94 protein-coding genes and 2 pseudogenes are annotated in these 96,938 nt (G+C 65.3%); 44 read left to right on the top strand and 52 right to left on the bottom strand.

All coding sequences use genetic code 11. The annotated features are described in order from the left end of the window. Both VNC39_RS08570 and VNC39_RS08565 read left to right on the top strand, forming a co-directional pair. Positions 1–198 (top strand): hypothetical protein (locus VNC39_RS08570; protein ID WP_325398164.1); only part of this gene is annotated, 198 nt, incomplete at its 5' end. An 18-nt stretch (positions 199–216) separates the two neighbouring features. Next, positions 217–1,002 (top strand): hypothetical protein, encoded by a 786-nt coding sequence (locus VNC39_RS08565; protein ID WP_325398162.1) that lies wholly within the window; start codon positions 217–219, stop codon positions 1,000–1,002. A gap of 13 nt (positions 1,003–1,015) precedes the next feature. Here the strand turns inward: VNC39_RS08565 and VNC39_RS08560 are convergent, their stop codons facing one another. After that, a complete protein-coding gene (locus VNC39_RS08560) occupies positions 1,016–2,272 on the bottom strand; it encodes a Glu/Leu/Phe/Val family dehydrogenase (RefSeq protein WP_325398160.1) in 1,257 nt (418 codons plus the stop codon). 224 nt (positions 2,273–2,496) lie between these two features. Here VNC39_RS08560 and VNC39_RS08555 point away from each other — a divergent pair, with 224 nt between their 5' ends. Beyond that, positions 2,497–4,728: a tetratricopeptide repeat protein gene (locus VNC39_RS08555; protein WP_325398159.1), complete on the top strand. Its 2,232-nt coding sequence runs from the start codon at positions 2,497–2,499 to the stop codon at positions 4,726–4,728. A 326-nt stretch (positions 4,729–5,054) separates the two neighbouring features. On the opposite strand, the gene VNC39_RS08550 is transcribed toward VNC39_RS08555, so the two are convergent. The 22 genes from VNC39_RS08550 to fliE all read right to left on the bottom strand — a co-directional run bounded on the left by VNC39_RS08550 (position 5,055) and on the right by fliE (position 26,927). After that, positions 5,055–5,504 carry a hypothetical protein gene (locus tag VNC39_RS08550; protein WP_325398157.1) on the bottom strand — a complete coding sequence of 150 codons (450 nt, stop codon included), beginning with the start codon at positions 5,502–5,504 and terminating at the stop codon, positions 5,055–5,057. Continuing rightward, positions 5,501–5,815, bottom strand: a complete 315-nt coding sequence (gene flgM / locus VNC39_RS08545) for a flagellar biosynthesis anti-sigma factor FlgM (protein WP_325398155.1) — start codon at positions 5,813–5,815, stop codon at positions 5,501–5,503. The genes VNC39_RS08550 and flgM overlap by 4 nt, the downstream gene beginning before the upstream one ends. Then, positions 5,812–6,192, bottom strand: coding sequence for a flagellar protein FliS (locus tag VNC39_RS08540; RefSeq protein WP_325398172.1), 381 nt, complete (start codon positions 6,190–6,192; stop codon positions 5,812–5,814). The genes flgM and VNC39_RS08540 overlap by 4 nt, the downstream gene beginning before the upstream one ends. 6 nt (positions 6,193–6,198) lie before the next feature. Beyond that, entirely contained in the window at positions 6,199–7,632 is a 1,434-nt protein-coding gene (gene fliD / locus VNC39_RS08535) for a flagellar filament capping protein FliD (protein ID WP_325398153.1), read from the bottom strand. 77 nt (positions 7,633–7,709) lie between these two features. Beyond that, positions 7,710–9,221, bottom strand: coding sequence for a flagellin (locus VNC39_RS08530; RefSeq protein WP_325398151.1), 1,512 nt, complete (start codon positions 9,219–9,221; stop codon positions 7,710–7,712). Between the two features lie 107 nt (positions 9,222–9,328). Then, positions 9,329–10,006: a flagellar basal body P-ring formation chaperone FlgA gene (flgA, locus tag VNC39_RS08525; protein ID WP_325398149.1), complete on the bottom strand. Its 678-nt coding sequence runs from the start codon at positions 10,004–10,006 to the stop codon at positions 9,329–9,331. Next, positions 10,003–13,437: a hypothetical protein gene (locus VNC39_RS08520; RefSeq protein WP_325398147.1), complete on the bottom strand. Its 3,435-nt coding sequence runs from the start codon at positions 13,435–13,437 to the stop codon at positions 10,003–10,005. The genes flgA and VNC39_RS08520 overlap by 4 nt, the downstream gene beginning before the upstream one ends. Before the next feature lie 16 nt (positions 13,438–13,453). Continuing rightward, complete coding sequence (gene flgL / locus VNC39_RS08515) at positions 13,454–14,677, bottom strand: flagellar hook-associated protein FlgL (RefSeq protein ID WP_325398145.1); 1,224 nt, start codon at positions 14,675–14,677, stop codon at positions 13,454–13,456. Positions 14,678–14,752: 75 nt separating this feature from the next. Next, positions 14,753–15,184 (bottom strand): hypothetical protein, encoded by a 432-nt coding sequence (locus VNC39_RS08510; protein WP_325398143.1) that lies wholly within the window; start codon positions 15,182–15,184, stop codon positions 14,753–14,755. After that, positions 15,181–16,521 (bottom strand): FliI/YscN family ATPase, encoded by a 1,341-nt coding sequence (locus tag VNC39_RS08505; RefSeq protein WP_325398141.1) that lies wholly within the window; start codon positions 16,519–16,521, stop codon positions 15,181–15,183. Before VNC39_RS08505 ends, VNC39_RS08510 begins: the two co-directional genes overlap by 4 nt. Then, positions 16,518–17,159, bottom strand: a complete 642-nt coding sequence (locus VNC39_RS08500) for a FliH/SctL family protein (RefSeq protein ID WP_325398139.1) — start codon at positions 17,157–17,159, stop codon at positions 16,518–16,520. The genes VNC39_RS08505 and VNC39_RS08500 overlap by 4 nt, the downstream gene beginning before the upstream one ends. Beyond that, on the bottom strand, positions 17,156–17,422 hold the full coding sequence (locus VNC39_RS08495; RefSeq protein ID WP_325398137.1) for a hypothetical protein: 267 nt from the start codon (positions 17,420–17,422) through the stop codon (positions 17,156–17,158). Before VNC39_RS08495 ends, VNC39_RS08500 begins: the two co-directional genes overlap by 4 nt. 120 nt (positions 17,423–17,542) lie before the next feature. Beyond that, a complete protein-coding gene (locus VNC39_RS08490) occupies positions 17,543–18,358 on the bottom strand; it encodes a flagellar motor protein MotB (RefSeq protein WP_325398135.1) in 816 nt (271 codons plus the stop codon). 3 nt (positions 18,359–18,361) lie between these two features. Beyond that, a complete protein-coding gene (locus VNC39_RS08485; protein WP_325398133.1) occupies positions 18,362–19,168 on the bottom strand; it encodes a motility protein A in 807 nt (268 codons plus the stop codon). Then, on the bottom strand, positions 19,168–19,743 hold the full coding sequence (locus VNC39_RS08480; protein WP_325398131.1) for a sigma-70 family RNA polymerase sigma factor: 576 nt from the start codon (positions 19,741–19,743) through the stop codon (positions 19,168–19,170). The genes VNC39_RS08485 and VNC39_RS08480 overlap by 1 nt, the downstream gene beginning before the upstream one ends. A gap of 3 nt (positions 19,744–19,746) precedes the next feature. Further along, positions 19,747–21,840 (bottom strand): flagellar biosynthesis protein FlhA, encoded by a 2,094-nt coding sequence (locus VNC39_RS08475; RefSeq protein WP_325398129.1) that lies wholly within the window; start codon positions 21,838–21,840, stop codon positions 19,747–19,749. Continuing rightward, positions 21,833–22,096 (bottom strand): flagellar biosynthetic protein FliQ, encoded by a 264-nt coding sequence (locus VNC39_RS08470; protein WP_325398127.1) that lies wholly within the window; start codon positions 22,094–22,096, stop codon positions 21,833–21,835. Before VNC39_RS08470 ends, VNC39_RS08475 begins: the two co-directional genes overlap by 8 nt. Further along, positions 22,093–22,461, bottom strand: a complete 369-nt coding sequence (locus VNC39_RS08465) for a FliM/FliN family flagellar motor switch protein (protein ID WP_325398125.1) — start codon at positions 22,459–22,461, stop codon at positions 22,093–22,095. Before VNC39_RS08465 ends, VNC39_RS08470 begins: the two co-directional genes overlap by 4 nt. Positions 22,462–22,494: 33 nt before the next feature. Continuing rightward, positions 22,495–24,048, bottom strand: coding sequence for a flagellar hook-length control protein FliK (locus VNC39_RS08460; protein ID WP_325398123.1), 1,554 nt, complete (start codon positions 24,046–24,048; stop codon positions 22,495–22,497). Beyond that, on the bottom strand, positions 24,045–25,073 hold the full coding sequence (locus VNC39_RS08455) for a flagellar motor switch protein FliG (RefSeq protein WP_325398121.1): 1,029 nt from the start codon (positions 25,071–25,073) through the stop codon (positions 24,045–24,047). The genes VNC39_RS08460 and VNC39_RS08455 overlap by 4 nt, the downstream gene beginning before the upstream one ends. After that, the gene (locus tag VNC39_RS08450; protein WP_325398119.1) at positions 25,066–26,625 is read right to left on the bottom strand and encodes a flagellar M-ring protein FliF C-terminal domain-containing protein; all 1,560 of its coding nucleotides are present in this window, start codon (positions 26,623–26,625) and stop codon (positions 25,066–25,068) included. Before VNC39_RS08450 ends, VNC39_RS08455 begins: the two co-directional genes overlap by 8 nt. Next, a complete protein-coding gene (fliE, locus tag VNC39_RS08445; RefSeq protein WP_325398117.1) occupies positions 26,625–26,927 on the bottom strand; it encodes a flagellar hook-basal body complex protein FliE in 303 nt (100 codons plus the stop codon). The genes VNC39_RS08450 and fliE overlap by 1 nt, the downstream gene beginning before the upstream one ends. A 301-nt stretch (positions 26,928–27,228) precedes the next feature. On the opposite strand from fliE, the gene VNC39_RS08440 reads away from it, so the two are divergent. The 16 genes from VNC39_RS08440 to VNC39_RS08365 all read left to right on the top strand — a co-directional run bounded on the left by VNC39_RS08440 (position 27,229) and on the right by VNC39_RS08365 (position 40,416). After that, entirely contained in the window at positions 27,229–27,579 is a 351-nt protein-coding gene (locus VNC39_RS08440; RefSeq protein ID WP_325398115.1) for a flagellar basal body rod protein FlgB, read from the top strand. A 3-nt stretch (positions 27,580–27,582) separates the two neighbouring features. After that, positions 27,583–28,023: a flagellar basal body rod protein FlgC gene (flgC, locus tag VNC39_RS08435; RefSeq protein WP_325398113.1), complete on the top strand. Its 441-nt coding sequence runs from the start codon at positions 27,583–27,585 to the stop codon at positions 28,021–28,023. Beyond that, positions 28,023–28,724 (top strand): flagellar hook assembly protein FlgD, encoded by a 702-nt coding sequence (locus tag VNC39_RS08430; protein ID WP_325398111.1) that lies wholly within the window; start codon positions 28,023–28,025, stop codon positions 28,722–28,724. Before flgC ends, VNC39_RS08430 begins: the two co-directional genes overlap by 1 nt. Further along, positions 28,721–29,959 carry a flagellar hook protein FlgE gene (locus VNC39_RS08425; RefSeq protein ID WP_325398109.1) on the top strand — a complete coding sequence of 413 codons (1,239 nt, stop codon included), beginning with the start codon at positions 28,721–28,723 and terminating at the stop codon, positions 29,957–29,959. The genes VNC39_RS08430 and VNC39_RS08425 overlap by 4 nt, the downstream gene beginning before the upstream one ends. A 3-nt stretch (positions 29,960–29,962) precedes the next feature. Next, complete coding sequence (locus tag VNC39_RS08420; protein ID WP_325398107.1) at positions 29,963–30,703, top strand: flagellar hook-basal body complex protein; 741 nt, start codon at positions 29,963–29,965, stop codon at positions 30,701–30,703. A gap of 6 nt (positions 30,704–30,709) precedes the next feature. Next, positions 30,710–31,504, top strand: a complete 795-nt coding sequence (flgG, locus tag VNC39_RS08415; protein WP_325398105.1) for a flagellar basal-body rod protein FlgG — start codon at positions 30,710–30,712, stop codon at positions 31,502–31,504. Then, the gene (locus tag VNC39_RS08410; RefSeq protein ID WP_325398103.1) at positions 31,501–32,202 is read left to right on the top strand and encodes a flagellar basal body L-ring protein FlgH; all 702 of its coding nucleotides are present in this window, start codon (positions 31,501–31,503) and stop codon (positions 32,200–32,202) included. The genes flgG and VNC39_RS08410 overlap by 4 nt, the downstream gene beginning before the upstream one ends. Then, a complete protein-coding gene (locus VNC39_RS08405; protein WP_325398101.1) occupies positions 32,163–33,287 on the top strand; it encodes a flagellar basal body P-ring protein FlgI in 1,125 nt (374 codons plus the stop codon). Before VNC39_RS08410 ends, VNC39_RS08405 begins: the two co-directional genes overlap by 40 nt. Beyond that, positions 33,287–34,180, top strand: a complete 894-nt coding sequence (locus VNC39_RS08400) for a glycoside hydrolase family 73 protein (protein ID WP_325398099.1) — start codon at positions 33,287–33,289, stop codon at positions 34,178–34,180. Before VNC39_RS08405 ends, VNC39_RS08400 begins: the two co-directional genes overlap by 1 nt. Positions 34,181–34,204: 24 nt before the next feature. Next, entirely contained in the window at positions 34,205–36,202 is a 1,998-nt protein-coding gene (locus VNC39_RS08395) for a FlgK family flagellar hook-associated protein (protein WP_325398097.1), read from the top strand. Between the two features lie 130 nt (positions 36,203–36,332). Further along, a complete protein-coding gene (locus VNC39_RS08390; RefSeq protein ID WP_325398095.1) occupies positions 36,333–36,818 on the top strand; it encodes a flagellar basal body-associated FliL family protein in 486 nt (161 codons plus the stop codon). 168 nt (positions 36,819–36,986) lie between these two features. Then, positions 36,987–37,316, top strand: a complete 330-nt coding sequence (locus tag VNC39_RS08385) for a FliO/MopB family protein (RefSeq protein WP_325398093.1) — start codon at positions 36,987–36,989, stop codon at positions 37,314–37,316. Then, positions 37,313–38,071, top strand: coding sequence for a flagellar type III secretion system pore protein FliP (gene fliP, locus VNC39_RS08380; RefSeq protein ID WP_325398091.1), 759 nt, complete (start codon positions 37,313–37,315; stop codon positions 38,069–38,071). The genes VNC39_RS08385 and fliP overlap by 4 nt, the downstream gene beginning before the upstream one ends. 185 nt (positions 38,072–38,256) lie before the next feature. After that, positions 38,257–38,532, top strand: a complete 276-nt coding sequence (locus VNC39_RS08375) for a flagellar biosynthetic protein FliQ (protein WP_325398089.1) — start codon at positions 38,257–38,259, stop codon at positions 38,530–38,532. After that, complete coding sequence (locus tag VNC39_RS08370) at positions 38,523–39,290, top strand: flagellar biosynthetic protein FliR (protein ID WP_325398087.1); 768 nt, start codon at positions 38,523–38,525, stop codon at positions 39,288–39,290. Before VNC39_RS08375 ends, VNC39_RS08370 begins: the two co-directional genes overlap by 10 nt. Further along, complete coding sequence (locus VNC39_RS08365) at positions 39,283–40,416, top strand: EscU/YscU/HrcU family type III secretion system export apparatus switch protein (RefSeq protein WP_325398085.1); 1,134 nt, start codon at positions 39,283–39,285, stop codon at positions 40,414–40,416. Before VNC39_RS08370 ends, VNC39_RS08365 begins: the two co-directional genes overlap by 8 nt. 143 nt (positions 40,417–40,559) lie before the next feature. Here the strand turns inward: VNC39_RS08365 and VNC39_RS17445 are convergent. Next, a pseudogene (locus VNC39_RS17445) lies at positions 40,560–41,315 on the bottom strand (putative bifunctional diguanylate cyclase/phosphodiesterase); the annotation flags it as partial. An 81-nt stretch (positions 41,316–41,396) separates the two neighbouring features. Beyond that, positions 41,397–42,068 (bottom strand): annotated as a pseudogene (locus VNC39_RS17440) (diguanylate cyclase domain-containing protein); the annotation flags it as partial. An 809-nt stretch (positions 42,069–42,877) separates the two neighbouring features. Between VNC39_RS17440 and ltnD the strand changes: the two are divergent. From ltnD to VNC39_RS08345, 3 genes are all read left to right on the top strand, one after another. Continuing rightward, a complete protein-coding gene (gene ltnD, locus VNC39_RS08355; protein ID WP_325398081.1) occupies positions 42,878–43,789 on the top strand; it encodes an L-threonate dehydrogenase in 912 nt (303 codons plus the stop codon). Between the two features lie 34 nt (positions 43,790–43,823). Beyond that, complete coding sequence (locus VNC39_RS08350; RefSeq protein WP_325398079.1) at positions 43,824–44,567, top strand: SDR family oxidoreductase; 744 nt, start codon at positions 43,824–43,826, stop codon at positions 44,565–44,567. Between the two features lie 328 nt (positions 44,568–44,895). Further along, positions 44,896–45,399 carry an Hsp20/alpha crystallin family protein gene (locus tag VNC39_RS08345; RefSeq protein ID WP_325398077.1) on the top strand — a complete coding sequence of 168 codons (504 nt, stop codon included), beginning with the start codon at positions 44,896–44,898 and terminating at the stop codon, positions 45,397–45,399. Between the two features lie 86 nt (positions 45,400–45,485). Here VNC39_RS08345 and VNC39_RS08340 read toward each other — a convergent pair whose 3' ends face one another. Beyond that, a complete protein-coding gene (locus VNC39_RS08340; RefSeq protein ID WP_325398075.1) occupies positions 45,486–45,986 on the bottom strand; it encodes a DUF4142 domain-containing protein in 501 nt (166 codons plus the stop codon). 264 nt (positions 45,987–46,250) lie between these two features. On the opposite strand from VNC39_RS08340, the gene VNC39_RS08335 reads away from it, so the two are divergent. The 4 genes from VNC39_RS08335 to VNC39_RS08320 all read left to right on the top strand — a co-directional run bounded on the left by VNC39_RS08335 (position 46,251) and on the right by VNC39_RS08320 (position 49,813). Then, positions 46,251–47,786, top strand: coding sequence for a PAS domain-containing sensor histidine kinase (locus tag VNC39_RS08335; protein WP_325398073.1), 1,536 nt, complete (start codon positions 46,251–46,253; stop codon positions 47,784–47,786). After that, positions 47,779–48,396 (top strand): response regulator FixJ, encoded by a 618-nt coding sequence (gene fixJ, locus VNC39_RS08330; RefSeq protein WP_325398071.1) that lies wholly within the window; start codon positions 47,779–47,781, stop codon positions 48,394–48,396. The genes VNC39_RS08335 and fixJ overlap by 8 nt, the downstream gene beginning before the upstream one ends. A 209-nt stretch (positions 48,397–48,605) precedes the next feature. Next, entirely contained in the window at positions 48,606–49,031 is a 426-nt protein-coding gene (locus tag VNC39_RS08325) for a response regulator (protein ID WP_325398069.1), read from the top strand. Positions 49,032–49,123: 92 nt separating this feature from the next. Continuing rightward, entirely contained in the window at positions 49,124–49,813 is a 690-nt protein-coding gene (locus VNC39_RS08320; RefSeq protein ID WP_325398067.1) for a helix-turn-helix domain-containing protein, read from the top strand. Positions 49,814–50,100: 287 nt separating this feature from the next. Here VNC39_RS08320 and VNC39_RS08315 read toward each other — a convergent pair whose 3' ends face one another. After that, positions 50,101–50,289 carry a hypothetical protein gene (locus tag VNC39_RS08315; RefSeq protein WP_325398065.1) on the bottom strand — a complete coding sequence of 63 codons (189 nt, stop codon included), beginning with the start codon at positions 50,287–50,289 and terminating at the stop codon, positions 50,101–50,103. Between VNC39_RS08315 and VNC39_RS08310 the strand changes: the two genes are divergently transcribed. The 3 genes from VNC39_RS08310 (at position 50,276) to VNC39_RS08300 (ending at position 53,238) form a co-directional block, all read left to right on the top strand. Continuing rightward, positions 50,276–50,713 (top strand): hypothetical protein, encoded by a 438-nt coding sequence (locus VNC39_RS08310; RefSeq protein WP_325398063.1) that lies wholly within the window; start codon positions 50,276–50,278, stop codon positions 50,711–50,713. The two genes, VNC39_RS08315 and VNC39_RS08310, sit on opposite strands and share 14 nt — an antisense overlap. 143 nt (positions 50,714–50,856) lie before the next feature. Next, entirely contained in the window at positions 50,857–51,702 is an 846-nt protein-coding gene (locus tag VNC39_RS08305) for an oxidoreductase (protein ID WP_325398061.1), read from the top strand. 225 nt (positions 51,703–51,927) lie between these two features. Further along, the gene (locus VNC39_RS08300; RefSeq protein ID WP_325398059.1) at positions 51,928–53,238 is read left to right on the top strand and encodes an Hsp70 family protein; all 1,311 of its coding nucleotides are present in this window, start codon (positions 51,928–51,930) and stop codon (positions 53,236–53,238) included. A 102-nt stretch (positions 53,239–53,340) separates the two neighbouring features. Here VNC39_RS08300 and VNC39_RS08295 read toward each other — a convergent pair whose 3' ends face one another. The 7 genes from VNC39_RS08295 to VNC39_RS08265 all read right to left on the bottom strand — a co-directional run bounded on the left by VNC39_RS08295 (position 53,341) and on the right by VNC39_RS08265 (position 61,414). Continuing rightward, positions 53,341–54,411: an AbrB family transcriptional regulator gene (locus tag VNC39_RS08295; RefSeq protein WP_325398057.1), complete on the bottom strand. Its 1,071-nt coding sequence runs from the start codon at positions 54,409–54,411 to the stop codon at positions 53,341–53,343. A gap of 113 nt (positions 54,412–54,524) precedes the next feature. Beyond that, a complete protein-coding gene (gene panE, locus VNC39_RS08290) occupies positions 54,525–55,445 on the bottom strand; it encodes a 2-dehydropantoate 2-reductase (protein ID WP_325398055.1) in 921 nt (306 codons plus the stop codon). Positions 55,446–55,642: 197 nt separating this feature from the next. Then, positions 55,643–56,992 carry an EAL domain-containing protein gene (locus VNC39_RS08285; RefSeq protein WP_325398053.1) on the bottom strand — a complete coding sequence of 450 codons (1,350 nt, stop codon included), beginning with the start codon at positions 56,990–56,992 and terminating at the stop codon, positions 55,643–55,645. Positions 56,993–57,233: 241 nt separating this feature from the next. Beyond that, complete coding sequence (locus VNC39_RS08280) at positions 57,234–58,022, bottom strand: hypothetical protein (RefSeq protein ID WP_325398051.1); 789 nt, start codon at positions 58,020–58,022, stop codon at positions 57,234–57,236. A 313-nt stretch (positions 58,023–58,335) separates the two neighbouring features. Further along, positions 58,336–58,845, bottom strand: a complete 510-nt coding sequence (locus VNC39_RS08275; protein ID WP_325398049.1) for a flavin reductase — start codon at positions 58,843–58,845, stop codon at positions 58,336–58,338. A 195-nt stretch (positions 58,846–59,040) separates the two neighbouring features. Then, positions 59,041–60,297, bottom strand: coding sequence for a DNA polymerase IV (locus VNC39_RS08270; protein ID WP_325398047.1), 1,257 nt, complete (start codon positions 60,295–60,297; stop codon positions 59,041–59,043). A gap of 202 nt (positions 60,298–60,499) precedes the next feature. Further along, positions 60,500–61,414: an ROK family protein gene (locus VNC39_RS08265; protein WP_325398045.1), complete on the bottom strand. Its 915-nt coding sequence runs from the start codon at positions 61,412–61,414 to the stop codon at positions 60,500–60,502. Positions 61,415–61,478: 64 nt separating this feature from the next. On the opposite strand from VNC39_RS08265, the gene VNC39_RS08260 reads away from it, so the two are divergent. The 5 genes from VNC39_RS08260 to VNC39_RS08240 all read left to right on the top strand — a co-directional run bounded on the left by VNC39_RS08260 (position 61,479) and on the right by VNC39_RS08240 (position 64,716). Further along, positions 61,479–61,715 (top strand): sulfurtransferase TusA family protein, encoded by a 237-nt coding sequence (locus VNC39_RS08260; protein WP_325398043.1) that lies wholly within the window; start codon positions 61,479–61,481, stop codon positions 61,713–61,715. Beyond that, positions 61,712–62,638, top strand: a complete 927-nt coding sequence (locus tag VNC39_RS08255) for a histone deacetylase family protein (RefSeq protein WP_325398041.1) — start codon at positions 61,712–61,714, stop codon at positions 62,636–62,638. The genes VNC39_RS08260 and VNC39_RS08255 overlap by 4 nt, the downstream gene beginning before the upstream one ends. A 29-nt stretch (positions 62,639–62,667) precedes the next feature. Beyond that, positions 62,668–62,904 carry an exodeoxyribonuclease VII small subunit gene (locus VNC39_RS08250; RefSeq protein WP_325398039.1) on the top strand — a complete coding sequence of 79 codons (237 nt, stop codon included), beginning with the start codon at positions 62,668–62,670 and terminating at the stop codon, positions 62,902–62,904. 4 nt (positions 62,905–62,908) lie between these two features. Continuing rightward, positions 62,909–63,820 carry a polyprenyl synthetase family protein gene (locus tag VNC39_RS08245; protein WP_325398037.1) on the top strand — a complete coding sequence of 304 codons (912 nt, stop codon included), beginning with the start codon at positions 62,909–62,911 and terminating at the stop codon, positions 63,818–63,820. 158 nt (positions 63,821–63,978) lie between these two features. Further along, a complete protein-coding gene (locus VNC39_RS08240) occupies positions 63,979–64,716 on the top strand; it encodes a TlyA family RNA methyltransferase (RefSeq protein WP_325398035.1) in 738 nt (245 codons plus the stop codon). A gap of 196 nt (positions 64,717–64,912) precedes the next feature. Here the strand turns inward: VNC39_RS08240 and rpsU are convergent, their stop codons facing one another. Beyond that, a complete protein-coding gene (rpsU, locus tag VNC39_RS08235; protein WP_007421557.1) occupies positions 64,913–65,116 on the bottom strand; it encodes a 30S ribosomal protein S21 in 204 nt (67 codons plus the stop codon). Positions 65,117–65,254: 138 nt separating this feature from the next. On the opposite strand from rpsU, the gene def reads away from it, so the two are divergent. Beyond that, a complete protein-coding gene (def, locus tag VNC39_RS08230) occupies positions 65,255–65,791 on the top strand; it encodes a peptide deformylase (RefSeq protein WP_325398024.1) in 537 nt (178 codons plus the stop codon). After that, entirely contained in the window at positions 65,791–66,426 is a 636-nt protein-coding gene (locus VNC39_RS08225; RefSeq protein ID WP_325398022.1) for a COQ9 family protein, read from the top strand. Before def ends, VNC39_RS08225 begins: the two co-directional genes overlap by 1 nt. Positions 66,427–66,588: 162 nt before the next feature. Here VNC39_RS08225 and VNC39_RS08220 read toward each other — a convergent pair whose 3' ends face one another. From VNC39_RS08220 to hrpB, 13 genes are all read right to left on the bottom strand, one after another. Further along, positions 66,589–67,983 (bottom strand): methyl-accepting chemotaxis protein, encoded by a 1,395-nt coding sequence (locus VNC39_RS08220; RefSeq protein WP_325398020.1) that lies wholly within the window; start codon positions 67,981–67,983, stop codon positions 66,589–66,591. Between the two features lie 344 nt (positions 67,984–68,327). Further along, a complete protein-coding gene (gene tldD / locus VNC39_RS08215; RefSeq protein WP_325398018.1) occupies positions 68,328–69,764 on the bottom strand; it encodes a metalloprotease TldD in 1,437 nt (478 codons plus the stop codon). Next, complete coding sequence (locus tag VNC39_RS08210) at positions 69,721–70,830, bottom strand: COX15/CtaA family protein (RefSeq protein ID WP_325398017.1); 1,110 nt, start codon at positions 70,828–70,830, stop codon at positions 69,721–69,723. Before VNC39_RS08210 ends, tldD begins: the two co-directional genes overlap by 44 nt. After that, a complete protein-coding gene (locus VNC39_RS08205) occupies positions 70,827–71,882 on the bottom strand; it encodes a COX15/CtaA family protein (protein WP_408840403.1) in 1,056 nt (351 codons plus the stop codon). The genes VNC39_RS08210 and VNC39_RS08205 overlap by 4 nt, the downstream gene beginning before the upstream one ends. 167 nt (positions 71,883–72,049) lie before the next feature. Beyond that, positions 72,050–72,970 carry a signal recognition particle-docking protein FtsY gene (ftsY, locus tag VNC39_RS08200; RefSeq protein WP_325398015.1) on the bottom strand — a complete coding sequence of 307 codons (921 nt, stop codon included), beginning with the start codon at positions 72,968–72,970 and terminating at the stop codon, positions 72,050–72,052. After that, the gene (gene dapF, locus VNC39_RS08195; RefSeq protein WP_325398013.1) at positions 72,970–73,794 is read right to left on the bottom strand and encodes a diaminopimelate epimerase; all 825 of its coding nucleotides are present in this window, start codon (positions 73,792–73,794) and stop codon (positions 72,970–72,972) included. Before dapF ends, ftsY begins: the two co-directional genes overlap by 1 nt. A 166-nt stretch (positions 73,795–73,960) precedes the next feature. Further along, a complete protein-coding gene (gene pgmG / locus VNC39_RS08190) occupies positions 73,961–75,364 on the bottom strand; it encodes a phosphoglucomutase/phosphomannomutase PgmG (RefSeq protein ID WP_325398011.1) in 1,404 nt (467 codons plus the stop codon). Positions 75,365–75,439: 75 nt separating this feature from the next. Next, positions 75,440–76,315: a UTP--glucose-1-phosphate uridylyltransferase GalU gene (galU, locus tag VNC39_RS08185; RefSeq protein WP_325398009.1), complete on the bottom strand. Its 876-nt coding sequence runs from the start codon at positions 76,313–76,315 to the stop codon at positions 75,440–75,442. Positions 76,316–76,592: 277 nt separating this feature from the next. Continuing rightward, positions 76,593–77,903 (bottom strand): MFS transporter, encoded by a 1,311-nt coding sequence (locus VNC39_RS08180; protein ID WP_325398007.1) that lies wholly within the window; start codon positions 77,901–77,903, stop codon positions 76,593–76,595. A gap of 148 nt (positions 77,904–78,051) precedes the next feature. Then, positions 78,052–78,609 (bottom strand): phosphatase PAP2 family protein, encoded by a 558-nt coding sequence (locus tag VNC39_RS08175; RefSeq protein ID WP_325398005.1) that lies wholly within the window; start codon positions 78,607–78,609, stop codon positions 78,052–78,054. Positions 78,610–78,674: 65 nt separating this feature from the next. Then, entirely contained in the window at positions 78,675–79,646 is a 972-nt protein-coding gene (locus VNC39_RS08170; protein WP_325398003.1) for a quinone oxidoreductase family protein, read from the bottom strand. Between the two features lie 5 nt (positions 79,647–79,651). Next, positions 79,652–80,101: a methylated-DNA--[protein]-cysteine S-methyltransferase gene (locus VNC39_RS08165; RefSeq protein WP_325398001.1), complete on the bottom strand. Its 450-nt coding sequence runs from the start codon at positions 80,099–80,101 to the stop codon at positions 79,652–79,654. Positions 80,102–80,281: 180 nt separating this feature from the next. After that, positions 80,282–82,690 (bottom strand): ATP-dependent helicase HrpB, encoded by a 2,409-nt coding sequence (hrpB, locus tag VNC39_RS08160; protein WP_325397999.1) that lies wholly within the window; start codon positions 82,688–82,690, stop codon positions 80,282–80,284. Between the two features lie 45 nt (positions 82,691–82,735). On the opposite strand from hrpB, the gene VNC39_RS08155 reads away from it, so the two are divergent. Next, positions 82,736–84,628 (top strand): protein-disulfide reductase DsbD family protein, encoded by a 1,893-nt coding sequence (locus tag VNC39_RS08155; protein WP_325397997.1) that lies wholly within the window; start codon positions 82,736–82,738, stop codon positions 84,626–84,628. 142 nt (positions 84,629–84,770) lie between these two features. Here the strand turns inward: VNC39_RS08155 and rdgB are convergent, their stop codons facing one another. Both rdgB and VNC39_RS08145 read right to left on the bottom strand, forming a co-directional pair. Continuing rightward, the gene (rdgB, locus tag VNC39_RS08150) at positions 84,771–85,346 is read right to left on the bottom strand and encodes an RdgB/HAM1 family non-canonical purine NTP pyrophosphatase (RefSeq protein WP_325397995.1); all 576 of its coding nucleotides are present in this window, start codon (positions 85,344–85,346) and stop codon (positions 84,771–84,773) included. Next, the gene (locus VNC39_RS08145) at positions 85,343–85,930 is read right to left on the bottom strand and encodes a YqgE/AlgH family protein (protein ID WP_325397993.1); all 588 of its coding nucleotides are present in this window, start codon (positions 85,928–85,930) and stop codon (positions 85,343–85,345) included. The genes rdgB and VNC39_RS08145 overlap by 4 nt, the downstream gene beginning before the upstream one ends. Before the next feature lie 122 nt (positions 85,931–86,052). On the opposite strand from VNC39_RS08145, the gene VNC39_RS08140 reads away from it, so the two are divergent. The 4 genes from VNC39_RS08140 to VNC39_RS08125 all read left to right on the top strand — a co-directional run bounded on the left by VNC39_RS08140 (position 86,053) and on the right by VNC39_RS08125 (position 90,197). Further along, positions 86,053–86,532: a peroxiredoxin gene (locus VNC39_RS08140; RefSeq protein ID WP_325397991.1), complete on the top strand. Its 480-nt coding sequence runs from the start codon at positions 86,053–86,055 to the stop codon at positions 86,530–86,532. 33 nt (positions 86,533–86,565) lie between these two features. Continuing rightward, positions 86,566–87,642 (top strand): glycosyltransferase family 2 protein, encoded by a 1,077-nt coding sequence (locus tag VNC39_RS08135; RefSeq protein WP_325397989.1) that lies wholly within the window; start codon positions 86,566–86,568, stop codon positions 87,640–87,642. A gap of 23 nt (positions 87,643–87,665) precedes the next feature. After that, positions 87,666–89,054, top strand: a complete 1,389-nt coding sequence (locus tag VNC39_RS08130) for a glycosyltransferase family 39 protein (protein ID WP_325397987.1) — start codon at positions 87,666–87,668, stop codon at positions 89,052–89,054. A 183-nt stretch (positions 89,055–89,237) separates the two neighbouring features. Next, on the top strand, positions 89,238–90,197 hold the full coding sequence (locus tag VNC39_RS08125; RefSeq protein WP_408840396.1) for a threonine ammonia-lyase: 960 nt from the start codon (positions 89,238–89,240) through the stop codon (positions 90,195–90,197). A gap of 148 nt (positions 90,198–90,345) precedes the next feature. On the opposite strand, the gene VNC39_RS08120 is transcribed toward VNC39_RS08125, so the two are convergent. Both VNC39_RS08120 and VNC39_RS08115 read right to left on the bottom strand, forming a co-directional pair. Then, positions 90,346–91,737 carry a DUF2142 domain-containing protein gene (locus tag VNC39_RS08120; protein ID WP_325398166.1) on the bottom strand — a complete coding sequence of 464 codons (1,392 nt, stop codon included), beginning with the start codon at positions 91,735–91,737 and terminating at the stop codon, positions 90,346–90,348. Between the two features lie 156 nt (positions 91,738–91,893). After that, positions 91,894–92,871, bottom strand: coding sequence for a glycosyltransferase family 2 protein (locus VNC39_RS08115; RefSeq protein WP_408840394.1), 978 nt, complete (start codon positions 92,869–92,871; stop codon positions 91,894–91,896). A 182-nt stretch (positions 92,872–93,053) separates the two neighbouring features. On the opposite strand from VNC39_RS08115, the gene leuS reads away from it, so the two are divergent. The 3 genes from leuS to holA all read left to right on the top strand — a co-directional run. After that, on the top strand, positions 93,054–95,639 hold the full coding sequence (leuS, locus tag VNC39_RS08110; RefSeq protein WP_325397983.1) for a leucine--tRNA ligase: 2,586 nt from the start codon (positions 93,054–93,056) through the stop codon (positions 95,637–95,639). Further along, positions 95,623–96,129, top strand: a complete 507-nt coding sequence (locus VNC39_RS08105) for a hypothetical protein (RefSeq protein WP_325397981.1) — start codon at positions 95,623–95,625, stop codon at positions 96,127–96,129. The genes leuS and VNC39_RS08105 overlap by 17 nt, the downstream gene beginning before the upstream one ends. Positions 96,130–96,282: 153 nt before the next feature. Further along, on the top strand, positions 96,283–96,938 hold a 656-nt coding region (holA, locus tag VNC39_RS08100), incomplete at its 3' end, for a DNA polymerase III subunit delta (RefSeq protein WP_325397979.1).

The raw sequence follows: 96,938 nt of genomic DNA, 5'->3' as shown, positions 1-96,938 counted from the left end.
AAGTGGCCGCTTTTTGAAAAAAGCGGCGCAAAAACTTTTATTTATGCTGGGCCATGGGCTGTGTCAGCGACAACGCCCATAGCCCAGAGTAAACAAAGTTTTTTTGCTACTTTTTGTTCACAAAAAGTAGCCTTCCTTACTTACGTCTTTGCCGCTTTGCCCCGCCGCCGAAATATGGGAGTCTACGCCCAAGAATAATATCGCAAGGAGACTGCCGTGACACGGTTTCCAGGATTCACTTTCGCCGCCCCGTGCCTTGTGGCTGCCGCCTTTTGCGGCGCGGCACACGCCCAAACTGCCGCCGATCAGCGCTTTCAGGCCTCCCAGTTCGTCGCACCCGGCCAGCTCGGCCAGATCGACCCGCACCGGCCGGGCGGCGCCCTGGCGTGCCCTAGCATCGGCGTGCTGAGCGCCCTGTACAATCAAGCAGGCCTGGCCACCGGGGCCAATGCCAATGCAACCGTCGCCGGCACGCAGATCGCCGCGGTCCAGGCCGGCTGCGTCACGCTGCCGCCTGGAACGGTCATGCAGGTTCTCTCGTTCTACCCGCTGGGCGCGACAACGCAGACCCATGGCGCAGGCTATCTGCAGGTCCAGAGTTCTACGACCCATGGCGCGCAATGGGTCGGCGCCGGGGTGGTATTGCCGCTCCCTGCCACCCAATCCGGCCCGGCGCCCAGCGCTTTCGGCATCGCCCCATCGGCCAAGCCGCCTCCGGCGCCGGCGCCGGCCGCTCAATCCCTGCCGCAGCCCAATCAGCCCGCGGGCAACCCACCGGCGGCCGCAAAGCCGCAAAGCGGCGCGCCGACCATGGCCTTGCCGCCGGCACCACCCGCGAGCCCCCCGGTGGCGCCGGCGCAAAGCCAGCCCGACGGTTACGTGCCGCTGCCGGTCCTGCCCCCGGCTTCGGCCCCCAAGCCGAAAGATTCCAATGGCGCGTGCAGCGACCTCGACAGCCTGCTCAACGCGACAAAAAACGGGCATGGCTGCACACAGCCCTGACCGGGACGAGCGCTCAGGGAAACAGTCCGCGCAATTGCTTCGCGGCGAACACTTTCTCCACGCCGATCGCCATCGCCGCGATGCGGTTGCCCACCCGCTCCCGCGCGGCCCGCGCGCTCACCTGCTGGAAGGCGCGGTCGAGCAGCTGCGTGAGGCGCTGGTTCACTTCGTTTTCTTCCCAGAACAGCTGTTGCAGGTCCTGCACCCATTCGAAATAGCTGACGATCACGCCCCCGGAATTGCATAGCAGGTCGGGCAGCACGTAAATGTCGCCGCGCTCGCGCAGCACCGCGTCGGCCTCGGGTGTGGTTGGGCCATTCGCCCCTTCGGCCAGGATCCGGCAGCGCAGATTGCGCGCCACGCTGTCATCGATCACCCGCTCCAGCGCCGCCGGCACCAGAATGTCGCAGGGCTGGGTCAGCAGGGTCGCGGGATCGGCCGCCGCCTCGTTGGAGAACCCCGCGAGGCCGCGATGCGCGGCGGCATGGCGCTCCATCTCCGCTACCGGCAAACCGCGCCGGTCGAACAGGCAGCCGGTATGGTCGCTCACCCCGATGATTTTGACGCCGCGCCGCGTCAATTCCTGTGCAGTGACGGCGCCGACATTGCCGAACCCCTGCACGATGGCCGTGGCCCCGGACAGGTTGAGATGAATCGCCTCGGCGGCGCGCGATATCAGGTGCACCACGCCGCGCCCGGTCGCCTCCCGCCGCCCCACCGTGCCGCCCGAAGCGACCGGCTTGCCGGTGACGATCTCGGTCACGGTCTTGCCCTGATAGGCGGAATAGGTGTCCATGAACCATGCCATCACCTGCTCGTTGGTGCCCATATCGGGCGCCATCACGTCGGTATGCGGGCCGACAAAGGGGATCATTTCCTGCATGTAGCGGCGCGACAGCGCCTCGAGTTCGCGCGGCGACAGGGCCAAGGGGTCGACCGTCACGCCGCCTTTGGCGCCGCCATAAGGCAGGCCGACCAGGGCGCATTTCCAGCTCATCCAGATCGCCAATGCGGCAACCTCGCCGAGATCGACCGCGCGGGAGAAGCGCGTTCCCCCTTTGGTGGGGCCGAGCGTGAGATGATGTTGCACGCGGTAGCCCTGGAACACCGCCGTGCTGCCGTCATCGCGATGGATCGGCACCGAGACCGTGACCGCCCGCTTCGGGTAGAGCATGCGGTCACGCTCATCTTCGCGCATACCGATATGGTCGGCGATGATGTTGAATTGCCGCCGGGCCATGTCGAAGACGTCGCCGCCATAGACGTTCATTTTCACTCCCCTGGATCATCCAGCTGCCGGCGTTGCGCTCCGGAACGGGCGGGAAATCCCATCTTATCGTGGGAATGAGCGGCACCGGGCAGTTTGTTTTCTACCGTCCAGGTCAAGACTTGGCTTGGCCAAAGTTCTTGTCAACCTCCCGCGCGCCAGATGACTTGCAACGCACGCTCCGGTAGCATTCCGTTATCTTTGACTCGGACTGAAGGCGTAAGAGATTGAATCGCAAAGACCGTCGGACGGAAGCGAAGCTGAAACGCTCGGGAACCACCCCGGCGCATGCCGCAAAGGATACAGACCTCTTTGCCGCCGCCTTCCAGGCGCATCAGGCGGGGCAGTTGGATGAGGCGGCACGGCTCTATGGCCAGGTTCTGGCGACCAATCCCCGCCACGTCGACAGCCTGAATCTGCTGGGCGCGGTCACGTTGAAGCAAGGCAACGCCGAAACGGCGATCGGCCTGATCGGCCAGGCGATCGCCCTCGACGCGGCGAGCCCGACCTATCGCTACAATCTGGGCGTAAGCCTCGGAGCGGCCGGGCGGCACGAAGATGCGGCCGAAGCCTTTCGCCAGGCGATCGCGCGCCAGCCCGATTATCTGGATGCCCTGTATAATCTGGCCATCACCCTCGGCACGTTGGAGCGGCACGAAGAAGCCGTCACCGCCTACCGCCGGGTTCTGGACATCGCCCCCACGCATGTGAACGCGCTCAATAATCTCGGCGCGACCCTCACCAAGCTCGAGCGGATGGATGAGGCCGCCTCGTGCTACCGCGCGGCGATTGCGCTGAATTCTGACAGCGCCGAGCCGCATTTCAATCTCGCCAAGCTGCTCCAGGAGCAAGGCAATCCCGAGAAGGCGATCAGCCATTACGAGGCCGCGCTGAAACTCCAGCCGGATTTCCTCAATGCGCTGTCCAATCTCGGCAATACGCTGCTCACGCTCAACCGGCCCGACGAGGCGGTGGCGCTCTTCAACCGGGCGCTCGCCATCAAGCCGGATTTCATCGCGGCCTATGTCAATCTGGCCGCGGCGCTGCGCGCGATGCAGCGCCTCCAGGAATCCGTGGCGACATGCGAGGCGGCGCTGCGCCTGCAACCGGACATGCCGGAGGCCCATGTCAATCTCGGGATGGCGCTGCAGGCGCTGGGCCGGCTGGACGAAGCCGCAGTGGCCCTGGAGCACGGAATCCGCCTCGCACCCGGAGCGCAGCCCGTGCACACCGGGCTGATCCTGAACATGCATTATCAAGCGACGGTGAGCGAAGCGGAAATTTTCGCAGCGGCCCAGCGCTTCGCGACGCAGCTCGCCGTGACGGCGAACACGCGTTTCACGAATCTGCCCGACCCCGCCCGCCGCTTGCGCGTCGGTTATGTCTCAGGTGATTTCAAGCAGCATCCGGTGGGGTTTTTTCTGGCCCCGGTCCTGGCCAATCATGACCCTGCTGCGATCGAAATCTACGCCTACAACAACCACACGCAGAATGATTGGGTGACGCAGCAATTGCGGGCGCTCTGCGCGCAATGGCGAAGCGTGGTGGGAATGTCCGACCAGGCGTTCGCATCCCTGGTGGCGGCGGATGGCATCGACATATTGGTCGACCTCTCCGGCCACACCTCCGACAGCCGGCTGGGCGTGTTCGCGCTGAAACCGGCGCCGGTGCAGCTAAGCTGGCTGGGCTTCTGGGGCACCACCGGATTGCCCACGATCGACTATATTCTGTCCGACGTGACGACCATCCCCGAAGGGGATGAGAGCCATTACAGCGAAACCGTGTTTCGCCTGCCGGACAGCCGGTTCTGCTATGCCCCGCCTTATTACACGCCGACACCGGCAACCACACCTGCATACCTTAAAAACGGGTATGTAACCTTCGGCAGCTTCAATAACCTCTCGAAGATCGGTCCGGACGTCATCCAGCTCTGGGCACGCGTGCTCCAGCAAGCGCCAACCGCGCGGCTCTTGCTCAAATGGGCGTCTCTGGCCGATGGCGCGGTGCGCCAGAGCCTGTTCGACAGTTTCGCTTCGCACGGCATCGGCCCGGAACGGCTGACAATGCGCCCGGCCTCCCCACACCACGAAATGCTGTCCGAATATGGCGATATGGACATCGCGCTCGATCCGTTTCCGTTCTCGGGCGGCCTGACAAGCTGCGAGGCGCTCTGGATGAACGTGCCGGTGGTGACGTTGCCGGGCAGCCGGGCGGTGTCACGCCAAACTCAGGGCTTCCTGCGCGCCATCGGCCTGCCCGAACTGGTGGCGTCCTCGGCGGATGACTATGTGCGGATCGCCACCGATCTCGCCACGGACCGCCCCCGCCTCGCCGAACTGCAGCGTACGCTGCGCCGGCGGATGGCGGCTTCGCCGTTATGCGACGGTTATGTTTTCACCCGGAACCTTGAGGCGGCCTATCGCACGATGTGGCAAAGCTGGTGCGAGAAGGCCGCGTGACGGGAACTTTGTTTAACCCGTCCCGTTGCGGCGCCTCAGGCCCAGAATAACAAAAGTTTTGGGGCCGGCATAGATAACGCCAGTGCCGTTTAGGTATGGCATTGAGAGATCGGCATTTTTCCGATCATTGCATTTTCGGCGTATTTTTCCTGTTCCGTCAAGGGCGCGAAGCGCCGGCGAAGCCGGGTAAACCCCTTGACGGAACAGGGAAAATACGCAGACGCTCGGGATCGGAACAATGGCAAAAAGTATGCTTATCTATGCCAGTCTATGCCAGCCCCAAAGTTTTTGCGCCGCTTTTTTCAAAAAGCGGCCACTTCCTATGCTCAGGCTTCGGCGATCAGTCGTCCGCTTTCTTCGACGCCGAGCGCCTTCATGCTGCGCAATGCGGAGCTCAGCCCACTATGCAAAGAGGCGGCTCGCCGGCCGGCTTTCACCGAGCGGATTGCGGACCGCTTGAGTGCCTGGCGCAGCGACTCGGCCAGGTCAGCGGCGGCGTCCTGTTCGGCATCGCGCAGGTAATCCGCGGCACTGCGCAGATCGGCGGTGCCAAGCCGCTTCATGGTCTCGAGAATCTCGGAAAAGGTGGGCGCCGAAGCCGCGAGTGCGGCCTCCACCTCGTTCGCCGCCGCAGCGATCTCTCGCGGGCGGCCTGACAGCATCAGATCGTCCAGCCCCTGCAGCTTAGCGTTCAGATCCGCAACCCGCTCCAGCCCCTGATGGAGCACGGCGGCAACGGCGTCACAGTCGGCCGAGGGAGCGGAGTCTTCATTCATGGGGCGGATTCCTTCATAGCGCTGCGGATCGAACGGGCCAGCGTGTCTGGCGGCACGCTGTAAGTACCGTTCTGGACCGCGGCCCGCAACTGCGCCACGGCCTGTTCGTTCACGCCACTGGAATTCCGCGCCGCGTCGAGCAGCTGGGTCGTGGTCTGAGCATCGGCGCTCAAGGTCACGGCCTCTCCGGAACTTTCGCTCGCCGCGGTCTCGGCGGCCGCACCGGTGCGCGCAACGGCGACAGCGTCGTCCTGTCCGGCAATTTCCGGCGCGACCTGGCTTTGGCCAAGGGCATTGATGCTGCTAGTCATGAAGCGCTCCTGGGTTCAGGTATTTCAAGCATATCCCGAACCAAATTTTCAATGGCCTGGTCGAATTCGTCCAAAGCCGCCGTGTCGTTCTGCAGATTGGCACGCAGCAAAGTGGTTTGCAGCACGCCGTAGATCGTCATCAGCCTGGGACCAAGCGTGGTGCCGGGGGCGGTATCGAGGATCCCGGTCATCAGCACCAGCAGTTGGTCGGCGCGGGTTACCATCTGCCCCTTCAGCGCCATGTCGCCTGCGAGCATAGCCGACTTGGCCTTGCGGCCGTAAAGCCGCAGGGCGCGCCAGCCCTGGCGCAGCCAGGCCAGTTCGGCTTCGCCGTCGAACAACGTTGCGCGGTAGCCCGCGACCGTATCGATCATCATCACGGATTAGCCGCCTGAGGTGCTCGAGGTCGAACTGGTGCCGAGGAAGCTGTCGAGGAACAGTGACGTGATCGAAGCATTGGTCGCGGCCGATTCCGCGGCGGTAAAGGCCGCAGCAATGGTGTCCAGCTGCGTGGTGTCGGTCTTCTCCATCTGCGAAATTTCGCTGTTGACGGACGTGACCGTGTTCTGCAACGCGTTGGTTTGCGCCGTGATAATGCCTTCGCCCGCCGAAACGCTGGTGCCGGCGCTGGTGCTGGTTGAGCTGCCGAGCGCCTGCTTCGTCACCGTGCTCAAGGAGGTCTCGATCTGGCCGAGCAGTTTCGTCACCGCCGTCGGATTCTTCGCGAAGGCCGACGCGAAGGTGGTGGCGTTCAGCGCCACGGCGCCCTTGCTGCTCACGGTCAGCCCGATCAAATTCGACGTCATGCCGCTGGCCGCGGCGCCGGAAACGGCGGAGAGCAACTGATTGGAGATGTTTTCAGCGTTGATATTGCCCGCCAGCGCGCCGGATTTTTTCCCGGAGCTGGCCGAGGCGGACGCCGATGCCGACGACGCGCTCACAAACAGGGTCTGTTTGGCAATGGTGGAAATCGCCGCGTTCAGATCGGTCGCGACCTTATTGACCGCGCTCGAAACGCTGTTGGTCGAGGAGCCGATGGTCAGCGTGCTGGTGCCTGTGGCGGTCAGGTTCAAAGACACGCCGGTCAACGCGCTGCTGATATCGTTGCTGGTACTGGTGATCGGCACGCCGTTGATCGTGAGGGCGGCATTGCCGGCCTTCTGCGCGAGCTGCATCGGCGCGTTCGCGCTCGGGCTGCTGCCGCTGGAAAAATCGAACTTCGCGAGCGTGCCGGTGCCGTTGACGCTGAACGCCTGGGACGAGCCGGTGGCGCTGCTCTGCAGCGTCAGCTCCGCACCATTCGCGGTGCTCACCACGCCGGCCTTCACGCCGCCGGCCACTTTATTGATGGCCGCGGCGATGCCGTTCAGGGTCATGCTGCCGGAACCGACCTGCACGGTCTCGGTCTTGCCGCCTTTCAAGGTGAAAGTGAGCGAGCCGCTGCCTGCACCGATTGTCGCGGCGGCAGAGGCGGAGCTTGTCGCCGCCGTGCTGGAAAAGATTTCCTGCACCGAGGCCAGGGATTTGACGTTTACATTAAAGGTGCCGGTCTGCGCGGCGCTGCCAGCCGTGGCGGTAAAAAAGCCGCCGCCGCCCGTGGCTGTGCGGGTGTTGATGGTCGAGACATCTTCGATGCCCGACAGCGAGGAAGAAAGCGTCGAGATCGCGCCTTGGATCGTGCCCCAGGAGGAGATCTCCGCCTTATCGGTCGCGGCCTGATCCTGAAGCTCTGTGATCGGCGCCTGAAGCCGCTGCTCGATCGTGTTGAGTTCACTGGTGATCTGACTGGAACCAAGACCCGAAATTGAGCCGCTCATCTTCTCAACCCTCTATCATCTGTTCAAAGCAAGGTAAGTCCGGCCGGAGCTTTCGCTCCGGCCGGGGTCGCAAGAGATTACGGCAGCAGCGAGAGGAAGGACTGCTGCAGCGTGGTGGAGCTCTTCAGCGCCGCCACACCGGCCTGCGCCTGGATCTGCGCCTGGGTCAGCTGGTTGGCGACCTGCGGCAGGTTGGCGTCCTGCACCACGCCCAGCGCGGTGGTCACGTTCTCGCTGGTGGTGTCGAGGTTGTTGATGTTCGCCGCGAGGCCCTGCTGCACCGCACCGAGCTGGCCGCCGGTGTTGTTCAGCGACTGCAGCGCGAAGTTGACGACGGAGATCGCCTGGTTCGCACCGCCCTGGGTGTTGAGGTCGACACCGGTGGTGCCAGACGGCGTGCCGTTGACGGTGGAAACGTTGACGTCAGCCAGCGAGAAGAACGTGCTGGTCGCGCCGACCAGCGCGGCCGGAGCGGCCGTGCCGGTGCTGTTGGTAACGGAGATCTGGCTGCCGCCAGCCAGCTGCACGCTGCCCTGAACGGTGATCACCTGGCCGGTGGAGCCGGTGCCCGTGGCGCCCGCAACGGAGGCCACCGTCGCGGTACCCGACGTCGAGAAGCCGCTCACCTGAATGTTGTTGGCGTTGCCCTGCGTCAGGATCAGCGAGCCCGAGCTGTTCTGCGCGGCCGAAATGCCGGTCTCGGACGTGCCCTTGTTGATGTTGGCGATCAGCGAGGTCAGGCTGGAGCCGGTCGCCTGGACGCCGGTGCCGATGGTCTTGCCGCTGCCGCTGGCGGCGAGCGTCAGGGTCACCTGGCCGGTGCCGGCGGTGAACTTGCCGAGGTTGACGACGTTGCTGGCCGAAGCCGTCACGCCCTTGGCGCCATCCAGCGAATTCACCTGCGCGGCCAGGCCGGCAGCGCTTTCCAGCGTGCTGGTCGGCGTCACGGAACCGAGGGAGTTGCCGCCAACGGTGATGCGGAAGGCCGAGGCAGCGCCGCCCGAACCCTTGGCAGCCGCGGAGGCAGTTTCAGCGGCGTTCTGTTTCGACGCCACGGCGGCGGTCTGGAACGCGCCCAGAGACGAAGCAGAGGTGTTGCCGATGCTCAGGCTCACGGTCTGGCCTTCATTGGCGCCGACCTGGAACTGCACATTGTTGAAGGTGCCGTTGAGCAGGCTGACGTTGTTGAACTGGGTCTGCGACGAGATCGCATTGACCTGGCCGGTGAGCTGGGACACGACGTTCTGCAGCGAGGTCGCTTCCTGCGAGGTCTCGGTGCCGTTGGCAGCCTGCACGGAGATCGAGTTCAGCTGCTGCACGATGCCGATCTGCTGCTGCAACGCGCCCTGCGCGGTCTGCAGCAGGGAGACGCCCTGGTTGGCGTTGGAAACCGCCTGGGTCAGGCCGTTCAGCTGGGAGGTAAAGCCCTGCGCGGTGATGAAGCCCGCCGGATTGCTGGCGGGGGAGGTGATCGCAAGACCCGTCGACAGCTCGTTTTCGAGCGTGTTGTTCAGGCTCGAGGTGGTGTTGATCGACTGCAGAGCGTCGAGAGCGCCCTGGTTGGTGAGGATTGAACCGACGGCCGACATGGAAAAACTCCTGGTTTGTGGTTGCCGTTACTCCCTATATTCATTCGTGCAACCAGAAGTTTTCCTGCTTTACACAAGTTTTCTTAAAAAAATTCGCGTCGAAGTTGTTAGTTCAGATTCACAACCGGCCCGGCCGCCGTGACAAGAGCGGAAAAATGCTGTCCGCTGGCGGGGTTAATCATGAGAATCGTCTGGCCGATCCGCCCGGTCTGCTGCGCGACCGCGTTCAATGTGATCACCAAGCCGCCGTTTCGCACGTGAACCGTGACGGTCTGCCCCGCCTGCACCACCACCGGCTCCTCGATGCTGCCATTGGTCAGAATCGCCCCTGGATTCAAGCTCATCAGCGCCGTGGTGCCGAGCAGCGAGGCGGCGTCATGATAGACTTCGCGGCCGGCAAACAACGCCACCGGCTCGCGACGCAGCGTCACATCGCCTGGGCTCAGCGCCTGCCCGGCGGCGATCGGCCGGGCCGCCACCTCGACCTCCTCCGTCGCCACGACGGTGACGCTGACATACAACGTCCAATTCGGCGCCGGACAGCGTACCTCTGCCTGCTCGTAAGGCTCGGTTCCGGTGATGGACACGCTGAGATTGCCGGTGCAAGCCTGCATATATTGCGCGCCGGTCACCGGCCCGAGGGTGACCGAGGAACCGCTGGACAAAGCCGGCGCAATCGCCTGGCGGATCGCCGCGGCAACCGTTTGCGGGTTTTCGGGTGCCGCCCAGGCGACGACCGGCAGGACGGCGAGGCCCGTCGCCACAAGCGCGCCCAAGCGCCTCATTCCGCGGCTTGCTCCACCCGGGTTTCAGACGACGCATCCAGCCAGGGTGGCGGAAGCTCCTCAATGGACGGCAACGCAAGGGCCGCCGTCCGGCTCGCCTTACCGCGCTCCAGCGTGATGGCCAGCCCATCGGTTGCCGCATGCAGCAAGGCCTGGCGCCAGGCGGCGAAGGAGTTGGGTATCCGGGCCGCGTCCAGACTCTCCGGTACGTCCAGCCTCTGGTCCACCATCAGATGGCAGCCGGCGGCGGCAGCCAGGAGCGTCGTATAACAATCGGCCTCCACCCTGGCCTCGACCGGGCGGAACAGCACATGCGGAGCCAGCCCGCAGAGTTCCCGCGCCCAGCTCGTTTCATCCCCCGGCGGGCGCAGCCTGGTGATGGCGCCTCCATATTGTTTCTCCGCCCGCTCCACCACGATCCAGGTGACTTTCGCCGCCGTCTCGTTCATCAGCTCCGACACCCAGGCCGGCGCAATGCCCTCGTCGATCCACAGGACGCGCGGCATGGTGTTGAGTCCGGCCCCCCTTTGCATGTCCTGCCAAATGGGCCGTGACAGGGCCGGGCGCCACAGCTTCACGTCCCGGTCCGGCGGCAGCAATGCCCTTATTTTCTGCACGAGCGCCGGCGAGGTGGCGATGAGATGTTGCGCCGCCGCAAGCACGGCGCTCTGCTCCGGCTTCGGCGCCACGGTGAACAAGGCGGTGTAATTCATACCCTCCGGGGCCGCATCTTCCGGGTTCAACCGCACCCAGGCCGTCGGCGCGCGCCGGCCGATCTCGGCTGCGAGCGACACTTCCGGCACCCAGCTCGCCTCCATAACCCCTTCCGTGCGCAGGGCGCGGGCGGCGTTCAGCAAGGCCATACCGGTATCGACCGGACCGCTGAGCAGCAGGCTCTGCGGATCGACCGGCGCGCCGCGCTGCAGGCCGAGCCGAACCTCCGGCCGCAACAGATCCTCGCGCAGCGACAAAGCCGGGTGGTGGTAGAAATCGCTCCACGGCAAAGCCGCCGCCGCCGGGCTGCCCTGGCGGTACGCGCAGGCCGGGTCGGGGTTGATGCTCTCCGGCGGAACGACGAATGAAACATCCGGCGTCCAGACGATTTTGTGCGCCGCCTGGCGCAATTGGGCGCATAAATCGATCCACAGCGCGTCACCGCCGAGAGCCGGCATCGACCAGCCGGCTAGCGCCGAACGCCGGGCCAGCACGATGCCAGGCGCCACGGCGCTCGCCTCCTGATCCACGGCCAGCCAACCGCCCGGACCCGGATCGTCGGAATCATGCCCCGCGCCGAGACGCACCTCCGCGCCGGTGATGATCGGCCCCTGCTGGATGAAATGCTTCTTGTCCGCCGCCAGCACCAGGGAGCGGGCGCCAACCAGCGCCACCGACGGGTCCGCCAAACGGATGCGCAGCGGCGCCAGCCAATGCGGGGCCATCGCCTGGGCCCGCGCATCGACGATCGCGACATGTTCGCTCGCCACCAGCGCCAGGGCCGCTTGCAAAGCCAGCGAGGTGGTGAAACCGGGCTGCGGCGGCACCGCCCGCACCTGGGCGCCGAGTGTCGCCTCCTGCTCGTGCACGGCGGCGATGTAACGCGCCGTCGCGGCCGGCAGCGCCGCGCCCGCCAGCACGATCGGCCCGGTCAGCGCGCCGCCGCTCAGCAATTCATTCATCCAGCGGTCGACAGCGGTGATCTCCGCACCATCGCAGAGCAGCACCACGGCGGTGCCCGGGTCGGCCATCACGCGCTGATGACGGAACAGGCCGAGATGTTGGCGCGGCTCGACCGCGGCTGGAACGCCGCTGCGCTCCAGATGCCGGCGCACCATCTCGACGGCGCGCGGGCCAAATTCGGTGGAAGGAATATTGTCGCGGCGGCTGAGCGGGGCCCGGCTGAACAAGGTTTCCGGCAGGCGCACCACCCGCCCGTTCGCCTCAGCCAGGCGCAGCTGATAATCATATTCCTCGGCGCCGGCCTGGGCGGCGTCGAAACCGCCAAGACGGCTCAGCGTGTCGGCGCGGTACCAGACCCAGTCGCCCACATAGGCGGCCTGCCGCAGCCGGGTGACATCCCAATTCGGCTTGAAGCGGACCCAGGGGCCCTTATCGGCCTGCACCGTCTCGTCGCAATAGATCATGTCCGCCTGGACGTGCGCGGCTTCCAGCGCGAAGCGTAGCACCGCATCCACGGCCAGCGTATCGCCCGCGCTCAGGATGGCCACATAATCCGCCTGTCCGACCGCCGCATTGGCCTCCTCGCACAAGATCCGAGTCAGCTCACCGGGAGCGGCAGGGACGACGACGGTGGCATAACCGGGAATGTCCAAGGACTCGGCGGAGATGATCTTCACCTGCGCCGGCGCCTGCCATTGGGCGCGCACGGATTCGAGCGTGTCGTTGACCGCATGGGCCCGGGCGGGCGGCACAGCCACCAGCACCTTGACGGTCGGCAACGCCGGCGCTGCATCGCGCAACCGCAGCAGGCGCGTCTTCGCGGCATCGTCCGTGCGCTCGGCCGGCCGCAGCCCGGCCTCGATCGCCGCCGCCGCCTCGCTCGCCTTCTGTGCGCCATTGTTGCCGAGCCCGGGCACAATCACGCCGCGGCTGGTGCCGAGCTCCCCGAGAAACCCGACCAGATCGGCGCAATCGGCGGCAAAAGCCTCCCAGGTGGCGGGCGCGAAATCCCGCGCCTGCACCGCGTCCCAGACGCGAACGGTAAGGTCCTGCAACGGCTTGAACAACGTTTCCTGCGACGTCGGTTCGCTGCGGTTGAGCTGATCGGAAAGAAAGGCCTGCGCCTCGCTCAGCCCGTTTGGCACGCGATTGCAGAGTTCAAGCCCGAGATCCTGCTCGATGCGGCGAAGCTGCCCGACCGGATCGGCCATCAGATCCTGGTAAGTGAGCCAGCTGCGCGGCAAATGCCGGGCATGGCGCTCGACGCTGATCAGATAATCCACCCAGAGCAGCAACGCATGGGCACGCGCCAACCCGTTCTTGCGGTGCTGGCTGGAAGCGACAACCCAGGGCGCGCGGCAGATATGGATCACATGCGGCTTGTGCCCGGCCTGGGTGACGGCGCGCTCATACATCGGAAACAGCCGGCACAGATGCGGATGCTTGACCGCCCACAGCGATTCGGCACCGAAACGGCGGCGCAGAATTTCGTCCAATTTGGTGAAATGACGCCCCAGATCGGCGCGTTCCCACCAGCCGTCCGGCAATCCGCGAACGTCTGTCCAATCGACGCCGAGGTGTGAGAACACCCCGACATCCCATTCGATCAGTTCCGGAATTTCGTAGAACCCGAGGGGATTGTGCTCGTTCACCTCGGCGTCGTTATGGAGCGTTACGCCCAGACGCTGCAACATGCCGGAGAGCGCAGATGTGCCGCTACGATAATAGCCGGCGATCAGAATAGCGTCGGACACACGGTACTCCTGACGTTTAGATAACGCTGAACAGGCTGAGATTCTGCACCGTGCTGAACGCCTTCATGGCTGCCTCCACGGCAGTCGTGTTCTGGTCCAGAGCGGTGAGCGCCGCCGGAAAATTGGTGCCGATCGTAGTGTCTACGTTGTTCTGCACCTCGGTTTCCTGCGTGGCATTGCTCGCGCTCGTTTTGGAGAGCGATTGCAGGGTCACACCGGTCTGCGCCTGCGCCGTGGTCACCGTCTGCTGATACTGATCAAGAGCGGAGAGATCCTGGTTGAGATTCTGCCGGGTAATCGCCGCCGCCGCCGGCGTGCTGCCGGCCGTTTGCAGCGTGGTCGTGATATTGCTCAGCAAGGTGAACACCGATTGCGGTCGGCTCGGCGAAATCGTGAAACTGTCGCCGGCGGCCGGGGTGCCTGTGAGCTGAAAATCCACGCCACCGAGCGTGAGCGACGTGCCCGATGTCGCCGGACCGGTCGCCAGCGTCGTCGTCACCCCGGCCGATGAGGTCTGTGTCGCGGTGTAAATCACCCCGCCGGTCCCGCTGGTGGTGAAGCTCACGGTAATCGGCTCGTTGCCTTGCTGGAAAGCCGTCGCCGCCGTGGGATTGCCCACCCCATCAGAGAGCAGGACGCCGGTGCCGGTATTGGTGGAGGCGGCCGTCACGCTGGCGGTGCCATCGCCCTGCAGCCCGCTGATGAACGCCTCACCCGTGGCAATGGTCGAGGCCGAGAGATCGGAGGAGATCTCCGCCTGGCTCTGCCCGCCATCGCCCATGTAAACGACGCTGCCGTCCGGCTGTTCCTGGAACGGCTGCACAGTGCCGCGCGTGCCCCCGAACAGGAACGTCCCGTTGGAACCGGTGGTGTTGGCGATCCCGAGCATCTGCTGCTCCGCCGCGCTCACCTGGGTCGCCAACGACTGCATGTTCTGGTTGCTCGTCGTGCCGTTCAGGGCGCCTAAGACCAGCTGCTGCACGTCGCTGATTTCGGACAAGACCGATGTGTACCCGTTGCTCACATCGCCAAGCTGACCCTGAATATCCCCGAGCGACGTGGTGTCGCCGTTCAGCGCGCTGAGCTGGTCATTGCCGATCAGCGCCGTTTCGAAGGCGGAGGGGTTCTGCTCCGGCGTCTGCACCGCGACGCCGGAGGAAATTTCCTCCTGCAGCGTGTTAAGCTCCGCCTCCTGCGCCGTCAGCGAGGCCGAGAAATTGGTAAAGAACGCTAGATCCATCTGCAGTCTCCTTCAGCACGTTAGTGGCGTCGGATACGCCGGAAAAACCGAAATCATGCACATCTTCTGGCGCGCTCATGAGCCGCCGGCCTTGTTCGCGGGCCCGCGCGCGGGCAGCGCCAGTTCGGCGCGCTGCGCCGCCAGGCGATCCTCTACCAGCGTCGCCTTGCGCGCGGCCTCGTCGAGCCCGTTACGATAAGCCTGGCTGTCGGCCAGTTTCTGCAACGCCGCCTCGAGCATGCGGCGCGCGTTCTGCTCGGTGCGTAGAATTTGCGCCTCCGCATTGTCGGACGCGCGGACAAAATGCGAGGCGCGCTGCGCCTCGGAAGCGATAACGGTCTGGCCGTTCTGCCAGCCCTCGCGCAGCCGGGTGCGGTAACTGTCGAGCACCTGGCGCTGCTGTTCCGCGGATACCAACATGGCGTTATGCCGTTCGATCTCGTCCAGCACCTTTTGGTGCCGGGTCGCAGCGATCAGGTCAAGCCGTGCAATGGTGCGCAACTTCATGAAGCGGCCTCCGGCAGGGCCGCCTGCAAGGCGGCGATCGCCTTGGGCAGCGGCACCGCCTCGGTGCCCTGACGCAGCACCACCTCCATCGCCGGGCCGCGGCGCAGCGCCTCGTCCAGCAGCGGGTCGCGGCCGGCCACATAGGCGCCGAGATCGACGATGTCCTGTTTCTCCTGCCGCCGCGCCCAGAGCGCGCGGAAGCGCGCGGCGAGCTTGTAATGCGCCGGCCCGACCAAGCCCGGCATCGGCCGCGAGAGCGAGGCGACGATGTCGATCGGCGGGTAGAACGCGGCCTCGGCCAGCGCGCGCGACAGCACGATGTGCCCATCCAGCACCGAGCGCGCGGTGTCGCCCACCGGGTCGCCGACATGATCGTCGCCTTCGACCAGCACCGTATAGATCGCCGTGATCGAGCCTTGCGTCTTGGTGCCGTTGCCGGCCCGCTCGACATAGGCCGCCAGCGCCCCGAACACCGACGGCGGATAGCCCTTGGTCGCGGGCGGCTCGCCCACCGCGAGGCCGATCTCGCGCAACGCCATCGCCAGGCGCGTGAGCGAGTCCACCACCAGCAGCACATGCTTGCCCTGGTCGCGCCAATATTCCGCGATCGCAGCGGCGAGATAGGCGCCATGGACGCGGCCTAACGCCGTGTCATCGGCCGGCGAGGCGACGATGACGCTGCGGTCCTTGGCACTGCCGACATGATCCTCGACGAATTCGCGGATCTCGCGGCCGCGCTCGCCGATCATGCCGACCACCACGACATCCGCCTCGGCATAACGCGCCATCATGCCGAGCAGCGTGGTCTTGCCCACGCCGGACCCCGCGAACAGGCCGATGCGCATGCCGCGCCCCATGGTCGCCAGCGCGTTGATGGCGCTGACACCGACATCGAACGGTTTTTCGATGCGCTCGCGTTCCATCGGGTTCACCGACACGCCCATCAGCGGCCAGGGGTCGGTCACCTCCGGCGGCTTCTTTCCATCCAGCGCCGCGCCGCGCCCGTCGATCACGCGCCCCAGATGCCCCGGCCCCATCAGCGGCGTCGGCGCCCGGCTCTCGACATGCACGCGCGCGCCGCGCACCACGCCGCGCTTGCCCTGCTCGGGCATGATCAGCAGCGTGCCCGCATCGAAGCCGACCACTTCGGCCGGGAGCGGCATGCCATCCTCGGTATCGATCAGGCAGCGCGAGCCGATCGGCGCGCGGATGCCGCTGGCATGCAGCACATCGCCCTGGGAACGCACCACCCGTCCGTAGCGCAGGATGGTGTCCCCCGCCATCGCCAACCGCGCCCGCTCGGCGGCGAGCGCGCGGATCGCCTCGAGCGCGATCATGCCGCCGCCTCGTCGCGCAGCCCCAGAGCGGCGCGCACGGAGGCGATGCGTGCCTCAATGCGGGCATCCCATTCGATGCGGTTGAGCGGGTCGCCTTCGGGCGCGCTCAGCTCCACCATCGCGCCGCCGCGGCTGACCGCGGCGTCGGAAATCAGTTTGCCATCCTCGAGCACCAAAAGCGGCGCCAGCACCGCGTGGTCGGCGGGGTGGAGGCGCACGACGATGCGCTGGTGCGCCGTGCGTTCCGAAGCGGCTTCTTGCAGCAGCTGCGTCACCAGCGCGCGCAAGCCTTCGACATTCGTCGTCACCTCGACGCCGACAATGTGCCGCGCCAGCTGGAAGGCCAGATCCGTCACCAGCGCCGCCAGATCATGCTCGCGCTGGCGCAGCGGCGCGCTGAGCTGACTCCAGGCCGTTTCCAGCGCCTTGATCGCAGGCGCGGCCTGGGACGCGGTCTGCGCCTGCGCCGCCGCATGGCCCGCCTGCTCGCCGGCCGCCTGCCCCTCGGCTTCCGCCGCCACGCGCAACCGCGCGATCTCCTCGCTCACCCGGCGTTCGACCGTCTCCGCGAACACGTCGACGGCCGACTCGGCCGGGACCGCGTTCTGGGCCTGACGGCGGGTGATCACGTAGCTCATGGCTCTTCCGCGGTGCCTTCGCCGGGCCGCTGCATCACCATGGCGAAAGCGAGCTTGACCAGCGGTTCGCCCACGGCGAGCGCCGCGCGCATCAGCACGCCGACCGTCACCGCACTCAACGCCCACAACAGCAACGTCACTGGCGTCAACGACCCCGGCTGATTCAGCCCCGCCCAGAACAGCGCAGCAGCAACGACCAAAAGCCTGGGCTTATATAGGCCGCTGCCTTGGTTGGCCTTGCGAGGGGGTTTGCGTTTTGCCACGGGTTCGGTTCCGTCAGGTTAAAGCGATAATGCTGGCAAGCGAAGCACGCGACGCCGCGACCGCAGGCCGGCGGCACGTGAAACGAGGGGAGAGGATGAGTGATCCATGATCGTCATTCTCTATTTTCCACCCGATGCGTCATTCGCTGTATCACTCGGCGCGGGGGCGCGGATCACCACGACCACGCGGCGGTTCTGCGCGCGGCCGTCCGCTGTGGCGTTGCTGACGGACGGGGCGAACTCGCCAAAGCCCTGCGCCGAGAGGCGCGTGCCGTCGATCCCCTGCGCCACGAACAACGTGACCACGCTGACCGCGCGCTCGACCGAAAGCGACCAGTTCGAAGGAAATTGCGGCGTGGCGATCGGCTGGTTGTCGGTGTAGCCCTGGATGACCATGCTGAACTGGTCCGGCAGGTCTTTCAGCTTGCCCGCGATGTTGGTGAGCAGAATCTTCGCCGGCGGAGACAATGTGGCCTGGCCGCTGTCATACAATGTCGACGCGCTGAAGCTGATGGTCAGTGTCAGAGGCTGCGCCGACATCGTCACCTGCTTCTGCCCGATCAGCGGCTGCAGCACGCTTTGCAGACGCAGCTGCATCGCCTGCAGCTGCGCCATTTCCTGCTGCAGCTGACGCGAGATTTCCTGCGGCACATGCGGCGGCCGCGGCGCGGGATGTTCGACCGGCTTGGGGATCGGCGATGGCTGGTGCTGCAATACGCCGCTGTTGCCCGAATGCGACTGGATCGAGATCGGCGTGCCATGGAAGGCATGGATGATGCTTTGCTCTTCCTCCTGGATCTTCACCTTGTTCTGGGTCGAGGACGCATACAGCACGACGAACAGCGCCAAAAGCAGCGTCATCAGGTCAGCGTAGCTAACCAGCCAGCGTTCGTGGCCTGCCTTCTTTTTTACTTTCGGGTTGTGCTGCGCGGCCATGGATCAGACCGCCTCCGCCAGCGCGTCGCCTTCCGCCGCGCCGGTTTCGACCTCCTCGGGTTTCTTCTTATTCTCCTGCGCGAGCACGTTCTGCATGGTCTGGCGGATGAGAATGCCCGACTTGCCCTGCTTCAGCAGCATCAGCCCCTGGATGATCAGGTGCCGTTCGCGCTCGCGCGCCTCGGCGAGGATGCCGAGCCGCGCGCCGAGCGGCAAGGCGATGAGATTGGCGCTGCCCACGCCGTAGATCGTCGCCACGAACGCAGTGGCGATGCCTACGCCGAGCGAGGCCGGATGGTCGAGTTCCATCATCACGTGAATCAGGCCGAGCACCGCGCCCATCACGCCGATGGTCGGCAGATAGCCGCCCGCGGCTTCCCAGACCTCGGAAGCCACGATGTCTTCACGCGCGGCATTCGCGGCCATGGCCTCGAGCGTCGGCAACATGTCCTCCTCGGCGGTGTTGTCGATGATCATCTGCAGCCCCTGTTTCTGGAACGGGTCCTCGACCGCCTCCAGTTCGCTCTCCAGCGCCAGCGCGCCCTGCGAGCGGGCGAGGTTCGACCAGGCCGCCACCTGCTCGATGAAGGCGAGCATATCCACGGCCGGCGGCTTGACCAGCCACTTGAACCGGGCGCCGGCGGTCAGCACCGCTTTGAAGCCGAATTGCGTCGTCACCGCCGCGCCGGTGCCGCCAAACACGATCAGCACCGCCGTGACGCTGAACAGCGACGAGATCGGATCACCGTCGGATACAGCCGCCAGAATGACCATCGCCAACGCGGCGACGATGCCTAGGATCGCTGACATTATAAAGGTTCTCCGTTCAATTGGCCCGCCATGTACGCGGCCAGAATCTGCAGTGCACGCTTGCGGATTCGCGAAGCGTAGCCTTCACTGATATCGAGGATGGCGGCGACCTCGCGATTGTTCATCTCGTTGTAGTAATGCAGGGCAAGCACCCGGTATTCGAGCTGCGAGAGCTGGTGCAACGCTGCGGCCAGGCAGGCATGGTCGTCCGAGCGCAGCAATTGCGCCAGGGGGTCCTCGGGCGAAGAGCCGTCACTTACTGCCGCACTGTCCACGGCTTCCACATCCAACACCGCCTCGCCGCGCCGCCGCATGCCTTCACGGCGCAGCCCGTTGAGCATGGTGCCGCGCACACGGCGGATCGCGAACGCCTCGAACTCGACGCCGAGGCTGGGGTCGAAGCGCTGCAACGCCTCCAGCATGCCGAGCGCGCCCCATTGCAGCAGCTCATCGAGGTCCGCCCACGGCATCCGCGCCTTCAGCAGCAGCGCGATACGCTTGATCCATCCCGCATAGAGCTCATTCAGGTCGTGCGGCGCGGGGGCGGACAGGGGCTGGGCTAAGGACTGCATCATGGCTCAGCCCGGCTCCGCCGTCTGCACGACCTGCAACGGCATGGTCTCGGGAATTTCCTCGAGGCCCAGCACCGGGAGCACGCCCGTGACGGCGCGGGCAACGGCGCGGCGCAGGCCGCTTTGCACCACCAGCACCGGCTTCTGGCCGCGCGCGCGCATCGCGCCGGCGGCATTCTGCGCCGCCTGGCGCACATGCGCCGCGGTCTCCGCCTCGATCTCCTGGCCAATGCCGGCATCGCGGCTGGCGCGCACGGATTTGCCGACCAGCTCTTCCAGCTTCTGTTGCAGGACCGCGACCCTCAAGGTCGGTTCGACGCCCGCCAGCTGCGTGACGATAAAACGGCCGAGGCGCTGGCGCACCACGGCGATCAGCCGCTCCACATCCTTGGTGCCCTCGGAGGCGTCGACCAGCGCCTCGGCGATGCGCTCGAAATCGCGGATCGGCACTTCCTCGGCGAGCAAGGCCTGCAGCACCTGGCGCACCAGCCCCATCGACAGATTGGTGCGCAATTCCTCGGCCAGGCGCGGGGCAGTGTCGTTAAGCCGCGCCATCAGCCCCTCGACCTGCGGCCGGCCGAGCAGCTCGGCGCCGTTGCGCTTGAGAATTTCCGCGAAATGCGTGGCGATGGCGCTCGCCGCGTCGACCACGGTGTAACCGAGCTCCTCGGCCTGCGGGATGGCGTTTTGCGGGATCCACACCGCCGGCTGGCCGAAGGCCGGGTCTTTCACGGCACGGCCGACTTTCAGCTTGTCCACCACCATCGATCCCTCGATGGCGAGCCACTGGCCCGGCCAGGCTTCGCCGCCGCCGATCGCCGCCCCGCGCAGGGTGAAGCGGTACCCATGCGCCGGCAGGTCGCTCGAATCGCGAATATGCACGGGGGGCACGAGAAACCCCATGGTGCGGCCATAACGCTGCCGCACGGCGGTGACGCGGTTGAGCAGCCGCCCCTCGCCCTGCCCGACCAGCGGCGTCAGCGCAAAGCCGATGCTCATGCCGAGCGGATCGACACCGCTGACATCGGCCAGCGTGTCGATTTTCGGCTCCGCCGACGCCCCGGCCTGGGCACCAGCCGCCCCCGGCTTGGGCGCGCCCTCGGCGCCCGCCGCTTCCGGCTCCGGCCGCGACATCCGCCGCGCCATGATGCCCAGGAAACCGGCGAGGAGCAGGAACGGAATATGCGCCATCTGCGGGATCAGGCCGATGGCCCCGGTGATGGCGGCGGCGATGCCGAGCGCTTGCGGGAAGCGGCGGATCTGCTGCTTCACCTGCTCGCCGATATCCTCGCCGGTCGAAACACGGGTGACGACCAGGCCGGCGGCGATGGAGATGGCGAGCGAGGGGATCTGCGCGGCGAGACCGTCGCCCACGGTGAGCAAAGTGTAGGTACGCAGTGCGTCGGCGAAGGGCAGCCCGTCCTGCAGCATGCCCACCAGCAGGCCGCCGATCATGTTCACGACGAGAATGATCATGGCCGCGATCACGTCGCCGCGAACGAATTTCGACGCGCCATCCATGGCGCCGAAAAAATCGGCCTCACGGCGCAACATCTCTCGGCGCTTCTCTGCCGCCGCCGGTGTCAGCGCGCCGGCATTGATTTCAGCGTCGATCGCCATCTGCCGGCCGGGCAATGAATCCAGCATGAAGCGCGCCGACACTTCCGCGACGCGGCCGGCACCCTTGGTCACCACCATGAAATTGATGACGATCAGGATGACGAAGATGATGCCGCCGACCACGTAATTGCCGCCCACCGCGAACTGGCCGAAGGATTCGATCACCTGCCCGGCGGCGCCGGGACCGGTGAAGCCGTTCAGCAAAATGGCGCGCGCGGTCGCGACGTTGAGCGCGAGACGCATCAGCGTCGTCGCCAGCAGCACCGACGGGAAGGAGGAAAATTCGGCGGGCGAATGGATGTACAGGCTGGCGGCGAGAATCACGAGGCCGGCCGCGATGTTCAAGGCAAACAGAAAGGAAATGGCGATCGGCGGCAGCGGCACGACGAGCATGATCAGCACCAGCAGGACCACGATCGGCCCGGAAAGCTGGGTTGCGCTGAACATGCCCGGACGCGGCAGGGCGGTGTCGCTAGCCATGGATCAACGACGGAATCGCGGTGATCAGCCGCGTCGCGTAATGCTCAAGGCCGCTCATCATCAGCGGGCCTGAAACCGTGACAATCAATGCCACGCAGGACAGTTTGAGAATGAACGCGATCGAGGCCTCGCGAATCTGCGTCATGGTCTGCAGCACGCCGGCCACGAGGCCGACGATCAGCATGGCCAGCAATACCGGAGCGGCCAGCTCGGCAAAGGCGACCCAGGCGCCGACGCTGACCTCGGACGACGTCACGCCGGCACGTCCTTCTGCTCGGTCTCCACGGCGGTGAGCGCGGTGACGCGGATGCCGTACTGGTCCTTGGCCACCGAGACGACTTCGCCGACCGCCACACGATGCCCGTTGGCGAAAATCGACAGCGGTTCGCCGACGATCTGGTCGAGCACAACGATCTGCCCCTGGCGCAGCTGGCGCAAATCCTTCACGGAAATTTTCGAGCGGCCCAGTTCAACGGTGAGCTGCACCTGGACGCGCTCGACCAAGGCCCGGTTCGGCACCGCCGGACCCGCCAAAACCGTTTGCGTGAGCGTTTCGAGCTCGATGCGCGCGGGCTCGGCCGCCATCATCCCGGGAAATTGCTCGTCCTGTTCCTCGACCATCAAGTACCTTGCTCCTGGATTGCGCGAATGGGGTTACGCATAGGCCCGCACCCCGGACGACGCCATGGTCTCGCTCACGCTGCCGGCGGCGGTCGCGTCGATGCGGCCGGAGAGATTGCCGCTCGGTCCCGAACCTTGCCGAGGCTCTTGGCCTTGCGCCCCGTTGCCGCCGGCGCCGTGGTCGCCGACCTGGGTCTGCCCCAGCGTCAAGCCGGCGCTGGTCATCGCGTGGCGCAGATCCATCAGATTCGCATTCAGCAACTGTGCGGTCTGCGGCACCGAGGGAATGAGCTGCACGTTCACCTGAGCGCTCTGGCTTAAGGAAATATGCACCGCGAGCTCGCCGAGATCGGGCGGGTCGAGCCGCAGCGTGGCCGTGCTCGTGCCGCTGCGCTGCATCGCCACGATCGCGGCGGCCAGCGCGGAAGATGACGCCGCAACGCCGGCGGCATCGGCGGTGGCGCTCGCCGGCACCGGGACCGGCGCGACAACGGCCGTGGCATTCGCCGCCGGCGCCGCCGCTTGCGTCGGCGCCGGTGCCTGCAGGCCGCCCGCAGCGGCGAGGCCGGCCGGCGTGTTCGCCGCCGGCATCATCGTGCCGGCGGTGGCCGTTGCCGCCACCTGCACCGGCGCGGCTTGGGTCACGTTTTGGGCCGGCTTCGTCGAGAGGCCGGCGTTCAGCACCTGCATCCGGGCAGCGATGGCTGCATGCGTGCTGATCGGCGCGCTCGGCGCATCGGGGCCGCCCGCTCCCACTGCCCCGCCCGCTTGGATCGCGGCGCCGGTCGCATCAGGCGCACTCGGCGCGGCAAGGCTGGCGGCGTTTACCTCTGCCGGCGTCACCGCAGCGGCCTGCTGGATCTGCGGGATGGCACCGTCTTTCGGGGCTTTGGCCGGCGCTTGCGCGGCATTGGCGCCGGCAACCGCCTGGCTGCTGTCACCGGGCGCCGCATCTGCCGCTTGGGCGGCCGGGGCGGCAACGGGTTGTGCCGCGCCCGTCGCCGACACCGCGACCGAAGCCTCCGGCGTGGTGTCGGCGGGCGCCGCGCGCCCGGCGACGGGCGACACGTCATGATGCTGTTCCGTCGTCCGCCCCTGACCGGCCGGCACCGTGGCCGGACTGTGCGCCGCCGAATCAGCCGCCGGCGTCACAAGGGTCTGCGCATGGTCGTGCGCATGCCCATGCCGGCGCTTCGGCGCGTCCGCGGTCCGCTCATGCTCCGCATCCGATTTCCGTTGCGGCTTCGGCGCGAGGAGAGACGCCTTGCCCTGCGAGGAACTGGCCTCGGCATCGGCATGTTTCTCGCCGTGCCGCACTGACGCCGGGATGGACGCGGCCGGCGTGGCCGCCTGGGTGGCCTGCGGCTGGGACTGCGCAGCCTGAGCGGGTTGCGCTGGTTGCGCGGGCTGTGACGATTGCGCGAGCTGCGCTGATTGTGCCGGCTGCGGCGCCTGATTGGTCTGGGTCGCCTGGTCCATGGCGGCATTCCACAGCCCGTCATCCGGCGACGCATTGGCCGGGCTGGTCTCGGATGCCACCGGCACAACGCCGCTCGTGACGCCCGTCGCGACAAGGGCTCCGCTCATATCAGTTCCTCCGATGCGCCAATGGCGATGCGCCCTTCGCCGGCAAGCCGCAGCGCGATTTCCACGACCTCGCTTTGCGCGGCGAGCGCGTCGCTCTTGCGCATCGGCGGCCCGCTGCGCAATTCTTCGCGCAGGACTTCGACGCTGCGCGACGACATGTTTTTGTAGAAACGGTTGCGCGTGTCCTCGTCCTCGAGGCGCAGGGACGGCGCCAGCCGCTCGGTCGGCACCTCGCGCAGCAGGATCTGCAGCGCGCGGTCGGACAGCCGGACCAGATCGCTGAAGGTGAACAGGTTTTCGCGGATCGTCTCGGCCGTGCCCGGATCGCGCACTTCGATCAGCTCCATGACACGCTCGGACATGCCGGCCTGCAAATGATTGAGAATGTCCGCGGTGCGCTTGGCACCGCCGAGATTCGACAGGCGGCGGCTGCCGACATCGTCACTGGCCAATAGCTCCCCCATCATCAGGCGCAGCTCGTTGACCGCGGTCGCGGACACGGTGTCGAGCGTGGTGAAGCGAAACAACGTGTCGGCGACCAGAGCTTCCGGCAAAAACGACAACATCGACGCCCCGGTATCGTGCGGCAGCTGCGCCAGCAGCAGCGCCAGGGTCTGCGGCCGCTCAGTGGCCACCACATGCGCGAGCAGGCGTGGATCGGCGTTCGCGGCGAACTGCGCGGCGGCGCGGCCGCGCTTGCCGCCGAGCCGCTGGATGATCTCCTTGGCGCGCGTCTCGCCCAGCGCGGCGGACAGCACGCGGTGCAGATAACCGAGGCCGGAATTGACATTGGCGCCGATTTCTTCAGCAAAATCGCGCATCACGTCATTGCGCAATTCGACCGTGACCTTGGCCGACGGCAGCACGGACGCGGTGATCGTGCCGATCACCGACTCATCCATATGGCGCATCACGGCGGCGGCGGTGTCCTCACCGAGCTCGCGCAGCACGATGGCGGCGCGCTGCGCCCCGTCCAGCGTCATCTTTCCCGCGGCCTTGCCCCCTGCTCCGAAAGCCTCACTCATATTCTTCCACCCAACTTTGCAGAAGTTTCGCGATTTCCGCGGGATTTTCCGCCGCTTTCTCGAGCAGATTGATATATTCGACCGGCAATGGCTGCATCGGCTCGATGACCATCGTGGCGGCGGACGTCACAATCGGCGCCGGCGGCGCGAGCGCCGGACGGACCGGCCGCGTGCCGATTGTCGCCAGCCACCTTCCGCCCGGCAACGCCACGCCGAACAGCAACGCCAGGGCCGCAATGACCTCGAGCAGCGCACTCGAAATCGGCGCCGCATCCTGCAGCAGGGCCCCGGCACCGGGCAGTGCCGCGCCGGCCTTGAACGGCGCCACCAGCACATTCACCTTCACCGGATACGCGAACGCGCCGGCGATGGCGGCCTGCACCTGCGCCGCGGTGACCGTGCCGAGTGTGGCTTTGTTCAACACCACCGACACGGCGATGGACTTCACCGTCCAGTTCGGCTTGACGATGTCGCTGTCGCTCTGCCCGACCGCATAAGTCTGGTCGAGATCTTTATGCGAGCTCTGCGGCTGCGGCGGCGCCGCCGGCGCCGCAGCCGGCGCCGCGGCGTTCGGTGGATTGGTGCCGTTGGGCGCCGGCGGCGCGTTGGCGGTGGTCGGCGAAGGCGGCTCGTTGGAAAGGGCGCCGGGAATTCCCAGCGCCGCTGCGCCGGTCGCGCCGATCTGATTGGACTGCGTGCTGCTCTGATGCGTGACGATCTGCGTCGGGCCGTAGGCGATCTGGTGGATCCGCATCTGCGTGAAATCCACATCCGCCGATACGTTGGTGCGGAAGTTCCCCTCGCCGACCAGCGGCGCCAGCAGCGTCGCGATGCGCGCCGCGGCGGCGTTCTGCACATCGGCGATGGTCTGGAACTGCGTGCCGGTGTTCATCGTGCCGTTCACGGGATAGAGGACGACGCCGCCGGTGGTCTCCACCGTCACCTGCCCCGGCGCCAGCCCCGGCACCGCGCCGGCGACCAGATTGGCGATCGCCGCCCCCTGCACCTGCGCGCCGCCATCTGCGGCGGCGATCACCACCGAGGCGGTCGGCTTGGGCTGGTCGGCGAGAAACGCCGTGTTCGGCGGCACCGCAAGATAGACCTGAGCGGACTGAATGCCCGACATCGATTCGATCGACTGCTCCAGCGACGCTTCCAGCGCCCGCGTGGCCAGCGCGGTCTCCGCAACGTCCGACGTCGTCATCGGCGCGTTTTCCAGCTTATCCCAGCCGCCGGAACTGTCGCTTTGCGGCACCTGCGCCTGGCCGAGCTGCAGCCGCGCCTGGGCAAGCTGCGGCGCCGGCACAAGGATGATATTGCCCGCCGCCTGCAGCTGGTACGGAATCCCCAATTTCTGCAGCTGCGCGACCACCGTGCCGCCTTGCGCAGGCGTCAGGCCTTCATACAGCGCCACATAAGGCGGCCCGCTGAGCGAGAGCGCCAGCACCACCGCAAAAGCGGCGGCCACCACGCCCGCGATCATCCAGGCCAGCATCGGAACGCGCGCCGCCTGCTCCCGACCGAGCTGCAGATACCGCCGCAACTCCGACATTAGAACTGCATATTCATAATGGACGAGTAGGCGGAGACGACCTCATTGCGGACCGCGACGGTGGCGTTCCACGCCACTTCGGCGCGATCGCTGGCCACCACCGCCTTACCGAGCGTCGCCCCCGGCGCGCCCACCGCGAAGGCCGCCTCAGCCGAGGCCGCCTGACCCTGCGCGTCGCTAACGCCGTGCAAAGCAGAATTCACCATGTCCAGAAAGCTGCTCGCCGAACCGCCGCCCTGGGCCGGCTGCGTGCCGCCCGTCGCGATGGTCCCCAAGACCGGAGTAATCGGTGCGATCGTCACAAACTTAACTCCAAAATCGCCATTCACATCCCCTACTCAAAGTTGTAGGAAGAGGCTCGAAAATTACTTATAAATTAACCGAATCACGCGCAAGCACGTTTTTAGCATGGATGAAATTTAATCTGATGTCATAGGAAAACCGTTGCTTTTCAGTATGTTTTTTTGTAGTCGACCCGTTAGAGTGGTAAATGTTCTGTTATGAAAGCCGCCGCTTCGCGCGCCAGGCTCGGCCGGTTCGGCGTTTATGTAAAATTTTTGTTACACACCCATAGGTAGTGTGTAGGGTAGTGTCGGAGGTGAGATGCAGATCGGGTTTCTAAATCTCTACGGCGGCGTTCTGAATGTGCGGCAGGAGCGCGCCTCGCTGATCGCCGACAACATCGCCAATGCCGATACGCCCGGCTACAAAGCCCAGGACGTGCAGTTCCAGCAGGCGCTCGCCGCCCAGCTCGGCGACGGTCCGGCAAGCGGCAGCGCGCCGCTCTTCCGCGCGAGCGACACGGTCAGCCTCGACGGCAATGATGTGAGTATGGATAGCGAGCGCGTGGAAGCCGCGCAGAACGCCGATCAGACAGAGGCGGCGGCAACCTTCCTTCATCAGTCAACGGCGGATCTGATCACCGCCTTGCATCCCAATCCGGCCGGGAACTAACAAATGGCAGATATTTTCTCCATTGTCGGCAGCTCGCTCGATGCGCAGGGCTCGCGCATGGACGCGATCGCCTCGAATCTCGCCAACGCCGATTCGATTGCCGCGCCCGGCACCGCGCCCTATCGCGCGCATGAAGTCGTGTTCGAAGCCGCGCCGGTCGGCCCCACAAGCGATGACGGCACGGGTTCCAGCGATCCGGCCGCGAACGATCCCGGCGTGCAGGTGCTCGGCACCGTGCTCAGCAACGCGCCGCCGAACATGACCTACGACCCCAACAGCCCGTACGCCAACGCCCAGGGCTATGTCACCGGATCCAACGTCTCGTCAGTCAGTCAGATGGTTGACCTGATCGATTCCTCTAACAGCTACAGCGCCTCGGTCGCGGTGCTGCAACAGGCCGATCGCGTCGATCAGCAGATCCTCTCCAGCTTCCAGGTGTCCTGATGACCAATCTCGCAATTCCCAGCGCCAACAATTTCTCAGCAGCGGCCGCCACCACCGGCACGAACGGGACCAACCAGTCCTCGTCCAACGGCAGCGGCTCCGCGGCCAACCTGACGCAGTCCGATTTCCTGCAATTGCTGACCGCGCAGCTGAAATTCCAGACCCCGACCTCGCCGGCCGACCCGACCCAGCTGGCAGGTGAATTCGCGGAAATCTCGACGGTTAACGGCATCGACAGTCTCAATACCAAGGTCGCCGCGCTCGGCGCCGCCACCACCACCTCGCAGATCGGCCTGGCCTCCTCGCTGGTCGGCAAGCAGGTCGCGGTCTCCGGCGACAATCTCATCACCAACGGCAATGGCTCGGCCGAAGGCGCGTTCGACCTCGCCGGCGCGGCCAACAATGTCACGATCACCGTATCCAATGCCGCCGGCACGCAAGTGGGCACGGTGAAGCTGGGCCCGCTGTCCGCCGGACAGCAAACCTTCAATTTCACCGGCGGCTCCGCCAACCAGCAACTCACTTATTCGATCAGCGCGACCAACGGCTCCGGCAACGCCGTCAATAGCATTCCCTTCTCCGTCTTCACTGTCGAAGGCGTCAATGTTTCCGGCTCCGCTCCTTCCCTGAATGTCCAGGGTTTTGAACAGCCACTCCCGATGTCAGATGTCCAAACCGTTCTCGGAGGAACTTCTTCATGAGCCTGCAAACCGCACTCACCGGCCTTAACGGGGCGCAAGACGGCCTGAACACGGTCTCCAACGATTTGGCCAATGCCAGCACCACGGCGTTCAAGAGCCAGACCGCCGAATTCTCCGACATCTTCCCCTTGGGCCTGAACAACGTGCCCGGCCTCGGCGTCACCACCTCGGCGATCGACACCGATTTCTCCCAGGGCGCCCCGGTGAGCACCGGCAACCCGCTCGACGCGCTGATCCAGGGCAACGGGTTTTTCGTCGTCAGCCAGAACGGCACGCAGGATTTCACGCGTGACGGCCAATTCCAGCTCAGCCCCTCGGGGCAGTTGATCTCCGCCGCCAACGGCGCGAGCGTGATGGGAATCCAAGCCAACGGCGCGCTCGGCCCGATTACCGTCAACACCGGCGCCATCCCGGCACAGGCCACCACCACCTCGGACGTGGCGTTCAACCTCGATTCCAATGCCCCGACGACGGCGCCGACCACCGACATTCCCGGCTTTACGCCCGCCACGGTCTTCACCAACACCTTTCCCGTCACGGTGACTGATTCGCTCGGCAACTCCGACACTGTGAATTTGTATTTCGTGCAGAGCGCCGCCCCAGCAACAAGCTATACCGTGTTTGCGCAGCCGGTGACCACGACAGGCGCGGCCGCCACCACCCCCACCACGGAGCTCGGCACGCTGAACTTCAGCACCAACGGCACGCTCACCTCCTTCGCCCCCGCTGGCGCGCTCACGGCGAGCGGCACCGATGGGGTCACGCTGCCCATTACCTGGGGTAATGGCGCCGGGCCTTCGAACATCAACTTCAACTTCGCCGGCACGACCTTGGGGGCGCAGAGCTTCGCCAATGCCTCCAATAACACCAACGGCTTTCCCCCCGGCAGCTTCAGCGGCACCACGATCAGCTCCACCGGCCAGATTGTCGCGTCCTACAGCAACGGCCAGACCATCGATGCCGGGACGCTGGCGATCGCCAATTTCATCAACCAGGAAGGGTTGGAGCCGCTCTCCGGCAACCTCTTTGCCTCGACCCAGACATCGGGTCAGCCGGTGATCAGCGCCCCCGGCACCGGACAGGCGGGCTCGATCTCGGGCGGCGAGCTGGAACAGTCCAACGCTTCCACCTCCTCATTGCTGGTGTCTTTGATCGAATACCAGCAGGCCTTCCAGGCCAATGCCTCGGTGATCCAGACCGAGCAGACCGACAGCACCCGCCTGACGCAGATCTAACCTATGTCCTCCGCTTCCCTCTACACCTCGATGGCCGGCCTGCAGGCGATCACCGCCGACATGCAGGCCACCTCCGCGAACCTCGCCAACGTGCAGACGACCGGCTACAGCGCGGTGCAGGCGGCGGTGGAAGCCGCCCCTTACACCGGCAGCAACGCCCCGGGCGGCGCCGACGCGGTGGCGTTGACGCCGAACCCGGATCTCTCCGCCGGCCCGCTGCAGCACACCGGCTCGCCGCTCGACGTCGCGGTGAGCGGCGATGCCTGGTTGGAAGTGCAAACGCCGGCCGGCAATGCGATCAGCCGCAACGGCAGCCTGCAGATCACCAATGCCGGGATTTTGGCCGACAACGCCGGCAACCCGGTGCTGAGCACCACCGGCCAGCCGATCAGCCTGCCGCGCCTGGCCAAGCTGGAGATCGGCGCCGACGGCACCGTCTCCGGCGTGCCGGCCAACTCGACCAGCGGCCAGAGCCAAGTTTACGGGCAGATCAACATCGTCGCCACCCCGCCCGGCACGCTGACGCCGCTCAGCGGGGCGATGTTCGCCGCCCCCGCCGGCGCCTTGCAGCCCGCCGCCACCGGCACGCTGGAACAGGGCTATCTCAACGGCAGCAACGTGGACCCGACCAAGACGATGATCAACATGATCGCCGATAGTCGCTCCTACCAGGTGCAATCCAATCTCATGAAAACTCAAGCAGGCGGCGGCCAGGCACTGAACTCGCTGGTCGCGCAGGGATAAGCCAAGATGAACACCTCGCTCGACGTGATCGCCAGCGGCCTCGACGCCAGCCAGACCATGATGAACACGATCGCCGACAATCTGGCGAACGTGAACACCACGGGCTTCAAGCAGGAAGTGCCGGAATTCCAGACCCTGCTCTACCAGAACGGCATCCAGCCGGGCGGGCAGTCCACCGGCCAGACCGTCTATCCCAGCGGGCTCGAGCTCGGTACCGGCGTGCAGGTCGCCGGCATCAAGGACGTCGAGACCCAGGGCACCCTGACCACCACCAACAACCCCACCGACCTCGCCATCAACGGCGCCGGCTATTTCCAGGTGCTGCAGCCGAACGGCCAGATCGCCTACACGCGCGACGGCTCGTTCCAGCCCAACCAGAACGGCCAGCTGGTCAATGCCGACGGCTTCCAGGTGATCCCCAACATCACCGTCCCGGTGAATGCCGGGACCGTCACCATCGGCCTGGACGGCACCGTGTCGATCACCACGCCGGGGTCGAACGTCGCCACGCAGGTCGGCCAGCTGCAGCTCGCCAATTTCATCAACCCGCAGGGTCTGCAGCCGCTCGGCAACAACCTGCTGGCCCAGACCACGGCGAGCGGCAACCCGATCGTCGGCGCGCCGCAGACCAACGGCCTCGGCTCGATCAACCAGAACATGCTGGAATCCTCCAACGTCGATGTCGTCGACTCGATGGTCAACATGATCTCCGCCGAGCGCGCCTACCAGCTCGGCACGCAGGCCGCCGCGGCGGTCGACAACCAGCTCAGCGAACTCGCCCAGGCGGCCTCTGGTTCATGAGGGTACGGCGTTCCGACGCAGCGAAATTCCTCAGCCTGGCCGCGAGTGGCGCGCTGGTGGCGTGCACGCACGCGCCAGGGCCGATCTCCATGGTCAAGCCAGCGGAATTTCCCGTCGCCGTGGCGCCGCAAACCGCCTCCTCCAATGGCTCGGTGTTTCCCGACGCCACCTCCGGCTCGCTCTACGAACCGCGGCGCGACTGGCGCATCGGCGACCTGGTGACGATCAACATCGTCACCTCGGCCACCGCCAACGATACCGATAACGCGTCGCTGAGCCGCAAAGGCACGATCACCAACACGCTCACCAGCTTCATGGGCGTGCCGCTGAATTTCGGCAGCCTCAACGGCACGCCGTTCTCGCCGTCGATCAACGCCGCCAGCAACCAGACCTATGCCGGCGCCGGCTCCGCCGCCGCCGCCAGCAACGTCACCGGCCAGATCGAGGCCGTGATCACGCATATCGACCCGAACGGCACGCTCGCTTTGGCCGGGCGCACCAACGTCAACATCAACGGCAACGTCACCAGCATCGTCGTCACCGGCTATGCCAGCCCGGACGATATCGCCGCAAACACCACCATCAGTTCCAATAACGTCGCCGACATGAACGTCCAGTATGTCGGCAACGGCCCCATCAACGACGCGCATCAGGTCCCATGGCTGCAGCAAATCCTTTCCAAGCTCTGGCCGTATTAGGCCTGGCGGCGCTGCTGTTCGCGCCGGCCCGGCCGGCGGCAGCGGACCCGACGACGATCGGCACGCTGGTTTCGGTGGCGGGCGCGCCGTCGAACCAGCTTTACGGCTATGGGCTCGTGGTCGGCCTGCCGGGAACCGGCGACCAGACCACCGAGGTGCCCTATACGCAGCAGGCGATCCTCAACATGCTGCGCAACATGGGTGTCGCGCTGCCGACCGTGACCTTCATGCAGCCCAACGACGTCGCCTCGGTGATGGTGACGGCGGAAGTGCCACCCTTCTCCCATGCCGGCCAGCACGTGAACGTCACCGTCTCGGCCCTGGGCAACGCCACCTCGCTGAATGGCGGCGTGCTGCTGCCCACGCCGATGCGCGGCGGCAACGGCGTGATCTACGCCCAGGCGCAGGGGCCATTGCTGGTCAGCGGCTTCACCGCCGGCGCCAATGGCAGCACCACCAGCGTCAACGTGCCGACGGTCGGGTCGCTGCCCGGCGGCGCGATCATGTCCACGACCATCCCCGCCAGCTCTTCGGAAAACGGCGTGACCCAGCTGCTGCTCAACACGCCGAGCTACCAGACCGCGCAGCAGGTCGCCGACCTGGTCAACGCCGCCTACGGGCCGGACACGGCCAACGCGATCTCCCCGGGCGAAGTGGATTTGCAGGATAACACCGCCGATCCGGTGCGCTTCATCGCCGGCGTGCTGTCGCTGCCGATCAGCCCCGCGGCGCAGGAGCCGACCATCGTGGTCGACGCGCAGAGCGGCACCATCGTCATGAACGCCGGTGTGTCGCTTGGGCCGGCCGTGGTCTCGCATGGCGACCTCACGGTGAACATTCAGACCACCAACAGCGTCTCCCAGCCCAACCCCTTCACCCGGGGCGGACAGACCGTCGGCGTGCAGAACAGCGTGGTCAATGCCAGCCAGGGCAAGGCCAGCGTCGTCGCCCTGCCGAAAACCACCACCCTGGCCGACGTGGCGCGCGCGCTCAACGCCGTCGGTGCCACGCCCTCCGACCTTGTCGCGATCATCGAGGCGCTGGAACAGGCCGGCGCCATCAACGGCAAGCTCAAGGTCATCTGATGACCCCCGCCGCACCAACCACGCCCGTGGGATCGACCGCCGCCGGCGGCGAGGCGCGCACCGTGGCGACGGTCAAGCATCTCGCCGGCGTGCTCTGGGACGAAATGCTCACGGCGATGAACCAGAACGGCATGTCCTCCGACACGCTCGGCGTCGGCGGCGACAGCTACCAGAGCATGTTCATGTGGAACATCGCGCAGAACGACATGGGCAAATACGACAGCTCCCTGGTAGCCGCGGCGATGCGTCAGTTCGGCGCGCAGACCGATGCCAGTGCTGAGGCCGCCGGCGGCGCGGCGGCCGCGGCCACGGCGGCGCCGCCCACCACCCTCGCCACCATCGCCGCGTCGGGCGGCATGATCATCGCCACGCCGCTCGCCGCGCCCGATGCCAGCGTCGCCGGCACGCAGAACGGCTCGCTGCTCACGCAGGCCAAGGATTTCGCGCGCAATGTCTGGCCGATGATCATCTCGGCCGCGCAAAAGCTCAATGTGCCGCCGGTCGCGCTGCTCGCGCAAAGCGCCTTGGAAACCGGCTGGGGCACCGCCGCCCCCGGCAACAATCTGTTCGGCGTCAAGGCCGCCGACGGCCAGGCCGGCACCGCGCGATCGACGCATGAAATGGTGGATGGAATGCTGACACCGCAAACCGCCACATTCCGCGATTATCCCTCGGCCGCCGCCAGCGTCACCGATTACGTGCAGCAGATCATGGCCGGGTTCCAGAACGCGGCCGGGCAAGGCACGGTGAGCGGCTTCGCGCAGGCGCTGCAGGCCGGTGGCTACGCCACCGACACCAATTACGCGTCAAAAATCATCAGCATTTCCCAATCGCCCATGATGGCGCATGTGCTGCAGGCACTGGCCGGACCCGATGGCGCGACGGCCCCCTAACTTCTTTCTGCGAAAGGCTGCCTCATGAGTGGTATCATTGGTGCGATCAACACGGCGCTGTCCGGCATCGAGGCTTTCGAGTCCGGCATCAACACGGTTTCGAACAATCTCGCGAATGAGACGGTGTCCGGTTTTGCCGCCGAATCCGTCAACCTGTCCACCCAGGTCGACCTCACCAACGGCTCCGGCTTTGGCGTGCAGGCGCCGGTGGTGACACGCGCCGCGGACGGCTTCGCCGCCGGCGTGCTGCGCACGGCCAACGCCGCCAACCAGGCGGCCACCACGCTGGCGACGAATCTCGGCAATATTTCCAGCGCGCTGCTCAACAATGGCGATGTCCACACCTCCATGAACCAGTTCTTCCAGGATCTGGGCACGTTGGCCGCGAATCCGAGCAGCGCCGGCGCGCGCCAAACCGTGTTGTCCGACGCGGAGACGGTCTCCGGCACGTTCCAAACCGCGGCGAACAGCCTTGGCACGACGATGAGCAATGCGGTCACCGCGCTGCAGGGGAATGTGAGCACCGCAAACAACCTGTTGGGCCAGCTCGCCACCATCAACCAGGGGCTGGCAAACTCGCCGAACAACCCGTCACTGCTCGATCAGCAGGAAGCGGCACTAAGCAGCCTGTCGAATCTGCTGCCGGTGACCGTGCTGACGCAGCCCAACGGAGCGGTCCAGCTTTCGGTAGGCAACAATCTGCTGCTCAACCAGACCGGCAGCGCGCAGACGCTCAGCCTGACCGGCGGCACCGCCACCCAGGCCCCGCAGATCAAAGTGGGCAATCAGCCGCTGCCGCTCGACCTCACCGACACGGAAGGCCAGATGGGCGCCAACATGGCCACCTGGCAGGCGGGAGCGCAGGCCTTGCAGGGGCTGAACTCGATTGCCGCGGTGTTCGCCGACGAGGTCAACACCGCCCAGGCGGAAGGGCTGACCAAGAACGGCACGCAGGGCACCGCCCTGTTTGCCCCTCCGCCGGCGCCGACCGTGGCCGCTGCCACCGCCAACACCGGCAGTGCCAGCCTCACCGCGACAATCGCCAACCCGGCCCAGCTACCGACCGATGGCGGGCCGTTCACGCTGACATTCAGCAGCGCCACGAACAGCTTTACCGCCGTGGACCAGGCAACCAACACGGCCGTCCCGGTCACCACGCAGGCCGGCCCCCCGACCGTGCTGGCCTTCGCCGGCATGAACGTGACGGTGGCCGGCGCGGCCGCCAATGGCGACAGCTTCACCGTGAATCCGGTCCCCGGCGCCGCCTCCGGCATGAGCGTGGTCGCCACCAGCCCGGATGACATCGCCGCCGCCGACCCCTATGTCAGCACCCCGGGCATAACGTCGGCCACAACCGGTGCCGTCACGAACAATAATGCCGGGACCATCAATGCCGGCACCGACAGCGTCACCACCACCACGCCCTCCTCTTTCGTTCCGGCGACCGATTTCGGCCAGACTTTGACGGTGCAGTTCACGAGCACCACCGGCTCCTCGACGCCGGACGGCTTCACGGTCTCGATCGGCGCGACTTCGACCTCGCCCGGCACGGTGGTCGCCAGCGGCACGCTCACCAGCAGCAATGGGACCCTCAACGGCACCATCTCCGTGCAGTATCCCAACATTACCCCGCCCACCTATTGGCAGCTGCCGATCTCCGGCACGCCGGCCACTGGCGATGCGCTGACGCTCAACCCCGGCGGCTCCACCAGCGGCAGCAACGCCACACGCATGGCGGCCATCTTTACGAACCCCAACACCGCAAACAACGGCAGTTCGCTCCAGAGCACGGTCATCGGCTTCACCACAGGGCTTGGCTCCAATGCCAACGAGGCCCAGACCCTCTCCACCGGCACCGCCGCCCAGGTCACCTCCGCCACCACCAACCTGCAGAACGTGGCCGGCGTGAACTCCGACCAACAGGCGGTGTTGCTGGTCAATTACCAACAGGCCTTCCAAGCAGCGTCCCAAGTGATCTCCACCGCGCATTCGATGTTCGAATCGCTGGTCCAGGCGGTCTAGCCCGCCTGAGCGCCTGATCGCGCACCGGCACTCATGCTCCAAACCCTGTTGGGGATTTCACGGCCCAATCGAACCGCGGCGCGATTCGATTGGGCCTATCGCTCTTGCCTCCCGATGAAGGACACGCCTGATGAATAAGTTAGTGACGGCCGGCATCATCGTCGTCGCCCTCGCCGCCGGCGCCGGCGCCATGTTCGGGGTGATGCATTTCATGCAGATGAACAGCGCCGCCCATGCACACGACGTTGCCATGAAACCCAAGGACGGTGCGCATCCCAAGCCGATCCTTTTTGCCGACCTTTCGGATATCGTGGTCAGCATTCCGGCGCAGGCCGGCGCGCCGGCCACCTCCTACGTCCAGATCGGCCTGCAATTCTCGACCCATGACGAACAGGCCGTGACGAACTTCACCACGTTGCAGCCGATCATCAAAGCGCAGGTCATCAATCTGCTGATGAGCGAGACCAGCGCATCGCTGCAGAATCCGGTCACCCGCACCGCGCTGATCCAGAACTGCCTGATCGTCGCCAACAGCGTCCTGGCCCAGAATGGGGGCAATAGCGGTGCCAAGCCGTTCGACGCGGCTTACATTACCAACCTCGTCGTGCAGGACTGAGCAGATGAGGCTCGTCTTATCGACACGCATTGCGAGGCGGCGCCTGGAGCATTCACCCATGGCGATGAATGCCCGGGCTCCATTGGCAAGCGCGCCATTTTACGCATTCAGCTGGAACCTGCCGCTTCCATTTGAATGCGTATTGCTCTAGCCCGTTCGCTCTGAATCATGTCCAGTACGTTCGGCGCCTCGGCGATCCTTTCCACCCTCGCGCCGTTGGCCATCATTCTCGGCGCGCTGGTGGTCGTGGCCTATGTGGCCCGGCGTTTCCGCAATGGCAGCTGGGGCCCGCGCGCCGGAGCAGGCGCCATCACCATTGTGGCGACCCGGCCGGTCGGCCCGGGCGCGGCGCTGATGATCGTCGAAGCCGACGGCCAGCGCTTCCTGGTCAGCTCCGGCCGCCAGGGCATCACCCCGATCGGCGCGCTGCATGGCGCCCCGGCGCCGGCCTTCGCCGACGCGCTTGAAACCGCCAAACTCCCAGCCCCCGACGCATGAAAATCCTGCTCGCCGCGGTTCTGGCCCTGGCGGCCGTTTTGTTCACCGCCGGCCTCGCCCAGGCGGCGCCGGTCGACGGGCTGACGCTGCTCAGCGCCACCCCGGCGCAAGGCGGTTCGGCCTACTCCCTGAACCTGCAAACACTGCTGATCATCACCGGCCTCGCCTTCCTTCCGGGGATCGTGCTGCTGATGACCGCGTTCACCCGCATCATCATCGTGCTCTCGGTGCTGCGCCAGGCGCTCGGCCTCACCACCACGCCGCCGAACATGATTCTCGCGGCGCTGGCGTTGGCGCTGACCGTGTTCGTGATGCGCGGCGTGCTGCAGCAGGAGCAGGATAACGCCCTGCAGCCTTATCTTAACGGCCAGATCACCTTTGAAACCGCGGTGCAGCGCGCCGAACCGCCGATCCAGAACTTCATGCTGTCGCAGACGCGCAAGGACGCGCTGCATCTGTTCGTCGATCTCAGCGGCGGCCATTACGCCACGGCGCAGGATGTTCCCCTCACCGTGCTGGTGCCGGCCTTCGCCACTTCGGAGCTGGAAACCGCCTTCCAGATCAGCTTCCTGATCTACGTGCCCTTCGTGCTCGTCGATCTCGCGGTCGCCTCCGTGCTGATGTCGCTCGGCATGATCATGGTATCGCCGACGCTGATCTCGCTGCCGATCAAGCTGCTGCTGTTCGTCTCCATCCATGGCTGGTCGCTGGTGCTCGGCTCGCTCGCGAACAGTTTCCTCGCGCCCGGCTCGTGATGCGAGCCAAGCCAAAGCGGCCGCTTTTGGAAAAAAGCGGCGCAAAAACTTCTGGTATGCCGGGCCCTGGGCGTTGTCCCCGTCACAGCCCATGGCCCAGCATGACAAAGTTTTTTTGCTACTTTTTGTTCACAAAAAGTAGCCTTTACCTTAACTTTCCCGCGCAGCTCTAGGTCGCGCGCGCCATGCCGTTTTACATCCAGCTCCTGCATCAGGCCCTCACGGAAGAACTCATCGCCGTCGTGCCGATTATCGCGCTGCTGCTGGCTGTGGGCCTGCTGACGGCAATCGTGCAGGCCGCTTTGCAAATCGAAGAGCCCGGGTTCAGCCTGCTGCCGAAAATCCTCATCATGACCTTCCTGCCGCTGCTTGGCGGCATCAGCGCCTTGCATCTCATCGAAATGCTGGCGACGTCATGGATCAGCCATGCCGGCGAATTCGTGCATCGCTCATGGTCCTGACCGAAGCGCAAATCCTGGCCTGGTTGGGGCATTTTCTCTGGCCGTTCCTGCGGATCACCGGCCTGTTTCTCACCGAGCCGCTCTACGGGTCGAGCTCGATCCCGGCCCCCGTCAAGGCGGTGATCGCCGCCGCCTATGCCGCCGCCCTGGCGGCGTGGCTGCCCGATCTGCCGCCTTTCCCCAGCGATCCCATCAGCGCGGTCTTCGCTGGGTTGATCCAGATCGCCTACGGCTCGGCGATCGGTCTCGTCATGCAGATCATCGTCAGCATTGTCGCCAGCGCCGGCGAACTGACGAGCCTGTCGATCGGGCTCGGCTTCGCCGACCTCGCATTCCCCGGTTCCAACGAGTCCACGCCGGTTGTCTATAATCTGATGTTCTGGGCCGGGCTGATGGCCTATATCGCCGCGGGCGGCCCGATTTTCGTGTTCGCCGCGATCGCCCATTCTTTCCAGGCCGGCATTGGCACCGGCGGGCTGACCGCCTGGACCCAGCTCACCCTGCTCGGCGAAACGGCGATCACGTCCGCCGTATGGCTGGCCATGCCAGTGCTGGCGGTTACGTTCACCATCAATCTCACCGTCGGCCTCACCACGGTTTTCGCGCCGCAGATGAACCTGCTCACCATCGGGTTTCCGCTGCTGATCATTGTCGGGCTGTGGATGTTCACCGGCTCCATCGTCTTCCTCGACCAGGATTTCCACCATCTCATGGACCGCGCCATGCAGAGCGTGGCGGCGATGATGCCCCATGGCTGAGGGCGACGGCCAGGATAAACGCCACGCGCCAACCGAACGGCGGCTGCGCCAGGCCGCCGAAAAGGGCCAGGTGCAGCGCTCCGCGGACCTGCCAAAAGCGGCGGCGATCGTGATGTTCACCACGCTGGTCATCGGCGCCGCCGCCGGCCTGGGCTCGCGTTTCGAAGACATTATCGCCGAGAGCCTGTCCTTGGCGGCCAGCAGCAGCCTCGGCCCCGCCATGCAATGGGCCCGCGACGCCATCGCCTTGCTCGCCCCGCTGCTGTTGCTGGTCGGCGCGCTGAGCCTCGGCGCCAGCATGTTCTCAGGCGGCTGGATTTTCAGCATCGAGCCCTTGATGCCGAACCTGTCGAAACTGAATCCGGCGTCCGGCCTCGGCCAGATCTTTTCGCTCAGCCATTTCACGGAAACACTGAAGGCGATCGTCAAATTCCTCGTCATCGGTGGCGTCGGCGCCTCGATGATCTATCTGCGCGCGCCGGATTTCATGGCGCTGAGCGCCATGCACGGACCGAGCGGCGGCCTGCTGTTCGGGCTCTGCCTGCAGGTTCTGGGCGGCATCTGCGTCGCCATCACCGTCCTGGCCGCCGCGGATGTCGGGCTGCAATATTGGCTGCACCGCAACAAATTGCGCATGAGCGACGACGAAATCCGCAATGAGATGAAGGATACAGTCGGCAACCCGCACGTGAAGCGGCGCCAGCGCCAACTCGCGCGGCGCATGGCGCGCTCGCGGCAAATGAAGCGGGTGCCGGAAGCCTCCGTGGTGATCACCAACCCGACCCATTTCGCGGTGGCGATCCGCTACCGCCGCGGCTCGGACCGCTCGCCGCTGCTGCTGGCCAAAGGCATGGGGTTGATGGCGGAGGACATTATCCGCGTGGCGCGCGAGCATGGCGTGCCGATCGTCGAGGCGCCGCCTCTGGCCCGCGCCGTGTACCGCCATGTCGAACCCGACGAGCATGTGCCGGTGGCGCTGTACCGCGCCTGCGCCGAGGTGCTGGCCTATATCTGGCGGATGCAGCAATGGCGCCGCACCGGCGGCGCGCGGCCAAAGCCGCCCGATCCGCGCAACATGGTCATCGACCCGGAACATTATGTGCCGGAGCCGTTGGAGCTTGGGTGAAGAAAGCAGCCGCTTTTTGAAAAAAGCGGCGCAAAAACTTTTGCTATGCTGGGCTATGGGCGTTGTCGCCGACATCGCCCATGGCCCAGCATAACAAAGTTTTTTTGCTACTTTTTGTTCACAAAAAGTAGCGCTTCCTATTCCTAGATCAGCGCCTCGACCGGACGCTCCATGAACTGCCACATCGCGTCGAGAGGCAACGGCTTGGCAAAGAGATAGCCCTGCGCGTACTGGCAGCCGAGTTCGCGCAGATTGAGCGCCTGCGCTTCCGTCTCCACCCCCTCGGCGACGACCGTAATGTCCAGGCTGTCCGCCAGCGCGAGAATGGCGACGACGATTTTTTCGCCGCCGCCCGGGCCGCCGAGATTGGAAATGAACGAGCGGTCGATCTTCAGGATATCGATCGGGAAGCGGTGCAGATAGCTGAGCGAGGAATAGCCGGTGCCGAAATCATCGATCGCCAGGCGGAACCCCATGGCCTTCAGCTGCTTCAGCACGGCCAGCGCGCGGTCCGGATCGGCCATCGTCGAGCGTTCCGTGATCTCGATCGTGATGGCGCCGGCGTCAACGCCGGACAGCAGCACCAGCTCCTCGAGCGTCTCGGCGAGTTCGGGATGGCCGAACTGCACCGGCGAGAGATTGATGCTCATCGTTACCGCCGGCCGGTCGGGCGACGCCGCATGCCAGAGCTTGGCCGTCTCGCAGGCTTCCCGAAACACCCAGTTGCCGAGCGGGATGATCAGGCCGGTCTCTTCCGCGATCTCGATGAAGGCGCCCGGCGCCATGAGCCCTTCGGGCCGGCGCCAGCGCACCAGCGCCTCAGCGCCGCTGGCATTGCCGGTCCGCAGCGCCACGATCGGCTGATAATGCAGCTCGAATTCCTGCTTGCCGAGCGCCTCGCGCAAATGATTCTCGATGTGCAGCCGGGTCGCCACCTGGACCCGCATATCCGCCTCGAACGTCACCGCGCAGGCCTTGCCGTTGAACTTCGCGCGGTACATCGCAATGTCGGCGTCGCGCAGGATCGACTCGGTGTCGTCATAGCCGACCAGCGACGGCACGATGCCGATGCTGGCGCTGATGACCACCGATTCCGTGCCGAGCTGGAACGGCTTGGTCAGCGCCGTTTGCAGCCGCCCCGCAAAGGCCATGGCCGCGGCGCTGGAGATTTTCTCCGTCAGCAGCACGGTGAATTCGTCGCCCGACAAGCGGGCGATGGTGTCGGCGTGGCGCGACTCCTGGCCGGGCTGCAGCAACACGGCAGGGCGCTTGCGCACCATCTGATTCAGCCGCTTCGCCACCTCCTGCAGCAGCGCGTTGCCGGCCAGATGGCCGAGACTGTCATTGACGATCTTGAAACGGTCGAGATCGATGAACAGCACCGCGCAATCCTTGAGCGGATCCTGCTTGCTGAGGTCGAGCGCCACTTCCAGGCGCTCGAGAAACATTTTGCGGTTGGGCAGGCCGGTCAGGGAATCATGCGTCGCCTCGTGCTGGGCAATTTCCTTGGCCTGCGAGAGTTCCTTGGCCAGCCGCTCCTGTTCGGCCACCGTCTGGCGCAACGCGTTGGCGGACCGCTCCACCTCGTCCAGCAACTCATCCTTGGCATGCAACGCCTGCTCGAGCAGGTTGGCCTGTGCCGTGAGCAGCATGTTCACATCGATCAGCCCGCAGGAATCCGACCGCTGGACCAGCAAGGGCTCGAAACATTGCTCGCCCGAGCGCGCCATGGCCAGGCGCAGCGCGTGAGCGATGGTGGTGCTTTCATCCAGGATCAGCGGCTCGACATCGATGATTTTCATCAACTCGCCGACCGGCCGCTTCATGAACACTTCGCGACCGAACGGACGGCTGATCGCCGCGTTGAAATTCTTCCGCGACAGCACCCCGAACACGCGGTCCTGGGACAGGATGACGCAACCCGGCATCGCCGGATCGGCGAGAAAATATTGTTCGACATCGGAGGTGCGGGTCTGAATGTCGACCACCGCCTCCCACAGCTTCAGCGCGCCGATATGCGAGATGAGGTCTCCCGGCGCCGGATACGACACCGCGCCCTTGTGCGTCAGCGTCGCATCCGGCGTATCATTCATGGCTCGGCGCCTCTTCGGCGACGGTCCCCGTTATCCGGGCAGGCACCATCGTGCCGCGCAAGAAGGCGGCAGGCCCCAGCGGCGTTATCATCGTGTCTGTGGGCACGAAGGCGAAACAGCGAATGGCGAAGACTTTCACGGGTTCTGCGAAGGGGATGACAACGCCAAATTCATCTGCGGTTCATGATCCGTCAAGAGACATTTCGCGTATTTCGTATCGTCTCGTTCCGCTTCGTCCCGTACGTCGGCAATCGTGACACGTCGTTAGCCCGGCCGCGATCTGTGGCGTCATCCGGAAAAACCGGCTATCGCTGCGTTTGTCCGGATCAAACAAGGCGGCACAGATACGCCAATCAGGAGAGAAACGCATGCAAGCAGGCAATCCCGCATTGCCGGTCGCCCTCATCGGGCTGGGCTCCATGGGCTTCGGCATGGCATTGTCGTTACAAAAGGCCGGCCTCGCCGTCACCGGGTTCGACGTCGCCGCGGCCAGCCTGGCGCGCTTTGCGCAGGCGGGCGGCAAGGTCGCCGAGACCGCTTCCGAAGCGGCGCAAGGCGCTGAAATCGTCGTCTCCGTCGTCGTCAACGCCGCCCAGACGGAAGAGCTTCTGTTCGGCGCCGGCGGCGTGGCGCAGGCCATGTCGCCCACCGGCGTGTTCATCTCCGCCGCCACCATGTCGCCGGACCATGCCAGAAGCCTGGCGGCCCGGCTGCAGGCGACGGGGCGGCTCTATCTCGATGCGCCGATCAGCGGCGGCGCCGCGCGCGCGGCGGAGGGGCAGCTCACCATTCTCGCCGCCGGCGCGCCGGCGGCTTTCGCCAAGGCCCGCCCGGCGCTCACCGCGATGGCCGCGAAACTCTACGAGCTCGGCGACGAGCCCGGCACCGGCGCCGCCTTCAAAATGATCAACCAGCTGCTCGCCGGCGTGCACATCGCCGCCGCCAGCGAAGCGATGGCCTTCGCCGCGCGCCAGCAGCTCGATTTGCAAAAAGTCTACGAGGTCATCACCGCCTCGGCCGGCAATTCCTGGATGTTCGAGAACCGCATGCCGCATGTGCTGGCCGGCGATTACACCCCGCACAGCGCGGTGGAAATCTTCGTCAAGGATCTCGGCATCATCCAGGACATGGCGCGCAGCGCGCGTTTCCCCGTGCCGGTGGCGGCGAGCGCGCTGCAGATGTTCCTCGCCACCGCCGCCATCGGCCTGGGGCGGGACGACGATGCCTCGGTCGCCCGCCTCTACGCGCAGATCGGCGGCGCCACGCTGCCCCAGCCATAACGACGAAAAATAACGACGAAAAAAGGAAGAGAACATGTCCAACCGTCTCGTGGGTCGAAAGATTCTCATCACCGCCGCGGCCCAAGGCATCGGCCGCGCCTGCGCCGAAATGTTCGCGCGCGAGGGCGCGCAGGTGATCGCCACCGATATCGACGACGCCAAGCTCGCAGGCCTGGCCGGCTGCGAGGTTCGCCATCTCGACGTCACGAAACCGGCGGAAATCCAGGCCCTGGCGGCAAAACTCGGCACCATCGACGTGCTGCTCAACGCCGCCGGCTATGTGCATCACGGAACGGTTCTGGAATGCGAAGATTCCGCCTGGGATTTTTCCTTCAACCTCAATGTCACGGCGATGTTCCGCATGATCCGGACCTTTCTGCCCGGCATGCTGAGCCAGAAGCGCGGCTCGATTATCAACATCGCCTCCGTCGCCTCGAGCATCCGTGGCCTGCCCGCACGCTGCGCCTATGGCGCGAGCAAGGCGGCGGTGATCGGTCTCACCAAATCCGTGGCCGCCGATTACGTCGCCACCGGCATACGCTGTAACGCCATCTGCCCCGGCACGGTGGAAACCCCCTCATTGCAGCAGCGCATCGCGGCGCAGGTCACGGCCGGCCGCGATGAAACGGATGTGCGCGCCGCCTTCGTCGCCCGTCAGCCCTTGGGGCGGCTTGGCACCGCGGCCGAAATCGCCGCCCTCGCCACCTATCTGGCGAGCGACGAATCCACTTTCACAACCGGGGCGATTCACATCATCGATGGCGGCCTGACCAACTAGGCCTGTCTTGCGGCCACAAGGCCGCAAGATTCTTTTGACTTTGGGTCGTGCGGCTTTCGGCGCAGCCGACCCAAAGTAGCAAAGAGCCCGACGCAGCGATTTTAATTGGAAAAAAGCGGCCTATCCCCTATTTTTACGACGAAGGCCACGGAAAATAATATTCGTTGCCATCCGCGGCGTGATATGGGTTCGGAGCAAAACGCCCTGGCCCTGATGCCGCGCAACGCTCGCCGATATGATCGTCAAGCGCGCTCCGATACGCGCTTTCCCGAGTACCGCAACCTTCAGCTGCTCCCACGCCCTGGCGCCACCTGAAAGGAGTGAACCGATGGAACAACAAGATCCGCAACAGACCGCGTCGCCACCACCGGCCACACCCGATCTCTGGCGTTCATTTCGTGACGAATTCGACCGGTTGTTCGATCGCTTCACCATCGCGCCCTGGTCCTTTCCGATCTTGAGGCGCCATACCACCCCGCCCGGCAACTGGTCGGCCGCCGCGGCGCCTTTGGTGGATGTCGCGGAAGATGACCGCCAATATACGATCACCGCGGAACTGCCTGGCCTGACGGAAAAAGATGTCGGCGTCTCGATCGACGGCGCCAACCTGGTGATTCGCGGCGAAAAGCGGAGCGAAACCAAAACCGAAGGCAAGAACTACCATTTGGTCGAGCGCTCCTACGGCACGTTCGAACGCAGCTTCTTCCTCCCCGAAAATGTGGACCAGACGCAAATCAAGGCGGAGGTCGCCAAGGGTGTTCTCACGATTATTCTGCCCAAAACCGCGGCAGCAAAAGAGACGACCAAGAAGATCGAGGTCAAACCAGCCTGAAGCGAAACAAGGCGGCCATGGCACATATATTTTCCCGCGTGCGCGCTCGAGCCAGAACAACCAACCCGCGCAAATGCGGTGCCCCGTTACCCCGGGGTCACGGCAAGGGCTTGGCGCAGGCTGGCAAGGTTCTTCCGGACCACCGGAATTGCGTTCTGATAAAGCGCTCTGATGTCGGCGTCCGTACTCGTGCGGGCGGTATGACGAAATACCGCCAAAGCCCGTTCGTGGCTCGCGATCTGATCGTTCAAATAATTCACCGCGAAGTTGGGCATCGGGCGGTATGACAGAGCCACATACTGCGCCTCCAGAGCGGCATTCAGCGTGTTCGGCAAGGCAACATCATGCCGCGCCGCCAACCCTTCCAGAATCGGCCTATAATGTTGCGCATCCACGCAGATCTGCGCCGCGACGTTGCGCACCGCCGTCCCCGGATTTTGCCGCCGCACCAGCGTGCATTCGCGCAAGTCGAAAGCGATCAACTGATAAGACGCTGTCAGCGCCGCGAGATCTGTCGCGGAGAGCGATGAATCGTGCGGCGCCCGCGCCGTCGTCGAACACCCCGCCACAGCCAAAAACGCCAGCATTCGCCACATTTTCTTCATAAAGACATTACCATCTCGTTCTTGTCGCAAGCCCAACCATTACGGCACATGCCTGCAACCGGCGCCAGCCCGGCCAAACGCACACGCCTGGTTAGAACATCGTTGCGCTGAGCCGTCTCGACGGTAACATCGGGTCAGGCTCGGCGCAAAACCGGCATTCCGCCGGACGCTGAAAGCAGGTCGCCCCCGTTGCGGGACCGACCCGGCTTTGGCTATATTCCACCGGCACGCGGGGGGCAGGCCGCCATGACCAGCCAGGAGACCGAACCAATCTTTGACCCACACGATGAGGCGGTCAGCCGCCTGGCCGCGATCGTAACCGCCTCCGACGACGGCATCATTTCCAAATCGCTCGAAGGCATCATCATCGACTGGAACGCCGGGGCCGAACGCATTTTCGGCTACACGGCCGCCGAAGTGGCCGGCAGGCCGATCACCATCCTGCTGCCCTCCGACCGGCTCGATGAGGAGGACCTGCTTCTGGCGCGGCTGCAGCGCGGCGAGAAAATCGACCATTTCGAGACGCAGCGCCGCTGCAAGGACGGGCGGATCATCGACATCTCCGTCACCATTTCGCCGTTCAGGGATCGTTACGGCAAGCTCGCCGGCGCCACGAAAATCGTCCGCGACGTGACCGCGGCCAAGCGTGCCCAGCTCGAATTGCAAGAGCGCGAGGCGCATCTGCGCTCCGTGCTGGAGACCGTGCCCGACGCGATGATCATCATCGACCCCCAAGGCGTCATCCAGTCTTTCAGCCTCACCGCCGAACGGCTGTTCGGTTACGCGGCCGCCGAGGTGATCGGGCGGAATGTCAGCATGCTCATGCCGCCGCCCTATCGTGAGCAGCATGATTCCTATCTTTCTCGCTATCGCGCCACGGGCGAACGCCGGATCATCGGCATCGGCCGGGTGGTGGTAGGCCAGCGCCGCGATGGCACGACCTTTCCCATGGAATTGACGGTGGGCGAGGCCGGCAGCGCGCAACGGCAAATGTTCATCGGCTTCGTCCGCGACCTCACGGAGCGGCAGCAGACGCAGCAGCGCTTGCAGGAACTGCAAAGCGAGCTCATCCATATGTCCCGCTACACGGCGCTGGGGGAAATGGCCTCGACCCTGGCGCATGAGCTCAACCAGCCGCTTTCGGCGATCGCCAATTACCTCAATGGCGGGCGCCGGCTGCTGGAAACGACCCGCCCGGACATGCTGAAGCTGGCACGCGAAGCGATGGAGCGCGCCGGCGAACAGGCCTTGCGCGCCGGCCAGATCATCCGCCGCCTGCGCAATTTCGTCTCCCGCGGCGAGAGCGAGCAGGATTACCAGAACCTGCCGAAGCTCATCGAAGAGGCCAGCGCCCTGGCCTTGGTCGGCATCAAGGAGGCCGGCATGCGCGTGTCCTATGCGCTGGATCCGGCGGCCGTCACCGTGTACGTCGATAAGATCCAGGTGCAACAGGTGCTGCTCAACCTGATCCGCAACGCCGTAGAAGCGACCCAGGGGATGGAGCGCCGCGACCTGCTGATCCAAACGCGCGCCTGCGACGCCGGCATGGTCGAGGTCAGCGTGGCCGATACCGGCACCGGCATCAGCGAGAGCATCGCCGCGCAATTATTCCAGCCTTTCATCACCACCAAGACGCACGGCATGGGCTTGGGCCTGTCGATCTCGCGGACCATCATCGAGGCCCATGGCGGCCGGCTCTGGGCCGAGCCCAACCAAGGCGGCGGCACCGTGTTCAGCTTTACGCTGAATGCCGGTTCAGATGAGGACAATCCCCATGTCTGACGCCGTGATTCACCTGATCGATGACGATGACGGCGTGCGCCACTCGCTGATTTTCTCGCTCACCGCCGCCGGGCACGCGGTGCGCGCCTATGAATCCGCGCTGGTCTTTCTCGACTCCCTCGACAGCCTGCAGCCGGGCTGCATCGTCAGCGATATGCGCATGCCGGAAATGGACGGGCTGCAGCTGCGCCGCCGCCTGCGCGAATTGCGTGTTTCCTTGCCCATGATCATCATGACCGGCCACGCCGATATCCGCATGGCCGTGGAGGCGATGAAGGCCGGGGTTGCGGACTTCATCGAAAAGCCCTTCGACGACGAGGCCTTGCTGGCCGCGATCCGCGAGGCCCTCGCGGAATCCGAGGCGACCGCGCAGCGCGATCGCGGCACGCAAATGGCGCGCATCCGGCTGGAAACGCTCTCCCCCCGCGAGCGCGAGGTCTTGCAGGGCCTGGTCGCCGGCCTGCCGAACAAGAGCATTGCCAACGATCTGAAACTCAGCCCCCGGACCGTGGAAGTGCATCGCGCCAATGTCATGACGAAAATGGGCGCGAGCAGCCTCTCGGAGCTGGTCCGCATGGCGTTGGCCACGGGCATCCTTTCTGCAAGCTAGGCGAAGAAAGCTGCCGCTTTTTTTGAAAAAAACCGGCGCCATAAACTTTTGTTGGCGCTGGGCCGGGGGCGCTTAAGCCAGCACGGCCCAAGCCGACAAAAGGCGCCTTCCCGTCTCTCTCCGCCCTGGCGCCGCAGCTTGCGGCAAATCAAATCGACCATCCCGGAAACCACTTATAACAGTTCATCGTATCGCAAAATCACGGCGGCATGGTGGACCATAACAAAGTGGATGACGGGCAAAATCTCGTTCTGATCCTGGACCTTGACCTCGCCGTGCGCGAATCCCTGAAATTCGCGCTCGAACAGAGCGAGATCCGGGTGCGCACCTTCAGCACCGTCACCGGCCTGCTTCAGGATTCCAGCCTGACGGAAGCCGGCTGCCTGGTCCTGGGCCATCGCCCACCCGCGGTGAACTGCTTCCACGTCATGTCCGGCCTCAGGGCGCGCGGACATTCGCTGCCGGTTGTGGTCATGACCGACTATGCCAGCGAGACGTTCCGCCACCGCGCCGCCAAAGCGCACGTGCATCGCGTCATCGAGAATCCGGCGCTCGACGGGTCGCTGTTCGACAGCATCCGGGACGCACTCCGCCCGTCCGGCGACCGCGCCGCCGGCAGGCCCGCGCATTCATGACCGGGCTACGTAGAATCCCTTAGCAACGAACCGAATATCGCGCGCTCTCAACCCTTCGTAGGGTACGACATCGCATGAATCAGGAGTGCCCGATGTCGACATTGTCCGCCCCCTCCTTCAGCCCGTCATCCGCCCTTCTGGCCGCCCAGTTTCTGCAGGACGACCGGCAGAGTTTCTGGGACCAGCAGCCCGGTCTCGCCGGCACCTTGATCAGCGTCGCGCAGGATCAGGGGATTTATAGCGAGGGCGACCAGGCAACCCTGTTCTATAAAGTGGTCTCCGGTGTGGTGCGCACCTGCAAATTCCTCGGTGACGGCCGCCGGCAGGTCGATGCCTTCTATCTCGCCGGTGAGGTGTTCGGCATCGAACCCGGCGAGGCACATCGGCTCGCCGCCGAGGCTGCCGCCGACTGCACGCTGGTCGCCTATCGCCGCCGCTCCCTGGACAGCTTGAGCGACGGCAACGAAGCCGTGGCCCGGCATCTGTTCCAGTTCGCGCTGCAAAACGCGGCGCGCGCGCAGGACCATGCGCTGCTGCTCGGCCACCGCAGCGCCCTGGAAAAACTTGCCTGCTTCCTGCTGCACTGGGCCAGCCGCTCCACCCAGCAAGCCACCGTCACCTTGGCCGTGTCACGCCAGGACATCGCCGATTTTCTTGGCCTGACGATCGAAACCGTGTCGCGCACGCTCTCGAAACTTGAAAAAGACGGCGTCATAAAAATGCCCGCCGCGCGCCGCGTCGATTTGCGCAACCTCGGCGCATTGCGCGCCCTTACCATCTAATTTTGCATTGCCCCGGTGCGCCCGCGGGCGCACCGAATCGAAAATTTCCAGAAGCAGCAACCATTCTTGGAAAATCCAAGATAAAATCGGCAGATCGGCTTGTATGAAGCCGCGCGCGATCAACATTGATGAGGCCGGAAAATTTCTTTAGGTCCTCTTCTCATGCTGTTTGCTTGCCGGATCGCAGTCCAAACTTCCATGGAGCATGTCGCCGCCTCATCCGGCGGGCGGGGTGGCGCGCCGTGTCGCCCTGCAACTGCACCTGTCGCATTCGCGGCGCATTTCTGTTAACGATTTATTTGCAAATTGGAGATTTCCGCCATGGCGCGAGCAACAACACCAACCCGCAACAAGAAAGCCGCCACGAAGGCGCGTAGCACCGGCCGTTCAACCGCAACGCGCCGCGCGGCCCCGACCCGCACCGCCGCCGCGAAAAAAACCAAAGCTGTTACGAAGGCAACGGTGAAGAGCACCACCAAGACCCCGGCCAAGACCACCCGCGCCACCGCGCGCCGCGCCGCGCCGCCCAAGCCGAGCAAAGCGACCACCGCGCGCAAGGCGCCGGTGAAGGCCGCCGCTTCGTCCGCGAAGGGACTGCGCGCTGATCTCGAAAAGCTCGAGCTCACCAACAAGGGGCTGCGCGCGAAGCAGCGTGAGGCAACCAAGGCGCTGAAATTCGCCGAAGGCCGCATCGCGGAGCTGGAAACGCAGCTTGCCGATCTGGAGATGCAGCTGGCCAGCGCCGCCAAGCCGAAGCGCACCAGCGCACCGAAGCGCAAGAGCGCCGAGATCAAGCCCGCCACGCCGCCGGCACCCGAGGCGGCGAAAGACTCCGTTCGGTTCGATGACGAAACCGAACTGGCCGACCAGTCTCAGGACCTCGACCACGAGGAGTTCTGAGCTTCGCGTCCTGCCCCTGACATTCGCAGGCAGATGCCAGGGACACGGGACTTCCAGGTTTGCAACACCAGAAACGTTTCAGGCCGCTTCGTCCCGGCGCGGCCTGGCATACGATTTATGTGCGTGTCTTTCAGGAGGGATTCATGGCTGAACAACACAAACCGGTTTGGTTCATCACCGGTTGCTCGACCGGCTTCGGCCGCGAGCTCGCCCGGGAATTGCTGCGCCGCGGCAAACGCGTGGTCGTCACGGCCCGCGACAAATCCAAGGTCGAAGACCTCGCCACGGACAGCGCCAACAGCCTGGCGCTGGCGCTCGACGTCACCGATCCCGCGCAGGTGCGCGCGGCGGTGCAGGCGGCGGAGCGGAAATTCGGCGCCATCGACGTGCTGGTGAACAATGCCGGCTACGGCTACCTCGCCGCCATCGAGGAAGGCGAGGACGCGGAAATCCGCGCCATGTTCGAAGTGAATGTCTTCGGCCTGGCCGATACCATCCGCGCCGTGCTGCCCGGCATGCGCCGCGCCGGACGGGGCCACATCGTCAACATCACCTCGGTCGGCGGGCTCGTCGGCAATGCCGCCAGCGGCTATTACGCGGCGACCAAGTTTGCCGTGGAAGGGCTCTCCGAGGGCCTGGCCAAGGAAGTCGCCCCGCTCGGCATCAAGGTGCTGGCGGTGGAGCCCGGCCCGTTCCGCACCGACTGGGCCGGCCGGTCACTGAAACAGACGGCGAACATCATCGACGCCTACGACGCCACCGCCGGGGCCCGCCGCCGGCAGATCTCCGGCTATAGCGGCCAGCAGCCGGGCGACCCGGTCCGCGCCGCCCAGGCGATCATCGACGCCGTGGAAGCGCCGAACCCGCCCGGCCACCTGGTGCTGGGCAAGCCCGGCCTCGCCATGGTGCGGCAGAAGCTGGACACGCTGCAGGGGGAAATCGCGGCCTGGGAAAAGACCACGCTCGGCGCGGATTATCCGGAAGGTTGAGGCTGACGGAAGAAAGCGCTATTTTTGTGAACAAAAAGTAGCAAAAAAACTTTGTTATGCTGGGTCAGTGGCGTTGTCGGCGACACAACCTCAGGCCCAGCACAAACAAAAGTTTTTGCGCCGCTTTTTTCAAAAAGCGGCTTCTTTCTTTTGCTTGCCTGCCCTGACTTGCATCCCCGCCGGGACTGCGCTTGAAGCCTTTTCCGCTTTCGGGAAGGGGTTTTCATGACCAGCATCGTCGGCATCGATTTCGGCACGACCAACAGCGTCGTGAGCCGGCTGACCCCGGACGGCACCGTGCACAGCCAGCGTTTCCGCCTCGGCAGCGCGGATTTCGATGTCTTCCGCACGGTGCTCTGCTTCGCCACGGACACGCGGCAAGGCCGGTCCCTGCTGCACCACCAGGCCGGCCCGGTGGCGATCGAGGCCTATCTCGATGACCCGACCGACAGCCGCCTCATCATGTCGATGAAGACCTATCTGGCGCAGCGCAGCTTCGCCCAGACGCGCATTTTCGGCCGGATTTTTTCGCTCGAGGAGATGATCGCGGTGTTTCTCCGCACCCTGCTCGAAGCCGCCGGGCTGCGCGGCGCGGACCTCCATATCGTGGCCGGGCGGCCGGTGCGCTTTGCCGGGGATTTTGCCGACGATGAATTCGGCGAGGCCAGGCTGCGCGCCGCCTTCGCCGCCGCCGGCTGCCCTTCGGTCGATGTCGCCTTCGAGCCGCAAGCCGCCGGCTACCGCTTCATCCGCACCCTGGAACGCCCCGCCACCGTGCTGGTCGGCGATTTCGGCGGCGGCACCAGCGATTTTTCCATCATCCGCTTCATCCCCGGGGCGGCGCAGCCGCTTGCCTCGCTCGCCCATGGCGGCGTCGGCATCGCCGGCGACAGTTTCGACTACCGGATCATCGACAATGCCGTCTCGCCGCGCCTTGGCAAAGGCGGTGTCTACAAGATCATGGGCAAGGAACTGCCGGTGCCGGTGGACTATTTCAACAGTTTCGCGCGCTGGCACCGGCTCTCGCTGATGCGCACGCCGAAGATCCTCCGCGACATCGAAGAGGTGGCGCGCGCCAGCGACGACCCCTCGCCGCTGCTCAACCTGGTCAGCCTGATCCAGGACGAACTCGGCTACCAGCTCTACCAGACGGTCAGCGCGGTCAAAGCCGAATTGTCGCGCGTGCCGGAAGCCAGGTTGCGTTTCGTGCATGACGATTTCACCATCGACCGCACGATCGCGCGGGACGAATTCGAGGGCTGGGTCGCGCCGGAGCTCAGGCGCCTGGGCGAGAGCGTGGACACAACCCTGGCGCAGGCGGGCCTCACGGCGGCGCAGATCGACCGCGTGTTCCTCACCGGCGGCACCTCCTTCGTCCCCGCCGTCCGCGCTCTGTTCAGCCAGCGCTTCGGCGCGGAAAAACTCTCCGCCGGCGGGGAGTTCGTCTCGGTGGCCGAGGGGCTGGCTTTGATCGGAGGGGACAGACAGACAGAAAGCGCTTCTTTTTGTGAACAAAAAGAAGCAAAAAAACTTTGATTTATGCTGGGCCATGGGCGTTGGCGCTGACACAGCCTCGGGCCCAGCATAACAAAAGTTTTTTGCGCCGCTTTTTTTCAAAAAAGCGGCTTCTTTCTTCCTTTACGCCTGCGGCGCGTACCGGCGCAGGCTGTTGGAGACGAAGCGGGCGAGTGGCGGGCCGGCGAACACCACGATGAGGAAGCGCGCCGTCTGCATCGCCATCACGAACGGCACGTTCACCCCGGGCGACGACGCGGCGATGATCGCGACGGAATCCACGCCGCCCGGGCTCATCGCCAGGTAAGCGGTTACCGGATTCACATGCATGGTTTTCACCATCACCACGGCCAACCCGCCGCACAGCCCGATCAGGACCAGGATCGAGGCCGCGACGCGGGAGAAGGCTTTTGCCGCATGCATGAGGATCTGCCGGGTGAAGCGCAGCCCGATGCTCCAGCCGACCAGCGCGTAGCTGGCCGCGAGCAGCCAGGGCGGCAATTCGATCGTCATCGTCCCTGAACCGTTCAGCAGGGCGCCGAGAAACAGCGGCACCAGCAGCGCCCCCGCGGGAAGGCGCCATTTGCGGTAGACGAGCACGCCGAGCGCGGCGAGCGCCAAGGTCGCCGCAAACGGTCCGGGCAGAAGCTTCGGAAACCAGTCTTGCGCCGCCGCCGTGCCGATGTTGCCGGTATACAGGCGCGCGACAAGGGTGGCGACCACGGCCACGAACACCACGCGCAGATACTGCATGAAGGCGACCAACCTGATATCCGCGCCGAACGCCTCCGACATCAGCACCATCGCACTGGCGCCCCCCGGAGACGAACCCCAGATCGCGGTACTGGCGGGAAGCACGCGCAGCCGCGCCAGCAGCCAGCCGAGCGCATTGCTGACGATGATCACCGCCACCACCGCGCCGACAAAAACCGCCCAGTCGGCCATCATGTCCCGCACGATCGAAGCGGTGATGGTGCGCGCGATCATGCAGCCAACGATCGCCTGGCCGCAGGTGAAGAGCAGTTGGGGAATGCGCATACCGGTTTGCAGCACCGCGCAGACGATCGCGGCCACCATCGGCCCCAGCAGCAACGAGGCCGGCAAATGCAGCTGCGCTAACAGCAGCTCTACGGCCACGGAAAGGATCAGAAGTGCCGCGGCCTGAACGGCGATGGGAAATTGGGCAAGGGTCACGACCCTATCATGGAAGCCCCTTGCCGCGGCGGCAAGAGGTTCATGCGCCGGCCTTGCTGCTATCTTAGATAGAAAATACCTGCCATGCGGGCCATGGGCCCTTCCTGTGCCTGCTACGCCTTCAGCCGGTTCTGGTACACGCAAAGCTGTGCATAGGCGGCGGCGAGCAGCGGCGTGTCGATGCCGGCGCGCTCGCCGCGGGAGAGCAGATCGCCGAGGATCTGGTCGGCTTCCACCGCCGCCCCCTGGATCAGATCACGATACATCGAGGCGGTGGAAGCCGCGCCCTTCTGGGTCATCATCGCCCGCACAGTTTCCAGCAGGGCGGGGCGCGGCGGCTGCCCCACGGCCTGCACCACGCGGCTCACCTCGTCCACGAAACGCAGCGCGAAGGCAGACCCGCCATGCGCCGCTTCGATCTCGCCGATGGTCCCGCGCATCAGGCAGGTGATCCCGGCGAGGCTCGCCAGCATCGTCCATTTCTCCCACATATCGAGCTCGATATTCATGCTCAGCCGGGCATCGAACCCAGCGCCCTGCAGCACCGCGTCCAGCGCCCGGATCCGGGTGGTGGCCGCGCCGTCCAGCTCGCCATAGACAAGGTCCTGGATCTTGCCCATCTGCACGATCCGGCCCTGCGCATCGAGCGTGGCGTGCACCCGGCATAAACCGCCCAGCACCGCCGGCCGCCCGAACCGCTCGATCAGTTCATCGATATGGCGCATGCCGTTGAGCACCGGCAGGATCATCGTCTCGGGTCCCACCGCTTTGGTCATATCCTCCATCGCCGCCCCCAGCGTGTAGGCTTTGACCGACAGCAGCACGAGGTCATAGGCGCCATCCAGCGCGTCGGCGGTCACCAGCTGCGGCGTCACGGTGGCATCGCCTTGCGAGCTGACGATCTGGAGCCCCTCCGCGCGCAATCTCGCGGCCCGGGCGGGGCGCACCAGGAACGTGACGGCGCGCCCAGCCTGCGCCAGCCGCCCGCCGAAATAGCCGCCCGTCGATCCCGCACCGACCACCAGAATGCGCATTCACCCTCTCCTTGCCCGTTTGCGTCCGTATCTAACATACCGTTTGCCTGCGTGGCACCGGCCGGCCTGTTCGCCATGCCGGGTCCAGGCCCGCGAGCGGTTCGATGAGATTTTTAATTGGGTCGCGCGGGCGACAACGCCACAGCCCCCAACCGCGAAAAAATTTTCGCGCCGCCTTGTTCAAGCGGCCGCTCTTTTCAATTGACGAAGGCCTTGCTCAGCCAGGCCATAAAGGGCTCGGCCGGCATCGGACGGTTGATCAGGAACCCCTGCGCCGCGTCGCAGCCCCAGTCGAGCAGCATTTTCTGGGTTGCCGGCAGTTCCAGCCCCTCGGCCACCACCTGCATGCCCATCTCATGCGCCAGGCGGATCAGCGATTTCACCAGCGCCTGCTGCCGGGCGTTATTGGCAACCGAGTTGATCAGCCGCCGGTCGATCTTCACCACGTTCGCGGGGATGGTCTCGAGCGAGGTGAAGCCGTTCGGCCCGGTGCCGAAATCGTCCAGTGACAGCCCGACCCCCAGCTCACGCAAGGCCCACAAATGCTGTTCGGCGTCGTCCATGTTCTCGAACCGGTGCCGTTCGGAGAATTCCAGCTCCAGAAATGCCGGGGGCAGCCGGTATTGCTCCAGCAGCGCCGCCAGCCGGCGGACAAAATCCGGCTCCGCGAGGTTTTTTGCGGAAATGTTCACGCAGGTTTTCAGATTGAAGCCCGCGGTGTGCCATGAGGCTGTCTGCGACACGGCGCGCGTCAGCACCCAGGCGGTGAGCTCGCGCACCAGTCCGGTCATCTCGATCAGGGGAACGAATTCGTCCGGCATCACCAGCCCCAGGGTCGGATGATGCCAGCGCAGCAGCGCCTCGGCACCCACGCAACGCCAGCTTCGCAGATCTACCCGCGCCTGGTAGCTCAGCTCGAATTCGGAATTCGTCGCCAACGAGGCCTCGGCCTCGGCGATCAGCGCAAAGGCGCGGCGATGGTCGTCCGAGAGATCATAATTGCATTCCTGCCAGCCCGACGGCAGCTCCGCCCCGGCCTGCCCGGCCAGGAAGGTGGCCTGCAACAGATCCTCCGCCGAGCCCAGCCCGCGCGCCAGGTCGCACACCCCGACGCCGCCTTTGATGGCGACCGGAATGCCGCGGCAGATCAGCGGCTTGGCCAGCGTGCCGAGCAGCCGCGACAGCGCCGCCTCGTAATCGCGCTCGTCGTCGGCCTCGAACACCAGCCCCACGCTCCAGAACCCGACGTGGAAGGCCGGCTGCCGGCGGGTGATGAACTCCAGATCGGCGAGCCGGATGCCTAACAGGTCGTCAGCGAATTTGTAACCAAAGACGCGGATGATCTCATCGTATTTTTTGGTGTCGGCAATGTTGATCACGATCAGGAACAAGCGCCGTTCGACCAACCGCCCTTGCCGCACCAGATTGATCTCACGCAGCAAATCCGTCCGGTCCCGCAATGTCTCCGGGCCGAAGGTCATAACCGGCTTGTCGGAGCGTGGCTGCAACAAAGCGGCTTCGCCGCCGGAATGAGAAAAATCTGCCACAACGTTCCTTGCCGCCGGAGAAAGCACCTGACACTCCGCTAGCCACTAGAAAAACCCGGCCCGGAAGACAACCTTAAATTGGATGATCGGTTCCTGAACTGTCAAGGTCCCTCGCTGATCACTCTCCGATCCGCGGCGCGGCAGGCCGCGTATGATTTCACGACGCGGCGATCAGGTGCCGACTCGATTTTTCAACAAACCGATCCCGCAACGTGCAAAGCATCTGACTCGAAGTTTGCCGTCATTTCAGTGTGGGCAGAGTGAACCACATGATGACGCTCTCAGTATGCTCATCGGCATGCCGACACAGAAAAGCGGCTTCAATGCTGCCACCGAAACGGATCAGCCCCCGGTGCACGCTCTGATCCGCCGGTGCGCCGCGATAGGCGTGATCGGAAACGACGAGCGTCACTTCATTCCCGGCCTTGGTGACACTCACCCCGATCGGGCCCGCCGCCCGGACCTCATAGCGGCGGCGCAGAATGGCCAGGAACAGGCGCAGCGCCACCAGGCTGACCACGTGCGCATGCATAGGCGGCATGCGTATATGATCGATGCCGAACCGCATCGCGGTCTGTGTCTCCTCCGCGCCCAACAGATCTGCGAGCGCATAAAAAAGATCTTCCAAAGGCCAGCCGATCACCGGCGCGGTGCGCGAGGAATATTTCGCGATGTCATTCACCTGGCGGACCAACGCTGCGATCTTGTCAGCCATGAAATGCGGATCGTTGCAGCCCTCATGCGCCCCCAGCTCCCGCAGCCGGCACAATTCCAGCAGGTCGAGCGCCATGCCGAAACTCATGGTACGGCAGAGCAACGTCCAGGCCGGCGTTCCGGAAAACCGCACCTCCTGATCGATCCCGAGCGCGGCGACGAACAATTCGGCCATCATCTGATTGGCCCGGTGCAAGGCGGCGGCGTCTTGCGCCGGCGCCGGAACCTGGAACACCCCTGGCGCCATCGCGGCCGCCGAACCATCGCCGGCAGACAGGGCGGACATATCGGACAGTTCGGTGTTCATATAGTTCATGGCCAGGCGCCTTTCTGAAACACAAGCCTCATATTCCACGGCGTCACCACGACAATCGCGGACCCGTCTGCTGGTTTTGTGAGGATTATGCAGATCTCTCGCCGAGATCTTGTCGATTCGCGGCGGAATTTGCAGAAAAGCCCCGCGGTTTTTGCAATGGCGCTTTAAGAAAGCAGCTGCTTTTTGAAAAAAGCAGCACCAAAAACCTTTTATTATGCTGGGTTATGGGCCGTGTCAGCGACAACGCCCATAGCCCAGCATAATAAAGTTTTTTTGCTACTTTTTGTTCACAAAAAGTAGTCTTTCTTTTTGTTTAAGCCGCGTCGGCGCCGCTGATTTTGTGATAGGCCCGGCCATGATAAATCAGCCCGCTATTGGCGCTGCCGAGGCGGATCGCCGCCACCGCGCAGAACAGGACGCTATGCGTTCCCACTTCCGTGATCTGGTCGATTCTGCAGTCGAAACTCGCCACCGCCGCTTCCAGAACCGGCGCGCCGGTCGCCAGGCGGGTCCAGCTTGTCTGGGCGAAGCGCTCCGCCATGGGCATATCACCGCCCGCAAACAGGGCCGAAAGCGCCTCCTGCTCATGCGACAGCACGTTGACGCACAGCTTCCCCGCCGCCTTGAACGCGGCGTTGTACCTGTTGTTGCGGTTCATGCAGACCAGCAATGTCGGCGGATCGTCCGTGACGCTGCACACCGCCGACGCCGTGAAACCGATATCGCCCTCATCCGCCGCGGTGGTGATGATGTTCACCGCCGCGCCGAGGCGGGACATGGCCTCCCGAAAGCTCCGCCTGTCGATCATCAAATGCTCGCTCATGCCGGAATACTAGAACATGACCGGTCCAGATCAATGACGCGCCAAGCCTTTTTTAGGAAGCGGCCGCTTTTTGAAAAAAGCGGCGCAAAAACTTTTGCTTACGCCGGGCCCGAGGCGCCCGAGCGGCACGGGCCCAGTTTAAAAAAGTTTTTTTGCTTCTTTTTGTTCACAAAAAGAAGCGCTTTCTTTCTTGTCTCACGACGGCGTTTTCGGCAGGCCGCGGCCGCGCTGCACCGCGCTGGCGCCGAAGCGCGCCCGCAGCCGGTCGATCGCGTCCTGCCGCGCCTGCCGCCGGACCGCAACGGTATCGGCGAGATCGCCGCGATCGGCCTGCGTCGCCGGGACCAGCGGGGCGGCGCCGATGCCGATCAGCCGGAACGCGGTGCCGTCCGCCTCACGGCGCAGCATCTCCCGCGCCGCCTCGAACAAGGTCTCCGGCAGCTGGGTCGGGTTGGCCAGGCGCTGGTTGCGGGTGCGGCCGACAAATTTGGCGGTTTTCAGCTTCAGCACCACCCCGGCGGCGGCCAGGTTGGCTCCGCGCAGGCGCCGGCCGAGTTTCTCGCAGAGCAGCCAGAGCGGCGGCTCGAGATCGGCGAGACGGGCGAAATCAGCGGCAAAAGTCGTCTCGGCACTGATGGATTTGGACTCCCGCTCCGGCCGCACGGGTCTCGTATCCTCGCCGCGTGCCAGCGCCGCCCAGCCCGGCCCTTCCTCGCCCAAAAGCCGACTGGCGTCACGATCGCCCAACGAAGCGAGCTGGCCGACCCGGGTGAAGCCGAGTGCGGCGAACCGCTTCATCTGGGCCGGGCCCACCCCCGGCAGCAAGCCGACCGGCTCCGGCGCCAGAAGCGCGGCCGCCTCACGCCCCAGCACGGAGAAGCCACGCGGCTTGCCGCGCTCTGCTGCGAGTTTTGCCAACATCCGGTTATGCGCCAGCCCGATCGACACCGTGATGCCGAGTTCACGCTCGATTCGCCGGGCAAACCGGTTGAGCGTGACCGCCGGCGCCGCGTTGTGCAGCGTGGCGGTGCCGGAGAGATCGAGCACCGCCTCGTCGATCGAAAGCGGCTGCACCAGCGGCGTTAGCTCATCCATCAACGCCCGTACTTTGGCCGACACCTCGGCATATTTCGCCATGTCCGGCCTGACGATCACCGCCTGCGGGCACAGGCTACGCGCCTTGAACATCGGCATGGCGCTGCGCACGCCATAAAGCCGCGCCACGTAGCAGCAGGTCGCCACCACGCCGCGCGTGCCGCCGCCGACGATCACCGGCTTGTCGCGCCATTCCGGCCGGTCACGTTTTTCCACGCTGGCATAGAAAGCGTCGCAATCCACATGGCCGATCGCCAGCTCCAGCAGCTCGGCATGCCGCACCACCCGCGCGCTGCCGCAGGACGCGCAGGTTTCGCCCGCCACCATCGCATCGCAATCGCGGCAGATAGCCGGCATCAGGTGCGACCCACGAGAATAAGCGAAGAGGAAGGCTTCTTTTTGTGAACAAAAAGAAGCAAAAAAACTTTATTTATGCTGGGCGGAGGGGCTGAAGGTTCCGGCGGTGCGTAGCACCGTTGGAATAGCCTCGGAGGGCATGGGCGTCGGCGCTGACGAAGCCTATGGCCCAGCATAACAAAAAGTTTTTGCGCCGCTTTTTTCAAAAAGCGGCCTCTTTCTTCACATCCGGCCAGAGCCAGGCGGCGCCGCGCACGCCCGAAGAATCGCCGTGCTTGTTGCGCACGACGTTCGGCGCGAAATGGTCGGCGAAAATATATGGCTTCATCAATCCGGGCAGGTTTTCCGCCAACCCCGGCAGGTTGGAGAGACCACCTCCCAGCACGATCGCATCCGGGTCGAGAATGTTCGTGATCACCGCCAGCGCCCGCGCCAGCCGGTCGGCATGCAGGCGCAGCGCGGCACGCGCCCGCTCGTCACCGGCGGCGGCGCGGTCCACGATCTGCGTGGCGTCCCGCGCGCCCTCGCCGTCACATTCCGCGGCCAGAGCCGGTCCCGCCAGGTAAAGTTCCAGGCACCCCGCCTGCCCGCACCAGCAGCGCCGCAACGGCATCTCCTCGGGCCGCGGCCAGGGCAGCGGCGTGTGGCCGAACTCGCCCGCGATACGATGCCTTCCCTCGAGAATGCGCTTGTGCACCGCAATGCCGGCGCCGCAGCCGGTGCCGAGGATCACCCCGAACACGACCGCCGCACCCGCCGCCGCGCCGTCCACCGCCTCCGACAGCGCGAAGCAATTGGCATCGTTGGCCACGCGCACCTCGCGCTCCAGGATGGCGGAGAGGTCCCGGTCGAACGCATGGCCGTTCAGGGCGTTGGAATTGGCGTTCTGCACCTTCCCCGTGGCCGGGCTGATCGTGCCGGGGATACCCACACCCACCGTCGCCGTATGGCCGAGCTCGGCCTCCGCGCTGCGCACCAGCCCCGCGATCGCCGCCAGGCTCTCCGCATAGCCGACGGGCGTGGGCACGCGCCGCCGCAACAGGGCGGTGCCATCCGGCGCCAGGAGGATGATCTCCGTCTTGGTGCCGCCGAGATCGATGCCGATGCGATATGCCATGGCTAAGGATTCTCCGCCGAATCTGCACCTTGCTCAAGATCCCCGGGACGCGCATTCTGCGGCTATGGGAGAACGCCTGATCGACGCCCAGTTCCAGAAATCCCCCTTGCCGGTGTTGCGCGCGGCGCGCGCGCTGCGCAGCATGGCGGCTGGCGAGAAGCTGCGCATTCTCGCCACCGACCCCGCCGCGGTCGCCGATTTCCGTGAGTTCTGCAACAGCACCGGCCACGCGCTGATCGCCACAAGCGAAATTCGCGGCGTGTTCAGTTTCTCTATCAAGCGCCGGGACAAAGCGGCATGAATGTCGCGCTGTTCACCCACCCGGCGGTCCTCGGCCACGATACGGGGCCGGAACATCCCGAATGCGCCGACCGGATCCGCTTCATTCTGCGCGCGCTGGAAACGCCGGAATTCGTCCCGCTGTTGCGCGAAATCGCGCCCGAGGCGCCGCTCGAAGCGCTCCGCCCCGCTCACACCCGGGCCCATATCGACGCGATTCTGGCCCTGCCCCGCGATCGCGTGACCTATATCGACGGTGACACGGTGTTCGGGCCCGGCTCTCTGGAAGCGGCGCTGCGGGCCGCGGGCGGCGCCATCGCCGGCGTCGACGCAGTGATGGAGGGCTGGGCGAAAGCCGCCTTCATCGCCACCCGCCCACCCGGCCACCATGCCGAATCAAACCGCGCCATGGGGTTCTGCCTGTTCAACAATGTCGCCGTCGCCGCCTTCCATGCACGCGCCCGCTGGGGCCTCAAGCGCATCGCCGTGGCCGATTTCGATGTGCATCACGGCAATGGCACGCAGGATATCTTCGCCCCCGACCCCGACTTGTTCTACGCGTCCACGCATCAGCAGCCGTGTTACCCTGGCACCGGCATGGTGTATGAGCGCGGCGTTGCCGCCAACGTGCTCAACGTGCCGCTCCCGCCCGGTTCCGGCAGCGACGATTTTCGCGAATCCTGGGAACATAAGATCATTCCGGCACTCGGCGCGTTCCGTCCGGAACTGTTGCTCATCTCCGCCGGGTTCGACGCCCACGCCGCCGACCCTCTCGCCCAGCTCCGCCTGCGTGAGGCAGACTATAGCTGGGTTACCAACGCTCTGCTCGCCGTCGCCGACACGCATTGCCCGGACCGGGTCGTCTCGTTGTTGGAAGGCGGCTATAATCTTACAGCCACCGCCGCCTCCGCCGCCGCTCATGTCCGTGCGCTAATGCGGTTGTGAAATTCCGGGCAGGATTGTAGTCACACCCCATGAATGACAAAATCGACATCTCCGCGTTGTCCTTCGAGGATGCGCTAGCGGCCCTCGAGGCTATCGTGCGCGGCCTCGAATCCGGCCAGCAGAAGCTCGAAGATGCGATCAGCGCCTATGAGCGCGGCGCCGCGCTGAAAAAACATTGCGAAGCCAAACTGGCCGAGGCTGAGGCGCGCGTGCAGGCGATCGTCGCCCGCGCCGATGGCTCGCTCGCCCTGAAATCCGAGGACTGACCCGATGGCACTCGACCTGGTGCACAAACCCGACGCCCTGGCGGCGGCGCTGACCGAAACCAACCGGCTGGTAGAGGCGCAGCTCGACGCGCTGCTGCCGGTGCCCGAAACCGCCGAAGCGCGGCTGATCGAGGCGATGCGCTACAGCGTGCTGAACGGAGGCAAGCGCATGCGCGCCTTCCTGGTCATGCAGACCGCGCAACTCTTCTCGGTCAACCAGACCTGCGCCGCGCGCGTCGCCGCTTCGGTGGAAATGCTCCACGCCTACTCGCTGATCCATGACGACCTGCCAGCCATGGATGACGACGATCTGCGCCGCGGCCTGCCGAGCTGCCACAAGAAATTCGACGAGGCCACCGCGATCCTCGCCGGCGACGCCTTGCAGACCCGCGCCTTCGAGGTGCTGGCCGAGGCCGACACCCATGCCGACCCCGAGGCCCGCTGCGAGCTGGTGCTCGCTTTGGCCGCCGCGACCGGCATGCGCGGCATGGTCGGCGGCCAGATGATCGACATGCAGGGCGAGGGCAAATCCCTCACCGCGCCGGAAATCACCCGCCTGCAGGCCCTGAAAACCGGCCGCCTGATCCAGTTCAGCGCCGAAGCCGGCGCCATCCTCGGCCGCGCCCCGCAGGCGCAGCGCCATTTCATCGCCGCCTATGGCCGCGAGCTCGGCGGCGCCTTCCAGATCTATGACGACGTGCTGGACGAAACCGCCTCCGCCGAGGAACTCGGCAAGACCATCGGCAAGGATGCCGCCCAGGGCAAGGCCACCATGGTCGCCATCCTCGGCCTCGACCGCGCCCGCGCCCAGGCCGAGCGCCTGGCCGAGCAGGCCGCCGGGCACCTGGAAAGCTTCGGTGAAAAGGCCGACCTGCTGCGCGCTTTAGCGGGGTTTACCGTGACGAGGAAGAGTTAAGTAAGAAAGCAAGCGCTTCTTTTTGTGAACAAAAAGTAGCAAAAAAACTTTGTTTACTTTGGGCCCGTGCGGGTTCAACGCCTCAGGCTCAGAGTGACAAAAGTTTTTTGCGCCGCTTTTTTTCAAAAAAGCGGCCTCTTTCTTCCTTATACTAAACCATGCCCAAACAACGCGCCGATGTCATGCTGGTGAATGCCGGGCTCGTGGAGTCCCGGACCAAGGCGCAAGCGCTCATCATGGCGGGGCTGGTCTATGCCGGCACCGCGCGCGTTCAAAAAGCCGGCGACATGCTGCCGGAGGATGCCGCCCTGTCCGTCAAAGGCCAAGACCACCCGTGGGTTTCGCGCGGTGGGATCAAGCTGGCGCACGGCCTGGCCCATTTCGGCTTCGCGGCCCTGGACCGGATCGGCCTCGATGTCGGCGCCTCGACCGGCGGCTTCACCGACGTGCTGCTGACCCAGGGCGCGAAACATGTCTACGCCGTCGATGTCGGCCATGGCCAACTGGCCTGGAAGCTGCGCTCCGACCCGCGCGTGACGGTGCTGGAAAAAACCAACGCCCGCCACCTCACGGCGGAACAAATCCCCGCGCCGGTCGGCGCCCTGGTCTGCGATGCCAGCTTCATCGGTCTGCAAACCGTGCTGCCAGCCGCCATGGCGCTGTGCGCGCCCGGCGCCTTCGCCGTGGCGCTGATCAAGCCGCAATTCGAGGCCGGCCCGGAACATGTCGGCAAAGGCGGCGTGGTGCGCGACCCGGCGGTGCACGAGGCCGTCTGTGCCCGCATCGAATCCTGGTGGTCCGCCCTGCCCGGCTGGCGCGTGCGCGGCATCACCACCAGCCCGATCACCGGGCCGGAGGGTAATGTCGAGTTCCTGATCGGGGCGGAGAAACAGTAAAGGAAGCGCTTCTTTTTTGAAAAAAAGAAGCAAAAAACTTTTTTCAATTTGGGCCGTGCTGGTTTCGCGGCCGCGGGCCACAAACGCAAACGCGGCCGCCAAGGGCGACCGCGTTGATATTTCTTTCCGGACCTGGTCTTCACATCAGAGCCGGGCCAAACCGCCCCAGCATGAAAGCCAACCGCCGGAGCGGGTTTTAGAAGCCTTCGCGCTCGATGCGCTTGCGCTCCATCTTGCGGGCGCGACGCACGGCTTCGGCGGCCTCGCGCGCACGGCGCTCGGAGGGCTTCTCATAATGGCGGCGGAGCTTCATCTCGCGGAACACGCCTTCGCGCTGCAGCTTCTTCTTGAGCGCCTTCAGCGCCTGATCGACGTTATTGTCACGAACGAGAACTTGCACCTGGCCCGAAACTCCTGAAAAAACTACAAAAAAGCCAAAAACGAACACGGCCCTAACGGCCGTGCTGAGAAAGATTTCCCGCCTATAGCATAATTTGCGCTCTCGCCAAATCTTTTCTGCCGCGCCATCTATGCGTCTATGGCAATCTTGAAAATCGCCCGCATGGGCCACCCGGTTTTGCTGGAAACGGCCGTGCCCGTGGACGACCCGCTGGCGCCGGACATCCAGAGGCTGCTGGCGGACATGACGGAGACGCTGCAGGATGCCGGCGGGGTCGGCCTCGCCGCTCCCCAGGTTTACCAGCCACGGCGGCTGTTCATCTGGCACCTGCCCGCCGCCCGCGCCGAAAACGGCGTGGCCGTGCCGCTCTCCGTCGTGTTCAACCCGGAAATCACCCCGCTCTCGGAGGCACGGGAGCTGGGCTGGGAAGGCTGTCTCTCCATCCCCGGCCTGCGCGCCGCGGTGCCCCGCTACCGCGCCATCCGCCTGACCGGGCTGGACGCGCGCGGCGCCCCCTTCGCGGCCGAGCTTTCCGGCTTCGCGGCACGCATCGTCCAGCACGAAACCGACCATCTCAACGGCATCCTCTACCCGATGCGCATGTCGGATTTCCGCTATTTCGGCTTTAATGAAGAGACCGAACGCCACAACCAGCCTCTGCCGGAGATTGTGTGATGCAGATCGATGAGGACATGGAAGCTTTGCTCGACGCGCTGCTGCCGCAGGTGCCGTTCGACGGCTGGACCCAGACTTCCGTGCGCAACGCCTTGGCCAGCATCGGCCGGCCCCGGGAGGACGCGGTGCTGATGTTTCCAAACGGCGCCGGCGAAATGATCGAAAGCAGCTTCGCGCTGATGGACCAGCGCATGGAAGAGGAGGCCGCCGGCGCGGACCTCGCCGCCTACCGCCTCCCCGCACGGGTGCGCGCGATCATCGCCATGCGCCTGGAACAGACACGCGGCGACAAGGAGGCGATCCGCCGCGCCTTGTCCTGGCTCAGCCTGCCGACGCACGCCCCGGTCGCGGCGCGCATCCTCGCCGCCACGGTCGATGCCATCTGGCATGCCGCCGGCGATATGTCCGCGGATTTTTCCTGGTACACCAAGCGCGGCATCCTCGCCGCGGTCTACAGCGCGACCCTGCTCTACTGGCTGAACGACCATTCCGAAGGCGACGAGAATACGCTGCACTTCCTCGACCGCCGGCTCCACGACGTCGCGCGGATCGGCAAGCTCCGCAAAACCCTCGGCCGCCTGCGCCCCCACCGCCCCGGCCGCACCGTCCCGGCACCGATCACGCCGCAGTATTAAGAAGTCAGGAAGTAAGAAAGCAGCCGCTTTTTAAAAAAAGCGGCGCAAAAACTTTTATTATGCTGGGCTACGGGCGTTGTCGCCGACACAGCCCATGGCCCAGAGTAAATAAAGTTTTTTTGCTACTTTTTGTTCACAAAAAGTAGCGCTTCCTTACTGACTTCAGTGAATCGCCAGCTCAGCCGGCAGCGCCCGAAGCACGGGTACGCTGGCCGCCTGCACTGAGAATCGTCCGACCAGCCGGGTCAGTTCGCTTGCCTGCCCTGCAAGACTCTGGCTTGCCGCCGTCGCCTCTTCCACCATGGCGGCGTTTTCCTGCGTGACCCGGTCCATCTGCCGGATGGCGCCGTTCACGTCTCCCAGTTGCGCCGCCTGCCCTTGGGCCATCGCCGCGATGCCCCCCACCAGCGTGTTCAACTGCCCGACCTGGGCGACGATCCCCGCCAGTGCGGTGCTGGTCTCGCCGACCAGCCTTACCCCGGAAGCGACCTGTGCACCCGAAGCCGAGATGAGCGTCTTGATCTCCTTCGCCGCATCCGCCGAGCGTTGCGCCAATGCCCGCACCTCGACCGCGACCACGGCAAAACCGCGCCCGGCCTCGCCCGCCCGCGCCGCCTCGACCCCGGCATTCAACGCCAGGAGATTGGTCTGGAAGGCGATCTCATCGATCACGCCAAGGATCTTGCCGATCTCCCTGGACGAGCTTTCGATTTCGCCGATCGCCGCCACGGTCTCGCGCAGCACCTCGCCGGAACGCGCGGCGTTCCCCTGCGCATCCGTCACCAGGCGCTGGGCCTCGCCGGCCCCCGCCGCCGTGCGGCGCACCGTGCCGGTAATCTCATCCAGCGACGTGGCGGCCTGCGCCAATGTCTCCGCCTGGTGGCTGGTGCGTTTGGCCAAATCGTCGGAGGCCGCGGCAATCTCCGCCGCGCCGTTGCGCACGCCGCCGGTGTTGCGCGCCACGTCGCGCAGGGTTTGCTGCAGCCGCTCCATGGCGGCGTTGAAATCGCCCCGCAAGGCTTCATAGGCACCGGGCAGCGCCTCGTTCAGCCGGAAGGTCAGGTCCCCCCCGGCCAGCCGCGCTAGGCCCTGCCCGACGGAATGCACCACGATCTCAGCCTGTTCGGCGACGGTCCGCGCCTGCAGGCGCCGCCGCTCTTCCTCCTCCGCCGCCGCCTGTTCGGCCGCGGCCCGATCGGCCTTGATCTTGTCCAATGCCGTCTGACGGAAAATGTACATCGCTTTCGTCATCCGCCCGACGCAATCCCGATAATTCGTGAAGCGGATCGACGCCTCGAGATTCCCCGCGGCCAACCCCTCCATGCGCACCACCGTGCCGACATAGGGGCCGGCGATCGCCTCACGCAGCACGATGCCCAGAATCACGGAAACCAGCAGCGCGGCGCCGCAGATCACGGCCATCGCGGTGAAGCCGATCTCACCAACCGCAAACAACAGGCCAGCCGCGCCGCACAAGGCCACGAGCCCGACCTGTGTGCCGAACGCGACGGCAAGTTTCAGACGAATCGGCGCAATTTCCCGGAACCACGTTAACAACGTTGCCTCCCTTTAGGCTGCCGGGATGAAAATGGTTAAGCTGAATAGCAGGCAGTATCTGCAATCAAAGGATAAAAATGCGGCAGCCCCCGCAACCGGAAATAGCAAGGCTGCACGAAAAAATCCATCGCTTAATTAATAATTTTAATGTTCTGTTAGTTTAGAAAACGGCCGTTTTTTGTTATGCTGGGCCACAGGCTGTGTCGCCGACATCGCCCATGCCCTCCGGGGCTATTCCAACGGTGCTACGCACCGCCGGAACCTTCAGCCCCTCCGCCCAGCATAACAAAGTTTTTTTGCTACTTTTTGTTCACAAAAAGTAGCGCTTACTTTTGCTTGCCTGCCTACGCCGCAGTGCCGCCGACCGTCAGCCCGGACATCTTCATCGTCGGCTGGCCCACGCCCACCGGCACGCCCTGGCCGTTTTTGCCGCAGGTGCCGATGCCGGGGTCCAGCTCCAAATCGTTGCCGATCATTTCCACCTTGGTCAGCGCATCCGGCCCGTTGCCGATCAGCGTCGCGCCCTTCACGGGCGCGCCGATTTTTCCGTCCTCGATCATGTAGGCTTCCGACGCCGAGAACACGAATTTGCCGGAGGTGATGTCCACCTGGCCGCCGCCGAAATTCACGGCGTAGAGGCCGCGTTTGATGGATTTGATCATGTCCTCGCGGGACGCCTCGCCGCCCAGCATGACCGTGTTGGTCATGCGCGGCATCGGCGAATGCGCGTAGGATTGCCGCCGCCCGTTGCCGGTGGCGCGCATGTTCATCAGCCGCGCATTCTGTCGGTCCTGGATGAAGCCGACGAGAATGCCGTCCTCGATCAGCGTGGTGCGCGAGGTCGGCGTGCCTTCGTCATCGATGGTGAGCGAGCCGCGCCGGTGCGGCAGCGTGCCGTCATCGACCACCGTCACGCCCTTGGCGGCGATACGGCTGCCCATCAGCCCGGCGAAGGCGGAGGTCTGCTTGCGGTTGAAATCGCCTTCCAGCCCATGGCCGATCGCTTCATGGAGCAGGATGCCGGGCCAGCCGGCCCCCAGCACCACCGGCATCTCGCCGGCCGGCGCGGGAACGCTCCTGAGGTTCAAGGAAGCCTGGCGGATCGCCTCACGCACCGCGCCTTGCCAGAAATGCGGGTCCATCAGCGGCGCATAAGAGGTGCGCCCGCCGGCGCCGTGGCTGCCGGATTCGCGGCGGCCGTTCTCCTCCAGCACGACGGAGATATTCATCCGCACCAGCGGCCGCACATCGGCGACGCGCCGGCCGTCGGCGCGGAGAATTTCCACCACCTGCCACTCGCCGGCGATGCTCGCCATCACCTGCACCACGCGGGAATCCGCCGCGCGCGCGAACGCGTCGATCTCACCCAGCAAGGCCGCGCGGCCGGCGAACGGCATGTCCGCGAGCGGGTTCAGGCCGGTGTAAAGCGCGGCCGGAGCGGAAGCAGGCCCGGCCGCGGTCACCGCATGCTCCATCGCCTTGGCGGCCTTGATCGTCGCCGCGGCGCGCGCCAATGCGGCGTCGGAAATCTCCCCGGCGTGGGCGTAGTAGCTCGCCTCCCCCAGCACCGCGCGCAGGCCGAAACCGCGTCTTGTGTCGAAGCTGGCGGCGCGGATCCGGCCGTCATCCAGACTGATCGATTCCGATTCACGATATTCCAGGAACAACTCGCCATCATCGGCGCCGTCGGTCGCGGTGGCGATGTGACGGCCCGCGCTTACCGGATCGAGGCCGTTGTCACGATGAAAGAGCGTTTCGGCGATGTTCAGGGCTTCGGTCATTTCCATGCTCCGCGAGGGCAAATTCTGACCTTAACATGGACCGCGATGTCGCCCCGCGCAAACCATGCAGCGCGCAAACCGCGGCGGCGAGCAGCAGCACTGCGTTCAGCTCATGCACATAGCCGAGCTCCGGCGCACCCATCACGGCCGTGGCCATGCCCAGAATGAACTGCAACGCCACCAGCCCCGCGAGCAGCAGGAAATTGTCGCGCAGGCCCGGATACCGGTCCGCGCCGCGCAGACCCATCACAGACGTGGTCAGCACAATGAGGAAGGTCAGCGTGGCGAGCCCGCGATGGAAAAACTGCACCGTCGCCTTGTTGGCGAAAAAATTCCACCATAGCGGATGCAGCGCGAACAGGCCGGGCGGCACAAGATGCCCGTCCATCAGCGGAAAACTATGGAATTGGGTGATCGCATCGGTGGTGGCGACCAGCGCGCCGAAGCCCATCGTCACCAGCAGCAGCAGCACGCTGGCCAGCGCCCAGGGGCGCAGCCACGCCACGCCTTCGACCATTGGCGGCACCGGCCGCTTCACCGTCAGTCCGGTCCAGATCAGCGCGATGAAAATCAGCAAGGCGGTGACGAAATGCGGCGCGGCCCAGAGCGGCGGCGGCATCATCATGCCGGGCTCGAGCCCGGTGCGCACCAGGTACCAGCCGAACGCCGCCTGCGCGCCGCCGGCGAGGAAAATCGCCAGCACCCAGACCATCAGCCGAAGCGACAGGCGGCGCTGCCAGGCAAACATTGCGAAGGGGATGAGGAACGCCAGCGCCATCAGCCGGCCCCAGTTGCGGTCCCAGAACATCGGCCAGAACAAGGCCCGGAATTGGTCGAGCGTTACCGGATGCGCTTGGAACTGCGCCGTCTGCTGGTACAAGGCGAACAGATGCACCCAGGCGGCGTCGTTCAGCGGGGGGATGAAGCCGGTAAACGGCCGCCAGGTCTGGATCGCGAAGGCTGCCCCGATGGTACGCACATGGCCGCCGCCCACGACCATGCCGAACACCATGAAGGCCAACAGCAGCAGCCAATTGCCGACCGCTTTGTCCCCCGCTGGCTTCACCGCACCGCGCCGCGCAGCCGGTGCAGCAGCAGCAGGCAGGCGGTGAGCAGCAGCACCGCATCCATCTGATGCGCGACACCGATATCGAACATTTGCGACACCAGCGCCGTAACCCCGAGGATGAATTGCAGGATCACCAAAGCGCCGACCAGCAGCCCCGCATCGCGCACCGGCTTCGGCGCCTGGCTGCGCAGCGTCACCGTGACGGTGGCCAGCAGCACGAGCACCGTGAGCGTCGCCAGCGCCTGGTGGTTGAACAGCACCGCCGCCTTGTCGGCGAACATGTTCATCGAGAGATAGCCCGGCGGCGGCGCGCCCATGCCGATATTCTTCGCCGGATCGAAAATGGAGACCGCATGCGTGCCGGAAACGAACGTTCCGGCGAACATCGTCGCCCCCACGCAGAGGAGCGCAGCGATGGCCCAGAATTTCAGCCCGCGCAGCCCCGGCAACTTCACCGGCTCGGGCTGCAACACGGTCAGCGCCGTCCAGAAAATGGCGATATACAGGAAGATCGCGAAGGAGAAATGCAGGCTGAGCCGCCAAGGCTGCACCGCCACGCTGTTCGGGTCGAAGCCGGACGCGACCATGAACCAGCCGATCGCCCCTTGCAGCCCGCCCAACACGAAGAGCAGGGCGAGCCAGGGGATCAGCCGCGCCTCGATGCGCCGCGTGACGATGAACACCACCAGCGGCACGAAGAACTCCAGGCCGATCAGCCGGCCCCAGAGCCGGTGAAAATATTCCGGCCAGAATAACGTCTTGAAGCCCGCCAGATCCATGCCCTGGTGCAAAAGCTGGTATTGCGGGATGGTCTGATAGAGCGCGAATAATTTATCCCACGCGGCCTGGCTCAGCGGCGGCAAAGCCCCGATGATCGGGTCCCAGTTCATGATCGACAGGCCCGAGCCGGAATCGCGGGTGTAGCCGCCAATGCCGACCATCACCCAGATCATGAAACACGAAACCAGCAGCCACGCCGCCACCCATTTGCGGTTCCGCCGGCTGACACCTTCATCGATGGCCCGCCGTCCCAGAGTCACTTCAGACAATTATTCGCTCCTAGCGCAAAGTAAGTGGGCGCTTTTTGAAAAAAGCGCCGCAAAAACTTTTGTTATGCTGGGTCATGGGCGTTGTCGCTGACACGGCCCATGTCCCAGCATAAATCAAAGTTTTTTTGCTACTTTTTGTTCACAAAAAGTAGGCTTCCTTTCCTTCCTTATTCGCCCACCAGCGCCCGCGCAAACTCAGCCGGGTCAAAATCCTGCAGGTCAGCCATCTGCTCGCCGGTGCCCACGGCATGGATCGGCAGCCCGAACTGCTCGGCCAGCGCGACGACGATGCCGCCGCGCGCCGAGCCGTCCAGCTTGGTCACGATCAGCCCGGACAGGTCGACCATGTCCTTGAAAATTCCCACCTGGGTGACGGCGTTCTGGCCGGTGGTGGCATCCAGCGTGAGCAACACGGCGTGCGGCGCGGTCGGGTCCAGCTTGCGGATCACGCGGATGATTTTTTGCAGCTCTTCCATCAAAGCGGTCTTGTTGTGCAGCCGGCCGGCGGTGTCGATCAGCAGCACGTCGGCGCCGATTTTCTGCGCCCGCGCCAGCGCGTCATGGGCGAGCGAGGCGGCGTCGGAGTTGGGCGGCGCGGTCACCACTTCGGCGCCGGCGCGGGCACCCCACACTTGCAGCTGCTCCACCGCCGCGGCGCGGAACGTGTCGCCCGCCGCCAGCACCGGCACCAGCCCGGCCGCGCGATATTGCGCCGCCAGCTTGCCGATGGTCGTGGTCTTGCCCGCCCCGTTCACCCCGGTCATCAGGATCACATATGGTTTTTTGGCGGGGTCCACGACCAGCTTCTGCGCCACCGGCTGCAACACCTTGGCGATTTCCGCCGCCAGGGTGTCCTTGATCTCCTGCTCGGAGACCTCGCGGCCGAAGCGGGTGCTGCGGAAATCGCGGATCACCCGGTTCGCCACGTCGACGCCGAGATCAGCCGCGATCAACTGGTCCTCGAGTTCTTCGAGCGCCGCGTCATCGAGCTTGCGCTTGGTGAAGGTGCCGGTGATGCCATCGGTGAGCTTCGCCGCGCTGCGCGACAGGCCGGATTTCAGCCGCCCGAAAAAGCCCGAGAGCGCCATCAGACCCACGCCTCCAGCGCGCCGACAAACGACGTCTCGGCCGGGCCGCGCATGGTCACGTGGCCGATTTCGTTCCAGCCGATGAGCAATTCCCCGCCATCCATCACCACCATGGCGCTGCGCCCGGTCAGCCCGCGCCGGTAGGCGTTCACCAAGGTGGCACAAGCACCCGACCCGCAGGCCAGCGTGAGCCCCGCGCCGCGTTCCCACACGCGCAAGCGGATACGCGTCGGGCTCTCGATCTGGGCGAAGCCGACATTGGCGCGTTCGGGGAACAGCTTGTGCTTCTCAAGCACCGGACCGATGCTTTCGATCGGCAGATGCGCAAGGTCATCGACGAAGAAGGTGACGTGCGGGTTGCCCATCGAGCACGCGGCCGGGTCCGAGACCGGGCCCATCGACAGGTTCAGATGCAGCGTGTCCATCGCGCCGGATAGCGGGACGCCTTCCCAGTCCAGCCGCGGCGGCCCCATATCCACCTCGACCAGGCCCGGCCCGAGAATTTCCGCCGGCAGCAGGCCCGTGACGGTACGCACCGTCACCCGCCGCTCGCCATTTTCTTCAGCCAGCAGCGCCGCGACGCAGCGCGTGGCATTGCCGCAAGCTCCGGCTTCCGTGCCGTCGGCGTTGAGGATGCGCATGAACACGTCGGCCTGCGCCTCGGGGTCGCGCTCCAGCACAATCAATTGGTCGCAGCCGACACCGAGCCGGCGGTCAGCGATGCGGCGCACGATTTGCGGCGGCAAGGCAAGATCTTTTTCGCGCGCGTCCAGCACCACGAAATCGTTGCCGGCGCCCTGCATTTTGACAAAGGGGATGGACATGCACGCTCAGTAGCGCGCGGCGGGTGAATAAGAAAGGAGGCTACTTTTTGTGAACAAAAAGTAGTTTTTTGTCAGTTAGGGCCCGTGCGGTTTCACCGCCACGGGCCCAATTTCAAAAAAGTTTTTGCGGCGCTTTTTTCAAAAAGCGCCTGCTTCCTTGCCTTACTTAATGCCCGGCATTCGCCCCGGAGAAATCCGGCGCCAGGCCCGAGGCAGCCAACTGCCCGGCCAGCTCGGATTTCAGCTTCGAGAGCCCGGCCTCGGACGTGCTTTCGGCGCGGGCGACCAGCACCGCCTGGGTGTTGGAGGCGCGCAGCAGCCACCAGCCGTCTTCGGTGGTGACGCGCACGCCGTCGGTGTCGGAGACCTTGTCGCCGCTTGCCTTCAGCCGTTCGGCCACTTCCTTCACCACCTGGAATTTCCGGTCCTCGGCGCAGTCGAAGCGCAGTTCCGGGGTGTTGACGACGTTGGGCAGGCTGGCGCGGAACTCGCCCACAGTCTGCGTGCTGCGCGCGATCACGCCCAGCACGCGCACGGCGGCATAGAGCGCGTCGTCGAACCCGTACCATTTGTCGTTATAGAAAATATGGCCGGACATTTCGCCCGCGAGCGGCGCGCCGATCTCGGCCATCTTGCTCTTGATCAGGCTGTGCCCCGTCTTCCACATCAAGGGCTGGCCGCCGGCTTTCTGCACCTCGTCGAACAGCACCTGGCTTGCCTTCACATCGGCGATGATGGTGGCGCCGGGATGCGCGCGCAGCACGTCGCGCGCCATCAGGACCAGGAACTGGTCACCGTAGAGCACATGCCCCTCATTATCGACCAGGCCGATGCGGTCGGCATCGCCGTCGAAGGCGACGCCGACATCGGCACTTTCCTTCTTCACCGCGGCGATCAGCTGCTCCAGGTTCTTCGGCACGGTCGGGTCCGGATGGTGCGCGGGGAAATTGCCGTCGATCCGGCCGTTCAACACTTTATGCTCGCCGGGCAGCTTCGCCAGCAGCTTGGCCAGCACGTCGCCGGCGGCGCCGTTGCCGCTGTCCCACACCACTTTCAGCTTCTTCTCGCCGTCCCAGTCCTGCAGCAGGCGGGCGACGTAGGCGTCGCTGATATCCTTGTGTTCGACGCTGCCTCTGGCCTCCGGCACCACCAGGCCCGCGGCGGAGCGGGCGCCGAGATCGAGAATCTCCTTGCCGAAGAAGGGCTTCTTGCCGACCATCATTTTGAAGCCGTTGTAGTTGGCCGGGTTATGGCTGCCGGTCACCATCACCGCGCCGTCGGTCGGGGTGGTGAAGGCGGCGAAATAGAGCATCGGGGTCGGGCCGCAACCGATCGAGAGCACCTCGGCGCCGCTCGCGACCAGGCCCTTGATCAAAGCCGCTTCCAGCATCGGCGACGAGAGCCGCCCGTCGCGGCCGACGGCGATGCGCTTGCCGCCCTGTTCGGCGATGATCGAGCCGAACACGCGGCCAATGGCGAACGCATCCGCCTCGCCTAACGTGTCGCCGACAATGCCGCGAATGTCGTATTCGCGCAGGGTGCTGGCGTGGAATTTATGTGCAAATGTCATATGTATCTCGCGCGCTGAAATCATTGTCCCTGGCCGAAGGCGGACGCGCTGGCGCGCCCGCCTTGCGGCGCCACGTCATGAATTCACGTATTTCTTCAAAAATTCCCGAACCGAGGGGCCGAGATCGGGCCGTGCCAGCGCGAAGGCGATCTGCGCTTCCAGAAAGCCGACTTTGTCGCCGCAATCGAAGCGCGTGCCGGTGAATTTCAGGCCGTGGAACGGCGCATGGCCGATCAGCTTGGACATTGCGTCGGTCAACTGCACCTCGTCACCGGCCCCGCGTTCCATCTGAGAGAGGTGATGAACCACTTCCGGCAGCAGAATATAGCGGCCGATGATCGAGAGGTTGGAGGGCGCATCCTGAGGCGCCGGCTTCTCGACCAGCCCCTTGACCTCGACGCGGCCGCCCGAGGTCTCGCCGGTCTTCAAAATACCGTACCGGTTGGTCTGTTCCCGCGGCACCTCGCTGATCGCGACGACATTGCCGCCGGTCTCGTGATGCACTTGGGCGAGCTGCGCCATGCAGGGCGTATCGCTCAGCACCAAATCGTCCGGCAGAAGAATGGCGAACGGATCGTCGCCGATGAAGGTGCGGGCGCACCAGATCGCGTGGCCGAGGCCGAGCGGCACCTGCTGGCGCACCGTGGAGATCGAGCCGGGCGCCATCGCCTCGGAGCGCAGCAAATCCAACGCCTCGCGTTTGTTGCGCTCGGCCAAAGTGGCTTCCAGCTCGAACGCGATGTCGAAATGATCGATCAGCGCGGTCTTGCCGCGGCCCGTGACCATGCAGAACTGTTCGATCCCCGCCGCACGCGCTTCGTCCACCGCATATTGAATCAGCGGCTTGTCGACGACGGGAAGCATTTCCTTCGGCATCGCCTTGGTGGCGGGCAAAAATCGCGTGCCCAATCCGGCGACAGGAAGTACGGCCTTACGCAACGGTTTTACCAAAAGAGCTCCCCCTTAAATCGTCCGGTCCAAATCATCATAGCCATCCACACATAGGAGCGACAAGCGCAGCCCAGGAGACGCCAAACGCATTATTCTAAAAAACTTCATTATGTGTCGATTTTGTGGTGGCGCTGAATCTTTCTCCCGAATGCCGTCAAATGAAAAACTCCCAGCAAAAATCACGTCGGCATGATTTTGATCCCTGCTTGGCGTAACTTAGAGCATTCTGCCGGTCGCCGGAAATTGGCGGGTCCCCGTAAAACGTGATGACAAAGATTTATCTCTTCGGCGATGATTCCATCGATTTTCGTTCGTTTTGTGCACCACCGCGGATTTTCCCAAGGACCCAGAACGTCACGCCCGCATTCGCCACAGCGGAAAGCAGCAGAATCTTCGACGCGCCGAGCCCCCCGGCATAAAGCCCCGCGGTGAGCCCGGCCGCCACCACGCTCGCCAGCGCATTCATGATATTGGCGGCCCCGATCATGCGCGCCCGGTGCGAGGGCGCCGCACTTTCCTGCAGAAGCACATAAAGCGGCACCGAGAACCCGCCGCCGCAAATTGCCAGAGCCAGCAGATCGGCCAACAGCATCTGGCCCCAGCCGCTCGCCAGCACCGCCGGAATGTCCGGCAGCACCGGGGCATAGGCCGCCAGGAGCGCAAACCCGGCCGTGAACACCGAAACGCCGACCCCGCAAACGACCACGTAATGCAGCAGTGCCTCGTCCCGCACCAGCCGCGCCATGCCGAGCGAGCCGATGCCCACCCCCACCGCGAACACGCCCAGCATCAGCGTCACCACCGCGCCGCTGCCATGCAGCACGTCGTGCGCCAGGGTCGGGAATTCCGCGAGTACGACCGTGCCCATCGCCCAGAACCAGCTGATGCCCAGCACCGCGAACCACACGGTCTTCGCCTCCGCCGCCAGCCGGAGGAGCGAAACGCTGGCGGCAGGAAAATTCCACTCCAGGCGCAACCCTGGCTGCGCCACCTGCGTTGGCGGAATCGCCCAGGCGGCCCAGATCCCCGCCAGCGCGACCACGAGAACGGCGAGCGATGCGGCGATCTCGCCATGCGGCAGCACCACCAGCAGCCCGCCCGCCACGGTGCCGAGCAGGATGCCGACGAACGTGCCCGCCTCGACCAGCCCGTTGCCCACCACCAGCGCGTCCCCTGCCAGGAAATCCGGCAGGATCCCGTATTTGAGCGGCGAGAAAAACGTCGCCTGCACGCCAAGGCCGAACAGCACCGCCATCAGCACCGCGAAATTTCCCGTGAAAAAGCCGAGGCCGGCGAGCAGCATCAGCGCCAGCTCCCAGATTTTGACGGCGCGGATCAGCCGGGATTTCTCCCTGGCATCGGCGAGCTGCCCCGCCATGGCGGAAAAAATCGCGTAGGGGAGCAGAAAAACGCCGCCGGCCAACGCCACCAGCACGGGTCCCAGATGCGCCAACCGGTAAAGCGCCAGCACCACCAGCGCGTTCTTGAACAGATTGTCGTTGATCGCACCGAGCAGCTGGGTGACGAACAACGGCAGGAATTGCCGGCTCCGCAGGAGCGCCACGAAGGATGGCTTTAAATCAGGCATGTCATAAGCAATAGGAAGCGCTACTTTTTGTGAACAAAAAGTAGCAAAAAAACTTTGTTATTTTGGGGCGTGCTGGTTTCAACGCCACCGGCCCAGCGTCAACAAAAGTTTTTGCGCCGCTTTTTTCAAAATGCGGCCTCTTTTTTCGCTAAGCATCCCGGACCGGGATCAGCACCAGGCTGCCCCAGGCGCAGATCATGCCGGTGAGCAACCCGCCCAGCACGTCGGCCACGAAATGATAGTCGGCGCCGACCAGCCCCACCATCACCAGCCCGATCAGCCCGCCCCAGAGCCAGCGATAGCGCGGCATTTTCGCCCACAGCACGCAGAGCGGCGCGGCGATGTAGGAGGTATGGCCGGAGGGAAACCCGCCATACAGGTTGCTGGTGGCGAGCGGGTGGAACTCGTAGAGTCCCATATGGAGCCAGCTATCCGGCCAAGGCCGGCCGAACAGCCATTTCAGCTCGTCCTTGGCCGCCGTGCCGGCCAGCGTGGCGACGCTGGCGGCGAGATACAGGCGGTTTATGGCGCCGGCGCCGCGCAGTTTCCGCGCCAGGCTGTACAACAGAAACAGCCCCGCCAACGGCAAAGGAAGCAAGGATGGCACCGCGGCGGCCTGGAAGAGCGGCCGCAGCCCCGGGTGCGCGTTGAAATACAGCGCCACCGGCCGGTCCACGAACAGGATGCATGGCACCGTCAGCGCCACCAAAGCGGCGGCGAAGATGAGTACCGGCCGCGCCGGAGCGCCGGTGCCGATCCGCGCGGCGTAGCTCAGGGCAGCAGCACAGTGCTGCCGGTGGTCTTGCGGCCTTCCAGCGCGGCATGCGCCGCGGCCGCCTCGGCGAGCGGGAAGGTTTGGTTGACCTGGATTTTCACCGCCCCGGAGCTGACCACATCAATCAGATCCCGGCTCACGGTTTCCAGATCCGCGCGCGCGGCGATGTAGGTGGCGAGCGACGGCCGGGTGAGGAACAGGCTGCCCTTGGCGCCCAGCACCGAAATATCGAATGGCGGCACCGAGCCGGAGGCATTGCCGTAGCTCACCATCATGCCGAGCGGGGCCAGGCAGTCCAGGCTGGCATTGAACGTGTCCTTGCCGACGCTGTCATACACCACCGGCACCATTGCGCCGCCGGTAAGGCGCCGCACCTCGGCCGGGAGCTGGGCATGGCCGACAATGGCGTGGGTGGCGCCATTCGCCAGCGCCAACGCCGCCTTTTCTTCGCTGGAGACCACGCCAATGACATTGGCGCCGAGATGCCGCGCCCATTGGCAGATGATCAGGCCGACTCCGCCGGCCGCGGCATGCACCAGAATCGTCTGCCCCTTCTGTACGGGAAAGGTCCGGCGCAACAGATATTGCGCGGTCATGCCCTGCAACATCATGGCCGCGCCGGTCTGGAAATCGATCGTGTCCGGCAGCTTTACCAGGCGGTCGGCGGGGATCACGCGCTCGGTCGCGTAGGCGCCGATCGGCCCGCCGGCATAGGCCACGCGGTCGCCCGCCCGGAGGTCCTTCACCGCCTCGCCCACTTCCACGACCACGCCGGCCCCCTCCATGCCGATGGTCGCCGGCAGCGGCGCCTTGTACAGGCCGGTGCGGAAATACACGTCGATATAGTTCAGCCCCACCGCCTCATGGTGGATCAACGCCTCGTTCGGGCCCGGCTGCGGGGTGGGCACCTGTTCCCATTTCATTACTTCCGGTCCGCCGGTGGCGTGAATACGAATTGCTTTGGTCATCAGCCTTAAACTCCGGCGTTCAGTTTTTCGAGGTTGAGTAATGCGCGCTTGGTGGCCAGCCCGTCGCCGCCGGAATACCCGCCAAGCCCCGTCCCGCTCAACACGCGATGACAGGGGATCAGGATCGGGATCGGGTTCGCGGCGTTGGCGCCGCCGACCGAGCGGGGCGAGCCGCCGGCCACCAGGGCGATCTCACGATAGCTGCGCGTCTGCCCGTGGGGAATGTCACGCAACGCCGCCCAGACCTTCTGGCGATAGGCGCTGCCCAACGGGCGCAAAGGCAGCTCTTCCAGCTTGCCGCCGGCAAAATAACGTTCCAGCGCCGCCTTGGCGCGCACCAGCATCGGCGAGGGGTCCTGCACGCTGCCCCAGCCCCATTCGAGGGCCACAATGGCCTCTTCTTCGGCGAAAATCGTCAGATCGCCGACGGGTGAGTGCATGGATAGGGCGGACATGATGCCCCAGGCTAATCTCTGTGCAGGGGCGGATCAAGCGCAGGCAAGGAAGTGGGCGCTTTTTGAAAAAAGCGCCGCAAAAACTTTTATTTATGCTGAGTCTGAGGCGTTGAACCGGCACGGGCCCAGAGTAACAAAGTTTTTTTGCTACTTTTTGTTCACAAAAAGTAGCCTTCCTTCCTAACCGCGCCATGGCTCCTCGGGCCAATCATGCTTCGGATAGCGGCCGCGCATGTCGCGCCGCGCGTCGGCCCAGCCGCCGCGCCAGAAGCCGGCGAGGTCCGCGGTGATGGCCACCGGCCGCCCGGCCGGCGAGAGCAGCGCCAGTTGCAGCGGAATTCTGCCCCCCGCCAGCGTCGGCGTGGCATCGACGCCGTAAAACGCCTGGGCGCGGGCCGAGGCCACCGGGACCGGCCCGGTATAATCGATGTGGATCGTCCCCTTCGGCAGGCGCAGCTCCACCGGCAGTTCCTTATCCAGCCGCACGGCCTGCTCATGCGTCATCAAAGCACGCAGGATCGGGTAGAGATCGACGGCTCTGGCCTCGCGCAGATTGGTCATCCCGGCGAGATACGGCGCCAGCCACTCTTCCGTCCCCGCCGCGAGCGCCTCTTTCGCGAGGTCGGGATAGGTGGTGTCGATGCGGCGCATCACCGCCACCCGCGCCTGCAGATTCTGCACCGTTTCGGTCCAGTCGAGCTGGTCGAGGCGGGTGGCGAGGGCTTTGGCCAAAGCCGCCGGAGCGTCCAGCGCATCGGCCGGGAAGGTGCGGTCGGCCAGCACCAGCGCGCCGAGCCGCATGCGCTCGCGCACCAGCACGCCCCCGGTGCCGGGATCGAAGCCTGACTCGCGCGCGATGGCGCAGCGCGCCGCCAGGACCGGCGGCAACGCCTCGGCATCCAGCGGGGCGGCGAGGCGGATGCGGTTGCCTTTGGCCTCCAGCGCCGCCACGGCGATCAGGCGGCTCCGGCGAAGCGGATCGGTGGGGCTGAGCGCGCCGCTGCCGCCGCCCGACAAGCGGTAGGACCCCGGCTCGCCGCGCGCCTGGCCGATCCGGTCCGGGAAGGCCGCCGCCAGCAATGCGCCCGGGTCGCCCGAGGCCGGGACGGACCCCACGCCCAAACGGTTGCGATAAATCTTCGCGCCCTGGCGGATGCGGGAAAGCCCCGCGCGGTCGCCTTCGATCTTCCCCGCCAGCGCGTCCAGCCGCAGCAAAAAATCCGCCGAGGCGTCGCGGCCGAGCGGGTCGCGCTCCTCGAGGATCGCGGCGATATCCGCGGCCAAGGCGCGCTCCGGCTTTTTGTCGCTCGCCAGCATCATCGCCGCCAGGCGCGGCGTGGCGCGCAGCCGCGCCATTTCACGGCCCAGTGGGGTCAGCCGCCCGCTTTCGTCCAGCGCGCCGAGATCGGTGAGCAGGGTTCTCGCGCCCTTGACCGCGCCAACCGGCGGCGGGTCGATGAAGGGCAGGGTCTCCACCGCCTCGCCCCAGGCGGCGCAGGCCAGCACCAGGCCGGAGAGTTCGGCCTCGAGGATCTCCGGCGTCTCGAACAGAGCGAGGCCGCGATGCAGCGCCTCGGTCCAAAGCCGGATCGCCACGCCCGGCCCCTGCCGCCCGGCGCGGCCGGAGCGTTGCGTCGCTGCCGCCCGGCTGATGCGCAACGTGGCAAGCCGGGTGAGCCCGCTGGCGCCATCGAGCTTCGGCGCGCGGCGGAACCCGCCATCGATGACGATGCGCACGCCCGGCACGGTGAGCGAGGTTTCCGCGATCGAGGTGGCCAGCACCACGCGCCGCTGCTCATGCTGACGCAGCGCCAGGTCCTGCGCCGCCACCGGCAGATCACCATGCAGCGGCAGCACCAGCGCCGGGCAATTGTCCAGCGTCGCCTGGGTGCGGCGGATTTCCGCCATGCCGGGGAGAAACACCAGAATATCGCCCGGATGCGCCACCAGCGCCGCGCGCACCGCCCGGGCCGTTTCCTCCGGCAATTCGCGCGCCGTCGGGATGTCCCGCCTGGCGTGATGCACTTCCACCGGAAACATCTTGCCGTCGCTCTCGATCACCGGGGCATTCAGCAATTCCGTGAGTTTCTGCGTTTCCGCCGTGGCGGACATCGCCAGGATGCGCAATTCCGGGCGCAAACCGCGCTGCAGATCCAAGGTCAGCGCCAGCGCCAGATCCGCCTCCTGCGCGCGCTCATGCACCTCATCGAAAATCACGCAGCCAACGCCGGTGAGGCCCGGATCGGCCAGCAGCCGGCTGGTCAGCAGCCCTTCGGTGATCACTTCAATCACCGTGCGGTCGGACACCGCGCGCTCCAGCCGCGTGCGGAAGCCGACGCGCCCGCCGACCGCCTCGCCCAACAGGTCGGCCATGCGCATCGCTGCCGCCCGCGCCGCCAGCCGCCGCGGTTCCAGGAGCAGGATCTTGCCGATGCCCGCCTGCATCAGGGCCAGCGGCACGGCAGTGGTTTTGCCCGCACCGGGCGGGGCGACCAGCACGGCATTGCGGCCCTCGGGACGCAGCCGGTCGAGCAGCGCCGGCAGCATTTCGGAGACCGGCAAATCAGGGAAAGCGAGCCTTTCAGTCATCGCGTCCGGATACCATTACGGCGCGGACCATGCGATATTCCCGCCATGCGTTTTCTGATTTTGGCCCTGCTCTGCCTGCTGCCGAATTTCGCACAAGCCGCCACCAGCGCGGTTTTTTCAACTCCGCGCGACAGTGTGCAGCTCATTTCCAAGGAGAATGCGGCCACTGACGGGACCCTAACGCTCGGGTTGAAATTTTCCTTAAAACCGGGGTGGCACATTTACTGGTCCAACCCCGGCGATGCCGGTTTCGCGCCGGCGCTGACCCCGCAGGCCCCGACGATTTTCGGCCCCTTGCGCTTCCCACCGCCCGCTTTGCTCCTGCAAGGACCGGTCGCCGCCTATGTGCTCTCCGGCAACGTGCTGCTCCCCTTCACCGCCCAACATGTCGGAAGCAGCGTCCAGGCCGAGGCGCACTGGCTGGTCTGCTCGGATATCTGCGTGCCGGAGCAAACCAGTTTCTCCCTGCCGCTCACCGGCGGCCCCTCCGCCGAGGCGGCCGAATTCCTGCCGCCGCAGATCGCCCCCTCGCCCTTCGCGGCACAGATCTCTCCGAACGGCACGCTGAGCGTGAGCGGCCCCACCGCGACGCAGGTCTCGCAAGCCCGGTTTTTTCCCACCACGCCGAATCTTCTGGTGAACATCGCGCCGCAAAGACTCGCCTTCACCGGCGACGGGCTGCGGCTGAAGCTCAAGCTTTTGCAACCGCAACATGCCTCCCTGTCCGGCGTGCTGGAGCTGACCGACCGCGCCGGGAACATGCAGGCGCTCGACCTCACCGCCAGACCAGGGCCAGACCCGGCGCAGCCGCCTTATTTGCTGCTGGCGCTGCTCGGTGGGCTGATCCTCAATTTGATGCCCTGCGTGTTCCCGATCCTGGCCATGAAGGCGCTCGCCCTCACCCGGCTCGGCGGCGCGGCGGCGCAGAAGATCCGCCATGAAGCGCTGGGCTACAGCGGCGGCGTGGTGGCGGCGATGCTGCTGCTGGGGGGCACCATACTGGGCCTGCGGGCGCTCGGGGCTTCCGTGGGCTGGGGGTTCCAGTTCCAGTCGCCGGTGTTCGTCGCCTTGATCGCCTGGGTGATTTTCGCCGCCGCACTCAACCTCGCCGGGCTGTTTGAACTCTCCGCTCCGGCGGCGCTGGGGCGCATTCCCGCGCAGCATAGTTTTCTCACCGGCGTGCTGGCGGTGGTGGTCGCCACCCCCTGTACCGCGCCCTTCATGGGCGGCGCGATGGCGGCCGCGCTGGTCGCGCCCTTGCCCTACGCGCTGGGCATTTTTGGCGCCCTCGGCCTTGGCCTGGCGCTGCCGTTCCTGCTCCTGGCGTTGGCGCCGCGCCTCGCCGGCTTCGTGCCGCGGCCCGGCGCCTGGATGCCCTGGCTGCAACGCGCCCTCGCCGTGCCGATGGCCGCCACTTTTCTCTGGCTCGCCTGGGTGCTCTCGCACCAGGCCGGGCCCCGCGGCCTGACCGTGCTCGCCGGCGGCACGGTCATTCTGCTCCTGTCCCTGACCATGCGGCGCCTGCGGCCTCTGGCACTCGTCAGCCTGCTGCTGCTGCCGCTGCTCCATAGCGCGAGCAGCGCGACGCCCCTCTCTTTGCCCAATTCCGAGCCCTATTCCGCTGCGCAGCTTGCCGCACTGCGCGCCGCGCACCAGCCGGTCTTCGTCGATCTCACCGCCGCCTGGTGCGTCACCTGCCTGGTCAACGAGGCGACCACCCTCTCCACCCCGGCCACACAAGCGGCCTTCGCCGCCCACCACGTGCAGCTGCTGGTCGGCGACTGGACCAACCGCAACCCGGAAATCAGCGCCCTGCTCACCGCCAATAACCGCGACGGCGTGCCGCTCTATCTGTTTTACCCGGCCAATGGCGGCGCGCCGAAAATCCTACCGCAGGTGCTGGACTCGGCAATCGTGCGCGACGCCATTTCAGGGTAAGGCAAGTAAGGAAGCGGCCGCTTTTTAAAAAAAGCGGCGCAAAAATTTTTATTATGCTGGGGCATGGGCGTTGTCCCCGACGAAGCCCATGCCCCAGCATAACAAAGTTTTTTTGCTACTTTTTGTTCACAAAAAGTAGCGCTTACTTGCCTTGCAGCCGCGCCGCCAGCTGGGCGAACGCGCGGGCGCGGTGGCTGATCTGGTCTTTCACCGCCGCGCCAAGTTCGGCATAGGTTTTGTCGTGGCCGAACGGGATGAAGATCGGGTCGTAGCCGAACCCGGCCCCGCCTGACGGCGCCGGCGCGATCACCCCATCCGACTGGCCGATATAGGTTGCCGTGGTGCCGTCCGGGTGCGCCAGGCACAGCGCGCACACGAACCGCGCGCGCCATTCATTGGCGGCCTGGGCGGCGGCGATGATGCGCTGGAACGCGGCCGGATAGTCCCCCGCCCCGTAGCGGGAGGACAAAATCCCCGGCGCGCCGTTCAGTGCCGCGACGCAAAGGCCGGAATCGTCGGCCAGGGCCATCTGCCCGGAGGCGCGCATCGCGTGCAGCGCCTTGATCCGCGCATTGGCGGCAAAGCTGGCGCCGGTTTCTTCCGGCTCGGGCAGGCCAAGCTGCCCGGCGGAAATTGCCTCGACCCCCAGCGGCGCCAGCAGCACGGCGAATTCCTTAAGCTTGCCCGGATTGTGGGTGGCGATGAGGATGCGCTTCACGCCCGGCCCGCCGTGCCGGAGAGCATGCCGGGGTCGATTTTCAGCTTGGCCAGCGCCCGCGCCCATTTCGTCGTGCAATCCTCGTCGTACACGATGGCCTCGTCCGCCGGCACGCTGAGCCAGGCATTCTGGCGAATTTCCTCGTCGAGCTGCCCGGCATCCCAGCCGGCATAGCCCAGCACCAGCAACCCCCGCGCCGGGCCGCCGCCCGCGGCGACCACCTGCAGCACTTCCTGGTTCGCCGTCAGCGTGTATTGCTCGCTCACCCGCAGGCTGCCTTCCCCGGTCCAATCCGCCGAGTGCAGCACAAAGCCGCGATTATCATCGACCGGGCCGCCCGTGCCCAGCCGCATTTCCCGCTGCGGCGGGTTGGGCTCGATCCCCAGCTGCCCCAGAAGATCGCCGAATTTCACGCGCCGCAGCGGCCGGTTCAGCACCACGCCCATCGCCCCTTCCTCGGTATGCGCGCAGATGAAAATCACCGTCTGCGTGAAACGCGGGTCCTGCAGCGTCGGCATCGCGATGAGTATCTGCCCGGTCAGCCAGCTCGGCTCGCGGGTTACGATGGTGTCGGTTTTAGTCATTGCGTTTATATATATATTTACGACGCCGCCTTCCCACCAGCCCCCGGGCCTGAGGCCGGCTCTTCACGTCGTCCGACGCATCGGATAGTTAGGGGCACTCCAAGGGAACAGAGGCAGATTCCATGATCAAGTTAGGCGATAAGATTCCGGCCATGAAACTGATGGTCGCCACGGCTGAAGGCCCGCGCGAGGCCGACACGGCGGAATTGTTCGGCCCTGGCAAGGTGGTGCTGTTCGCGGTTCCAGGCGCCTTCACCCCGACCTGCAGCGCCAAGCACGTGCCGGGCTTCGTGCAGCATATGGCCGAATTCAAGGCCAAGGGCGTGGACCGCATCGTCTGCATGGCCGTGAATGACGCCTTCGTCATGGGCGCCTGGGCCAAGGACCAGAAGACCGGGGACAGCATCGTCATGCTGGCCGACGGGTCCGGCGCGTTCACCAAGGCGCTCGGCCTGGAGCTCGACCTCGTGGCGCGCGGCCTCGGCATCCGTAGCCAGCGCTTCGCCCTGGTCGCCGTGGACGGCGTCGTCACCCATCTCGCCGTCGAGGAACCCGGCGGCTTCGACGTCAGCCGCGCCGAGGCGGTGCTCGAAGCCCTTTGATCCTCTGCCCGCGACGCCCGTAGTACCCCCGGCATGAGCCTTTCCGTGATCGTGCCGTGTTACAACGAGCGCGCCAATATCGCCCCCATGGTCGCGGCGCTCGACGCCGCGCTCAAAGGCCTGGAATGGGAAGTCGTCTTCGTCGATGACGACAGCCCGGACGGTACCGCGCAGCAGGCACGGGCGCTGGCAGCCAAAGACCGCCGGGTGCGCTGCATCCGCCGCGTCGGCCGGCGCGGTTTGTCCTCGGCGGTGATCGAGGGGGCGCTGTCTTCCTCCGCCGACTATGTCGCGGTGATCGACGGCGACATGCAGCATGACGAGACCAGGCTGCCGGCGATGCTGCAAGCCGTGGCGGGCGGCGCCGACCTCGCCATCGGCTCGCGCCATGTCGAGGGCGGCGATGCCACCGGCCTCGCGTCGCCGATGCGGGTGAAGCTCTCCGATGCCGGCATCCGCCTCGCGCAATTGCTGGCCAAGGCGCCGGTGCACGACCCGATGAGCGGGTTTTTCCTGCTCCGCCGCTCCTTGTTCGAGCAGCTCGCGAGCCGGCTCACCGGCCAGGGCTTCAAGATCCTGCTCGACCTGATGCTGGCCAGCCCGCGCCGCCTCGCCATCGTCGAGGTGCCTTACAAATTCCGCCCGCGCGCCGCCGGGGAAAGCAAGCTGGACGCGCTGGTGCTGGTGCAGTTCGCCGGGCTGCTGATCGACAAAATACTGCGCGGCACGGTGCCGCTGCGCTTCATCAGCTTCGCGCTGGTCGGCGGTTTCGGCGTGCTGGTCAATGTTGTGATCCTGGAGCTGGCGCGCCATGGGGGCCTGAGCTTCGGCAAGGCGCAGACGCTGGGCACGATCGTGGCCATGATCGCCAATTTCCAGCTCAACAACCAGCTCACCTACCGCGCGCAGCGGCTCAAAGGGCCGCGCGCCTGGCGCGGGCTCGTGATCTTCCTTCTGGTTTGCGGGCTGGGGGCGGTCGCCAATATCGGCATCGCCCGCGCGCTTTATGCAGAGAATGAAAGCGGGCTGCTCGCCAGCGCCGCGGGGGCGGCCATCGGCGTGGTGTGGAATTACGCGGTCTCCGCCACGCTGGTCTGGCGCGTCCGCTAGCGCATGATCGCGGTATCGCCCTGATGCGGCTCGCCCTCGGCGCCCTGGCGGCACTTACCGTTCTCCGCCTCATCCTCGCCGCGACGATGCCGCTGACCCCGGACGAGACCTACTATTTCCTTTGGTCGCAGCATCTGCAGGCCGGCTATTACGATGCCCCCTCGATGGTGGCGGTATGGATGCGCATCGGCACGGCACTGCTGGGGCACAACCCGCTTGGCATCCGCCTGCTCGGGCCGGTTTCCGCAGCACTCGGCACCCTGCTGCTGATGGATGCGGGCGAGCGCATGTTTCCGCACCGCCAGGCCGGGCTGATGGCCGCCGCCATGCTGAACGTGACGCTGATGATCGGCGCCGGTTCCATCATCATGACGCCGGACACGCCGTTGATCTTTTTCTGGACCGCCGGGATCGCCGCCCTCGCCCGGCTGCTCGAACATGAGAACCCGCGCTGGTGGCTGGCGGTCGGCGTGGTGGCGGGGCTTGCGCTCTCTTCCAAATACACCGCCGCCTTGTTCATCGCCGCCGTCTTCATCTGGATGATCTCCGACGCCAAGGGCCGCGCCCGGCTGCTCACCCCATGGCCGTGGGCCGCCATCGTGATCGCGCTGGTGATCTTCGCGCCGAATTTGTGGTGGAACGGCGTCCATGGCTGGGCGAGCTATCTGAAGCAGGGCGGCCGCGTCGCTCATTTCCAGCCTGCCCGCGCGCTGCAATTCCTCGGCGAACTCATCGGCGGGCAGATTGCCCTGTTCACCCCGATCATATTCGGCCTTGCCGCCCTGGGCACCTGGCGGCTCGGCCGCTCACCCTCCGCCGCCGCGCATCTGCTGGTCTGGCTGACCGTGGTGCCGGGCGTGGTGTTTCTCGAGCATGTCATCTCCGGCCGGGTGCAGCCGAATTGGGCGGCGATCATCTACCCCTCCGCCTGCCTGGCCGCCGCCGCGCTCCCCATGGCGGATCTGCGCCGCTGGCTGGCGCCGGCGCTCGGGCTCGGCTTCGCGCTCACCGCCATCGTCTATGCCCAGACGCTGGCAGCACCCTTTCCGCTGCGGGCCGGCGCCGATCCAACCGCTCTGCAGATGCGCGGCTTCGCCCAGTTCGCTTCCCAGGCGGCGGCGCGGCACCCTTCCTTCCTCACCTCGGACGATTACGCCACCGCCGCCGTTCTCGCTTACTACGCGCCAAAAACCATCCCGGTAGCCGGGTTCGACGCGCGCTGGCATTATTTCGGCTTTCCCCGGGCTGGCCTGGAAAACCGGACCGGCATTCTGGTGACCCGCCGCGACGGCACGCCTTGCGCCGCGGAAATCGCCACCGTGACGCGCAGCAGGGACGGACAGCCGATCCAGACCTACCGGCTTTGCCGCTTTACCGCGCCGGCTTCAGGCGTTCTGTTGCCCCGGCCGTGAGGGGTAAAAGGAAGGCAAGGAAGGACTACTTTTTGTGAACAAAAAGTAGCAAAAAAACTTTGATTATGCTGGGCCTGTGGCTGCGTCGCCGCCAACGCCCATGGCCCAGCGTAAACAAAAGTTTTTGGTGCCGCTTTTTTCAAAAAGCGGCTGCTTTCTCTCTACCCAAGAAAGGTGCCGCTAATGACCATGGACTTCACCCCGCCCGTGCCGACCGATACCCTGCTCGCCGCCGCGCGCATCGCGGGGCATGTCGTGCGCACGCCGATGCTGCGCAACACCGCGCTGGACCGCGCGACCGGCGCCACCATTCTGGTCAAGCCCGAAGTCCTGCAGCGCACCGGCAGCTTCAAGCTGCGCGGCGCCACCAACGCGCTGCTGCGCCTCACGCCGGAACAGCGCGCGGCCGGCATCGTGACTTACTCCTCGGGCAATCACGGCCAGGCCATCGCCTGTGCCGCCGCCGCGCTGGGCGCCACGGCCACCATCGTCATGCCGGCCGACGCTCCTGCCATCAAACGCGACGCCACTGCCGCCTGGGGCGCCAACATCGTGACCTATGACCGGCTGCGCGACGACCGCGAAGCCATCGGTCGGAAAATCCAGGCGGAAACGGGCGCGACTTTGGTCCCGCCTTACGACCACCCGGATGTGATCGCCGGCCAGGGCACGCTGGCCCTGGAACTCGCCGCCGACGCCAAGGAGGCGGGCCTCGCCCTCGATATCCTGTTCGTGCCCGCTGGCGGTGGCGGGCTGATCGCCGGCTGCGCCCTGGGCCTTGCCGCCGTTTCGCCTGCGACGAAAATCTATGCCGTGGAGCCGCAAGGCTGGGACGATACCGGCCGCTCCCTGCGCAGCGGCCAACGCGAGCGCAACGACATGCAGGGCTCGACATTGTGCGACGCGCTGCTGGCCCCGATGCCGGGCGCGCTGACCTTCCCCATCAACCAGAAGCACCTCGCCGGCGGGCTGACCGTCACGGACGAGGAAGTCCACGCGGCGCAGGCTTTCGCTGCCCGGCATCTGAAGCTGGTGGTGGAGCCGGGCGGCGCCGTGGCGCTGGCGGCGCTGCTGGCGGAAAAGATCGACACGGCAGGCAAGACGGTCGGGATCGTATTGTCCGGCGGGAATGCGGATATTTAAGAAAGAAAGCGCTTCTTTTTTGAAAAAAAGAAGCAAAAAACTTTTTTAACCCGGGCCCGTGCCATTTCAACGCCTCAGGCCCGGCGTCAAAAAAAGTTTTTGCGGCGCTTTTTTCAAAAAGCGCCTGCTTTCTTCTTCTGACAAACCGTCAGTTTAAATAATATCTCAAAATCACCGTATGCATGACGACCGCCAGGCTCACGACGGGGAAGATGGCGACCAGCGCGGTCAAGCAATTTCCGATGCGCGTCCAGCCTGCGCCGAAGGCGGGCAACAGGGCCGCGGCCGTGAGCGCGATCGTGAGAAAATAACGTCCCTGCACACCCTGAATGAGGGGGGCGCCTGGGGCCGTCCAGCTCATATACTCGATCATAAATATGCCACAGACCGAGACGGCAAGCCCGAGAATGATAAGGGCGTAGCCCAGCCCGCCGATTTTCCACCCCTTGGAGCCACACATGGAGGCCAGTGCCGCGACCAGCAACATGCAAGTTGCAACCTTGTAGTACCAAATGGGCAAAACCGTATCGAGCCAACCCAGCTTGCCGATGAACTCTCCCAATAATCCTCGGAACTGCTGGGAGATCGAGTGGTACAATACGGAAAGGGCCGCCAAAGGATGGCTGAGGATAAAGGCCATCTGGCGGCTGGGGTCAGCGCCAACCACGGTGCCAAAATTAACCATGCTGGTGCGGGAAACAATGATGGACCATCCCAGCACCAGAACGACGCAAATGGCGGATGCCGCAACGCGCCATCGCCATTTGGCGTTGGCAATCGTCAAGGGCAGCACGAACGCGCCGGCCAGCGGTGGCCGCGCCATGAAGATCAGCCCGAGAACGACGCCAAGCGTGAGCAGCAATTTTGGGCGATCGGCGGACGGCGTGCGAAACGTTTGGATATACAGCGCCATGGCCAGCGCGCTGAAGCTGATCAGCAAAGCATCCTCGGAATCAGACGCCATCAGGGAGAGCGACATCGGCAGCGTCAGAATCATGAAAATCCAGGGTGCCGCCGCATCGGCAAAGGCGATGGCGATCGTGCCGACGATGAGAGCGGCCGTGCCGGTCATAAGGCGCGCCAATGTCAGGGTGTGGGTGACAGCCAGGCCGGAAATCCGACCGATCCATATCGCCGCGGCCGCCGGGAGATAGAATTGCGGCGGGTAAAGGGCGGTATTGGGGAACGCCTCGAATGACCGTCTGTCAGACCAGGACACGATCGGCAGCCCATCGTTGCGGGTGACCTTGATGTCCGGATGAAACCGCAACGAATCGTATGGCGCAAAGGCCTGGACGATCGCCGGATCGGCCATGCCGCCCGCATAAGCCTGGCCCGCGGATGTAACGCGCTGCGCAACAAGCCCGCCCTCGCTGATCTGGTCCGCCCGCAACGCGTGAGCTGGTTCATCGGGGTTTTGAAACGGCGGCATATTGATCGCCAGAAAGGCGACCGCGCACAGGCCGTAGACTGCGAAGGCGACCGCCAGACAAAAGTTTCTCCGCGTTATGGCCGCCCTGAGATAGAGGGACGCCAGCATGGCGCGCCGCGATATTCCTATCGTGTAATGGAGCATCTAAGTCTCCGGGTTGAGCGACAGCAGGGCTAACGGCCCGAAAGGTGACGTGGTTCTCAGGCAATCTCGTATCCGGGCAGGCTACGGCGTTTGGCAATGAAGCCGAGATCGTAACAAGGATTACAAAGCTGTCTGCAGACTTCGTGCCTGGTGGCTCGCAGAACCGATATCTGCGACGGACGGCGCTTCGTGCTGCAGATAGGCGAGCAGCCGCATCTCCCGCCGGCCGCGCGTCACGGTATCGAGGATGATACCCGTGGTCAAACTCAGCGCGCCGGCGATCACGATGCCGGTGGCCAGCACGGCGGTTGGCAGGCGCGGCACGAGGCCGGTCGCCGCATAAGTTCTGATCACCGGCTCGATCAGCACCCCGGCGCATGCAAAGGCGACCAGCGCGAGCGTGCTGAAAAAGGCCAAAGGGCGCTCGCTCCGCAGCAGGCGGATGATCATGCCCAGGATGCGGAAACCGTCGCGGTAGGTTCGCAACTTGCTCTCCGAGCCCGCCGGGCGCGCGCGATATTCGCCCCCCAAATGCGCCACCGGCATCGCCAGTTCGAGCGCGTGAATGGTGAGTTCCGTTTCGATATCGAAGCCGTTCGAGAGTACGGGGAAGGATTTGACGAAGCGGCGGGAGAGCACCTTGTAGCCCGAGAGCATATCCTCCACGCGGTCGCCGAAGATCAGCCGCACCGCGCCGGTAAGAAGCCGGTTGCCGAGCCGGTGCCCGCCGCGATAGGCCGCGTCGTCGCTGTCCCGCCGGACGCAATTGATGAGGTCGTAAGGCCCGCTGCGCGCCAGGGCGATCATCGCCGGCGCCAGCGCGGCGTCATACGTGTCGTCGCCATCGGCGATCACGTAGAGATCGGCCTGAATGTCGCGAAACATCCGCCGCATCACCCTGCCCTTGCCCTGCAAAATCTCGCTGCGGACGACCGCTCCGGCCGCGCGTGCGATCTCGGCCGTATGGTCGCGCGAGTTATTGTCGTAGACATAGATGGCAGCGCGCGGCAGGGCGGCGCGGAAGGCGCGCACCACCTGCCCGATGGTGACCGCCTCATTATGGCACGGCAAAAGGATGGCGATGGACGGTTCGGGCATCGGCGTCATAAGCCTTCTGAAATTATTTCTAAGGCCGAGTCTGGGTAGTACTGTACGGATAGGGAAAGCAAATCAAGCGGCCCCTTCTATTGCGGACCTTCGGACCGGCCTTGGCGCTCCGAACCCAGCCATGCCGCCCCGGGCCCTTGGCGTCGCGCGGCGGCTTCATTAAACACGCAACAATGTCCGACACTGCAGATAACGCCCGCTACGATTTCGCCGCCGCCGAGCCGCATTGGCAGGCCGCGTGGGAGCAAGCCGCCTGTTTCAAGGCTGAGGACGTCCCGAATTCGGGCCGGCCGAAATACTATGTTCTTGAAATGTTCCCGTACCCTTCGGGGAAAATCCATATGGGGCATGTGCGCAACTACACGCTGGGCGACGTGGTGGCGCGCTATAAGCGGGCCACGGGCTTCGACGTGCTGCATCCCATGGGCTGGGACGCGTTCGGCCTGCCGGCGGAAAACGCCGCCCGCCAGCGCAAGACTGACCCCGCGAGCTGGACCTATGCCAACATCGCGGCGATGCGCGCCGAATTGAAGCGCATGGGCCTGTCGCTCGACTGGGCCCGAGAATTCGCCACCTGCGATCCCGAATATTACGGCCAGCAGCAGAAAATCTTCCTGGATTTCTGGAAGGCCGGGCTGGTCGAGCGCCGCGCCTCCGCGGTGAACTGGGACCCGGTGGACAACACCGTGCTCGCCAACGAGCAGGTGATCGACGGGCGCGGCTGGCTCTCCGGTGCCCTGGTCGAAAAGAAATTCCTCGCCCAATGGTTCCTGAAAATCACGGATTTCGCCCCGGAACTTCTGGCCGGGCTGCAAGACCTTCCGCGCTGGCCCGAGCGCGTGAAACTGATGCAGGAAAACTGGATCGGCCGCTCGGAAGGCGCGGAAGTCACCTTTACGCTGACCGCGCCGGTCGACGGGCTGGATGGCGTCACCGTGTACACCACGCGGCCGGACACGCTGTTCGGCATGTCGTTCCTCGCCATCGCCCCGGAACACCCGCTCGCCCAGGCAGTCGCGGTGCACAACGAGGAGGCCGCCGCCTTCATCCGCGCCTGCGCCGCGCACGGCACCTCGGAAGCGGCGATCGAATCCGCCGAGAAGGAAGGGGTCTTCACCGGGGTTTCCGTGGTCAACCCGTTCAACGGCCAGGCCTTCCCGGTGTGGATCGCCAATTTCGTGCTGATGGAATACGGCACCGGCGCGATTTTCGGCTGCCCCTGCGGCGACCAGCGCGACTTCGAGTTCGCCCGCAAATACGGGCTGCCCATTCCCATCGTCGTCGCGCCCAAGGATGCCGGGCCGGATTTCGCCCTCGAGGACAAGGCGTTCGATGGCGACGGCGTGATCGTCAACTCGGGCTTCCTCAACGGGCTGGCGACCAGGCAAGCGAAATCCGCCGCCATCGCCCGGCTGGTGGAAATGGGCGTCGGCAAAGCGGTGGTGAACTGGCGCCTGCGCGACTGGGGCATTTCCCGCCAGCGTTATTGGGGCTGCCCGATCCCGGTGATTCACTGCGAGGATTGCGGCGCGCAGCCGGTGCCGGCCGACCAGCTGCCGGTGACGCTGCCCCAGGACGTGACCTTCGACCGCCCCGGCAACCCGCTGGACCATCACCCGACCTGGAAGCATGTGGCCTGCCCCGCCTGCGGCAAGCCGGCCACGCGCGAGACCGACACGTTCGACACGTTCATCGACAGTTCCTGGTATTTCGCCCGGTTCTGCGCCCCGCATGCGCAAACACCGACCGATCTTGCCGCGGTCAACCACTGGCTGCCGGTCGACCAATATGTCGGCGGCATCGAGCATGCGATCCTGCATTTGCTCTATGCCCGCTTCTTCACCAAGGCGATGCAGAAGACCGGCCATGTGAACGTCACGGAGCCTTTCGCCGGGCTGTTCACCCAAGGCATGGTCACCCACGAATCCTACAAGGATTCCGAAGGCAACTGGCTGTACCCGGAAGAGGTGCAGAAGGACGCCGACGGCAGCGCCACGCATGTGACCACCGGCCTGCCGGTAACCGTCGGCCGCATCGAGAAAATGTCGAAATCCAAGCGCAATACGGTAGATCCGGGCGTGATCATCGACCGTTTCGGCGCCGATACCGCGCGCTGGTTCGTGCTCTCCGACAACCCGCCGGAACGCGACGTGGAATGGACCGAGACCGGCGCGCAAGGCGCGTTCCGCTTTGTGCAGCGCGTGCACCGGCTGGCCGGGGTGATCGCCGCCGCGCCGCGCGTCGCCGCACCCGCTTCTTTCACCGGCGAGGCCAAAAAGCTGCGCCAGCTCACCCACCGCGCCATCGCCGCGGTGACCGAGGCGCTCGACACGTTCGCCTTCAACGTCGCCGTCGCCCGCATCTATGAGCTCGCCGGCGCCCTGGCCGGCCCCACGCCGGCGGACGAAGCGCTGCTCTGGGCGCGCTTCGAGGCGATGGACACGCTCGCGCACCTGGTCGCGCCGATGATGCCGCATCTGGGCGAGGAGATTTTCGCCAGACTCCATCCCGGCGCGGGGCTGGTAGCGCAAAGATCCTGGCCGGTGGCGGACAAGGCGCTGCTGGAGGTCGACGAGGTCACGCTCGCCGTGCAGGTGAACGGCAAGCTGCGCGGCACCATCATTGTGCCCGCCGGCAACGATTCCGAGGCCAATATCGCCCTTGCCGCCGCGGCGGTCTCGACATCGCTGCAAGGTGTGACCATTGTGAAGCGCATCCATGTGCCGGATAGGATCGTGAACTTTGTGGTCAAGGCTTAAACCGCTTCTGCTCCTTCTGCCGCTCGGCGGGTGCGGCTTCACGCCGCTCTACGGCCAGAGCGGCGATAGCACCGTCGCGGCCAAGCTCGACACGATCCAGGTGCAGAATATCCCCGAGCGCACCGGGCAGATGCTGCGCCTGGCCCTGGAAACCCAACTGCATGCCGACGGCGCGCCAACCGAGCAGATCTACAGCCTGGCGGTGAGCTATGGGCTTGGCGCCGCCAACGTTGCCGAACAGCAGGACAGCTCCTACACCCGCGAGCGCTTCAGCGGCACCGCCCATTGGGCCCTGACCCCGGTCGGCGCACCCGGCCGCCCGCTGGCGCAAGGCACCGTCACCACCCAGGACGCGCTAAACGTCATCAACGAGCAATATTTCGCGCTGCAGCTGGAAACCACCACGGTCCAGCAGCAGGTCGCCAACCAGCTGGCGGCGCAGATCACCGCCCAGGTCGCGGCTTACTTCAAGACCCATCCGAATTCTTAGAACAGCAAGGCTACTTTTTGTGAACAAAAAGTAGTTTTTTGTCAGTTTGGTCCGTGCTGTTTCAACGTCTCAGGCCCAGCATAAACGAAAGTTTTTGCGCCGCTTTTTTCAAAAAGCGGCCTCTTTCTTACTAAACTTCCTTCAGGAGACGGCATGAAGATCGAAGCCGGGCGGATCGACGGGTTTCTAAAGTCGCCTTCTTCACCGATCATCCTGCTGTTCGGCCCGGATGCCGGGCTGGTGGCGGAACGCGGGCTCGCTTTGGCGCGGTCGGTCGAGGGCGCGATGCACGACCCGTTCCGTTTCGCCGAATTGCACAGCCCCGATGGGCAAACCCTGCTGGGCGAGGCCACCGCCGCCGCGCTGACCGGCGGCCGCCGCGTGGTGCGGGTGCGCGAGGCGCAGGAGACGCTGGTCAAGGCGGTTGAAACGCTCGCCAAAAACCCGCCGGAGGCGCTGGTGATTCTGGAAGCGGGCGAGCTCACCGGCAAATCGAAGCTGCGCGCAGCCTGCGAGAAATCCACCGCCGCCGCCGCCATCGCCTGCTACGCCATCGACAGCACGCGCCTGCCCCAGGCAGTGACCGCGCGCCTGCGGGCGCACAACATCGCCATCGACGCCGATGCCGCCGCCTGGGTCGCGGACAACATCGCCGGCGAGGAAGGCCCGCTGCGTCAGGCGGTGGAGCTTCTGGCGCTTTATGCCGGCAACGAGCCGCGCTTGACCCTGGCGGATGTGTCCGCCGCGCTCGCCGATGGCGGCGACGGCTCGGTGCAGGAGGCAGTGGACGCGACTCTCGGCGGCGACCC

This window comes from Acidocella sp. (genome assembly GCF_035535915.1).
Classification (GTDB): domain Bacteria; phylum Pseudomonadota; class Alphaproteobacteria; order Acetobacterales; family Acetobacteraceae; genus Acidocella.
The sequence above is the reverse complement of the archived record's forward strand: the minus strand, read 5'-3'. Positions and strand labels throughout refer to the sequence as shown.

Bases quoted from the DNA above. Each gene is read 5' to 3' on its own strand.
- VNC39_RS08135 (WP_325397989.1), top strand. From the start codon at position 86,566: ATGAGCCTTTCCGTGATCGTGCCGTGTTACAACGAGCGCGCCAATATC.
- VNC39_RS08465 (WP_325398125.1), bottom strand. From the start codon at position 22,461: ATGGTCGAGGAACAGGACGAGCAATTTCCCGGGATGATGGCGGCCGAG.
- VNC39_RS08505 (WP_325398141.1), bottom strand. From the start codon at position 16,521: ATGATCGCGCTCGAGGCGATCCGCGCGCTCGCCGCCGAGCGGGCGCGG.
- VNC39_RS08420 (WP_325398107.1), top strand. From the start codon at position 29,963: ATGTCCTCCGCTTCCCTCTACACCTCGATGGCCGGCCTGCAGGCGATC.
- panE (WP_325398055.1), bottom strand. From the start codon at position 55,445: ATGCGCATTCTGGTGGTCGGTGCGGGATCGACGGGCGGCTATTTCGGC.
- VNC39_RS08450 (WP_325398119.1), bottom strand. From the start codon at position 26,625: ATGTCGGAGTTGCGGCGGTATCTGCAGCTCGGTCGGGAGCAGGCGGCG.
- VNC39_RS08320 (WP_325398067.1), top strand. From the start codon at position 49,124: ATGTCGACATTGTCCGCCCCCTCCTTCAGCCCGTCATCCGCCCTTCTG.
- VNC39_RS08540 (WP_325398172.1), bottom strand. From the start codon at position 6,192: ATGATGATCGATACGGTCGCGGGCTACCGCGCAACGTTGTTCGACGGC.
- flgL (WP_325398145.1), bottom strand. From the start codon at position 14,677: ATGGATCTAGCGTTCTTTACCAATTTCTCGGCCTCGCTGACGGCGCAG.
- VNC39_RS08125 (WP_408840396.1), top strand. From the start codon at position 89,238: ATGACCATGGACTTCACCCCGCCCGTGCCGACCGATACCCTGCTCGCC.
- VNC39_RS08530 (WP_325398151.1), bottom strand. From the start codon at position 9,221: ATGTCGGCCGTCGGTTCAATCCTCACCAACCAGGGCGCTCTCGACGCT.
- VNC39_RS08245 (WP_325398037.1), top strand. From the start codon at position 62,909: ATGGCACTCGACCTGGTGCACAAACCCGACGCCCTGGCGGCGGCGCTG.
- VNC39_RS08120 (WP_325398166.1), bottom strand. From the start codon at position 91,737: ATGCTGGCGTCCCTCTATCTCAGGGCGGCCATAACGCGGAGAAACTTT.
- VNC39_RS08455 (WP_325398121.1), bottom strand. From the start codon at position 25,073: ATGAGTGAGGCTTTCGGAGCAGGGGGCAAGGCCGCGGGAAAGATGACG.
- VNC39_RS08140 (WP_325397991.1), top strand. From the start codon at position 86,053: ATGATCAAGTTAGGCGATAAGATTCCGGCCATGAAACTGATGGTCGCC.
- VNC39_RS08250 (WP_325398039.1), top strand. From the start codon at position 62,668: ATGAATGACAAAATCGACATCTCCGCGTTGTCCTTCGAGGATGCGCTA.
- fliD (WP_325398153.1), bottom strand. From the start codon at position 7,632: ATGAGCGGCTCAATTTCGGGTCTTGGTTCCAGTCAGATCACCAGTGAA.
- VNC39_RS08265 (WP_325398045.1), bottom strand. From the start codon at position 61,414: ATGGCATATCGCATCGGCATCGATCTCGGCGGCACCAAGACGGAGATC.
- ltnD (WP_325398081.1), top strand. From the start codon at position 42,878: ATGCAAGCAGGCAATCCCGCATTGCCGGTCGCCCTCATCGGGCTGGGC.
- VNC39_RS08180 (WP_325398007.1), bottom strand. From the start codon at position 77,903: ATGCCTGATTTAAAGCCATCCTTCGTGGCGCTCCTGCGGAGCCGGCAA.
- hrpB (WP_325397999.1), bottom strand. From the start codon at position 82,690: ATGACTGAAAGGCTCGCTTTCCCTGATTTGCCGGTCTCCGAAATGCTG.
- VNC39_RS08400 (WP_325398099.1), top strand. From the start codon at position 33,287: ATGACCCCCGCCGCACCAACCACGCCCGTGGGATCGACCGCCGCCGGC.
- VNC39_RS08305 (WP_325398061.1), top strand. From the start codon at position 50,857: ATGGCTGAACAACACAAACCGGTTTGGTTCATCACCGGTTGCTCGACC.
- VNC39_RS08390 (WP_325398095.1), top strand. From the start codon at position 36,333: ATGAATAAGTTAGTGACGGCCGGCATCATCGTCGTCGCCCTCGCCGCC.
- VNC39_RS08335 (WP_325398073.1), top strand. From the start codon at position 46,251: ATGACCAGCCAGGAGACCGAACCAATCTTTGACCCACACGATGAGGCG.
- VNC39_RS08385 (WP_325398093.1), top strand. From the start codon at position 36,987: ATGTCCAGTACGTTCGGCGCCTCGGCGATCCTTTCCACCCTCGCGCCG.
- VNC39_RS08345 (WP_325398077.1), top strand. From the start codon at position 44,896: ATGGAACAACAAGATCCGCAACAGACCGCGTCGCCACCACCGGCCACA.
- leuS (WP_325397983.1), top strand. From the start codon at position 93,054: ATGTCCGACACTGCAGATAACGCCCGCTACGATTTCGCCGCCGCCGAG.
- VNC39_RS08130 (WP_325397987.1), top strand. From the start codon at position 87,666: ATGCGGCTCGCCCTCGGCGCCCTGGCGGCACTTACCGTTCTCCGCCTC.
- VNC39_RS08405 (WP_325398101.1), top strand. From the start codon at position 32,163: ATGGCTGCAGCAAATCCTTTCCAAGCTCTGGCCGTATTAGGCCTGGCG.
- VNC39_RS08475 (WP_325398129.1), bottom strand. From the start codon at position 21,840: ATGGCTAGCGACACCGCCCTGCCGCGTCCGGGCATGTTCAGCGCAACC.
- VNC39_RS08115 (WP_408840394.1), bottom strand. From the start codon at position 92,871: ATGCCCGAACCGTCCATCGCCATCCTTTTGCCGTGCCATAATGAGGCG.
- VNC39_RS08375 (WP_325398089.1), top strand. From the start codon at position 38,257: ATGCCGTTTTACATCCAGCTCCTGCATCAGGCCCTCACGGAAGAACTC.
- VNC39_RS08325 (WP_325398069.1), top strand. From the start codon at position 48,606: ATGGTGGACCATAACAAAGTGGATGACGGGCAAAATCTCGTTCTGATC.
- VNC39_RS08350 (WP_325398079.1), top strand. From the start codon at position 43,824: ATGTCCAACCGTCTCGTGGGTCGAAAGATTCTCATCACCGCCGCGGCC.
- VNC39_RS08460 (WP_325398123.1), bottom strand. From the start codon at position 24,048: ATGAGCGGAGCCCTTGTCGCGACGGGCGTCACGAGCGGCGTTGTGCCG.
- VNC39_RS08300 (WP_325398059.1), top strand. From the start codon at position 51,928: ATGACCAGCATCGTCGGCATCGATTTCGGCACGACCAACAGCGTCGTG.
- flgC (WP_325398113.1), top strand. From the start codon at position 27,583: ATGGCAGATATTTTCTCCATTGTCGGCAGCTCGCTCGATGCGCAGGGC.
- VNC39_RS08480 (WP_325398131.1), bottom strand. From the start codon at position 19,743: ATGATGCAGTCCTTAGCCCAGCCCCTGTCCGCCCCCGCGCCGCACGAC.
- VNC39_RS08280 (WP_325398051.1), bottom strand. From the start codon at position 58,022: ATGAACTATATGAACACCGAACTGTCCGATATGTCCGCCCTGTCTGCC.
- VNC39_RS08410 (WP_325398103.1), top strand. From the start codon at position 31,501: ATGAGGGTACGGCGTTCCGACGCAGCGAAATTCCTCAGCCTGGCCGCG.
- VNC39_RS08425 (WP_325398109.1), top strand. From the start codon at position 28,721: ATGAGCCTGCAAACCGCACTCACCGGCCTTAACGGGGCGCAAGACGGC.
- VNC39_RS08275 (WP_325398049.1), bottom strand. From the start codon at position 58,845: ATGAGCGAGCATTTGATGATCGACAGGCGGAGCTTTCGGGAGGCCATG.
- VNC39_RS08340 (WP_325398075.1), bottom strand. From the start codon at position 45,986: ATGCTGGCGTTTTTGGCTGTGGCGGGGTGTTCGACGACGGCGCGGGCG.
- VNC39_RS08430 (WP_325398111.1), top strand. From the start codon at position 28,023: ATGACCAATCTCGCAATTCCCAGCGCCAACAATTTCTCAGCAGCGGCC.
- VNC39_RS08240 (WP_325398035.1), top strand. From the start codon at position 63,979: ATGCCCAAACAACGCGCCGATGTCATGCTGGTGAATGCCGGGCTCGTG.
- ftsY (WP_325398015.1), bottom strand. From the start codon at position 72,970: ATGGCGCTCTCGGGCTTTTTCGGGCGGCTGAAATCCGGCCTGTCGCGC.
- VNC39_RS08260 (WP_325398043.1), top strand. From the start codon at position 61,479: ATGGGAGAACGCCTGATCGACGCCCAGTTCCAGAAATCCCCCTTGCCG.
- VNC39_RS08440 (WP_325398115.1), top strand. From the start codon at position 27,229: ATGCAGATCGGGTTTCTAAATCTCTACGGCGGCGTTCTGAATGTGCGG.
- def (WP_325398024.1), top strand. From the start codon at position 65,255: ATGGCAATCTTGAAAATCGCCCGCATGGGCCACCCGGTTTTGCTGGAA.
- flgG (WP_325398105.1), top strand. From the start codon at position 30,710: ATGAACACCTCGCTCGACGTGATCGCCAGCGGCCTCGACGCCAGCCAG.
- VNC39_RS08225 (WP_325398022.1), top strand. From the start codon at position 65,791: ATGCAGATCGATGAGGACATGGAAGCTTTGCTCGACGCGCTGCTGCCG.
- VNC39_RS08155 (WP_325397997.1), top strand. From the start codon at position 82,736: ATGCGTTTTCTGATTTTGGCCCTGCTCTGCCTGCTGCCGAATTTCGCA.
- fixJ (WP_325398071.1), top strand. From the start codon at position 47,779: ATGTCTGACGCCGTGATTCACCTGATCGATGACGATGACGGCGTGCGC.
- VNC39_RS08170 (WP_325398003.1), bottom strand. From the start codon at position 79,646: ATGACCAAAGCAATTCGTATTCACGCCACCGGCGGACCGGAAGTAATG.
- fliP (WP_325398091.1), top strand. From the start codon at position 37,313: ATGAAAATCCTGCTCGCCGCGGTTCTGGCCCTGGCGGCCGTTTTGTTC.
- VNC39_RS08485 (WP_325398133.1), bottom strand. From the start codon at position 19,168: ATGTCAGCGATCCTAGGCATCGTCGCCGCGTTGGCGATGGTCATTCTG.
- VNC39_RS08395 (WP_325398097.1), top strand. From the start codon at position 34,205: ATGAGTGGTATCATTGGTGCGATCAACACGGCGCTGTCCGGCATCGAG.
- VNC39_RS08510 (WP_325398143.1), bottom strand. From the start codon at position 15,184: ATGAAGTTGCGCACCATTGCACGGCTTGACCTGATCGCTGCGACCCGG.
- VNC39_RS08255 (WP_325398041.1), top strand. From the start codon at position 61,712: ATGAATGTCGCGCTGTTCACCCACCCGGCGGTCCTCGGCCACGATACG.
- VNC39_RS08165 (WP_325398001.1), bottom strand. From the start codon at position 80,101: ATGTCCGCCCTATCCATGCACTCACCCGTCGGCGATCTGACGATTTTC.
- dapF (WP_325398013.1), bottom strand. From the start codon at position 73,794: ATGTCCATCCCCTTTGTCAAAATGCAGGGCGCCGGCAACGATTTCGTG.
- VNC39_RS08365 (WP_325398085.1), top strand. From the start codon at position 39,283: ATGGCTGAGGGCGACGGCCAGGATAAACGCCACGCGCCAACCGAACGG.
- VNC39_RS08500 (WP_325398139.1), bottom strand. From the start codon at position 17,159: ATGAGCTACGTGATCACCCGCCGTCAGGCCCAGAACGCGGTCCCGGCC.
- flgM (WP_325398155.1), bottom strand. From the start codon at position 5,815: ATGACTAGCAGCATCAATGCCCTTGGCCAAAGCCAGGTCGCGCCGGAA.
- pgmG (WP_325398011.1), bottom strand. From the start codon at position 75,364: ATGACATTTGCACATAAATTCCACGCCAGCACCCTGCGCGAATACGAC.
- VNC39_RS08550 (WP_325398157.1), bottom strand. From the start codon at position 5,504: ATGAATGAAGACTCCGCTCCCTCGGCCGACTGTGACGCCGTTGCCGCC.
- VNC39_RS08370 (WP_325398087.1), top strand. From the start codon at position 38,523: ATGGTCCTGACCGAAGCGCAAATCCTGGCCTGGTTGGGGCATTTTCTC.
- flgA (WP_325398149.1), bottom strand. From the start codon at position 10,006: ATGAGGCGCTTGGGCGCGCTTGTGGCGACGGGCCTCGCCGTCCTGCCG.
- VNC39_RS08270 (WP_325398047.1), bottom strand. From the start codon at position 60,297: ATGCCGGCTATCTGCCGCGATTGCGATGCGATGGTGGCGGGCGAAACC.
- VNC39_RS08490 (WP_325398135.1), bottom strand. From the start codon at position 18,358: ATGGCCGCGCAGCACAACCCGAAAGTAAAAAAGAAGGCAGGCCACGAA.
- VNC39_RS08560 (WP_325398160.1), bottom strand. From the start codon at position 2,272: ATGAACGTCTATGGCGGCGACGTCTTCGACATGGCCCGGCGGCAATTC.
- VNC39_RS08145 (WP_325397993.1), bottom strand. From the start codon at position 85,930: ATGACTAAAACCGACACCATCGTAACCCGCGAGCCGAGCTGGCTGACC.
- tldD (WP_325398018.1), bottom strand. From the start codon at position 69,764: ATGACCGAAGCCCTGAACATCGCCGAAACGCTCTTTCATCGTGACAAC.